At 72.9% G+C, this 101798-nt stretch carries 78 protein-coding genes and 2 pseudogenes; 41 read left to right on the top strand and 39 right to left on the bottom strand.

Annotation, left to right across the window (positions count from 1 at the left end; genetic code table 11):
- Window positions 1–86 precede the first annotated feature (86 nt).
- Together modA and ACFYVL_RS04940 are read right to left on the bottom strand one after the other, a co-directional pair.
- Window positions 87–869, bottom strand: coding sequence for a molybdate ABC transporter substrate-binding protein (modA, locus tag ACFYVL_RS04945; protein WP_389241396.1), 783 nt, complete (start codon window positions 867–869; stop codon window positions 87–89).
- Between the two features lie 181 nt (window positions 870–1050).
- A complete protein-coding gene (locus ACFYVL_RS04940; RefSeq protein ID WP_389241395.1) occupies window positions 1051–1446 on the bottom strand; it encodes a molybdopterin-binding protein in 396 nt (131 codons plus the stop codon).
- Window positions 1447–1791: 345 nt separating this feature from the next.
- Between ACFYVL_RS04940 and cqsA the strand changes: the two genes are divergently transcribed.
- The 7 genes and pseudogenes from cqsA (at window position 1792) to ACFYVL_RS04905 (ending at window position 9538) form a co-directional block, all read left to right on the top strand.
- Entirely contained in the window at window positions 1792–2985 is a 1194-nt protein-coding gene (gene cqsA / locus ACFYVL_RS04935; protein ID WP_389241394.1) for an alpha-hydroxyketone-type quorum-sensing autoinducer synthase, read from the top strand.
- A 151-nt stretch (window positions 2986–3136) separates the two neighbouring features.
- Window positions 3137–3412, top strand: a complete 276-nt coding sequence (locus tag ACFYVL_RS04930; RefSeq protein WP_389241393.1) for an acyl carrier protein — start codon at window positions 3137–3139, stop codon at window positions 3410–3412.
- A gap of 8 nt (window positions 3413–3420) precedes the next feature.
- Window positions 3421–4704: pseudogene (locus ACFYVL_RS04925) on the top strand (beta-ketoacyl-[acyl-carrier-protein] synthase family protein); the annotation flags it as partial.
- A gap of 269 nt (window positions 4705–4973) precedes the next feature.
- A complete protein-coding gene (locus ACFYVL_RS04920; protein WP_389241392.1) occupies window positions 4974–6047 on the top strand; it encodes a beta-ketoacyl synthase N-terminal-like domain-containing protein in 1074 nt (357 codons plus the stop codon).
- Entirely contained in the window at window positions 6044–6832 is a 789-nt protein-coding gene (locus ACFYVL_RS04915) for an SDR family oxidoreductase (protein WP_389241391.1), read from the top strand. The genes ACFYVL_RS04920 and ACFYVL_RS04915 overlap by 4 nt, the downstream gene beginning before the upstream one ends.
- Window positions 6816–8693, top strand: coding sequence for a phytoene desaturase family protein (locus ACFYVL_RS04910; RefSeq protein WP_389241390.1), 1878 nt, complete (start codon window positions 6816–6818; stop codon window positions 8691–8693). The genes ACFYVL_RS04915 and ACFYVL_RS04910 overlap by 17 nt, the downstream gene beginning before the upstream one ends.
- Before the next feature lie 104 nt (window positions 8694–8797).
- Entirely contained in the window at window positions 8798–9538 is a 741-nt protein-coding gene (locus ACFYVL_RS04905) for a DUF4232 domain-containing protein (RefSeq protein WP_389241389.1), read from the top strand.
- A gap of 166 nt (window positions 9539–9704) precedes the next feature.
- Here the strand turns inward: ACFYVL_RS04905 and ACFYVL_RS04900 are convergent, their stop codons facing one another.
- A complete protein-coding gene (locus tag ACFYVL_RS04900) occupies window positions 9705–11150 on the bottom strand; it encodes a glyceraldehyde-3-phosphate dehydrogenase (protein WP_389241388.1) in 1446 nt (481 codons plus the stop codon).
- A 165-nt stretch (window positions 11151–11315) separates the two neighbouring features.
- Here ACFYVL_RS04900 and ACFYVL_RS04895 point away from each other — a divergent pair, with 165 nt between their 5' ends.
- Window positions 11316–12065, top strand: coding sequence for a spermidine synthase (locus ACFYVL_RS04895; protein ID WP_389241387.1), 750 nt, complete (start codon window positions 11316–11318; stop codon window positions 12063–12065).
- A gap of 95 nt (window positions 12066–12160) precedes the next feature.
- Here ACFYVL_RS04895 and ACFYVL_RS04890 read toward each other — a convergent pair whose 3' ends face one another.
- From ACFYVL_RS04890 to ACFYVL_RS04850, 9 genes are all read right to left on the bottom strand, one after another.
- Complete coding sequence (locus ACFYVL_RS04890) at window positions 12161–14986, bottom strand: hypothetical protein (protein ID WP_389241386.1); 2826 nt, start codon at window positions 14984–14986, stop codon at window positions 12161–12163.
- Entirely contained in the window at window positions 14983–16095 is a 1113-nt protein-coding gene (locus ACFYVL_RS04885) for an AAA family ATPase (protein WP_389241385.1), read from the bottom strand. The genes ACFYVL_RS04890 and ACFYVL_RS04885 overlap by 4 nt, the downstream gene beginning before the upstream one ends.
- Before the next feature lie 106 nt (window positions 16096–16201).
- Window positions 16202–17731, bottom strand: a complete 1530-nt coding sequence (locus ACFYVL_RS04880; protein WP_389241384.1) for a VWA domain-containing protein — start codon at window positions 17729–17731, stop codon at window positions 16202–16204.
- On the bottom strand, window positions 17728–19146 hold the full coding sequence (locus tag ACFYVL_RS04875) for a hypothetical protein (RefSeq protein ID WP_389241787.1): 1419 nt from the start codon (window positions 19144–19146) through the stop codon (window positions 17728–17730). Before ACFYVL_RS04875 ends, ACFYVL_RS04880 begins: the two co-directional genes overlap by 4 nt.
- A complete protein-coding gene (locus tag ACFYVL_RS04870) occupies window positions 19116–19622 on the bottom strand; it encodes a hypothetical protein (RefSeq protein WP_389241786.1) in 507 nt (168 codons plus the stop codon). Before ACFYVL_RS04870 ends, ACFYVL_RS04875 begins: the two co-directional genes overlap by 31 nt.
- 121 nt (window positions 19623–19743) lie before the next feature.
- Window positions 19744–20949, bottom strand: coding sequence for an SGNH/GDSL hydrolase family protein (locus ACFYVL_RS04865; protein WP_389241383.1), 1206 nt, complete (start codon window positions 20947–20949; stop codon window positions 19744–19746).
- 400 nt (window positions 20950–21349) lie between these two features.
- Window positions 21350–22600 carry a D-alanyl-D-alanine carboxypeptidase family protein gene (locus ACFYVL_RS04860; protein ID WP_389241382.1) on the bottom strand — a complete coding sequence of 417 codons (1251 nt, stop codon included), beginning with the start codon at window positions 22598–22600 and terminating at the stop codon, window positions 21350–21352.
- A 720-nt stretch (window positions 22601–23320) separates the two neighbouring features.
- Entirely contained in the window at window positions 23321–24043 is a 723-nt protein-coding gene (locus ACFYVL_RS04855; RefSeq protein ID WP_389241381.1) for a S1 family peptidase, read from the bottom strand.
- 164 nt (window positions 24044–24207) lie between these two features.
- Window positions 24208–25422 (bottom strand): beta-ketoacyl-[acyl-carrier-protein] synthase family protein, encoded by a 1215-nt coding sequence (locus ACFYVL_RS04850; RefSeq protein ID WP_389241380.1) that lies wholly within the window; start codon window positions 25420–25422, stop codon window positions 24208–24210.
- A 277-nt stretch (window positions 25423–25699) separates the two neighbouring features.
- On the opposite strand from ACFYVL_RS04850, the gene ACFYVL_RS04845 reads away from it, so the two are divergent.
- Window positions 25700–26488 carry a hypothetical protein gene (locus tag ACFYVL_RS04845; protein ID WP_389241379.1) on the top strand — a complete coding sequence of 263 codons (789 nt, stop codon included), beginning with the start codon at window positions 25700–25702 and terminating at the stop codon, window positions 26486–26488.
- A gap of 204 nt (window positions 26489–26692) precedes the next feature.
- Here ACFYVL_RS04845 and ACFYVL_RS04840 read toward each other — a convergent pair whose 3' ends face one another.
- The 5 genes from ACFYVL_RS04840 to ACFYVL_RS04820 form a co-directional block, all read right to left on the bottom strand.
- Entirely contained in the window at window positions 26693–27274 is a 582-nt protein-coding gene (locus ACFYVL_RS04840; protein WP_389241785.1) for a hypothetical protein, read from the bottom strand.
- A 122-nt stretch (window positions 27275–27396) separates the two neighbouring features.
- Window positions 27397–28803: a hypothetical protein gene (locus ACFYVL_RS04835; RefSeq protein ID WP_389241378.1), complete on the bottom strand. Its 1407-nt coding sequence runs from the start codon at window positions 28801–28803 to the stop codon at window positions 27397–27399.
- On the bottom strand, window positions 28800–29606 hold the full coding sequence (locus ACFYVL_RS04830; protein WP_389241377.1) for an ABC transporter ATP-binding protein: 807 nt from the start codon (window positions 29604–29606) through the stop codon (window positions 28800–28802). Before ACFYVL_RS04830 ends, ACFYVL_RS04835 begins: the two co-directional genes overlap by 4 nt.
- Before the next feature lie 77 nt (window positions 29607–29683).
- A complete protein-coding gene (locus ACFYVL_RS04825) occupies window positions 29684–30529 on the bottom strand; it encodes a zf-HC2 domain-containing protein (protein ID WP_389241784.1) in 846 nt (281 codons plus the stop codon).
- 119 nt (window positions 30530–30648) lie between these two features.
- A complete protein-coding gene (locus ACFYVL_RS04820) occupies window positions 30649–31152 on the bottom strand; it encodes an RNA polymerase sigma factor (protein WP_389241783.1) in 504 nt (167 codons plus the stop codon).
- 223 nt (window positions 31153–31375) lie between these two features.
- Here ACFYVL_RS04820 and ACFYVL_RS04815 point away from each other — a divergent pair, with 223 nt between their 5' ends.
- The 3 genes from ACFYVL_RS04815 (at window position 31376) to ACFYVL_RS04805 (ending at window position 33930) form a co-directional block, all read left to right on the top strand.
- The gene (locus tag ACFYVL_RS04815; RefSeq protein WP_389241376.1) at window positions 31376–31996 is read left to right on the top strand and encodes a TetR family transcriptional regulator; all 621 of its coding nucleotides are present in this window, start codon (window positions 31376–31378) and stop codon (window positions 31994–31996) included.
- Window positions 31997–32010: 14 nt separating this feature from the next.
- The gene (locus ACFYVL_RS04810; protein WP_389241375.1) at window positions 32011–32790 is read left to right on the top strand and encodes an SDR family NAD(P)-dependent oxidoreductase; all 780 of its coding nucleotides are present in this window, start codon (window positions 32011–32013) and stop codon (window positions 32788–32790) included.
- Between the two features lie 99 nt (window positions 32791–32889).
- A complete protein-coding gene (locus ACFYVL_RS04805) occupies window positions 32890–33930 on the top strand; it encodes an NAD(P)-dependent alcohol dehydrogenase (protein WP_389241782.1) in 1041 nt (346 codons plus the stop codon).
- Between the two features lie 60 nt (window positions 33931–33990).
- On the opposite strand, the gene ACFYVL_RS04800 is transcribed toward ACFYVL_RS04805, so the two are convergent.
- The 3 genes from ACFYVL_RS04800 to ACFYVL_RS04790 all read right to left on the bottom strand — a co-directional run bounded on the left by ACFYVL_RS04800 (window position 33991) and on the right by ACFYVL_RS04790 (window position 35508).
- Window positions 33991–34362, bottom strand: a complete 372-nt coding sequence (locus ACFYVL_RS04800) for a hypothetical protein (RefSeq protein ID WP_389241374.1) — start codon at window positions 34360–34362, stop codon at window positions 33991–33993.
- A complete protein-coding gene (locus ACFYVL_RS04795) occupies window positions 34359–34991 on the bottom strand; it encodes an RNA polymerase sigma factor (protein ID WP_389241373.1) in 633 nt (210 codons plus the stop codon). The genes ACFYVL_RS04800 and ACFYVL_RS04795 overlap by 4 nt, the downstream gene beginning before the upstream one ends.
- A gap of 235 nt (window positions 34992–35226) precedes the next feature.
- Window positions 35227–35508 carry a peptidylprolyl isomerase gene (locus tag ACFYVL_RS04790; RefSeq protein ID WP_389241372.1) on the bottom strand — a complete coding sequence of 94 codons (282 nt, stop codon included), beginning with the start codon at window positions 35506–35508 and terminating at the stop codon, window positions 35227–35229.
- Window positions 35509–35824: 316 nt separating this feature from the next.
- Between ACFYVL_RS04790 and ACFYVL_RS04785 the strand changes: the two genes are divergently transcribed.
- Window positions 35825–36457 (top strand): maleylpyruvate isomerase family mycothiol-dependent enzyme, encoded by a 633-nt coding sequence (locus ACFYVL_RS04785; RefSeq protein WP_389241371.1) that lies wholly within the window; start codon window positions 35825–35827, stop codon window positions 36455–36457.
- Between the two features lie 88 nt (window positions 36458–36545).
- On the opposite strand, the gene ACFYVL_RS04780 is transcribed toward ACFYVL_RS04785, so the two are convergent.
- The 4 genes from ACFYVL_RS04780 to ACFYVL_RS04765 form a co-directional block, all read right to left on the bottom strand.
- Window positions 36546–37022: a (2Fe-2S)-binding protein gene (locus ACFYVL_RS04780; protein WP_389241370.1), complete on the bottom strand. Its 477-nt coding sequence runs from the start codon at window positions 37020–37022 to the stop codon at window positions 36546–36548.
- Window positions 37023–37081: 59 nt separating this feature from the next.
- A complete protein-coding gene (locus tag ACFYVL_RS04775; protein WP_389241369.1) occupies window positions 37082–39418 on the bottom strand; it encodes a molybdopterin cofactor-binding domain-containing protein in 2337 nt (778 codons plus the stop codon).
- A gap of 459 nt (window positions 39419–39877) precedes the next feature.
- The gene (locus ACFYVL_RS04770; protein WP_389241368.1) at window positions 39878–40834 is read right to left on the bottom strand and encodes an aminoglycoside phosphotransferase family protein; all 957 of its coding nucleotides are present in this window, start codon (window positions 40832–40834) and stop codon (window positions 39878–39880) included.
- Window positions 40835–40980: 146 nt separating this feature from the next.
- Window positions 40981–41493: a hypothetical protein gene (locus ACFYVL_RS04765; RefSeq protein ID WP_389241367.1), complete on the bottom strand. Its 513-nt coding sequence runs from the start codon at window positions 41491–41493 to the stop codon at window positions 40981–40983.
- 214 nt (window positions 41494–41707) lie between these two features.
- Here ACFYVL_RS04765 and ACFYVL_RS04760 point away from each other — a divergent pair, with 214 nt between their 5' ends.
- Both ACFYVL_RS04760 and ACFYVL_RS04755 read left to right on the top strand, forming a co-directional pair.
- Window positions 41708–42073: a VOC family protein gene (locus ACFYVL_RS04760; protein WP_389241366.1), complete on the top strand. Its 366-nt coding sequence runs from the start codon at window positions 41708–41710 to the stop codon at window positions 42071–42073.
- A gap of 137 nt (window positions 42074–42210) precedes the next feature.
- Window positions 42211–43971, top strand: coding sequence for a SulP family inorganic anion transporter (locus tag ACFYVL_RS04755; RefSeq protein ID WP_389241365.1), 1761 nt, complete (start codon window positions 42211–42213; stop codon window positions 43969–43971).
- 42 nt (window positions 43972–44013) lie between these two features.
- Here ACFYVL_RS04755 and ACFYVL_RS04750 read toward each other — a convergent pair whose 3' ends face one another.
- Window positions 44014–44391: an SHOCT domain-containing protein gene (locus ACFYVL_RS04750; protein WP_389241364.1), complete on the bottom strand. Its 378-nt coding sequence runs from the start codon at window positions 44389–44391 to the stop codon at window positions 44014–44016.
- 233 nt (window positions 44392–44624) lie between these two features.
- Here ACFYVL_RS04750 and ACFYVL_RS04745 point away from each other — a divergent pair, with 233 nt between their 5' ends.
- On the top strand, window positions 44625–45455 hold the full coding sequence (locus ACFYVL_RS04745) for a YhjD/YihY/BrkB family envelope integrity protein (RefSeq protein ID WP_389241363.1): 831 nt from the start codon (window positions 44625–44627) through the stop codon (window positions 45453–45455).
- Here ACFYVL_RS04745 and ACFYVL_RS04740 read toward each other — a convergent pair.
- Window positions 45436–46839 carry a DUF2252 domain-containing protein gene (locus tag ACFYVL_RS04740; protein ID WP_389241362.1) on the bottom strand — a complete coding sequence of 468 codons (1404 nt, stop codon included), beginning with the start codon at window positions 46837–46839 and terminating at the stop codon, window positions 45436–45438. The genes ACFYVL_RS04745 and ACFYVL_RS04740 overlap by 20 nt on opposite strands.
- A gap of 212 nt (window positions 46840–47051) precedes the next feature.
- Between ACFYVL_RS04740 and ACFYVL_RS04735 the strand changes: the two genes are divergently transcribed.
- The 3 genes from ACFYVL_RS04735 to ACFYVL_RS04725 all read left to right on the top strand — a co-directional run bounded on the left by ACFYVL_RS04735 (window position 47052) and on the right by ACFYVL_RS04725 (window position 49459).
- Window positions 47052–48470: a diacylglycerol/lipid kinase family protein gene (locus ACFYVL_RS04735; protein ID WP_389241361.1), complete on the top strand. Its 1419-nt coding sequence runs from the start codon at window positions 47052–47054 to the stop codon at window positions 48468–48470.
- Window positions 48471–48541: 71 nt separating this feature from the next.
- Window positions 48542–48823 carry a hypothetical protein gene (locus tag ACFYVL_RS04730; protein ID WP_389241360.1) on the top strand — a complete coding sequence of 94 codons (282 nt, stop codon included), beginning with the start codon at window positions 48542–48544 and terminating at the stop codon, window positions 48821–48823.
- A 123-nt stretch (window positions 48824–48946) separates the two neighbouring features.
- A complete protein-coding gene (locus ACFYVL_RS04725; protein WP_389241359.1) occupies window positions 48947–49459 on the top strand; it encodes a LuxR C-terminal-related transcriptional regulator in 513 nt (170 codons plus the stop codon).
- A 30-nt stretch (window positions 49460–49489) separates the two neighbouring features.
- On the opposite strand, the gene ACFYVL_RS04720 is transcribed toward ACFYVL_RS04725, so the two are convergent.
- The 3 genes from ACFYVL_RS04720 to ACFYVL_RS04710 form a co-directional block, all read right to left on the bottom strand.
- A complete protein-coding gene (locus tag ACFYVL_RS04720; RefSeq protein ID WP_389241358.1) occupies window positions 49490–51784 on the bottom strand; it encodes a LuxR C-terminal-related transcriptional regulator in 2295 nt (764 codons plus the stop codon).
- 166 nt (window positions 51785–51950) lie between these two features.
- The gene (locus ACFYVL_RS04715) at window positions 51951–52436 is read right to left on the bottom strand and encodes a DUF1269 domain-containing protein (RefSeq protein ID WP_389241357.1); all 486 of its coding nucleotides are present in this window, start codon (window positions 52434–52436) and stop codon (window positions 51951–51953) included.
- Window positions 52436–53005 carry a DUF1269 domain-containing protein gene (locus tag ACFYVL_RS04710; RefSeq protein ID WP_389241356.1) on the bottom strand — a complete coding sequence of 190 codons (570 nt, stop codon included), beginning with the start codon at window positions 53003–53005 and terminating at the stop codon, window positions 52436–52438. The genes ACFYVL_RS04715 and ACFYVL_RS04710 overlap by 1 nt, the downstream gene beginning before the upstream one ends.
- Window positions 53006–53136: 131 nt before the next feature.
- On the opposite strand from ACFYVL_RS04710, the gene ACFYVL_RS04705 reads away from it, so the two are divergent.
- From ACFYVL_RS04705 to ACFYVL_RS04690, 4 genes are read left to right on the top strand one after another with little or no spacing between them, the layout of a single operon-like run.
- Window positions 53137–54738 carry a hypothetical protein gene (locus tag ACFYVL_RS04705; RefSeq protein ID WP_389241355.1) on the top strand — a complete coding sequence of 534 codons (1602 nt, stop codon included), beginning with the start codon at window positions 53137–53139 and terminating at the stop codon, window positions 54736–54738.
- Complete coding sequence (locus tag ACFYVL_RS04700) at window positions 54735–57422, top strand: glucosidase (RefSeq protein ID WP_389241354.1); 2688 nt, start codon at window positions 54735–54737, stop codon at window positions 57420–57422. Before ACFYVL_RS04705 ends, ACFYVL_RS04700 begins: the two co-directional genes overlap by 4 nt.
- Window positions 57419–58906 carry an alpha-amylase gene (locus ACFYVL_RS04695; RefSeq protein WP_389241353.1) on the top strand — a complete coding sequence of 496 codons (1488 nt, stop codon included), beginning with the start codon at window positions 57419–57421 and terminating at the stop codon, window positions 58904–58906. Before ACFYVL_RS04700 ends, ACFYVL_RS04695 begins: the two co-directional genes overlap by 4 nt.
- A gap of 16 nt (window positions 58907–58922) precedes the next feature.
- A complete protein-coding gene (locus tag ACFYVL_RS04690) occupies window positions 58923–60353 on the top strand; it encodes an MFS transporter (RefSeq protein ID WP_389241352.1) in 1431 nt (476 codons plus the stop codon).
- Here the strand turns inward: ACFYVL_RS04690 and ACFYVL_RS04685 are convergent.
- The 3 genes from ACFYVL_RS04685 to ACFYVL_RS04675 all read right to left on the bottom strand — a co-directional run bounded on the left by ACFYVL_RS04685 (window position 60350) and on the right by ACFYVL_RS04675 (window position 62160).
- Window positions 60350–61051, bottom strand: a complete 702-nt coding sequence (locus ACFYVL_RS04685; RefSeq protein ID WP_389241351.1) for an RDD family protein — start codon at window positions 61049–61051, stop codon at window positions 60350–60352. The genes ACFYVL_RS04690 and ACFYVL_RS04685 overlap by 4 nt on opposite strands.
- 16 nt (window positions 61052–61067) lie before the next feature.
- Entirely contained in the window at window positions 61068–61613 is a 546-nt protein-coding gene (locus ACFYVL_RS04680) for a hypothetical protein (protein WP_389241350.1), read from the bottom strand.
- 79 nt (window positions 61614–61692) lie between these two features.
- Window positions 61693–62160: a hypothetical protein gene (locus tag ACFYVL_RS04675; protein ID WP_389241349.1), complete on the bottom strand. Its 468-nt coding sequence runs from the start codon at window positions 62158–62160 to the stop codon at window positions 61693–61695.
- 299 nt (window positions 62161–62459) lie between these two features.
- Between ACFYVL_RS04675 and ACFYVL_RS04670 the strand changes: the two genes are divergently transcribed.
- Entirely contained in the window at window positions 62460–62729 is a 270-nt protein-coding gene (locus ACFYVL_RS04670; protein WP_389241348.1) for a hypothetical protein, read from the top strand.
- A 71-nt stretch (window positions 62730–62800) separates the two neighbouring features.
- On the opposite strand, the gene ACFYVL_RS04665 is transcribed toward ACFYVL_RS04670, so the two are convergent.
- The 3 genes from ACFYVL_RS04665 to ACFYVL_RS04655 form a co-directional block, all read right to left on the bottom strand.
- Window positions 62801–65545: a cation-translocating P-type ATPase gene (locus ACFYVL_RS04665; protein ID WP_389241347.1), complete on the bottom strand. Its 2745-nt coding sequence runs from the start codon at window positions 65543–65545 to the stop codon at window positions 62801–62803.
- Window positions 65542–66618, bottom strand: coding sequence for a polyphosphate kinase 2 family protein (locus ACFYVL_RS04660; RefSeq protein WP_389241346.1), 1077 nt, complete (start codon window positions 66616–66618; stop codon window positions 65542–65544). The genes ACFYVL_RS04665 and ACFYVL_RS04660 overlap by 4 nt, the downstream gene beginning before the upstream one ends.
- Window positions 66619–66693: 75 nt before the next feature.
- Window positions 66694–67110, bottom strand: a complete 417-nt coding sequence (locus ACFYVL_RS04655) for a hypothetical protein (protein WP_389241345.1) — start codon at window positions 67108–67110, stop codon at window positions 66694–66696.
- Between the two features lie 248 nt (window positions 67111–67358).
- Here ACFYVL_RS04655 and ACFYVL_RS04650 point away from each other — a divergent pair, with 248 nt between their 5' ends.
- Window positions 67359–67649 carry a hypothetical protein gene (locus tag ACFYVL_RS04650; RefSeq protein WP_389241344.1) on the top strand — a complete coding sequence of 97 codons (291 nt, stop codon included), beginning with the start codon at window positions 67359–67361 and terminating at the stop codon, window positions 67647–67649.
- A 37-nt stretch (window positions 67650–67686) separates the two neighbouring features.
- On the opposite strand, the gene ACFYVL_RS04645 is transcribed toward ACFYVL_RS04650, so the two are convergent.
- Window positions 67687–68136, bottom strand: a complete 450-nt coding sequence (locus ACFYVL_RS04645) for a peptidase inhibitor family I36 protein (RefSeq protein WP_389241343.1) — start codon at window positions 68134–68136, stop codon at window positions 67687–67689.
- A 101-nt stretch (window positions 68137–68237) separates the two neighbouring features.
- Between ACFYVL_RS04645 and ACFYVL_RS04640 the strand changes: the two genes are divergently transcribed.
- From ACFYVL_RS04640 to ACFYVL_RS04630, 3 genes are all read left to right on the top strand, one after another.
- A complete protein-coding gene (locus ACFYVL_RS04640; protein ID WP_389241342.1) occupies window positions 68238–68597 on the top strand; it encodes a hypothetical protein in 360 nt (119 codons plus the stop codon).
- A gap of 228 nt (window positions 68598–68825) precedes the next feature.
- On the top strand, window positions 68826–71588 hold the full coding sequence (locus ACFYVL_RS04635; protein WP_389241341.1) for an ATP-binding protein: 2763 nt from the start codon (window positions 68826–68828) through the stop codon (window positions 71586–71588).
- 171 nt (window positions 71589–71759) lie between these two features.
- Complete coding sequence (locus ACFYVL_RS04630) at window positions 71760–72233, top strand: SsgA family sporulation/cell division regulator (RefSeq protein WP_389241340.1); 474 nt, start codon at window positions 71760–71762, stop codon at window positions 72231–72233.
- 112 nt (window positions 72234–72345) lie between these two features.
- Here the strand turns inward: ACFYVL_RS04630 and ACFYVL_RS04625 are convergent, their stop codons facing one another.
- On the bottom strand, window positions 72346–76467 hold the full coding sequence (locus tag ACFYVL_RS04625) for a GDSL-type esterase/lipase family protein (RefSeq protein ID WP_389241339.1): 4122 nt from the start codon (window positions 76465–76467) through the stop codon (window positions 72346–72348).
- 575 nt (window positions 76468–77042) lie between these two features.
- Between ACFYVL_RS04625 and abc-f the strand changes: the two genes are divergently transcribed.
- From abc-f to ACFYVL_RS04590, 7 genes are all read left to right on the top strand, one after another.
- Window positions 77043–78677: a ribosomal protection-like ABC-F family protein gene (gene abc-f / locus ACFYVL_RS04620; protein ID WP_389241338.1), complete on the top strand. Its 1635-nt coding sequence runs from the start codon at window positions 77043–77045 to the stop codon at window positions 78675–78677.
- A 78-nt stretch (window positions 78678–78755) separates the two neighbouring features.
- Complete coding sequence (locus tag ACFYVL_RS04615) at window positions 78756–80432, top strand: ABC-F family ATP-binding cassette domain-containing protein (protein ID WP_389241337.1); 1677 nt, start codon at window positions 78756–78758, stop codon at window positions 80430–80432.
- A 212-nt stretch (window positions 80433–80644) separates the two neighbouring features.
- Complete coding sequence (locus ACFYVL_RS04610) at window positions 80645–81175, top strand: hypothetical protein (RefSeq protein ID WP_389241336.1); 531 nt, start codon at window positions 80645–80647, stop codon at window positions 81173–81175.
- A gap of 45 nt (window positions 81176–81220) precedes the next feature.
- Entirely contained in the window at window positions 81221–81802 is a 582-nt protein-coding gene (locus tag ACFYVL_RS04605; protein WP_389241335.1) for a TIGR00730 family Rossman fold protein, read from the top strand.
- A 107-nt stretch (window positions 81803–81909) separates the two neighbouring features.
- Window positions 81910–82434, top strand: a complete 525-nt coding sequence (locus tag ACFYVL_RS04600) for a hypothetical protein (protein ID WP_389241334.1) — start codon at window positions 81910–81912, stop codon at window positions 82432–82434.
- A 107-nt stretch (window positions 82435–82541) separates the two neighbouring features.
- The gene (locus ACFYVL_RS04595) at window positions 82542–83651 is read left to right on the top strand and encodes a sensor histidine kinase (RefSeq protein WP_389241781.1); all 1110 of its coding nucleotides are present in this window, start codon (window positions 82542–82544) and stop codon (window positions 83649–83651) included.
- Window positions 83648–84313: a response regulator gene (locus tag ACFYVL_RS04590; protein ID WP_389241333.1), complete on the top strand. Its 666-nt coding sequence runs from the start codon at window positions 83648–83650 to the stop codon at window positions 84311–84313. Before ACFYVL_RS04595 ends, ACFYVL_RS04590 begins: the two co-directional genes overlap by 4 nt.
- Here ACFYVL_RS04590 and ACFYVL_RS04585 read toward each other — a convergent pair.
- A pseudogene (locus ACFYVL_RS04585) lies at window positions 84306–84497 on the bottom strand (GNAT family N-acetyltransferase); the annotation flags it as partial. The gene ACFYVL_RS04590 and the pseudogene ACFYVL_RS04585 sit on opposite strands and share 8 nt — an antisense overlap.
- A 351-nt stretch (window positions 84498–84848) precedes the next feature.
- Between ACFYVL_RS04585 and ACFYVL_RS04580 the strand changes: the two are divergent.
- From ACFYVL_RS04580 to ACFYVL_RS04555, 6 genes are all read left to right on the top strand, one after another.
- Window positions 84849–86807, top strand: a complete 1959-nt coding sequence (locus ACFYVL_RS04580) for a GTP-binding protein (RefSeq protein ID WP_389241780.1) — start codon at window positions 84849–84851, stop codon at window positions 86805–86807.
- Window positions 86808–87026: 219 nt separating this feature from the next.
- Window positions 87027–87458 carry a hypothetical protein gene (locus ACFYVL_RS04575; protein ID WP_389241332.1) on the top strand — a complete coding sequence of 144 codons (432 nt, stop codon included), beginning with the start codon at window positions 87027–87029 and terminating at the stop codon, window positions 87456–87458.
- Between the two features lie 246 nt (window positions 87459–87704).
- Window positions 87705–88079 carry a hypothetical protein gene (locus tag ACFYVL_RS04570; RefSeq protein WP_389241331.1) on the top strand — a complete coding sequence of 125 codons (375 nt, stop codon included), beginning with the start codon at window positions 87705–87707 and terminating at the stop codon, window positions 88077–88079.
- Between the two features lie 192 nt (window positions 88080–88271).
- Window positions 88272–88631: an ArsR/SmtB family transcription factor gene (locus tag ACFYVL_RS04565; RefSeq protein WP_389241330.1), complete on the top strand. Its 360-nt coding sequence runs from the start codon at window positions 88272–88274 to the stop codon at window positions 88629–88631.
- A gap of 125 nt (window positions 88632–88756) precedes the next feature.
- Complete coding sequence (locus tag ACFYVL_RS04560; protein WP_389241329.1) at window positions 88757–89191, top strand: hypothetical protein; 435 nt, start codon at window positions 88757–88759, stop codon at window positions 89189–89191.
- A 1675-nt stretch (window positions 89192–90866) separates the two neighbouring features.
- A complete protein-coding gene (locus ACFYVL_RS04555) occupies window positions 90867–91481 on the top strand; it encodes a DNA-binding response regulator (RefSeq protein ID WP_389241328.1) in 615 nt (204 codons plus the stop codon).
- A 106-nt stretch (window positions 91482–91587) separates the two neighbouring features.
- On the opposite strand, the gene ACFYVL_RS04550 is transcribed toward ACFYVL_RS04555, so the two are convergent.
- Window positions 91588–101798 (bottom strand): SDR family NAD(P)-dependent oxidoreductase (locus tag ACFYVL_RS04550; RefSeq protein ID WP_389241327.1); only part of this gene is annotated, 10211 nt, incomplete at its 5' end.

Here is a 101798-nt window from a genome sequence, read left to right as displayed (position 1 = left end):
GGGCGGGACGGGCCCCGCGCGGCCGGTGGGGCGGGACGGGCCCCGCGCGGCCGGGGTGGCGGGTGGACGGGGCCCGTCCGGTCCGGTTACGGCTGCTGGAAGCCCGCGTCGCGGAGGATCTTCTGTGCCTCGGGGCCGGAGAGCCACTTCACGAACTCGGCGGCGGCCTTCTCGTTCTTGGTGGTCCTGAGCGTGGCGGCCGGGTAGGAGGCCACCGCGTTCTGCGCGTCCGGGATGTCGACGGCGTCGACCTTGTCGGTGGCCGTGGCCGCGTCGGTCTTGTAGACGAGCCCGGCGTCGGCCTCGCCCAGCTCGACCTTGCTGAGGACGGCCCGGACGCTCGGCTCCTGGGAGACCGGCTTCACGGCGACGTGCTGGGCGTCCAGGATCTTCTTGCTGTACCGGCCGACCGGCACCTCCGGGGCCGCGAGCACCACCTTGAGGTCCTTGTTCGCGAGGTCCTTCAGGGCCGCGACCTTCTTCGGGTTGCCCTCGCCGGTGGCGATGACGAGCCGGTTCTTCGCGATGACGGCCGGGGTGCCGGTGTCGGACTTCAGCCCGTCCATCGTCTTCTGGTCGGCGGTGACCAGGGCGTCGGCGGGCGAGCCGTTCTTCACCTGCGAGGCCAGCTCCTGGGAGCCGGCGAAGGAGAAGGTCACCTTGGTGCCGGGGTGCGCCTTCTCGTAGGCGGCGCCCGCCGTCTTGAACACGTCGGTGAGCGAGGCGGCGGCGAGCACGGTCAGCGCGGCCCCGGAGTCCGGGGCGGCCGACTTCTTCTCCTCGCCGCCCCCGCAGGCGGCGAGCGGGACGAGCAGGGCTGCGGTCAGAACGGCACTGGCGGTGCGGCGTCCGGTGACGGCGGTCTTCATACGGGACAACTCCTTGCGTGCAGAAAGCTGCGCGAGGTGGAACCGAGGTGGAACAGCTGCACAGGGCATGTCAACTGCGCAGGGCGGGACGGTGGTGCGGGGCGCGGCAGGGGTGGCGGGACGGCGGTGCGCGGGTGCCGGGTGGCGCGGCGGCGCCGGACGCGGTGGGCAGCCGTACCGGTCAGGTGCGGTCGATGTGCACGCTGGTGGACTTCACGCGGGCGGTGGCCTGCATGCCCACTTCGAGCCCCAGCTCCTCGACGGCCTCCCTGGTGAGGAGCGAGACGAGCCGGTGCGGCCCGGCCTGGATCTCCACCTGGGCCGCCACGTCGCCGAGTTTGACCGCGGTCACGATGCCCGGAAAGGCATTGCGGGCCGAGGTGTAGGAGGAGTCCTCCTCGCCGGTGCCGTTCTGTGCGACCTCGACGGAGAAGGCGGCCAGATCACGCCCGTCGATGAGACGACGGCCGCTGTCGTCGCGGTGGGTGGCGACCCGGCCCGCGTCCGCCCAACGGCGTGCGGTGTCCGGGCTGACGCCGAGCAAACGGGCCGCCTGGCCGATTGTGTAGGACTGCATGTGCGGCAAGATAATCCACTTTATGGCGCATCTGCAAAGGTCTGTGCGATTTGACATGGCAGATACCAGGAAGCTCGGAGGATTACCCGAAGGGATTCCCTTGCGCACCCAAGGGAGTGAAGTCATTTTCGGCCATTCTCCAGGAACGTTTCTGCAGATGTGCCCCTGAACTGCATTGATCATGCTTCAACAGCCCTTTTGGACATATGTCCTAGGGATGGCCTGGTACATGGCTGATTCTTTTCCCCCCTACAGTCTTGCCGTCCCGTCAACCACAGCGCAGCCGGTGCACCCTTACCGGTCATCGGCCCGCGCCCGTGAATCCGACAATTCGTGCGAGGTGTGATGTCCGGCGAACTCTCGTTCCTCCAGGAACGGTTGCAGGCGTGGCAGATCCGGCAGGCGAGCTGGGGCGGCCCCCTCTACCGGGGCCGCGCGACGCCGAAAAGCACCGACCTCACGCTCATGTCCAACGACTACCTGGCGCTCGGCAGCCACCCCGCCGTGCTCGACGCCCAGGTGCGCAGCCTCCGGGACCAGGGCAACGGCGCCCTGATGTCAGGGGTCTTCACCACGGACTCCGACCCGCTGCGCCACCTCGAAACATCGCTCGCCGGCTGGCTCACCGCACCCGCGGTCATGCTCTGCCAGTCCGGCTGGACCGCGAACGTCGGTCTCATTCAGGCCATTTGCCGGCCCGGCGCCCCCGTGTACATCGACGAACTCGCCCATGCCTCGCTGTGGGAAGGCATCGCCGCAGCCCGCGCCGTCGCACGCCCCTTCGCGCACAACGACACCGACCACCTCGAACGCTCCGTCCGCGCCCACGGCCCCGGGCTGATCGCCTTCGACACGCTCTACAGCGTCACCGGCGACCTCTGCCCGCTCCTGGAACTCACCGCCGTCGCCCGCCGCACCGGCTGCGACCTCGTCGCCGACGAGTCCCACACCCTCGGGGTGCTCGGCTTCCAGGGCGCCGGACTGGTCGACGCGCTCGGCCTCACCGACCGGGTCGCCTACCGCACGGCCAGCCTCGCCAAGGCCTTCGCGGGCCGCGCGGGACTGATCGCCTGTGCGCGCGAGGTCGCCCACTACCTCCCGTACCACTCCCTGGGGGCCGTCTTCAGCTCCACCCTGCTGCCGCACGACGTGGCGGGCCTGGCCACCGCGCTGGTGGTGCTCGCCGGGGCCGACGACCGCCGGATGCGGCTGGCGCACAACAGCCGCCGGCTGCGCGAGGGGCTGCGCGAACTCGGCTACCACATCGCCCCGAGCGAGAGCCAGATCATCCCGCTCCAGCCCGGCACCGAAGCGGGCGTGCGCCGGCTCCAGCAGGCGCTGGACGCCCGCGGCGTGTTCGGCGCCGCCTTCGTCCCGCCGTCCGTGCCCGCCCGGCGCTGCGTCCAGCGGCTGTCGGTGCACAGCGAACTCACCGACGCCGACGTCGACCGGGTGCTGGACGTCTGCGCGGACGTACGCGACGAGGTCGGCCTGCGGGAGTGGAGGTCCACCCGACGGACGGCCGCCGTCCTCTGCTGAACAGGGCGCCCCCGGGCCCGTACCGCCGCCCGAGCCAGTGCGCGGCTGCGGCGCCCAGCCGAACCCGGCGCCCCCCCCGAACCCGGCGCCCCGCGGAACACCGCCGGGCCGCCCTTCCCCGCCACTTCGAGAGAAGAGAGCCCTGACAGCCATGCAGACCACCGAAGTCCGCCCCTTCCGGATCACCGACGACGCCCGCCAGAGCCGGATCACCGACATCGTCTGCGACCGCCTGGAACTGGAGCCCGACGAGCTCGGCGAGCGGGACCGGTTCGTCGAGGAGCACGGTGCGGACTCCCTGGCCCTCATCGGCGTACTGGCCGCACTGGAGAAGGAGTTCCGGGTCACCATCGACCAGAACGAGATGCCGCGCATGACGCACCTCGCGGGTGTGCGGCAGGTGCTGGCCGAGACGGCGGGCTGGTAGCGACGACGATGACCGACCGCTCCCGTCTCCCCTCCACCGCCGCGGCGGCCCGCACGCGCGGGCCCCGCCCGGCTCGCACACCCGCGCCCCGCCGGGTCGTCGTCACCGGACTCGGCGTCCTGTCCAGCATCGGCACCGGCACCGCCGACTTCACCGCAGGGCTGCGTGCCGGACGCAGTGGGGTCAGCCCCATCACCGCGTTCGACACCACCGGGTTCGCGCACGCCAACGGCTGCCAGGTGCCCGACTTCGACCCGGCGCGGATGCTGCGCCGCATCGCGCCGGCCGAGTACGGGCGGGCCGCCCAGTTCTCGGCCGCCGCCGCCCGGATGGCCGTCGAGGACGCCGGACTGACCGAGGACGACCTGCGCGGCGTGCGCTGCCAGATCTCCGTCGGCACCACCGACGGCGAGTCCTACGACCTCGACCGGATCACCGAGACCCATCTGCACGGCGGGCCCGGCGCGGTCACCGGACGGGCCGCCCGCCGCATCCCCGCCGCCCGGCTCGGCATCGCCGCCGCCCGCGAACTGCGGCTGGCCGACGCCGAGGTCCTCACCATCGGCACCGCCTGCTCGGCCGGCAACTACTCCATCGGCAACGGGCTCGACGCCATCCGGCACGGGGACGCCGACCTCGCGCTGTGCGGGGGCGCCGACGCCTTCTGCCGCAAGACGTTCGCCGCGTTCTACCGCCTGGGCACCATCGCCCCCGACCACTGCCGTCCCTTCGACACCCACCGCCAGGGCATCCTCACCGGCGAGGGCGCCGGAATGCTCCTCCTGGAGAGCCTCGACTCGGCGCTCGCCCGCGGCGCCCACATCTACGCCGAGGTCCTCGGGTACGGGCTCAACTGCGACGCGTACCACCCCGTCGCCCCGCAGGAGGACAGCGTCGCCCAGTGCCTCCAACTCGCCCTGGACGACGCCGGGGTGAAGGCCGCGGAGGTCGACCTGATCTCCGCGCACGGCACCGGAACCAAGGCCAACGACGTCACCGAGAGCCGTGCCGTCAGGCGGGTCTACGGCGACACCCCGCCCCGGACGATCTCCCTGAAGTCGATGCTCGGCCACACCATGGGCGCGGCCAGCGCACTCGGCGCCATCGCCTGCTGCCTGGCGATCACCCACAGGTTCGTGCCGCCCACCATCAACCACCGCACCACCGACCCGGAGTGCGCGGTGGACTGCGTGCCCAACCGGGCGATCGGGGCCGACCTGCGCATCGTCCAGAACAACGGACTCGCCTTCGGGGGCAATAACGCGGCGGTCGTCCTGGGCCGCTACGACGCCCGGCACGAGAACCGGCCCGCAGGCCCGGACGAGAACAGGTACGCGGGCGCTTACGAGGACCGGCGGACGGGCGTGCAGGACAACCGGCCGTCAGGCGCGCAGGACAACCGGCCGTCGGGCGCGCAGGAGAACCGGCCCGTCGGCCCCCGCGGGCCCCGCCCCGCGCCCCGGCACGGCGAGCGCCCCGGGAGCCGCGACGCGTTCCGCCACGGCGAGCGGTCCGAGAACCGCCGCCGCGTCCCGTCCTGACCCCCGCGAGGAACGAGCCCATGAACATCACCGCCTGGTCCGCGCTCTCCCCGTACGGGCGCGCCGCCGCAGACTTCACCTCCGGGGTCAGGGCCCGCCGGCCCGCCCTCTCCCTCGTACCCGGACAGGAAGGCCAACTGGGCTGCCTGGTACCGGACTTCGAACCACGTGCCGTACTCGGCAAGAAGGGCACCCGGGACATGGACCGGGTCACCGCGCTCGCCGTCACCGCCGTCGGCGACGTCCTGGCCGACGGCCGCACCGAGGCCGGGCCCGACACCGCCCTCGTCCTCGGCACCACCACCGGCAGCGTGCAGTCCATGACCGACTTCACCCGCTCCTCGCTCACCGGCGACCGCCCCTACGACGTCGAACCCGGGGTCATCCCCAACAGCGTGATGAACTGCGCCGCCGCCCAGTGCGCCATCCGCCACCGCATCCAGGGGCCCAACACCACCCTGGCGGGCGGCCGGGCCGGCGCGCTGCTCGGGCTGCTGTACGCCCGGCGGCTGCTGCGGGCGGGCCGCGCCCGTACGGTGCTGGCCGGCGGGGTCGAGGAGTACTCGCCGGCCCGCGCCTGGCTGGAGGCGCGCAGCCGCCGCGGCACGGGGGCCGCCGACGGCGGCCGGGCGGCCGTCGCCGCTCCCGTGGTCATGGGTGAGGGGGCCGCGGTGCTGCGGCTCGGCGCGGCCGGACTCCCCTCGCCCGTACCCCCGCTGGCCAGCGTGCTCGCCGTGCACACCCGGCAGGTTCCCGAGGGCGAGGAGCCGGGGGAGACGGTGCGGGCGACCGTGGTCGGGGCGCTGGCCCGGGCCAGGGTCGCCGCCGCCGACGTGTGGGCGGTGAGCGGTTCGGGCCTGGACGAGGCGGAGGGGCGGGCGCTGGAGCGGCTGTTCCCCCGGCAGGTCCGTGAGCAACTGCCGGACCTGGGCGCCCTGTTCGGCGACACCGGCGCCGCCTCCTCCGCCCTTCAGCTGGCCGCGGTACTGGCCTCGGCGGGACAGGCCCCCGGCGGGCACGCGGTGATCACTTCGGTGGACGGACAGGGACTGGTGGCGGCGGCGGTGCTGCGGATGGGAGAGGAAGCGCGATGAGCACGGAGAGTACGGGCGGGACGGGCACCACCGGCGCGGTGGGCACGGGCACGCGCAAGGTGGCGCTGGTCAGCGGCGGGTCGCGGGGCATCGGTGCGGCCGTCGTGCTGCGGCTGGCCGAGGACGGCTGGGACGTCGGGTTCTGCTACCGCTCCGACGAGGAGGCCGCCCGCCGGGTCGAGAAGGAGGCGGGTGAGCACGGTGTGCGGATCCTCGCCGTCCGGGCCGATGTCGCCGATCCGGCCGAGGCCAAGGAGTGGGTGGCCCGCACCGAGGACGGACTCGGCCCGGTCGGCGCGGTCGTCGCCAACGCGGGCGTCACCCGCGACCGGCCGCTTGCCCTGATGAGCGACGACGAATGGCACCAGGTCCTCGACACCAACCTCGACGGCGTCTTCCACACCTGCCGGGCCGCCGTCTTCCCCATGCTGAAGCGGCGCTCCGGCTGCGTCGTCACCCTCTCCTCGGTCGCCGGGGTCCACGGCAACTCCGGCCAGACCAACTACAGCGCGGCCAAGGCCGGGATCATCGGCTTCACCAAGGCCCTGGCCAAGGAGGTCGGCCCGCACGGCATCCGTGCCAACGCCGTCGCCCCCGGGCTCATCGACACCGACATGACCGACGCCCTGCCCGACCGGGACCGCGACCGGCTCCGCAAGGCGGTGGCCCTGCGCCGCTTCGGCACCGCCGCCGAGGTCGCCGACCTCACCGCCTTCCTGGTCTCGGACCGGGCCTCGTACGTGACCGGCAGCGTCCTGGAGGTGCACGGTGGCCTCGCACTCTGAGCAGTCCGAGCGCTCTGGGTACTCCGAGCGCTCTGAGCACACCGAGCAGTCCGAGCGCTCCGAGCACGCCGCACACACCGGCACCGAGCGCACCGAGCACACACGCGGGCCCGTACCCGCCCAAGGCGCGAACCCCGCCCGTACGGCGTCCGCGTCCACGGCATCCGCGTCCACGGCCTCGGCCCCCGTGTCCGGCTTCGACGCCGTCGTCGTCGGCGGGGGGATCGGCGGGCTCGTCTGCGGCGCCTACCTCGCCGTCGCGGGCCTGCGGGTCCTCCTCGCCGAGCAGCACGATGTGACCGGCGGCAACGCGCAGGTCTTCCGCCGCCGCCGCGCCTACGAGTTCGACGTCGGCATGCACTACGTCGGCGACTGCGGGCCCGACGGGCTCCTGCCCGCCGTCCTCGGGGGCCTCGGCATCGGCTCCGACCGGGTCGCCTTCCGCCCGCTCGACACCGACGGCTTCGACCGCATCGTGCTGCCCGGCACCACCGTGGACGTGCCCGTCGGCTGGGACGCCTACCTGGGCCGGCTGTGCGACGCCCTGCCCGCCGAGCGGGACCGGCTGACGCGCTGCGTGGGGGTGCTGCGCGCGGTCGCCGCCGACCTCCGCAGCGGTATGACCACCCCGCCGGGCGCCGCCCGCGCCCCCATGTCCAGCGCCCTGCTGAGCTGGGGCGGGCGCACCCTGGGCGAGCTCTTCGACGACTGCGGCCTCGGACCGGCCGCCCGCACCCTGGTCTCCGCCCAGTCCGGCAATTACGGAACCCCGCCCTCCACCACCCTCAACTCCACCCACGCCACCATGCTCGACCACTACCTGCGCGGCGCGTACGCACCGGTCGGCTCGGGCCAGACCATGGTCGCCACGCTCGTCGAGGTCATCGAGGCGTACGGCGGCCAGGTCCGCACCCGCTGTCCCGTCGAGCGGATCCTCGTCACGGACGACCGGCGGGTGGCCGGGGTGCGGCTCGCGGGCGGCGAGCAGGTGCACGCGCCGCTCGTCGTCTCCAACGCCGACTACCGGCGCACCGTGCTCGACCTCTGCGGCGGCCGGGGCTTCTCCCCCGCGGTCGTGGAACGGACCCGCCGGGCCACCATGCGGGCTGCCGTGGCCACCGCGTACATCGCCCTCGACCACCCGCTCGACCTGCCCAACACCAACATCTGGTGGTGGGCGCACACCGACGTCGAGGGCGCGTACGCCTCGGCCCTGCGCGGCGGGGACCCGGCCTTCGCGTTCCTCTCCTTCGGCTCCCTCAAGGACCCCGGCAGCCGTTCCGTCTGCCCGCCGGGGCACAGCAACTTCCAGGTCATGACCCTGGTGCCGCCCCTCGAAGGCCCGCCGGGACGCTACCGCCGCGACCCCGGCTACGAGCGGGGGAAGGCGCGGCTGCGCGACGCCCTGGTGGACATCGCGGAGTCGGCGCTCGGCCCGTTCCGCTCGCACATCACCCATCTGGAGACCGCGACCGCCCACACCAACCACCGCTACGTCCAGGGCGGCTCGGGCACCCCGTACGGCTTCGACGACTGGGGCGGGCACGGCCGCCGCCCCAGCATCCGCACCGGCGTCCGGGGCCTGTACGCGGTCGGCGCCAACTCCAGCTTCGGCGCGGGCATCCTCGGCACCGCCCTCAGCGGCATCTCCGCGGCCGGCCGCATCCTGGAGCGGCCCCTGCTGTCCGAGGTCTGCGCCGGTGCGGTCCTGGCCGACCCGGCACGCCTGCCGCACCGCGACCCCGGCTTCGACCCGCTGCGGATCTCCCGCGGACTGGCCCGCAGGGACGCCCGCGGACTGCCGCGCCTGTACCTCGGGACCCCTCCTGAGCTGCGAGAAGGAGAAAAACTAAAGCGTTAGTGGAACGTGAGTGGAACGACAAGGCAGGGCCCGAAGCTGAAGTCAGAGCGGATGCCCGAGCGGGGCATCCCGCCGATTCCACCGCATCTCCCGGGAGCCCCCACATGCGTCACACCGTCCGTCGCCCCGTCGTCCTCGCCGCCACCGCCTTCGCCGCGCTCAGCCTGACCCTCACCGCCTGCAACGACGGCAGCGGCGCGAAGAGCGCGGGCACCTCCGCCCCGTCCGCCGCCCAGGACGGTGCGAAGGACTCCGCAGCCGGCACCGACACGGCCGGCAAGGACGCGACGGCCGGCGACAAGGCCGAGGGCAAGGACGACAAGACGGGCGGCCAGGAGGAGAAGGCCGGGCAGGGCACCTCCGGCGGCAAGGCCCCGGCCACCCAGGCCGGCAGCAAGGCGTCCAAGAAGGGCAAGGCCCCGGCCTGCACCGTCAACGACGTGAAGATCAGCGCCGCGAAGCAGGACGGCACGCCCACCACGCACATCACCCTGACCGCGAAGAACACCTCGGGCCGCGCCTGCACCCTGCTGCAGTACCCGCTGCTGGCGTTCGGCGACATCCAGACCGCCAAGGACGTCCCGGCCGTCGCCAAGAGCAAGCCCGGCACCCCGGTCGTGCTCCAGCCCGGCGCCCCGGCCTACGCGGCCGTGCGGGTCAACAACGGGGGCCGCGAGGAGGAGAACCACGCCGTGAACTCCTTCAACGTGAACCTCTTCGCCGCCGACGGCCCGGCCGAGGGCAGCAAGGTCGTCTCGGTGGCGGGCGGCATCGCGGTCGACGACGCCGTGGCCAAGACCGGCTACTGGACGCCGGAGCTGCGCAACGGCGCCGACGAGTTCTGATCCGGACCGGCCGATCGGGCCGAAGCACCTTCGGGGGCGTTCCGCTGCGGCGGAGCGCCCCCGTCGGCGTACCGCCCGGCCGTGCGTCCGGGGCGGGCGGGCAACGGCGAACGGCGGGCGGAGGGGCCGAAGCCGCTCCACCCGCCGTCGCTCACCGCTCGTGCCGTCAGGCGACCGGCGCCGGGAAGGTCGGGTACTCGACCCCGGAGACGTGCTGGACGACCCGGACGACCTGGCAGGAGTAGCCGAACTCGTTGTCGTACCAGAGGTAGAGGATCGCGTCGTCGCCCTCGGCCTTCAGCGCGCCCGCGTCCACGATCGACGCGTGGCGGGAGCCGACGAAGTCGCTGGAGACGGCGTCGGGGGCGCTGATGAAGTCGATCTGGCGCTTCAGCGGCGAGTTCAGCGACACGTTGCGCAGGTAGTCGAGGACCTCCTCGCGGGTGGTCTCGCGGGCCAGGCGCAGGTTCAGGATCGCGATCGACACGTTCGGGACCGGAACGCGGATCGAGCTGCCCGTGATGGTCGCCTTGAGGTCCGGCAGCGCCTTGGCGACCGCGGAGGCGGCGCCCGTCTCGGTGATCACCATGTTGAGCGGCGCGGACCGGCCGCGACGGTCCGAGCTGTGGTAGTTGTCCAGCAGGTTCTGGTCGTTGGTGAACGAGTGGACGGTCTCCACGTGGCCGCGCAGCACGCCGAACTCGTCCGCCATCGCCTTCAGCGGCGGGACGATCGCGTTGGTGGTGCAGGAGGCGCAGGACAGGATCTGGTCGTCCGGCTTGATCGTGTCGTGGTTGACGCCGTGCACGATGTTCGGGACGTCGCCCTTGCCGGGGGCGGTCAGCACGACCTTGTCGATGCCGGGACGCAGGTGCTTGGAGAGCCCCTCGCGGTCGCGCCAGCGGCCGGTGTTGTCGATCAGGATGGCGTTCTTGATGCCGTACTCGGTGTAGTCGACCTTGGTCGGGTCGTCCGAGTAGATCATCTTGATCGCGTTGCCGTTGGCGTAGATCGTGTCGGTCGCCTCGTCGACCGTGATCGTGCCCTGGAACTGACCGTGGATGGAGTCACGGCGCAGCAGCGAGGCGCGCTTCACGATGTCCTGGCCCGCACCCTTGCGGACGACGATGGCGCGCAGCCGCAGGCCGTTGCCGGAACCGGCCTTCTCGATGAGCAGCCGGGCCAGCAGGCGGCCGATCCGGCCGAACCCGTACAGCACGACGTCGCGCGGCTCGCGGCGCTCGATCTTGTTGGCGCCGGTGGCGCCTGCCACGGCCTCGGCGGTGAACGCCTCGACCGACAGGCCGCGGTCGTCGGCGCGGTGCGCCTCGGCGAGCAGGCCGATGTCGATCTGGGAGGGGCCGAGGTCGAGCGTGGTGAGCGCTTGGAGGAAGGGAAGGGTCTCGGTGATCGAGAGCTCCTCACCGGCTATCTGGCGGGCGAATCGGTGGGTCTTGAGAATGCTGACCACCGACTTGTTCACCAGAGAACGGCTGTGCAGCAGGACCGTCACGTCCCGCTCCCGGTGCAGCTTGCCGATGATCGGAATCATCGACTCCGCGATCTCCTCGCGGTTCTTCCAGTGGGTGAACGAGTCGTCGTTGACAGTCACAGGTTTCTCTTTCGAGCTAGGCGGCGCTCATATGCTAACCCGACCGGTTTTCACCTGCGCAGGGTGGTGTCCTCCCGGAGCGCGGGCGCCCTGGAACTCGCGGGGCGGGGGCGTCGTTAGTGCCGGGTGAGCGGCCCACAGGGACGGCCGCGGAAAGGACCGCACATGTCAGCCCACGCTCTCCACGCCGGCCCCGGCCCCCGGCACGACGACCCCGCCGAAGCCGTCGACGTCGACCGCAGGCAGGGACCGTACGGCGAGGTCGCCCTGCGCAGGCGCGGCGAGACGTACGAGATCATCGCGAACGGCTGCTTCCTGATGGACACCTCCGACGGGCGCTCCGAGCGGCTGCTCGTCGACGCGGCGTACGACGCCCTCTGCGCCCGGCCGGCCGGTTCGCCTCCGCCCTCCGTGCTGATCGGCGGCCTCGGCGTCGGCTTCTCGCTCGCGCACGCCGCCGCCCAGGACCGGTGGGGCCCGGTCACCGTGGTGGAGCGGGAGGAGGCGATCATCGACTGGCACCGCGAGGGGCCCCTGTCCGCCGTCTCCGGTCCCGCCCTCGCGGACCCGCGGGTGACGATCCTGCACGCCGACCTCGTGGCCCATCTGCGCACTCCCGCCGACGAGCGGGCGGACGCCGGCCCGGCCAGGTACGACGCCCTGTGCCTGGACATCGACAACGGGCCCGACTGGACCGTCACCGACGACAACCGCAACCTCTACACCCCCGCCGGCCTGGCCGCCTGCCGCACCCGGCTGAACCCCGGCGGCGTGCTGGCCGTCTGGTCCGCGCAGCCCTCGACCGCCTTCGAGGAGGCGCTGCGGGAGGCCGGCTTCACCGACGTACGGACCGAGGAGATCCCGGTGGCCCGGGGCGTGCCGGACGCCGTGCACCTCGCACGCCGCCCGGCCTGACCCGGCACGCGCCGATCCGGTCCGATCTCCCGAGCCGGAGAGGCCCCGGTCCGCGGCATCGCCACGGACCGGGGCCTCCCACGGCCCGGCCGGTCTCACACCCCGGCCAGCAGCACCTCCAGGGCCTGCGCGGTGACCGGGTGACGGTCGAGCAGCACGGCGCCCGCGCCGCCCGCCCCGGCCGCAGCCCACTCGCCCTCGCACCCCAGCAGCGCGGCGACCGCGTCGCACGTCGCGGGGTGCGCGGCGAGCAGGGCCGCGCCCCGGCCGCCCTCCGTACGGGGCTGCCGCGCCCCCGGGGACACGGCGGGCCCCGCCTGCCACGGCGGCACCCACGCGTCCAGCTCCGCGAGCCGCCCCGGGAAGGTCCGCCCGGCCTCACGGATCAGCGGGGCCGCGAGTTCCGCACCGTTCGCCCGCAGTGACGTGATCAGGGTCGGCAGCCACGGCAGCAGCACCGGGTCCGGCAGCCGGGCGAAGGCGTTCGACACCGCCTCCACCACGAACCCGGTGAGCGCGGGCACCGGCTCCAGCGCGTGCACGAAACCGCTGAGGTAGCGCGGACAGGACGGCACCACCAGCGGGTCCGCCAGCAGCGCGTCCCACTTCTCCCGCAGCCCGTCGAGGGAGAGACCGCCGAGGTGCGAGCGGGCGGCCCACAGCAGCGCCGTCTTCTCCGGCCCCTCCGGGTGCGACTGGGCGACCGCGAGCTCCAGTTGGTGCCGGTCGCAGCCCAGCGACAGCGCCAGGCCCTCCATGCTGAACAGGAAGCCCAGCATCGCCGCCACCTGCCGGGGCGTCGCGTCGTCGTCGGTGAACGCCATCGGCAGCAGGGTGCAGTAGTGCGCGTACCCCGCCTTGGCGAAGGACTCGATCCACCCCGGCAGCACCGGCTCACTGGTGCGGTAATGGGCCAGCAGCCGCCGCACCCGGCGCAGCACCTCCGGCGCCCCGTCCACACTGCGCTCCGCCGACAGCACCTCCAGCGCGCGCACCCCCAGCTCGTCGGCGAGCCGCCGGCTGCCCAGGTACAGCGTCGCGTCCTCGACGGCCTCCAGCACCACGGCCGCCGTGGCCCGCGGGGCGTACGCGGCGCGCCGCAGCCGCTGCTCCAGCACCTGCTCGATGCTGACACCCTCGTACCCCAGCTCGATCAGCGCCCGCTGGTGGGTGCCCAGCGCCAGGTCCCAGGACTCCTGGATCGACCGCTCGCCCAGCTTCCGCTCGCCCATGATCGGGCGGGCCGTGCCGTGCGGCATCAGCCGGCGCAGCATCCACAGCACGTCGGAGCAGCGCGCGAGCTCGGGACGGGACGCGATGTCCAGCAGGGCGCGCTGGACCCCGCGCTGCTGGAGCTTGAGGCCCAGCGGGGCGAGCCGGTCGTGCACGTCCCTGGCCAGCGGCGGCAGCGCGTCGTACCCGACCTGGCCGATCCGGTCGCCGCCCATCATGATCTCCACCAGCCGGCGCACGTCCCGCCGGCCGGGCACGGATTCCTTCTCGATGCAGGTGACCGCCGCGTCCTGGAAGTCGTACGGCGTCGGCCTCGCCCGGTCGCGCATCCCGGCCAGCAGGATCGACGTCTCGAACACGGCGATGGCATCGGCGGTGGACGCCAGGTAGCCGTTGCGGCGGGCCGCCCGCACGATCTCCACCGACCAGCCGAGCAGCTCCGCCTCGTCCAGCCGGTCCAGCTCGGGAGGCTGCTCCAGGAAACCGGTCAGCCTGTCCTCGGCGGGTGCCGGAGCGGCGGCGGGCCGTCGAGCGGCCTGGGCCGCCGCCCGCTTCCCGGGCTTCGCCTTCCGCGCCCCCGCCTGCCCGGCCAGCCGGTAGGGCTCCACCCGGGTGCGCTTGAGGTTCTTCGCCCAGAGCGTGGCCGCGATCGACACCGAACCCGCCGTGAGACCGAACTGCGCCTCGATCGCGGCATGGCTGGACGGGATCAGCCCGTGCTGCCACTTCGTCGCGGTGCGTGGTGATATGTCGAAGGTGTCGCTGCCGTGCAGCCCGAACTCCTCGACCCGGCTGGCGGCGTGGAAGGCGCCGCAGACGTAGAGGCAGTCGCCGGGGTCGGCGCCGCCCGCGGCCAGGTGTTCGCGCATCCGGGTCCACATGTAGCGCTCGCGGTCCTCGTCCACACCGACCCGGTCCGGATCACCCGGTGCCAGGCGCCGGAACAGACTGCCGATCAGGAACATCACCTGGCGGTACGTGTCGTGGTCGGCGCCGCCGAGAGGCAGCTCGACGTACTGGTGCCACCACTCGCTCCAGTGCCGGACCCTGCCGTGCCGCAGCAGGTGCTCCTCCAGTTCGGCGAAGCGCGGACGCAGATCGCCGATCTTCACCCCGACCGCGTCGCCGTGCAGCGCGGCCTCCTCCTCGGCGGGCGGCGCGTCGGCCCCGTCCTCCCCGGCCGCTTCGGGCGCCCGGCGCGCGTCCCACTGGAAGACGTGGTCGGTGGAGCGGTCGACGAGGACCAGCTCCACTCCCGGCGTGTCCAGCGCGTAGGAGATCGCCTGGTACTCGGCGGAGGCCTCGGTGATCGGCGCGACCACCGACAGCGGTGCCCACTCGGCGGGGAACCCGTCGATCTCGCCGGCGAACGCCTGCAGTGCCACCGGCAGCCGGCAGTTGCGCAGCTCGGTCAGGAGCGGCGCCATGTCCTCGCACAGCTCCAGGAACACCACCTTCGGCTGCTTCTCCCGCAGCCGGCGGGCCATCGCGAGCGCGGACGCGGGGGAGTGGTGGCAGACCGGGAAGATCTCCAGCGGTTCGGCCGCCGCCCGGTCGACGTCGTCGACGATGCCCCGCAGGATGTCCGCCAGGGAGCCGGGCCCGTCCGCGAACGTCTCCGCGGCCCCGCCCAGCTGCGTGCGCAGGGCGGAGAAGGTGCCCTCGGTGGTGCCGACGGCGCCCGTCACGACAGGGTCGCGATCGCGTCGCGGCCGCCCTCCAGGAACTCCGGCCAGGCACCGCCCTCCTCCTTGCTGCGCGGCTCGACCACCCCGTGCAGGTACTTGTTGAGGATGGCGAGGTCCTCCGGCTCGCGCCGGGCCAGCGAACCGACGAGCGAGGACGCCAGGGTGCGTGCGGTCAGGGTCTGTTCGCCGAAGAAGTTGCTGTGCAGGATCGCGTCCTCCAGCACGCCGATCTGCTCGGCGCTGGAGAGCGCCGACTCCAGCTTCTCGTCGTCGCTGCCGGCCGCCGCCGCGGAGGCCCGCAGATCGGCGAAGCTCTGCAGCAGTACGTCGAGCAGGTTGGGCGGCACCTCCAGGTCCAGCTGGTGGCGGCCGAGCAGCTCCTCGGTGCGGAACCGGACGATCTCCGCCTCGCTCCTGCGGTTCGTCACCACCGGGATGCGGACGAAGTTGAACCGGCGCTTGAGCGCCGAGGACAGGTCGTTGACGCCGCGGTCGCGGCTGTTGGCGGTGGCGATCACCGAGAATCCCGGCTTGGCGAAGACGATGTTCTCGCTGTCCAGCTCCGGCACCGAGATGTACTTCTCGGACAGGATCGAGATCAGCGCGTCCTGGACGTCGCTGGTGGAGCGGGTCAGCTCCTCGATCCGGCCGATCGTGCCCGTCTCCATCGCCGTCATGATCGGGGACGGGATCATCGACTCCCGCGACTGCCCCTTGGCGATCACCATGGACACGTTCCACGAGTACTTGATGTGGTCCTCGGTGGTACCGGCGGTGCCCTGGACCACCTGCGTGGAGTTGCGGCTGATCGCGGCGGCCAGCAGCTCCGCCAGCCAGCTCTTGCCGGTACCCGGGTCGCCGATGAGCAGCAGCCCGCGGTCTGAGGCCAGCGTGACGATGGAGCGCTCGACGAAGCTGCGGTCGCCGTACCACTTCTGCGAGATCTCCCGGTCCAGGCCGTCGGAGCGCTCGGAACCCAGGATGAACAGCCGCACCATCTTGGGCGACAGCCGCCAGGAGAACGGCTTGGGGCTGTCGTCGACCGACTCCAGCCAGTCCAGCTCCTCGGCGTACTTGGTCTCGGCGGGGGCGCGCAGCAGATCGGACATAGGTGGGCCTTTCTGGGGATTGTGGTCGTGTGGGACCGGGTTTTGGGCAGTGCTGTGCTGAGGCAGGGGCGTAGCTGAGGCAGGGGCGCGTACGGGAGGCGCCGCGCTAGGCGGTGAGGAACGTCTTCAGCTCGTGCACGAGCTTGCGTATGTGACCGGACAGCACCGGAGTGCCGAGGTCCTTGAAGCGCTCCCGGAACCACGGGTTGACGCTGCCGCGGCCCGAACTGTTCACGGAGCCGACGGGGATGAACTTGGCGCCCGAGCGGTGAATGGCGGCCATGCTCGCGAAGAGCGGCTCGGTCTGCCACTCGTAGAAGTCGGAGATCCACACCACCGCGGTGTTGCGCGGCTCCGCGATCTTCGGCTGGGCCATCGCCATCGCGACCGTGCCGTCGGTGCCGCCGCCGAGCTGGGTGCGCAGCAGGGTCTCGAAGGGGTCGTGCACCCACGGGGTGAGGTCCAGCGCCTGGGTGTCGTACGCGATCAGATGGACGTCCACCTTGGGAAGCCCGGCGAAGATGGACGCCAGGATCGTGCAGTTGACCATCGAGTCGACCATCGAACCCGACTGGTCCACGACGACGATCAGCCGCTGGGGTGTCGTCCTGCGCGCGGTGTGCCGGTAGAAGAGGCGGTCGACGTACAGCCGCTCCTCCTCCGGGCTCCAGTTGGTGAGGTTCTTCCAGATGGTGCGGTCCAGATCGAGATTGCGGAACACCCGCTTGGGCGGCACGGACCGGTCCAGCGCACCCACCGTGGACTTCTCCACCTCGGTGCGCAGCACCTCCGCGACCTCGTCCACGAAGCGGCGGATCAGGCTCTTCGCGTTGGCCAGCGCCACTCCGGAGAGGTTGTCCTTGTCCTGCAGCAGTTGCTCGATCAGCGACATGCTCGGGGTCAGCCGCGCGGCGAGCCGGGGATCGGCCAGCACCTCGCGCAGCCGCATCCGCCGCACCAGCTCACCCTCGATACTGCCGAGTTCGGGGCCGATCGAGGGGATCAGCCTGCTGAGGTCGGGAGCGGGACGTCCACCGCCGGAACCCGTCGGGCTCACGCCCGCTCCGCCGCCGCCCGTCGCGGGACCGGCTCCCGTGCCGGTCCCACGGCCGCCGCGCAGTTCGCCCGGCCGGCAGCCGAGCGCCCGCTCCAGCCAGCCCGCGTCCGACTGCCAGCCCGCCAGCTGACCCGCGCTGACCGTCCCGCCGGGGGAGGCGAACACATTGAGGAGCACCTTCGACACCAGCGCCGCACGGCGGACCTCGGCGGCCCGGTCCCGGTCCGCAGCGTCCTCGCCGTCGGACTCCGGAACCATCAACCCGTCTATCTCCGCGGCGAGTTCGGGGTGCCGCTGGACGATGGAGTCGACCGAAGCCCTCGGGTCCAGCAGCGCGGCGGGCAGCCCGATGTCCTCCACCACGGCCACGCTCGCGGACTCCAGCGCGGCCTGCTCCTCCGGCTCGAAGAGGCGGGCGAGCAGACGCCAGTAAAGGACCTGACGGCGATTGTCGTGGGCCGGGCCGTCCGAAGGGGCCCCGCCTGCCTGCTGCCCGGCCCGCTCCGCCGGCTTGTCCCGCTCGTCCCGCGGGGCTCCCGCGACGGCGGGCACCACTGGTTCAGTCCGTTCGGTCGTCATTTCCGCAACAGCCTCCCCGCCCGCTCCCGCAGCACCGCCACCGCGTCGGTGGCCGCCTTCTCCGCCTTCGCTCCCGCCTTGTCCGTGGTCCCTCCGGCCCACCCGCCGGCGTGCAGCGCCACCGCCTTCTTCCGTACGGTCGTCTCGACTGCCAGCGGCTGGAGCAGGTACGTCCCGCCGTCCCAGCGCAGCAGCCCGATGCACGCCCCGGACGCCTCGACGGCCTGCGGGGTGAGCGGCGACGCGGCCGGGATCCGGTCGGTGTCGACCGCGAGCGGATGCCCCGCGACGGTGAACGTGGTCCCCCCGTCGCCGGTCCCGACCGTGTACCCCTCCAGGAACACGGGCACGGCGATGCGCACCGGATGCCGGTCCAGCGGAGGTGTCACCGCGTCGGTGGCGGAGGGCAGGGCCACCCGGGCGGTGGCGAACGGGTCGGCGCTCCCGCCCGGCCGCGCGTGCTCCTCGCTCCAGAGCAGGTCGCCCGCCGCCGTGACCGGCATGTCCGTGAGCTCCATCGCACGGCCCTCGCCGGCCGCCGCCAGCAGCGACAGGTGCGGGCGCAGCAACTGCCACAGACCGGCCCCGACCACCGAATCCGGCTTGGGCACCGACACCGACGCCCGCACCAGCCGTGCCCCGTCGCCGTCCGCGGGCTCGAACACCGCGTGCACCTGGGCCTGTACGGCACCCGCGTGCTCCTGGAGGTCGACCCCGAGCGGCAGCAGACGGCCGGTGGCCGTCCCGCACGGCGCGTCGTCCGCCGCACCCGGCAGCGTCAGCAGTACGGCCCGCGACCACAGGTCGGCCCACCGGCGCACCGGTATCCGCTCCAGGGTCGCCCCGGGGCAGGAGGCGGCGAGTTCGACGGCGAACCCGTCGAGCAGTGTCGCCAGCCTGCGCAGGCCCGGCTCCCCGAGCATCGCGGAGACCACGGGCGCGGCCCCGGACACCAGTTCGTGGTCGATGCCGCGCCAGCCGGCCCGTGCCAGGTCGCACAGCCAGGAGCGGGCCGCGACCAGCAGGTTCACCGACTGCTGCCCGCCGTCCGGAAGGCCGGCCGCGGGACCTGCCGCACGCCCGGTCGCCTCCGCCGTACGGGCCGTCAGCGCGTCGTGCACGGAACCGAGCAGCGCGGTCCTGGCAGCGGCCAGCGCCACGAAGTGGTCCTCGCCCGCCGAACCGGCGCCCGCCTTCTCGGCGGCCTCCGCCGTGCGGGCGGCCAACGGCGAGTCCGCGACGGCCCGCGCCAGCTCCGCCAGGTCGTCCACCGCGCCGGCGGGCGGCCGGAGCAGCCCGGGGACGAGCGCCCGGTCGAAGGCGTCGACGGCGGCCAGGGCCTCGTCCAGCCCGTCGATGTCCGCCACGAGCAGATCGGTACGCATCAGGCCACCGCCCGCGTCGGCGGGAACCAGTGCATCTCCGGCAACGGAGAGGTGACCGGGGCCAGTTCGAGGTACGACAGGTGGCGCAGGAACCGGCTGAACACGGGCGCGGCGGCCGTCGCGTCCCCCTGCGCGGGCCGGGTGCGGCCCATGTCGTAGGTGAGGCCCGCCGCGCTCGGCCCGTCCGCCTCCTCGGACTCGACCCGCAGATAGCGGGCCACCCGCTCGGCCCCGTACTGCAGCACCGCCTCGTTCACCAGCGCCCGGATGTGATTGCAGTACGAGCCCCTGGCGCCGCCGCAGGGACGGTTGTTGTTGGTGCTGCACGTGAACGCGTACGTCTTGGCCGCGACCGACGAGACGTACACCCGCGCGATGTCCGACCCGCTGGACACGACGCCCTGCAACCGCCCGTCGGCCAGTTCCACGAAGGGAACCTTGGTCAGCTTGCGCGGCTTCGCGGGTGCGATCACCCGGGCCGTGCTGGACCTCTCCCAATCCGTCAACACACCATCTCCTAGGCAGCAAGAGGTACTTCCACGCCTTCTCGGCGGGACAGGAACGAACCTACTTGCGACCACTGACAATCCGGGCCGGGCGGCGTCCGGGGCCCGCGGGCCGGGGCGGTCAGGGCGGCGGGGCGCCGCCCAACTGCCGTGTCCCGACGGCGTTCGCCAGTGCGGTGTGTCCGGCGGAGTTGGGGTGCAGGTGGTCGCCGGTGTCGTACGCGGGCAGCAGCCGGGCGGGGCGGGCGGGGTCGCGCACCGCCAGGTCGAAGTCGGCGACCGCGTCGAAGACCCGGCCGGTGCGCAGCGCGCGGTTGATCTCCCCGCGTACGGCGTCCAGTTCGGGACTCCAGCGGGCCCACCCCTCGAACGGGGTGATCGTCGCGCCCACCGTCCGCAGCCCGGCGTCGTGCCCGCGCACCACCAGTTGCCGGTACCCCGCCAGCAGTCGCGCCGGATCCTTCTGGTTCGGCTCCTGCTGGAGGTCGTTCACCCCGAGCGCGACGACCAGGGTGCGCAGTCCGGGCAGGGCGCGCACGTCCCGGTCGAAGCGGGCCTGTCCGCCGGGGCCGAACCGCACGTCGTCCAGGAGCAGCCGGTTCCCGCTGATCCCGAGGTTGGCGACGGCCGTGCCGGGGAAGCTGCGGGCGAGCTGGTCGGGCCAGCGCAGGTTCGCGTCGTCGGGCGTGCCGACGCCCTCGGTGATGGAGTCCCCGAGCACGGCGACCGCCGTCCCGGCAGCCCCGCCGGCCACGTCCACCCCGGTCAGCAGGAACACCGAGGTGGTGCGCACCCCGTCGAGCCAGTGCGAGGCATGGGTGTCGCGGTGGAACGACAACGGTCCGGTCGGTCCCGGCAGCCGCGTCTCCACCACCAGGTCGGACCCCCGCTCCACCCGCAGTCCGGCCACCGGGTCGCTGGTCAGCGAGGCACCGGAGCACAGCCACCCGGTGAGCTCCCCGCCGAAGGTCACCGGCCGCCCGCCCGCCGTCACCGGACCGATCAGTACCGGTACGGTGCCGAAGGCGTGCCCGTAGCGCAGCCGGACCTGCCGCCCGCCCGCCGACAGCCGTACGACGGCCCGGAACAGGGCGTCCGTCACTCCCCGGTGCGCCACCGTGTCGCCCGGCATCGGCGCGGTCTGCGCGGTCGCCCAGGACGCCGCCCACCGGGCGCGGCCGACAGCCGCGGACCCGGCTTCGGCCGCCGGCCCCTCGCCCGCCACCGCTGCCCGTACCGGCGAGGGCGCCGCGGTCGCGGCGGCCAGCCCCGCCGCCCCGGCCAGGAGTCCTCTTCGGCCGACGGGCCGTCCCGCGACGCCGGTCATGACGCGCACGGCTCGGTCGGGGCGTACGGGGACGCGCAGGTGCCCGCCCTGTCGGCGGTGGAGTTGTCGCCCGTCGGGGCCGTGGTCAGTGGTCGGGGCACGAGGGGTTCCTCCGGGGGTCGGCGGGAAACGGGGCGAGCGGCACGGACACGCCCCTGCCCGCCGCCGGGGGGAGGAGGAGAGCGAGGGCGTCGTCAGCTCGGTGCACCGTTCCTGGGAAGGGTTCCTGGACATCCAGGACCAAACGCCCGCGCGGCACCACTCGCCGCGCCGCAACCACCGTCAGGTCGGACCTCGAACGTCCTTCCACGCGCCGACCGCTGCGAAACCCCGCCGACCACGGTCCGCCGGCCCCTGTGGGAGACGGCGCCGGGCCCCTGCCGGAGACGGCCGGCCGCGGTCAGCCGGCCGCCGTGTCGTCGGTGCCGCCCTTGCGGCGGTTGACCGCGAAGACCACCGCGCCGCCCGCCAGGACGACCGCCGCGCCGAGCCCCACCCAGACCGGGGCGCCGGAGGACTCCGCGGCGGCGGCGTGCGTGGTGCCGGCCGCTCCGGGCGGGGCGGTGGCCCCGGCGCTCCGCGGGGCGATGGGGTTGAGGCTGCCGACCGGGGTCGCCCGGCCGACCGCCGAGAACCCCCAGTCCAGCAGCCGGCGCATCTCCGAGTACACCTCGTCGTGCTTCTGCGACTGCGGGTTCATCACCGTCACCAGGAGCGTGCGGCCGTCGCGCCGGGCGGCCTCGGCCAGGGTGTTGCCCGCGTTCGTGGTGTAGCCGTTCTTGCCGCCGATCAGCCCCGGGTACTTCTCCACCCCGCCGATCCCCGACAGCATCCGGTTGGTGTTGGCGATGGCGAACGGCTTGCCCTTGGTGTTGGGGCCGCCGGGGAACTTCGCCTCGGCCGTCGCGCAGTACTCCGTGAAGTCCTTGTTCTTCAGCCCCGCCCGCAGGAACAGCGACAGGTCGTACGCGGAGGACACCTGCCCCGGGGCGTCGTAGCCGTCGGGGCTGAGCACATGGGTGTCCTTCGCGCCCAGCTCCGCCGCCCGCTTCTGCATGTCGGCGACGGTCTTCTCCACGCCGCCGTTCATCGCGGCCAGTACGTGCACGGCGTCGTTGCCCGACCGCAGGAACACTCCGCGCCACAGGTCGGAGACCTTGTACTGCTGCCCCGGCACGATGCCCACCGCGCTGCTGCCCGAGCCCATGCCTTCGAGGTCGGCCGGGGTGACCTTGTGGCTGGTGCCGGACGGCACGGCGGGCAGCACGGTGTCCGCGAACAGCATCTTCAGCGTGCTGGCCGGCGGGAGGGCCCAGTGCGCGTTCGACGCCCCGAGCACGTCGCCGGTGTCGGCGTCCGAGACGATCCACGACAGGGCCGAGAGGTCCTTGGGCAGTGCGGGCGCCCCCGCCCCGGTCTGCGGTCCCGGCCTGCCCAGCAGTTCGCCGCCGACCGTGGACATCTGCGCGGGCGGCGTCTTCGGCGCCTTCCCGTCGGGCTGCCCCGTCGCGGTCACCTCGCGCAGGGAGGCCGGCTCCGTCGTACGGTGGACGCTCGCCGACGCGGGGGACGCCCCGGCGAACGCGGTGATCGCGGTGACGGACAGACCCACGGCGGCATGCCGGAGCCACGGGGAGGAAGAGGAGCGCATCCCCCGAACGTAGCGCAGCCCGGAGCACGCGAATTCACGTCGAGCGCCCGTTGAGCAGTGGAATTTCCCACGGCGTCACAACGGAACGGATTGCCTCCGCTTTCCGTCCCCACCCCCGGCGGGGCACCTCTCCGGCCCTTCCCCCGGGAGCGGACGCACCCGTGTCCGGGGAACCGCGCGGCCGGCCGGCCGGCCGCTTCGCCCCGGGGTGCGAACCACCCCGTCGGGGTCACACCTCGAAGGGATGAAATCCGAGGCAGTCCGGGTCCTGGGGCGGGCAGGACGGATGCGGGGTCCTCGGCGGCTCCGGTATCTCGGGCGGACCGGCGGCGGGCTCCGCCGGCCGCACCGGCGGCTCGAACACGAAGCAGCCGCAGAGCGCCCCGCAGGAGCCCGAGAAGCGCGGCTCGCCGTGCCGGAAGCGCGGGTGCCCGCACCGGCACCCGTTCGTCGCCCAGGACATCCGCCGCCCCCGTCCGCCGCCGCCCGGCCGCGTACCGGACGGGCCGTCACCACGGCATTGTCGCGGCGCCGGGCGGCCCGCGTCGAGCCCGCGAACGGCACCGGCCCGAACCTCCCGTACGCCCCGCCCCCTCCCGGCGGAGAGGGAACGGGGCGTACGGGCCTTCGCTCCGGGGCGCCGGACGGCCGCCCCGGAGCGAAGGCCGGTCAGGTCCCCCGGAGCCGCTCAGGGGCCTGCCAGGTCCGGTCGGGGGCCGGTCAGACGCCCGCGACCGACTGGATCCAGGAGCGGTAGGCGGTGACGTTCGTGTACGCGGTGGTGGTCTGCCGGTCGCTGGTCGAGGCGACGCCGACCTGGACTCCGTTGGCCGTCATCGGGCCGCCCGAGTCGCCGCCCGCGGTGATGCCGTTGCCCCGCCGGGCGCAGATGGCGGAGCCGCCGTACGCGTCGGTGCAGCCGCCGGTCACGGTCACATTGGCCACCTTCAGGTAGCGCGACTGGCAGTTGATCTCGGAGCCGCACTGCGAGGTGGCGCCCCAGCCGAAGACCTGCACGCTCTGCCCCACGGTCACCGAACCGGGGCGGCCGAGCGGGGAGTAGGTGCCCTGTACCGACCGGTCCAGCCGGACCAGCGCGAGGTCGGAGCTGTGCGTGTACGTCTGGACGCCGTTGGCGGTGGTGCCGCCGCTGTGCTGGTCCAGGCTGCCGATCCGGAACGAGAGACCGCCCCCGGAGACGCAGTGCTTCGCGGTGAGGATCCAGGTCGGCGCGATGATCGTGGCCGAACAGGTCTCTCTTCCGTTGGAGAAGAGCCGCGCCGCCCAGGGCGCGTTCGAGGCGTAACCGCCGCCGATGATCGGCTGGTTGGCCGTGGTCGCCGGAGGCGGAGCGGTGACGGAGGCCGACGCGGTGGGGGCGAGCAGGGCGACGACGGAGACGGCGGCGGCGAAAAGGGTCGGAACTAACCTGGTTATGCGCATGGTTCCTCGTTTCGGGGGACACACCGAGAGGTGTGCGAGACGGGGGATCAACGGCCCCAGGGTCCCGAACAGCGAAGAATCCGGGTACTAGCGACTGGTCATAACACGCGCTTGTGCCCCGGCGGCCGGGACCGCCGAACGCGGCGGCGGTCCCGGCCGTCCCGCTACTTGGTCAGCACCAGGCTGACGTTGTGTCCGCCGAATCCGAAGGAGTTGGCCAGCGCCGCCGACCACTGGCCCTTGCGCGGTTCGTCCCGTACGACATCCAGCGCGACGCGCGGATCGAGCCGTGCCAGATTGCGGGTGGCCGGCAGGACGCCGTCGCGCAGCGCGAGGAGCGCGACCAGCGCGCCGACGGCACCGGAGGCGCCCAGCATGTGACCGGTCATCGACTTGGTCGCCGTGACCACGGGATGCCCGCCCACGGCGCGGACGACCGCCTCGGCCTCCGCCACGTCACCGGACTCCGTCGAGGTGGCGTGCGCGTGCACCACCCCGATGTCGGCCGCGTCCACACCGGCGTCGCGCAGCGCCATCCCGATGGCGTGCACCTGTCCGTCGGTGTCCGAGGCGGTGATGTGGTGCGCGCTGGACGTCACCGAACTGCCCGCCAGCGAACCGTACGTCCGTGCCCCGCGCGCCCGCGCGAACTCGGCGCGCTCCAGGACCACCATCCCCGCGCCCTCGCCCATCACGAACCCGGACCTGTCCACGTCGAACGGCCGGGACACCGCCGCGGGATCGTCCGACCGCGTCGACAACGCCTTCATCTGCGCGAACGCCCCGAGCATGAAGGGGTGCAGACACGCCTCCACACCGCCCGCGACCACCACGTCCGCCCGGCCCGCCCGGATCAGGTCCTGGCCGAGGGCGAGTGCCTCGGCCCCCGAGGCGCAGGCGCTGACGGGCGTCCTGGCGCCGCCCTTCGCGCCCAGTTCCATGCTCACCCAGGCGGCGGGCCCGTTGGCCATCAGCATCGGCACCGCGAACGGCGACAGCCGCCGTACCCCGGACTCCTCGAAGACGTCGTCCTGCCCGAGGGTCGTCAGCAGACCGCCGATACCGGTCCCGACGACCACCGCGAGCCGCTCCGGCTCCACCTCGGGCGCCCCCGCGTCCTCCCACGCCTCCCGCGCGCTGATCAGCGCCATCTGCTCGCCCCGGTCCAGCTTTCTGGCCTGCACCCGGGGCAGCAGCGACGCCGGATCCACCGGAAGCGCGGCGGCCACCCCCACGGGAAGCCGCTCCGCCCACTCCGCCTCGATCGGCCGCACCCCCGACCGGCCGGCCAGCAGCCCCTCCCAGGACGACGCCGCGTCACCCCCCACCGGAGTCATCGCACCGACACCCGTCACCGACACCGGACTGTTCCCAACCACCTTGTGCCTCCAGAGACATGGAGAAACCGGACAAGATCCAGATTTGCGAGCCCATCATGTCAGCAGTGTTGCCAGGGTCTCCGGAATCGGATGCGACGGATTCGCGGTGACGGGTTTGTCCCCTCCCCACAAGGCGTTTGCGTCCTCCCGCCGGGATTCGCCGGTGTGTTCCCCCGTGCCCGGGAGAGCGGAACCGGCGGCGATACCGTGAAAGGCGGCATGAAGTGGGGCAGGCCGGGGGAAGGGGAGGCAAACGGACGGACTGCGGGGGCTGCCGGTGAAGCTGTCGAGTGTCTTCGTGGTGACGGTGTACTGGGAGTACCGCTCCAAGGGCGGGCTGACGCGGCGCTGGCAGCGCCGCGTCAGGTGGTGGCTGAGGCTGCTGATCGTGGCCGCGGCCCTGGTGGGAACGGTGTGGAGCACCGAGCGGGTGACCGGGGCTTACGAGGAGACCCGGGTGTTCCGCGACGCACCGGCCTGCCCCGGCGGGGCCACTTCGCGGCCGGACGACCTGTGCGTGGGGCGGGAGAGCGCGGTCGTGGAGTCCCGCGACCGGAGCGAGAGCTGCACCGTCAACAGCGGCGGCGGCCAGACCTGTTCGACTTCGTACAGCGTGACCCTGCGCCGCCCCGAACCCGGCCGCACCCTGGAGATCGGTGTCGGCCGGGACCTCTACCAGAAGTCCCGGGAGGGCGACCGGGCCGAACTGCGCGTCTGGCAGGGGAGTCTCGTCGGGATGAGCCTGCGGGGCGACAGTTCGACGTACCCGCCGCCCGCCCAGCGGCTCATGATGCTGCTGACCGGTGTCGCCCTGCTGTGCGTCGGCATCGGCCTGTGGGCGCTGTTCAGCGGCTCGGCGGACCCGGAGAGCTGGGCGGCGCCGGCGGGCTGGCTCTGGCTGGTGCTCACCCTGCCGTGGCTGATCGACGGGGTGCTGCTGGGAGCGAGCCCGCTGCGGTGGGCGGTGACGGGGCTGCTGGTCGCGATCGGCACGGTGTGGACACTGATCGGGCTCGGCAGGGAGTTCCGTGAGTCCCGGCTCGCGTCGGTGCTGCGCAGGGGGTGACACGGGAGGGCCGGTGAACCGGGCGGCTCGGCGGCGGCCCTTCGGCTCCGGTCCGCCGCCGCCCGGCCGGGTCGGTGTCGGACCTCGGGGCATCTCCTCGGGCCCCGGGCGGGGTCGGCGGCGGCCACCGGGGGCACCGCCTCATGCCTCGGGCCAAAAGCCGACGGATCTCGGGTCATCCCTTCGGGCCCCCTGCCGTGGGGATCACCTCCTGGGCCCCGCGACGGCGTAGGCCGCCGTGCCCGCGACCGCCAGGACGACCGCCGTCCAGGTCCCGGCCGCACTGCCCGGCGGCAGCAGCATCCAGGTCAGTACCCGCGTCACCACCTCCCCCGAAGGCGGGACCACCAGCGAGAGGCCCAGCCAGCCGAACGGCAGGAGCCACGCCGACCGCGCCCCCCAGCACGCCGCACCGAGCGCGACCAGCCCCGTCAGCCCCGCACTGTTGCGCACCACGAGACCGGTGGCGGGCCGCTCCCCGCTCAGCACCGTCACCGCCAGCAGCACCGCCCCGACGAGCGCCCCGCACAGCAGGACGTGTGCCGCCCGGCGGGGGAGCCAGCGGATCGCGGCCGACCGGTCCAGCGCGCGATCCTGCCCACCGAGGCCGACGGAGAACACCGTCGCCCCGGCGGCGAGGACGAGCGTGGCAGGCCGCGGGTCCGCCGACCCGCCGCCGAGCAGAACCAGGGCCCACACCGCGGGCGCACCGAGCAGCAGCACCGCGAGCGAGGCGGGCAACTGCCGCGAACGCCCGTACAGCAGCAGCCATCGCGCGCCCCGCAGCCTGCCCGCGCCCGACGCCGGAGGCCGCCGAGGTGCCGGAGCCGCCGGGTTTGCCCGGTCCGCCGGGTCCGCCGGTCGCAGGGCGTGCGCCCCGCCTGCCGGCCCGAGGGATTCGGCCGGGCTCACCGCGCCCCACCGCCGGTCAGCGCGTCCAGCGGGCGGTCCGCGCAGGAGAGCGCGGCGGTGTGCAGGGCCAGCATCCTCCCGCGCTGCTCCGCCCGCGGCAGCGCGGTGAGCTTCTCCCAGGCGGGGCGGGCCAGTTCGGTCTGGAAACGCGCCTCGTGCATGGTGCCCGCCAGCGGTTTGAGGTCACCGAGCACCCAGGCGGCGCCGATGCCCTGTGCGACGGTCTCCTCCAGCGTGCCGCTCTCCGAGCCGGTGCGCGGCCGGCACAGCGGTGCCATGCCCTGGCCGACCAGGACCCGGGTCAGCTCCCGCTCCCGCGCGGAGTCGCCGCCCGCGGCGCGCGCCGCGCCGAACGCCGGGTCGTCGAAGTCGACGAGGAGGAAGCCGGGGGACCGCTCCGCCTCGCCGAGGCTCGCCCTGGGGACGGTCGTCTCGTGGACGGCGGCCGGTGCCCGGCCGCCCAGCGCGCCGCGCAGCAGCCGCAGCGCCTCCTTGCCGGGCCCCGCCAGTTCGGCGAGCCGCGCCTCGTGCGCCTTCGTCACGCACACCGGGCCCTCGCACACCTGCTGGGCCGCGACCCGGTCGACGACATACGTGTCCCGGGGCGTGGAGGGCAGCAGAAGCAGTGCCGCGCCGGTGCCCGCCAGTACCGGGGCGAGGGCGAGCAGCCGGGTGCGCGGTGCGGCGGCGGCAAGCAGCGCGAGGCCCGTCGCGGCCATGCCGAGCAGCCAGAGGGTCTGGCCGAGGTGCACGGACGCGGTGAGCGTGAGCAGCGACTCCCGTACCTCGGCGACGGCGGGGGACAGCAGCGACAGCGCGTGCGGTGCGGCGGCGGCCGGCAGCGCGCCGTCCGAGTTCTGCCGCAGGAGGCTGGTGAGCACCAGGGCCGCCACGGCCAGCGCGGGCGGGGTGAGGACGGAGGGCAGGGCACGTGCGACGCCCATGCCCAGCAGCGCGCCCGCCGCCAGGGCGAGCGCCCCCACCAGCGAGATGGGCAGCCAGCCGAGGTGTCCGTACGAGGCCCCGCCCACGAACACCCGCACCGCGCCCACGCACACCACCAGCAGGAAGCCCGCGACCAGCGTCAGCGCGGTGGGGCCCGCCTGTGCGAGTGCCCGCTGCCAGCCGGGGCGCGGGGTGCTGGTCAGCAGTTCGGACATCTTCGAGCGGGGGTCGCGCAGCCCCTGGAGCGCCCCCAGCCCCACCGCGAGCGGCCACAGGAAGAACAGCGGATACCGGGTCCACAGGGCCATCGAGGTCCACTGCCCCGTCCACGGCGCGCCCTCTCCGGCCCACGGCCCGGGAAGGAGGCCCAGGAAGGCGAGCGGTACCACCAGGACGGCGGCACCGGCCCACGGGGCCACGGACCGCTTCAGATCGATGCGCAGCACACGGAGGTTCACCAGGTGCCTCCCGCCCGGACCGGGGCGGCCAGCAGCGCCGAGTAGCCGCGCTCCAGCGGGCTGTCGCCCACGTGCTCGGGCCCGCCCGCCGCGGCCAGTTCGTCCGGGGTGCCCTGGAAGACCAGCCGCCCCTCGGCGAACAGCACCACGTCGGTGCAGGCGGCGGCCACGTCCTCCACCAGGTGGGTGGAGACGAGCACGCAGGCGTCCGTGCCCAGTTCCTGGAGCAGTTGGCGCAGCCGCAGCCGCTGCGTGGGGTCCAGACCGACGGTCGGCTCGTCGAGCAGGAGCACCGCCGGGTCGTTGACGATCGCCTGGGCGATGCCGGCCCGCCGCACCATCCCGCCGGACAGCGCCTTCATCCGCTCGTCGGCCCGGTCCGCGAGCCCCACCCGCTCGACGGCGCGCTGCACCGCCGCCGGGACGTCCGCCGGCGGCACCTCCTTCAGCCACGCCATGTACTCCACGAACTCCCGCACGGTGAACCGCTTGTAGTAGCCGAAGTCCTGCGGGAGGTAGCCGATCCGGCGGCGCAGCGCCCGGTGCTCGCCGTGTCCGGTCACGGACCGGCCGAGCAGTTCGAGTTCGCCCCCGGCGGGGCGCAGTACGGTGGCCAGCGCGCGGATGAGGGTGGTCTTGCCCGCTCCGTTTGGGCCCAGGAGCCCGTGCACGCCGGTGCTCAGCGACAGGTCGAGGCCGTCGACCGCCATTCTCTTCCGGCCGGCCCTGACCTTGAGTCCGGTCGCCCGGATCTCCCAGGCGTAGGCCGTGGGCGCGATGTCGGCCCTGCTCACTGCGGGCATGTCGAGGGGGTTCCTCTTCTCTCGTGGATCGCCCGGGAGGTTTTCCCGGGCGGGGTCGGGGGTGGTGCGCCGAGGGCTCAACGGTGGTGTCCCAGGACGGTGTAGGCGCCCCTGCGGGCGACCACGACGGCGGCGCCCAGCGCGAGGAGCAGCCCCCACACCGGCAGCCCGTCCGGTCGCAGGACCAGTGCGGTACGGCTGGTGGCCAGCGTCGGCGCCACCACCACCGCGGCCCACGCGGCCACCAGGACGACGGCGGCGCGGGGCACTCCGATCAGCCCGCCGAGCGCCAGCGTCAGCGAGGTGAAGGCCAGCGAGGGCAGCAGCCACTGGGCGGCCGTCACACCCGTCGCCCAGCCACCCGCCAGCAGCGCGGGGATCACCACCGCGAGCACGGCGGTGGTGCGGCGCAGCACCAGGTGCAGCCCCGCTCTCGGTGTGGCCGCCGTCAGTTCGTACGCCGGGTCCAGCCCCCGCGACCAGGAGGCCGCCACCCCGCACACCGGCAGGACGGGCGCGAGCACCAGCATCAGGGACACCCGGCCGGGCCCGGAGTTCACCAGGTCCAGCAGCAGCGCGAGCAGTGTCACGGCCGGCACCATCGCGAGCCACGGCACCATCGCGGGCGTCGCCCACGCCGACAGCCACGCCCGCCGCCGGGGCGCCGCAGGTGCGCTCTCGGCCAGCCGGGGTTCGAGAGCGGACCAGACCGTGTCGGTCAGCGCCGCCACGGCGGGCGCCCCGGTCGCGACGGCCGCGGACAGCCGGTCGCGGCAGTTCCGGCAGCCCTCCAAGTGGGCCTCCAGGGCCCACACTTCGTCCGCGACGAGGTCCGCGCCGCCGCTGACGTACCCGTCGATGAGGCGTGCCGACGCGTGCGCCGCCCCGTCATGCGGGTCCGGCTCTCCTCGTCCGTTCGTCATGGCGTTCATGCGGTCCGTGCCGTTCCGGTCGTCCGTGCGGTTCATGAGGTTCATGTGGGTGGCGGGGTCCATGCGGTTCGTGGGGTCCATGCCGTCGTCCACCTCGTCCGTCCCGGCGTTCACGTCAGTGCCTCCCGCATCGCGGTGCGGGCCCGGCGGGCGCGGGTCTTGACCGTGCCCTCCGGCAGCCCTAGCAGTACGGACGTCTCCCGCACGGTCAGTCCGTCGAGCACCATCGCCTGCAACACCTCCCGGAGCTCCGGTGCGAGGCGCCGCAGCGCGTCGCCGACGTCGCCGCCGACGGTGCCCACCAGCGCTTCGTCCTCGGCTGCGGGCGCCGCCCGCTGCGGTGCGGCGGCGGGCGGCGGCTCCGCGTGGTGGGCCCTGCGCCGGAACGCGTCGACCAGGCGGCGGGCCGCGATGGTCCACAGCCAGCCGACCGCGCTGCCGCCGACGCCGCTCCCGGCGAAGGACCCGGCCGCCCGCCACACCGCCAGATACGTCTCCTGCATGACCTCGGCGACGATCTGCGGGTCGGCGCACCGCCGCCCCAGCCGCACCGCCAGCCACGGCGACGTGCGCCGGTACAGCTCCTCGAAGGCGGCCCGGTCGCCCCGGGCCACGCTCCTCAGGAGCTGCTCCTCGTCCAGTTCTTGCGGCGCTGCCGCCCGCCCACGTTTCACACCTGCTAGACGTCCGGGCAGGTCAGCAGGTTTTCGCGGGGCTGTGACGCTCGTCACGTGTGTGCGCGGCCGGTCCCGCCCCCGGTCCGCCGGTAGCCCGGCGTCACCTGTCTCGCGGGGCCAAATGTCCCACTGGGACACTTTGAGGAGTACAGTTCGAAACATGAGCAGCACGGAGGGCCGCCGGGTCCGCAAAGTCCAGGAGAGCCGCGAAGCCATGGCGAACGCGGCCGTGGAGCTGGTGCTCGAAAACGGGCTGGACCAGGTCACCGTCGAGGCGATCAGCGACCGCGTGGACGTCTCGCGCCGCACCTTCACCCGCTACTTCGCGGGCAAGGAGGACGCCGTCGTCGACGCGCTGCGCGCCGACTTCGCGAAGATCAACGCGGCACTGGCCGCCCGCCCCGCCGAGGAGCACCCGCTCACCGCGTACCACCGCGCCCTGCGCGACTGGCTCGCCAACGACCCGGCAGCCTGGCACCGGCGCCCCCGCTCGGGCGAGCTGCTGCGGCTGCTCCACCAGGAGCCCGCCCTGCTCGCCGCCTACGGCCACGTGCGCGACGAGGCCGAGCGCGCGTCCGTCACCATCGTCGCCCGGCGACTCGCCCTGGACCCCGACGACGCCCTGCGCCCCGCCCTCGCCGTGTCGTTGGCGGTCGGCGCGTTCGGCACCGCCGTACGGTTCTGGATCAGGACGGACGCCACCACCCCGCTTCCCCAGCTGATCGACGAGGCGTTCGCGGCCCTGGCCGCGGAGCCCGCCCCCAGCACCACCCGCAAGTGAAACCAGGTACCACCATGACCACCACCAGCAACCACAGCGCCCCCGCCGCCGAGTTCGCCGGAAAGACCGCCCTGGTCACCGGAGCGGCCTCCGGTATCGGCCTCGTCGTCGCCCGCCGCCTCGCCGCCGAGGGCGCGGCCGTCGTCGTCGCGGACTACAACGAGCAGGGCGCCAAGGAGACCGCCGAGGCCATCACCGCGGCCGGCGGCCGGGCCGCCGCCGTCCGGGTGGACGTCACCGACCCCGAATCGGTGCGCGGCGCGGTCGACCTCACCGTCGAGACGTTCGGCGGACTGCACCTCGCGGTCAACAACGCCGGGATCGCCGGCGCGTCCGCCCCGACCGGCGAGTACACGGTCCAGGACTGGCAGCGGGTGATCGACACCAACCTCAACGGCGTCTTCTACTCGCTGCGCTACGAGCTGCCGCAGATCCTCGCCTCCGGCGGCGGCGCCGTGGTCAACATGTCCTCGATCCTCGGCACCAACGGTTTCGCGGGCTCCGCCGCCTACTCCGCCGCCAAGCACGCGGTCGTCGGCCTGACCAAGACCGCCGCCGTCGAGTACGCGGCCCAGGGCGTACGGGTCAACGCGGTGGCCCCCGGATTCATCGACACCCCGCTGCTCAAGGGCGGCGACGACGCCCAGCGTCAGCACCTGATCTCGCTCCACCCGCAGGGACGCCTGGGCACCGCGGAGGAGGTCGCCGAGCTGACCCTGTTCCTGCTCTCCGACCGCGCCTCGTTCGTGAACGGCAGCTACCACCTCGTCGACGGCGCCTACGCGGCCCGCTGACCCCGGCCCCGTACCCCCGACCACAGAAAACCGGCGACGACCAGAGAAGAGGCACCCCAGATGTCAGCCCACCCCGCCCCGGCACCCTCGGCCCCGACGATGAAGGCCGTCCAGTACCGCAGCGTCGGCGCCGCCCCCGAAGTGGTCACCGTCGCCCGCCCCGAACCGGGCCCCGGCCAGGTGCTGCTGAAGGTCACCGCGGCGGGCGTGTGCCACTCCGACATCGCCGTGATGAGCTGGCCCGCCGAGGCGATCCCCTTCCCGCTGCCGCTCACCCTCGGCCACGAGGGCGCCGGCACCGTGGCCGCCCTCGGCGAGGGCGTGACCGGCCTGTCGGTGGGCGACTCCGTCGCGGTGTACGGCCCGTGGGGCTGCGGCAGCTGCCTGATGTGCGCCCAGGGCAAGGAGAACTACTGCCTGCGCGCCGCCGAACTGGGCATCCGGCCGCCCGGACTGGGCGCGCCCGGCGCCCTCGCCGAGTACCTCCTGGTCGACGACCCCCGCCACCTGGTTCCGCTCGGCGACCTGGACCCGGTCACCGCCGTACCGCTGACCGACGCGGGACTCACGCCGTACCACGCGATCAAGACGGCGCTGCCGAAGCTCACCCCCGGAAGCACCGCGGTGGTCATCGGCACCGGGGGCCTCGGCCACGTCGCCATCCAGCTGCTGCGGGCGCTCACCCCGGCCCGGGTCGTCGCCCTGGACGTGACCGACGAGAAGCTGGAACTCGCCCGCCAGGTCGGTGCGCACGAGACGGTGCGGTCCGACGCGCAGGCCGCCGCGAAGGTACGCGAACTGACCGGCGGAACCGGCGCCCAGGCGGTGTTCGACTTCGTCGGAGCACCGCCCACCGTCACCACGGCGACGGCCTGCGCGGCGGTCGAGGCGGAGATCTCCATCGTCGGCATCGGCGGCGGCGCGGCCTCCGTCGGATTCGGCACGGTCCCGTACGACGCGGCGGTGCGCTCCCCGTACTGGGGCTCTCGGTCGGAACTGATCGAGGTGCTCGACCTGGCCCGGTCCGGCGCGATCGACGTGCACGTCGAGACGTACACCCTGGACGAGGCCCCCGAGGTCTACGCCCGGCTCCACGACGGCCGCATCAACGGCCGGGCCGTGATCCTCCCGCACGCCTGACCCGGACCTACGGCCCGTACGCCTGACCCGGACCTACGGCCCGGCCGCCGCGCACCGCCGTCAGCCGCCCGCCCTGCTCAGGGTGCAGACGCCGTCCGCGCACTTCCGTTCCAGCCTGCCGCGGGAGACGGTCTGCGCCAGCCCGATCAGCCAGCAGGTCGGACAGCCCCGCAGGGCCACCAGGCCCAGCGGGGCCGCCAGCAGCGGGGCGGGCCCGGCCACCGGCACCAGGGCGATCGAGCCGATGATCAGGCCGAAGCCCAGCACACCGCGCAGCAGGTGCCGCGGGACGGACGCGCTGGCGAAGTCCGCCCCCGCGCGGGCGGGCCGCACCGCACGAGGCGGCCGCGGCACCGCCCGCGCACTGCGCACCGCACCCGCCTGCCGGACCGGCTCCGCGGTCTCCACCGGCATCCCGTTCTTCCCGTTCATACCTCTCCCTCCACTGCTCCACCGTCCGCTTCCCGCGCGACACCGTCCGGTTCCAGAGCCTGCCGCAGGGCCGCCCGTGCCCGGTGCAGCCTCGACTTCATGGCCGCCGTGCTCAGTCCGAGCGTCCGCGCCACGAGCGGGCCCGGATACCCCTGGACGTCCCGCATCACCAGCACCTGCCGCTGGTCGCGCGGCAGCCTGCTGACCGCGAGCGCCACCCGCTCGGCCTCCAGCCTCCGCAGTACCGAGTGCTCCGCGGAGGGCGCCGACCCGACGGCCGACCGCGCGGCCTCCTCGGCGGGCGGCGCCGTGGCGAGCAGCCGCAGGTGCCGCAGGCACTCGTTGCGCACGATGCGGTACATCCAGGACACCAGGGCGCCCGACGCCCGCAGCGTGCCGATCTTCCGGTAGAGGATGATCAGCGCTTCCTGGGCCGCGTCCTCGGCGTCCTGCGGCGTCGCGCACAGCGAATGCGCGAACCGGCGCACATGGGGCTGCGACTCCATCACGACGGTGGTCAGCGAGGTGACGTCACCGTCCTGGGCGGCCCTGATCAGCCGTTCGTCCGGCCAGCGGTGGCCGCTGCCGCCCCCAAGGACCGGGCGCGCGGCCCGCCCGGGGTCAGCCACGGCTCCGGCTCCTGCGCCGCAGCAGCGTCACGCTGCACACACAGATCAGCAGCGCCCCGGCCACGGCGATGATCGCGATCATCATGTTTCGTACCTCCTGGTGTCCCTCCCACCGGTCCGAGCGGCCGGTGCACGTACAAGAGGCGGCGGAGGCGGAAAAGGATTCGGCATCCGGGCCGGAAAACGCAGAACGGGGCCGCGTCAGCCAAGACGCGGCCCCGCTCCGTGCGGTGTGTCAGTCCTCGCGGCTGGTGACCTCGACGAGGTGCGCCCCGAACTGGGTCTTCACCGGGCCCTGCACCACGCCGACGGGGGCGGAGAAGACGACCTGGTCGAACTCGGGGACCATCTGTCCCGGGCCGAACGTTCCCAGGTTGCCGCCGTCGCGGGACGAGGGGCACGAGGAGTGCTTCTTGGCGAGCTCGGCGAAGTCGGCGCCGTTCTCGATCTGCTGCTTCAGCTCAAGAGCTGCGGCTTCGTCGCTGACCAAGATGTGACGTGCGGAGGCCCTAGCCATGGTGTTACGTCCTTTCGCGTGCGCGTTGTCGCCATAGAGGATCGCACAAGCGGAGGGGCTTTCCGTGACCGGTGGCCACCGGCCCGCACCCGCTGCGGATCCCTGCGCCGCCCTCGTGGGTCGGGCATGCGCCGACCCAGGCTCTCACAGCTGATCACTCCCGCACGGCGGGTCGGCCCCGGCCGCCCTCCCGCGACCGCCCGCACCCCCGCGCACGTACGGGCGAAGAACAGGTGGCCGCACCGATGAGTTCCCGCCCTGCGGCCGGTCCTACCTGGTGACACCGTGATCGAGCAGTCGGGCGAAGGGAACGAACATGGCGGGCGACGTCTGGACCATCGTGCACGCGGAGCGTGCGGCGCTGATCGAGGACCTCACGCAGCTCAAGGACACACAGTGGGACGAGCCGTCCCTGTGCGAGGGATGGACCGTGCACGACGTGGTCGCCCACCTGGTCGACAGCGCCCGCACGACGCGCGTCGGGTTTGTCCTCGCCATGCTGCGGGCCGGTTTCGACTTCGACAGGCTGAACGCGAACGGGGTGCGGCGCGAGCGCGGGGCCACCCCGGCGCAGACCCTGGAGCGGCTCCGCGAGGTGGCCCCGCGCAGGTCGGCGCCACCGGCGCCGCTGGAGACCCGGTTCGTCGAGGAGGTCGTGCACGGCGAGGACATCCGCCGTCCCCTGGGCCTGGCCCACACCTACCCGCAGGAGGCCGTGACCGGGGCGCTGCGGCTGCAGGCCCGTACGGCGGCGTCCTTCGGCGGGGCCAGGGAACTGATCGAGGGCCTCTGCCTCACCGCGACGGACGCCGACCTGACGATCGGGTCGGGCCCCGAGGTCGCCGGACCCGCGCTGTCGCTGCTGCTGGCCGTCTCGGGGCGCCGGACCGCACTGGAGGAACTCGCGGGCCCGGGAGTGCCGACGCTGACCGGGCGACTGGTGCGGTGAGCCGGGGCGCGCCCCTTGCACGCGCGGGCCGGCAGCTGCTCCTTGGGCCGGCCTCCCGGAGCGCGCCGAACCGCCCCGCCCCCGCTCCTCACATCTTCGCGGCCCCGGCCCTGATGGCCTCGCGGATGCGGAAGTACGTACCGCACCGGCAGATGTTGCGGATGCCGTCCAGGTCCGCCTCGGTGATCGTGCGCCCCTCCTCGGACGCGCGGCGGACCAGGGCGACGGCGGCCATGATCTGGCCGGGCTGGCAGTAGCCGCACTGGGCCACGTCGTGGTCCAGCCACGCCTGCTGCATGGGGTGCAGGTCCGCGTCCACGGTGTCCGCGAGCCCCTCGATCGTGGTGACCTCGTCGCCCGGCCGCAGCTGCCCGACGGGAATCGCGCAGGGGTTCACCGCCCTGCCGTTGACGTGGCTGGTGCACGCCTTGCAGACGTTGATGCCGCAGCCGTACTTGGGTCCGGTCACCCCGAGGACGTCGCGGAGCACCCACAACAGCCGTACGTCGTCCTCGACTTCGACGGTGACCTGCTCGCCGTTGAGCCGGAAGGTGTGCTGGGGCATGGGACTCCTCGCTGAGGGGGCGGCAGGGGAAGGCGGCGGTGCGGGCGGGCGTGCGGGGTTCAGATCGCGTGGTCGAGGCCGTCGACCGGTGACGCGGGGACCGGTGGGACGGTCGGTTTGGGGGTGAAGGAGAGCGTCCCGTGATTGATGGGGAAGGTGGTCGGTACGGTGCCGGTGGCACGGCCGTACGCACAGGCGACCGCGGCCATCGACGCGGCGACGCCCAGCTCTCCCGCGCCGCCCGGCCTGCCCGTGGTGGGCGGCATCACGATGATCCGCAGCTCCGGCGGGGTGTTCCACTGCCGCGTGTAGAAGTAGTTGTCCCAGCTGGCCTCCAGGAAGTGGCCGTCGCGCAGATGGAGGCTGGAGGTCAGCGTCTGGGCGATGCCGTCCATGAGGCAGCCCATCATCTGCGCCTCCAGACCGCGGGGGTTGACCGGCAGGCCGACGTCCACCGCGCACACCGCCCGGGTGACCCGGGGGCCCGCCACACCGTCCCGTACGGGACGGTTCACGGTCTCCGGGCGGCAGTCGATCTCCACGAGGACGGCACTGGTGGAGTGGTACTCGGAGTGCAGCGCGATGCCCTGGGCGGTGCCCTCCGGCATCGTCCGGCCCCACTGCCCGGCCTCGGCGACCTTCCGCAGGACGGCCTTCGACCTGTCGTCCTTCAGCCGGTCGAGCCGGAATCGGTAGGGGTCCTGGCGGATCTTGGCCGCCAGTTGATCGACGACAATCTCCCGGGCGCAGGTGGCGTCGGGGGAGTAGACGTTGCGCATGCTGCCGGTGTTGAAGCCCTTGTCCGTCTCGTTCAGCAGCCTGCCCGTGACACCGAAGTTGTACGGCATCGACTGGGTCAGCTGGAAGAACGTCTCGGAGAACCCGAGGTCGGCGACGGGCAGCTTGGCGGCCAGGGCGGTGACGATCTCACCGAAGCCGTGGCCGAGGTCGGTGGCGACGCTGGTGTGCCGCTGCTGGAAGCCGAGCACCGTCGAACCGAGGTGGGCCATCCGGACCCGGGACGTGGCCATGGGGTGGACGCGCCCCTGGCGGGCGTCGTCGGCGCGGTGCCACATCAGCTTGACGGGCTTGCCGATCTTCCGGGAGATCTCGGCGGCCTCCAGGGCGGCGTCGAAGAACAGCTTGCGGCCGAAGGAGCCGCCGCCCTCGGTGACGTGCACCGTGACCGCGCCCAGCGGCAGCCCCAGCTTCGCCGCGAGGGCCTCCCGGGCGACGATCGGCGCCTTGAGGCTGGACCAGATCTCGGCGCGGTCCGGCCGTACGTCGGCGATGGCGCAGTTGGTCTCCAGTGCGCTGTTGCCACGGAAGTGGAACGTGAAGGTGGTGTCCACGTGCGGGGTCAACGGGGGCAGTCCCATGGGGAGTTCGGCGTCCCGCAGCTCCTCCAGGACGCTCTCGTCCGACTTGCCCTCCGCGGTGCCCGGCCGCCAGGTCACGTCGAGCGCGCGCACGGCGTCGATGCACTGGCCGAAGGTACGGGCGCGTACCGCGACACCTGTCGAGACGACGGCGACGTCCGTGACGCCGGGCATCGCACGCACCGCGGCCGTGTTGGCGACGGAGCCGACCCGGCCGTTGATCGTCGGCGGCCGGCACACCATGGTGGGGGCGGCGTCGGGGACGGCGAGGTCCATGGTGAACCTCTTGCGGCCGGTGACCGCGTCCCGGGCGTCGATGCGGCCCCGCGGAGTGCCGATGACCTGGAACTCGTCGGCCTTCTTGAGGTCGGCGGCGACCGCACGGGAGGTGGCGCTGGCGGCCTTCCCGGCCAGCGTGCCGATCCCGACGCTCCGGCCCGTCGGGCCGGTGACGACTCCCGCCTTCAGGGTGAGTTCACCGACGGCGGCACCGAGTTCGACGGCGGCGGCGTCGAGCAGCCGGCCGCGGGCGACCGCGGCGGCGACCCGGACCGGGGTGAAGGTCGAGAAGGTCGTGTTGGACCCACCGGTGAGCTGGTTGAACACCAGTTCCGGACGCGCGTCGGCCAGGGTGACCCGCACCCGGTCCAGCGGCACGTCCAGTTCCTCGGCGATCAGCATGGCCGTGGAGGTGGTGATGCCCTGCCCCACCTCGGCCCGCGGCAGAGCGAAGGAGACCGTGCCGTCGGGGTGCACCTGGACGGTGATGAGACCGGAGGTGGGCAGCGCCGCCAGGGTCATCAGGTCGTTCAGATCGACCACTTCGGTGATGTCGGCCGAGGGGACTTCGACGGCCGGGATCCCGGCCGGAGGCGGACCGGCCGCGGGCGCGTGGGCCGCGGCCGGCGGGGCGGCGACGAGCTGCGCCGCGGTCATCAGGGTGGGGGCGGCCAGGACGTAGCCGAGGAACCGGCGTCTGTCGGGGCCGGGACGGTGTGCTCCGGTCGAGGTGTCCATGAGGGGGGATCGGCTCCGCAGGTCCGGGAGTGGGGGGAACGAACAGACGGGAGTGGAAGCGGCGGGGCAGCGGGGGAGGTCGACGCCCCCGGTGCGCACGGGTCACGAAGAACATTCCCTGTTACGGGAGTTGACGGTGATCTGCTGCCCCTCCGCGAGGAAGACAAGGACGAACCGGTGCAGGCTTCTTCGGGTCCACCTGACCGTCGGGATGCCGGGAAAAGGTACCAGGCCCTCACGGAAAGCGACGAGGGGTTGCCGGACGGTCGCGACAGGCGGATTCGGCCGAGCCAGGCCGCTGCCCCAACTGGCCTGAATTCAGCCGTCGTCGACGCCCCGGGCGGGCTTCACCGGGTCTCCCCAGGGCTGCGATCGATGCGCGTCCCGTTCAAGAACTCCCATCGATCCCACCGGAGTTCGGCGGACGGGGCGAGGTCCGGCCCCGGCCCGCCGTACTCCCTAGCCGGTGATCCGGTGGTACTCGGCCAGGGACTGGGTGATCTGACGGCTGGTCTGGTCCGCGACCCGGGGGTGGGTCGCGGCGTACGTCGTGTACGCGTTGAGGCCGGTGGCGAGCGCCCAGCCGAGGCCGCGCGACCAGGTCGCGTCGTCGGTGGCCAGCTTGTCCCGGAAGGCGGTTCGGCCGGTGGGCCCCAAGTGGGTGTAGGCGATGATGAGATCGCAGGCCGGGTCGCCCATGCCGAGGCCGCCGAAGTCGATGACCGCGGACAGCCGCCCGTCCGGACCGGCCAGGAGGTTGCCCGTGTGGAAGTCGCCGTGGAACCAGCGCGGCGGACCGCTCCAGAGCGGTGCGCCGAGGGCCAGCTCCCAGGCGGCCGTCATGGCGTCCGCACCGAAGACGTCCGCGGTCGCGGCGATGGCGGCGCGGGTGTCCGCGTCGCGCGCGTGCAGCGGGTCGCCGGCCAGGTCCGGGTGCGGGCCGGGCAGGAAGGAGCCCGCCGGGGGAAGCCGGTGCAGCGCGGTCAGGAAGCCCGCCAACTGCTGTGCCACAAGGCGTGGTTGGGGGGAGTCGTCCGTCGTGGCGCTCTCGGCCTGCGGGACCGTCCCGTCCAGCCAGCGGGAGACCGACCAGTGCCACGGGTACCCCAGCTCCGGCGACGGCTTCCCCAGCCCCAGCGGTACGGGGACGGCCAGCGGCAGCCCGTCCGCCAGCCGGGGCAGCCAGCGGTGCTCCTTCGCCGCCTGCCCGGCGGCCCAGTCCCCCCGGGGCAGCCGTAGAGCCATGTCGTGGCCGAGCCGGAAGATCACGTGATCGGAACCGGCCGGGTCGAGCAGGGCGAGGGGCAGCCCTGCCCACCGTGGGAACTGTTCGGCGAGGAGGCGGGCGGCGAGGCGGGCGTCGATGGCCGGGGGAGTGGCGGGTCCGGAAGCGGGAGCGGCTTGCGCGTCGTCCACGTACACACGTCCTTCCGCCCTCCGCGCCGGGCGGCGGAGGCGCGGCGCCATCACAGCACCGCGCGCGTGCCGTTGTCGATCGCAATTCGGGCGCGGCGACGGGGAGAAGGGCCCCGAGCGGGTACGGCGCCGCAGAGGCGCGCCGGTCAGCGGCCGGCCGACAGGCGTCGGATGCCGGCCCGGCCCAGCTCCGCGAGGACCCCGAAGACCAGCACCGCGGCGGCGACCGGCAGCGACCGGCCGAGGGCGTCGGTGGAGAGCGTCTCGGCGAGGCTCTGCCCGGGGAGGAACACCAGGCCGGTGACGGTGACCGCGGCGAAGCACAGCAGCCACGACACCCCCGCCGCGATCACCGGACGCAGGGCCGCGAGCAGGGGTGGCCGCACCGGGTACCGGGCCAGCCGCCAGGCGAACACGAACCCGCCGACGAGCGTGAAGGCGAGCCAGCCGTAGTTCGTCGTGCTGAAGCCGGTGATGCCGTGGTAGTCGAAGTGGCGCCCGGCGCCCACCACCACATGGACGAGGACGGCGGCGGCCGTCGCGGTGATCCACGGCCAGGCCGCGACCAGGCGCCGGACGCCCGGCAGCCCGGTGCCGTCGTGGCCCGCCGGGGGAGAGGTGGTCCCTCCGGTGCCGCCGGAGGTGCTGGATCCCGTCATCTGAGGCCTCTTGGTGTCGATTTGCCTGCCAGATCCCTGTGCGTACCAGGTCCATGGTTGCCCGGCACCGGCCGGCACACCTCGGGGATGTCCCCGAAGCAACCCCGAAACCGGCCGCCCGGCGAGGGGCACCTCGGCGCCCGTGATCCGGGCGCGGCCCGCTCCGGAGCGGGGCCGGTACGGGCCCGAGCAGGGCGGTGGCATAGTGGGCCGGATGATCGGAAACCTGTTCGCCACTGTCATCGACTGCCCCGACCCCGACGAGCTCGCCGGTTTCTACGCGGAGTTGCTGGGCCTCTCCCGCCAGGAGGACACGGGCGAGTACGCCGTGCTCCAGAACGACGCGGGCGTCGCGGTCCTCGCCTTCCAGCGGGTGGAGGACTTCCGGGCGCCGCGCTGGCCCGACCCCGCGCGCCCGTCGCAGATGCACCTCGACGTGCTGGTCGAGAACCTCGACGTGGCCGAGGAGCAGGTGCTCGCGCAGGGGGCGACCCTGCTGGACGGTTCGGACAAGCCGATCGGGTACCGGGTCTACGCGGACCCGGTCGGCCACCCGTTCTGCCTGATCACCCCTCAGTAGCCCGCCGGGGGAGGGCCGGAGAGCGGGGCCGGGCGTCCGGCGGGCCGGCCCCTCGCGGACGAACCACCCCTGTGGGGTGACTCGGGCCGCACCCGCCTGGCCGACCCTGGGGCGGACTTCGGTGGGGAGGGGCGTCCATGACGGCGACCGAGCGTGGCGGGAGCGGGCGGTTCACGTCCGCGCTCAGGGCCGTACCCGGGGTCCGCGCGGTCACCACGTACCGGCGTGAGTGGCTGTCGAAGGACATCGTGGCGGGGGTCGTGCTCACCACCCTGCTGGTGCCGCAGGGGATGGCGTACGCCGAACTCGCCGGACTCCCCGCGATCACCGGTCTCTACACGTCCATCCTGTGCCTGCTCGCCTATGCGGTGTGCGGCCCCTCACGGATCCTGGTGCTCGGCCCCGACTCCTCGCTCGGGCCGATGATCGCGGCGACCGTCCTGCCGCTGGTCGCCGCCGACGGCGACCCCGCACGGGCCGTCGCCCTGGCCTCCATGCTGGCGATCATGGTCGCGGCCATCATGATCCTGGCCTCGCTGGCGCGCCTGGGGTACGTCGCCGAACTCATCTCCAAACCCACGATGATCGGCTACATGAACGGCCTGGCCCTGACCATTCTGATCGGGCAGCTGCCCAAGCTCCTCGGGTTCAAGACCGACGCCGACGGTCTGATCGACCAGTGCGCGGCCGTGGTCCAGGGGCTCGCGGACGGCCGTGCGGTGCCCGCGGCGGTCGCGGTGGGCTGCGGGGGGCTCGTACTGATCCTGGCGCTGCAGCACTGGCTGCCGCGGGTGCCCGCCGTCCTGGTCATGGTGGTCCTGGCCATCGCCGCCGTCGTGGCGTTCGACCTCGGGGCGCGCGGCGTGTCCCTGGTCGGAGTGCTGCCGGAGGGCTTCCCGCCGCTCACCCTCCCGCGCATCACCCTCGACGACCTCGGCCCGCTGCTGGCCGGAGCCCTGGGCATCGCCGTGGTGTCCCTCGCCGACACCATCTCCAACGCGTCCGCGTTCGCCTCGCGCACCGGTCAGGAGGTGCGCGGCAACCAGGAGATGGCGGGGGTGGGGGCGGCGAACCTGGCCGCCGGACTCTTCCAGGGCTTCCCGGTCAGCACGAGCGGCTCGCGCACCGCCGTCGCGGAGCGGGCCGGGGCCCGCACCCAGCTGACCGGGGTGGTCGGCGCGGCGCTGATCGTGCTCATGCTCGTCCTGGTGCCGGGGCTCTTCCGCCACCTGCCGCAGCCGGCCCTCGCGGCCGTCGTCATCACCGCGTCGCTGTCCCTGGCCGACGTACCGGGCACGGTGCGGCTGTGGCGTCAGCGCAGGGTCGAATTCCTGCTGTGCGTCGCCGCGTTCCTCGGCGTCGCGCTGATCGGCGTGCTGGAGGGGATCGCCGTGGCGGTGGCGCTCTCCGTGCTGAACGTCTTCCGCCGCGCCTGGTGGCCGTACGAGACCGTGCTCGGCCGGGTCGACGGGCTGCCGGGCTACCACGACATCCGCTCCCACCCCTCGGCCGCACAGATACCCGGCCTGGTCATCTACCGGTTCGACGCCCCGCTGTTCTTCGCCAACGCCAGGACCTTCCGCGACGAGGTGCTGAAGCTCGCGCGCACCGAGCCCGAGCCCGCCTGGATCGTGATCGCCGCCGAGCCCATGACCGACGTGGACACCACCGCGGCGGACGTGCTGGAGGGCCTCGACGAGACGCTCAACGCACGCGGCACGCACCTCGTCTTCGCCGAACTGAAGGACCCGGTACGGCGCAAGATCGAACGGTACGAACTCACCCGCACCATCGACGCACGCCACTTCTTCCCCACGGTGGAGGCCGCCGTCACCGCGTTCCGCCACCGGGCCCCCGAAGACGGCAGCGGCGTCACCGCACCCGACGGCCGGCCGTGACCGCGCACGGCGGCAACCTCCCACCGGGACACGGCACCACCGCTACATCGGCAGCAGCCGGTGCTTGGCCCGCGCGTACTCCCCCTCGGTGAGCGACCCGGTCCTGTGCAGCTCCGCGAGCCGCTCCAGCTCCGCGGTGCTCGTGGCGTACGGGGAGCCCATCGGCCGCCCGCCGAAGGCGGACATCCGGGTGGCCGCGTTGCGCCGGCTCAGCCCGGAGCCATGGCGGACCAGGTAGAGCACCACCCCGACCAGCGGCAGGAACAGCACGAGCAGCAGCCACAGCGCCTTGTGCCCGCCGTTGAGATCGGAGTTGCGGAAGATGTCCACGACGATGTGGAGCACCACCGCGAACCACATCACCCAGCAGAAGAAGATGACAATGCTGAGGAAGACGTCGAGCATCGGATAGTCGTCCACGGCAATCCTCCCGTCGGTCCGGTGGGCACCAAGCTCGCGGGTGCCGACCGGCGCCGGATCACCCCTGGAGGGCGACCCGCGGGGGCCCGCCGGGCCTGGCCGGCGGCCACTGGAGCGGACCTCGTACGTCGCCCGTGGCGGGCGACGTGCCGCCGGCCGCGCGCCGCCACAGTGGGCGGACAGGGGCTGAGCGGCACGAGGCTCGGCGTCAGGGCCGACGAGGGGGCACCGTCATGCTGAGCGCCGTACGCGCCCGACCGCTGCCGGTCCGTGTCCTGCGGCAGCTCGCCGCCGTGAACATCCTCGACCTGGCCACCCGGCTGGCGGCCCAGGCCTTCCTCGCCGCGCTGCCGATGCTCATCGCCGTCGCCTCCTTCTGCCCGCCCGCCCTGCGGCAGGAACTGCGCCGCTCCCTGCGCTCCCTGTTCGGCTCCGGCGCGGCCGAGGCCGCGCAGCTCGACCGGGTGTACGCGGGCGGACCGCAGGCGCTGCACAGCTGGGGGGCGGTGAGCGTGCTGGTCGCGCTGCTGTCCGCCACCGCCTTCAGCAGAGCCCTCCAGCGGCTGTGCGAACGCTGCTGGCACCTGCCCTCCTCGGGCATGCGGATCCTGCTCTGGCGGTGGGCGCTGTGGCTCCTGGTCTGGCTCACCGCCCTGTTCTTCCAGGGGCTGTTGCACGACGGGTTCGGCGCCGGACCGTGGCTGGGGGTGGTGCTCCAGATCGTCGTCGCCGTGCTGATGTGGTGGTGGACCCAGCACCTGCTGCTCGCCGGGCGGGTGCCGTGGCGCCCGCTGCTGCCCGGAGCCCTGCTGACCGGCGGCGGAGCGGTCGCGTTCTCCCAGCTCGCCGCGTTGTGGCTGCCGTTGGCGCTGCGCCGCAGCGTCGAGCGGTACGGGCCGCTCGGCTCGGTCTTCACCCTGCTGTCCTGGCTGATCCTCTTCTTCACGATCGTCGCGCTCGGCATCGCGCTGGGCCAGGTGCTCGCCCAGGAGAAGCCGGTCCGACGGCTGCTGCGGACCACCTGGCAACAGCCGTCGGACGACGTCACGCCGACGCCGCGGTGACCCGGCCGGCGGCCACCGCGTCGGCCAGCGCCCGGTGGTCGCGCTCGTTCTGGTCCGCGTAACGCTCGCCGAACTCCGCCAGCGCCCGCTCGAACCGGTCGGACCTGCCCAGATAGGCCGCGATGGCGATCCGGTCCCCGGAGCGCGCGTGGGCGCGGGCCAGCGTCGCCCCGGACAGCCGCCCGAACAGCCGCATGGCCCTCGGCGTCATGCCCTCCGCCTTGGGAATGGCCTTCCAGTCGCGCAACTGCCGGACGTAGAAGTCCCGTTCGCGGCCGTCCAGACCCGACACCCGCTCCCAGCCCAGGAACATGTCGCTGGTGGCCTGCATCAGCCGCTGGCCCGACACCACGCGCTCCCCCTGGTTCAGATGGGCGCTGGGCGCGCAGTACGGCGCGAGCACCGACTCCTCGGCCTCCTTGGCCTGGAGGAACAGCGGGTCCCCGGGGTCCTTGCCCAGCAGCAGCACCACCCAGCAGCGGGTGCCGACACTGCCGACGCCGACCACCTTGCGCGCCATGTCGACCACCCGGTACTGGGCCAGCAGCGCCCGGCGGTCCGAGGGCAGCGTCACCGCGTAGCGCTCGATGAGCTCCCGCAGCCGCTCCTCCAGATCGACGCGCTCGACCTTCGGCATCAGCTCGTCGAGCGGGGTCACCAGCGGCGGGTCGGCGGCGATCCGCAGCTCGTCGCCGACCCGGTGGGCGAGCTTCTCCAGGGACTGGAGGTGGTCGCGGCCACGGGCCTTGGCGAGGGTGCGCGAGATGCGCCGCTGGGCCCGGGGGCGCAACTGGCCGGCGAGCTCCGCGAACAGGTCGTCGGCGTCGACCCGGGCGTACCACACGTCCAGGTTCCGCATCCGGGCGAAGCCGCGCATCGCCTCCCGGTACGCGCCGACCGTCGACCGCACCACCCGGGCCCGCTCGGCCGTGCCGAAACCGTTGGCACGGCCCGCGATGACGAGACTGGCCGCCAGCCGCTTCACGTCCCACTCCCACGGACCTGGCAGGGTCTCGTCGAAGTCGTTCACGTCGAACATGAGATGGCGCTCCGGAGAGGCCAGCAGCCGGAAGTTCAGCATGTGCGCGTCTCCGCACAGCTGGGTGGTGAACCCGGTCGCCGGTGTCGCCGCCAGGTCCATCGCCATCAGCGAGGCGGCCCCCCGGTAGAAGCGGAAAGGCGATTCCAGCATGCGGCCGTACCGGATCGGCACCAGGTCGGCCAGCCTGCGCGCCGACTGACGCTCGATCACCTCGACGGGGTCCGGCCGGCCGGCGGCCGGGTCGAACTCCGCGTGCCGGGAGCGCGGCACCGCTCGCCGCGCGGCCCGGCCGCGGGCGGCCCGCTCCTGCGGTGCCAGACGCGCGTCACCGTGCTCGGCCATGATCCGCCCCCTGTCCGGCGCCCGCTCCATCGGCCCTGGGGACGGCCCGCTCCTCGGACCGGTGCCCCGTCCGGACGTCGGCCCGCGGGCGTGAGAGGCCGGCGTACGGGAGACCGGGGCACCCCCGGGGAACGATGCCTGCTCGGCGCCGCCCCGCGAACCACCTCCCAGGGGTGAGGTGCCGCCCCGCCGCGCGACTGCACGGTGTCGCCATGACTCCGACGAGCGCCCCCTCACAGTCGATGCGGCAGCGGTTCTGGCTGGCGCGGGCGTCGCTGCTCTCGGCGGCGGCCTCGGCGGTGGTCCTCGGCGTGTTCGCGGGCGCGCGGACCGTCGCGCTGCTCGCCGTCGGTCTCGTCGGCCTGGTGTGCGTGGCCGCCGGACTGTGGTGGAGCCTGGCCCGGCAGGGCGTCCGGCGCGTGCTGGCCGTGCTGCTGACCCTGGCCGCCCCGGTGTGGGTCCTCGTCGCGTACACCCGCGCCCATCTGGCCTGGGTGGCCGCGCTGGCCGTCGGCCTGTGGCTGGTCGCGGTCGGCGCCGGCCGGGCGGCACTCATGAAGAACGACACCTCGGCCGACATGCCCGAACACCCCGCACCCCAGGTGCGCCGCCCCGTACTGATCATGAATCCGCGGTCCGGCGGCGGCAAGGTGCGCCGCTTCGAACTGCGCGAGCGGGCCGCGGCGCTGGGCGCAGAGGTGCTCGTCCTCGACTGGCGCGAGAGCACCGACGTGGCCGACATGGCCCGCAAGGCCGCGGCCGGCGGCGCCGACCTCCTCGGGGTCGCGGGCGGCGACGGGACCCAGGCGCAGGTCGCCGACGTCGCCGCCACGCTGGGGCTGCCCTTCCTGGTGGTCCCGGCCGGCACCCGCAACCACTTCGCCCTCGATCTGGGCCTGGACCGGGAGGACCCGTCGAAGGCGCTCGACGCGCTGATCGACGGCGTGGAACTGCGCGTGGACCTGGGCAGCGTCAACGGGCTCCCCTTCGTCAACAACGTCTCGTTCGGCGCCTACGCGGAGGTGGTGGCCAGCCCCGCGTACCGGGACGACAAGACCCGTACCGCACTGCGGCTGCTGCCCGACATGCTGGCCGGCCACAAGGGGCCGCGGCTCTCCGCGCGCGCCGGGCAGGTCGAGTTCGACGAGCCGCAGGCGCTGCTGGTCAGCAACAACCCGTACGGCAGCAGCGACATCGCGGGCCTGGGCCGCAGGTCGCGGATCGACACCGGCCGGCTGGGCTGCGTCGGGGTGAAGGTGACGGGCGCCGCGCACGCCGCCGGGCTGCTGCGCGGCCGGCGCGCCACCGGGGTCGTCCGGGCGACCGCGACGCGGGTGGCCGTCGAGGCGGACCGGGAGCAGATCCCCGTGGGCATCGACGGGGAGGCCGTGCGGCTGCGGGGCCCCGTCCGGTGCGAGGTGCGACCGCTGGCGCTGCGGGTGCTGGTGCCCAGGAACCGGCCGGGCGTGCGCAGGGACCGCCCGCTGCTGGACTGGCCCCTGATCGGCAGGCTCGCCCTGGGCCGCGCCCGCCGCGCGCACGGCACCCACGGCACCCACGGCACCCACGACACCTCCGGGGCCGCCGGGGAGAACGGGGGCGTCCCGCCGGAGCGGCCCACGGTCACCTGACGCAGGTGAGGCTTTCGGGAGCGGGCCCGGGAGAATTGACCGTACGGGAAGGCACCGCAGGAGGTGACGTCATGGGCACCGCTCAGCCGGGCGCGGGCGCCGGTCCGTCCGAACCGCACGCCGAGGGAGGCAGGTTCGAGATCCGTGTGCGGGGCACCCTGGGCGAAGGACTCCGGTCCGCGTTCGGTGAACTCACGGTCACGCTACGGCCCGCCGAGACCGTCATGTACGGGTGGGGCATCGACCAGAGCGCCCTGTACGGCATCCTCGACCGCATCCAGGCACTGGGCCTCGAACTCCTGGAGGTACGGGGCCTGCCCTCGCCCCCGGGCGGCGAGAAACCTTCCGGTTAGCCACCGTAGGCGCCCGGTCGATGGGGACCGCGTGCGGCGGGTTGAGCCGGTCGGCACCTTCCCAGAGCCGCGGGCCGCCGACCACGATGGCAGGGTGCCGTCCTTCGGCCCGGAGGTGAGGACATGCCCGTGGCCACGCCCGCCTGCCCCACGCACCGCGCCCGCCCCGCACCCCGTGTGCACGGGGGCCGTGCGCCCGCCCGCCCCGCCACCGCGGCCCGCGACGCCGCGTTGCGCCGGGCCCTGCGGGCGGCGGGCCACGACCCGGACTGCCGGGACCCCGTGGTCGGGGTCTGCCTCGTGTGGCTGGCGGGAGTCCTGCTGGGGATCGCCCGCGAGACCGGCGACGCGACCGTCCGCACCGCACTGGCCGACCAGGCGTCGGCGACGCTGGCCGGTCTCCTCACGGAAGCGGCGGGGTCCGCCCGCCCCGCCCCGCCCGCCGCACCGCTGACCCGCCGCGAACTGGTCGTGCTGCGCGGACTTCAGGAGGACGTGCCGCTGCGCCGGATCGCCGACAGCCTGCACGTCTCCCACAACACCGTCAGGAGCCAGACCCGCGCGGTGTACCGCAAACTCGGGGTGGGCTCCCGGGCGGAGGCGCTGCACCGGGCCCGCGAGCTGCACCTGCTCTGAGAGCGCCCGGCACCGCGGCCCGGTGCCGCCTCACAGCAGCTGGAGTTCGCGCGCCCGCCGGACCGCGGCCGACCTGCGGGTCACGGCGAGCTTGCGGTACACGCTCTTGAGGTGGGTCTTCACCGTGTTGACCGAGAGGTACAGGTCCTCCGCGATCTCCTCGGTGGTCATCATCTGCGACAGCCGGTGCAGCACGTCCTCCTCCCGCGCGGTGAGCCGCTCGACCGGAGCGGTCGGCCCGGTGAGCTCGACACCGCGCACCGGCCGCTGGGGCGCCGCGCCCGCGGTGCCGAGACTGGCCGCGCAGACCCGCACCAGGGGCTGCCGCAGGGCCGGGGGCAGCCACGGCCCCGGAGCGCCGAGGAGCGTCTCGGGCGACCTGGGCAGACCCTGCCCGGCGATGTTGACCAGCCTCCCGACCAGCGTCGCGACGCCCGCGGTGAAGGCGTCGGGCAGCGCGTCGAGGACTGCCCGCGCCTGCGCCAGCTCGCGCCGGGCCGACGCCGCTTCGCCACGGGCCAGTGCCACCCACGCACGGACCACCAGCAGCGTGGCGTGCGAACAGTCCCGGCCGGTCCAGGTGGGCAGCGGCGGCCGGGTGGCGAGCGCGGCGAGTTCACCGGCCTCGCGGAACCGGCCGCGCAGCGCTTCGAGCAGGGCCAGCTCCACCAGGCAGCCCCGGCGCAGCACACCGTTCTCGGTGGCACCGGTGAACTTCAGGCTGCCGGTGAGATGGGAATCGGCGCTCTTCAGATCGCCCGCCCGCAACTCCGCGCGGCCCAGGACGAACAGCGTCAGCGCCCTGATCTCCGGCCGCTCGCCCAGCAGGTGCGCGGGCACACCGGCACCCAGCGCCCTGGCCTCGACCGCCGAGGCCCGCGCGGCGGCGAGGTCCCGGGGAAGCTCCGCGGCCATCCGCACCACCGCGTGGGTCAGCCGGCACATCAGCGCCCGGCCGGCCTCCTGGTCCGGCAGCCGGCCGGTGAGCCGGGCCGCCTCCTCCAGCAGCCCCGCGCAGGCGTCCGGATCGGTGTGCTTCAGGGCGGCGGCGACGAGCACGGGCTCGGGGTCCTCGGTCCGTACCTCCGCCGGGACCAAGGGGCCCAGAACGCCGCGCAGCCGGGCCTCCGTGAGGCCCAGAACCTGTCCGACGGCCAGTTGCCCGACCACCAGACGGCTTGCGTAGCACCAGTCGTCCGCCGCGAGGGCGTGGCCCACCGCCGTTGCGAGGAGGCCGTGTTCGGCCAGCCAGGCGGCGGCCCGCCGGTGCACTCCCGGCACACTCGCCGGCAGCTCGTGCCGCAGCCTCACGTGCAACACGTCGGCGAACATCCGGTGACAGCGGAACCAGCCGTGCCCCAGCGGGTGCAGGAAGGAGTTCTGCCGCACCAGGGTCGCGAAGTGCTGCCCGGCGTCCACGCCCGCCACCGCGGTCGCCAGCTCCGCGTTCATCGTCTCCAGCACGCTCGTGGTCAGCAGCAGCCGGCGCATCTGCGCGGACTGCGCGTCGAGCACCTCCTCCACCAGGTACGTCACGATCGCCTCGTCGTCACCGGCGAAGCGGGCGATGAACCGGTCCGGATGCCGCTGCCCCTGCATCGACATCGCGGCCAGCCTGATCCCCGCCGCCCAGCCCGCGGTGCGCTGCCGCAGCGCCTGCACCACGGGGCGGGGCACGTCCAGACCGTGCTGGAGGAGCAGCGAGGCGGTCTCCGCGTCGTTGAACGCCAGATCGGCGGTGCGCAGTTCGCACAGCTCGCCGGAGAGCCGGTAGCGGTGCAGGTGCAGCGGCGGGTCCCGGCGCGAGAAGACGACCACCCGCAGCAGGGGAGCGGCGTGCTTCAGGAGGCTGACGGTGCCCTCGGCGACCGCGGAGCCCGGCTCCGGCTGGAAGTCGTCGAGCACCAGCACCACCGGTGCCTCGCGCGCGGCGAGCTGCGCGGCCAGGCGCGCGACGAGAAGTTCGTTCACGGGTACGTCGCCGAAGTCGGGCAGCTCCACCGAGGCCTCGTACATCGCGGCCAGCACCCGGGGCCAGAACACGTCCGGCCGCTCCTCGCGGCCCTCGCACCGCACCCAGGCCACCGGGCCCGGCGCCCGGCCGGTGTGCAGCCACTCCGTGGCCAGCGCCGACTTGCCCGCGCCCACCGGCCCCACGACCACGGTGAGCGGGCCGAGCACGCCGCGCGAGAGCCGCTCGGCCAGCCGGGGGCGCGGCACCAGCCACGCGGGCAGACCGGGTACGGCGACACGGGACTCGGGGACCACGGCCCCGGGCGCGGGAAGGGGCGGCCCGCCGAGCGGTTCCCCCCGCTGCTCGTCCATCGACGGCACCTCCCTGACGGGTCGGGTGGCGTTGGGAAGACGAGTCTGGGACCGGCGGATGAGACGGCACCCGCACGGGGCGCCATCTCACCCGGGTGAAATTTCCGGGCGTCCGCCCGCGGCGCACGCCCTTGTCACGGAGCGCGCACCGGGCCGGACACCGGTCCTAGGCGGACTGGAGCGCCGCGACGAGTTCCTCCTCCCGGTCCTTGGTGAGCGAGGTACGCAGAACGGTGGGGTTGAAGGGGCGCAGGGCCTCTCGTACCCGGTCCGGCGTGGAGTGGCGCACGAGGGCGAACACCGCGGCCCTGCCGGGTTCGAGGGTGTTCGCGACCTCCTTGACGAAGGAGTCGTTCACCCCGATGTCGGAGAGCTTCCCGGCGGCGGCGCCCGCTGCCGCGCCGACCGCGGCACCGAACACCGGCATCAGGAACAGCATGCCGAACAGGGTTCCCCACAGGGCGCCGCCGGCCGCGCCCGCCCCGGTGAGGTTGTAGCTCTGGCGCACGTGGACCTTGCCCTCCTGGGTCCGCCAGGCGAGTGCGGCGTCCTCCAGGTCGAGCAGTTCCTGCCGCGACAGTTCCTTGCTGAGCCTCAGGACCGCTTCGGCCTTGTCCTTGTCCGTGAAGCCGAGCACGACGAGATCGGCCATTACATCCTCCTGTTCTCGCGGTTTCGCCAGGTCATCGCCGGTGTGCCCGCCGTACCGGCGACGGTGGTGAGGGGTTCTCCCCACGGGTCCGCCGCGGCGACGAGATCCGCCGAGATGGGTATCAGGGCCTCTTCGGTGAGGAACCCCTCGGCCACGGGGACACCACCGGCGTTGCGGACGGCCGCCCGCAGATACTTCGCCCACACGTGCTCGAACAGGATGAAGGCCGCGGAGGTGCCGGTTGCCAGCTCCTGGGCCGTCGCCCTGATCTGGGCGGGGGTGAGACCGAAGGCGCTGCCCTCCGCCACCGGCGGATACAGCGCCGCCGCTCCCCGCAGGCTCACGCGGGACATGCCGAGCAGCGCCGCGACGGTGTCACCCATGTCCTCGGCCTGGTGGTCCAGGACGACCAGGCGTCCGCCGATCTCCTTGTGCACGAAGAGCATGTCGAGGACCCGGATCTGACCGTTGGTCTGCAGGATCGCCAGTTCTTCCCTGATTCGGTCCTCGAACGCGGCGTCGGGACCGAATTCGACCGTCAGCAGCTGAACGGGTCCGATGGTGCGCATCGGAACTCCCCTCCTCGGAAATCGACGGGACAGTCTCATGGAGCCGCACCCCGCCCCGCCCCACGTCACCCGCCAGAGGTGAAGGTCGCGGAGCGCCGCTGTCCGACAGTGGGCGCCGGAGGTGCGACGCCATGGCTCACGACGAACCCGAAGAAGCGACGGCCGGCGGCCCCGGCGGGGCGACGCCCGGCGTTCCCGGTGAAGCGGAGGCCGGCGCCCCCCAGCAGGCGACGCCCGGCGCCCCCGGTGGTGCGGAGCCCGCCGCGCCCGCCACCCAGGAGGAACTGGAGCGGCTGCGCGCCGAGGTCGCCGCCCTGCGCGCCAGGGCCGGAGGAGAGCAGCGCAGGCACAGGCGCGTCCTGCGGGTACGACGGGTGCTCGCCGCCGTACTGATCGCGCTGACCGCCCTGGTCTCGGTCGTCTCGGTCGTCGGCGTGTGGGGTGCGCGCACCACGCTCGACACCACGCGCTGGGTCGCCACCGTCGAGGACCTGCCCCAGCACCCGGCGGTGAACAAGGCCGTGTCCGCCTACCTCACCGAGCAGGTCTTCACCCAGCTCAATGTGGAGAAGCGGCTGTCCGAGGCCCTGCCCGAACGGGCGTCGTTCCTCGCCGCACCGGTCACCGGAGCGGTCCGCGACTTCGTGCGCGACTCGGTCTCCAAGCTCCTGGCCACCGACGAGTTCCAGAAGCTGTGGCGCACCACCAACCGCTTCGCCCACAGCCGGATCGTCGCCGTGCTGGAGAAACGCAACGAGAACGTGCAGGTCGAGGGCGACACCGTCACGCTCAACCTGCTCCCCATGGTCAACAACGTCCTCGACTCCCTGGAGGCCAGGCTGCCCTCGCTCTTCGGCAAGAAGCTGGACCTGCCGCCCATCACCTCCGGCGAGATACCGCCCGGACTGCACGACCGCGTCGAGAAGGCACTGGGCGTCACCCTGCCCGACGACTTCGCGCAGGTACGCCTCTACAACCGGCACGAACTCGGCAAGCTGCAGGACGCCGTACTGCTGTTCAAACGAGCGGTGTGGGGCCTGGTCATCGCCGTACCCGTGCTGCTGGCCCTCGCCCTGTGGGCCTCGCCGAACCGTCGGCGCACCCTGCTCCAACTGGGCCTGTGGCTGGTGGTGTCGGTCACCGTGCTCACCGCGGTGCTGCGCGCCGTACGCGACCAGATCCTCGGCCAGGTGTCGGCGGGCACCTACCGGGACGCGGTGCGCGACGTGCTGTGGACCGTGTTCGCGCCGCTGCGCGAGCGCGGCGACCAGCTGCTGTGGTTCGGCGTCGGGCTCGCGGTGCTCGCCTACCTCGTCGGCCCCGGGCGGCTGCCCGTGTGGCTGCGCCGGCACGCCGCCGCCGCGGGCCGGGCCGTCGGCGGGTTCGCCGCCCGGACCGCGCGCCGGTCCACCGGCGGGGGAGCCCGGCGCTGGACCGGCCGGCACGCCGACGTACTGCGGATCGGCGGACTCGTCGTGGCGGCCCTGGTCGCCCTGCTGTTCGCGTCGTGGACGGCACTGCTCGTGGTGGCCGGGGTGCTCCTCGCGTACGAGATCGGCGTGACGCTGCTGGCCCGGCCGCCCGGCTCCGGCCCCGGCCCCGGCGACGACACCTCTGGCGTCCCGGCCCCGGGCGGCCGGGACGCCTCACCCACCGCAGGTGAAGCAGCACCGGAACCCGGCACGGAGACTGACGCTGCCCCGGTCACCTCGCGGCAGGGAGGGAACCCATGAGCACACGTACGAGCGCCGGGCGGATCGGCCCCAGCGGCGACGCGGAGGGACGGTGGCGGCTCTGGGGCCCCTACCTGAGCGAGCGCCAGTGGGGCACGGTCCGCGAGGACTACAGCGACGACGGCGAGGCCTGGACGTACTTCCCCCACGACCACGCGCGCTCGCGCGCCTACCGCTGGGGCGAGGACGGGCTGGGCGGCATCAGCGACGAGAAGCAGCGCCTGTGCTTCGCCCTCGCGCTGTGGAACGGCCGCGACCCCATCCTCAAGGAACGCGCCTTCGGTCTCACCAACAGCGAGGGCAACCACGGCGAGGACGTCAAGGAGTACTACTTCTACCTCGACAGCACCCCCAGCCACTCCTACCTGCGCTACCTCTACAAGTACCCGCAGGCCGCCTACCCCTACGAGGACCTCCTCGCGGGCAGCCGGGCGCGCGGACGCGGCGACTTCGAGTACGAACTCCTCGACACCGGCCTCTTCGACGAGGACCGCTACTTCGACGTGGGCGTCGAGTACGCCAAGGCCGCCCACGACGACATCCTCGTCCGCGTCACCGTCGACAACCGCGGCCCCGACGAAGCCACCCTGCACGTGCTGCCGACGCTCTGGTTCCGCAACACCTGGTCGTGGACCGAGGGCGGAGACAAGCCCCGCATCGCCGCGGCCGACAGCCCCCGCGGCACCGCGGCCCTCACCGCGACGCACCCCGAACTCGGCGGCTACGAGATGCGCTTCGGCGCCCCGGTGCCGCTGCTGTTCACCGAGAACGAGACCAACAACGAGCGGCTCTTCGGCTCCCCGAACGCCTCCCCGTACACCAAGGACGGCATCGGCCGCGCCGTCGTGGACGGGGAGGACGGCGCCGTCAACCCGGCACAGGAGGGCACCAAGGCCGCCGCCCACTGGACCCTCACCCTGCCACCCGGCGGCTCGGCGACCCTGCGGATGCGGCTCGCCCCCACCGGCTCGCAGCTCTCCCTCGCCCGCGGCTTCGACTCCGTGTTCCGGACCCGGATCGCCGAGGCGGACGACTTCTACGCCGAACGGGCCCCCCGCAACGCGAGCGAGGACGAACGGCGCGTGCTCCGGCAGGCGTTCGCCGGACTCCTGTGGACCAAGCAGTACTACTGCTTCGACCTGGAGACCTGGCTGGCCGAGCACGGACTGGCCCCCTGGAGCCCGCCCGGCCGCGACGTCCGCAACCGCGACTGGTTCCACATGGTCTGCGACGACATCATCTCCATGCCCGACAAGTGGGAGTACCCCTGGTTCGCCGCCTGGGACCTGGGCTTCCAGGCCGTGGCCCTGGCGATGGTCGACGTCGACCTCGCCAAGGAGCAGCTGGAACTGCTGACCCGGGACTCCTACCAGCACCCCAACGGCCAGCTCCCCGCCTACGAGTGGAACTTCGGCGACGTCAACCCGCCGGTGCACGCCTGGTCCGCGTACTTCGTCTACCTGATGGAGGAGCGCGTCCACGGCCGCGCCGACCGCGACTTCCTGGAGCGCACCTTCCAGAAGCTCCTGACGAACTTCACCTGGTGGGTCAACCGCAAGGACCCCACCGGGCGCAACGTCTTCCAGGGCGGCTTCCTCGGCCTCGACAACATCGGCGTCTTCGACCGGAGCGCCCCGCTGCCGACCGGCGGCCGGCTCGAACAGGCCGACGGCACCGCCTGGATGGCCCTGTACTGCCAGGCCATGCTCCAGATCGCCCTCGAACTCGTCGAGCACAACCCCGCCTACGAGGACCTGGTGCTGAAGTTCGTCGAGCACTACCTGTGGATCTCGGCCGCCATGGACCGCGTCGGCGACCTCGACGACGGCATGTGGGACGAGGAGGACGGCTTCTTCTACGACGTGCTGCGGCTCCCGGACGGCAACGCGGTCCGGCTCAAGGTGCGCTCCATGGTGGGCCTGCTCCCGCTGTGCGCGTCGACCGTCTTCCGGCCCGCCCAGCTCGCCAAGGTGCCCGGTCTGCGCGAGCGGCTGCACCGCTTCGCCACCCGCCACCCCTCGCTCTCCGCCACCCTCGCCTCCGCCGGGGCCGGCACCACGGGCGGACCCCGGCTGCTGTCGGTGATGGACGAGAAGAAGCTGCTGCGGGTGCTGGAGCGGCTGCTGTCCGAGGACGAGTTCCTCGGCCCGTACGGCATCCGGGCGCTCTCCCGCCACCACGCCGAACACCCCTACACCTTCTGGGCCGACGGCCGGGCCCACCGGGTCGGCTACGTGCCCGCCGAGTCGGACTCCGGAATGTTCGGCGGCAACTCCAACTGGCGCGGCCCCGTGTGGTTCCCGGTGAACGCCCTCGTCGTACGGGCCCTGCTCAACCTGTACGGCTTCTACGGCGACGACCTCACCGTGGAGTGCCCCACCGGCTCCGGCGTGCGGATGACCCTCTACGAAGTGGCGCGGGAGATCTCCCGGCGGCTCAGCGCGACCTTCCTGCGCGGTCCGGACGGCCGGCGGCCGGTGTACGGCGGCCAGGAGAAGTTCCAGAACGACCCGCACTGGCGCGACCTGGTCTCCTTCTACGAGTACTTCCACGGCGACAACGGCGCGGGCATCGGCGCCTCCCACCAGACCGGCTGGAGCGGCCTGGTGGCACCCCTGATGATGCTCTTCGGGTCCCTCGGCCCCGAGGACTTCCGCACCGGCCGCTGGGAGGAGCACTCATGAGCGGGCTGCCCGCACAGCCCGTCGTGCACGAGGTGAACACCCGGGTGTGGCTCCGCGAGATCCAGCACCGCACCGGCCGGCCCACCGGCCTCGGCGACGTGCCCAAGGACGCCTGGGACGCGATCACCCCGCACGGCGTCGACGCCGTCTGGCTGATGGGCGTGTGGGAGCGCAGCCCGCTCGGCCGCGCCATCGCCCTGCGCGACGCCTCGCTGCGGGCCGCCTTCACCCGGGCGGTGCCGGACATCGGCGAGAGGGAGATCGCCGGATCCCCGTACTGCATCCGCCGTTACGAGGCCGACGGGGCGCTCGGCGGCCCGGAGGGGCTCGCCGCGGCGCGCGCCGCCCTCCACCGGCGCGGCGTCGGCCTGCTGCTCGACTACGTGCCCAACCACGTCGCGCCGGACAGCCCCTGGGTGACCGGGCACCCCGAGTACTTCGTACGGGGCACGCGGGAGGACGCCCGGCGCGACCCCGCCGCGTTCCTCGACACCGGCAGCCAGGTCTACGCCCGCGGCCGGGACCCCTACTTCGCGCCGTGGCCGGACGTCGTCCAGCTCAACGCCTTCGCCCCCGCCCTGCGGGCCGCCACCGCCGACGTGCTCACCGGCATCGGCCGCGCCTGCGACGGGGTGCGCTGCGACATGGCGATGCTCCTGATGAACGACGTCTTCGCCCGCACCTGGGGCCCGTACGCCGGACCGCCGCCCGCACAGGACTTCTGGCCCACCGTCCTCACCGAGGTCCACCGCCACCACCCGGCCATGGTCTTCGTCGCGGAGGCGTACTGGGACCTCGAATGGGACCTCCAGCGACAGGGGTTCGACTTCTGCTACGACAAACGGCTCTACGACCGCATGGTGCACGAGGACGCCGGGTCCGTGCGCGCGCACCTGCACGCCCCGGTGGACTACCAGCGCCGCCTCGTACGGTTCCTGGAGAACCACGACGAACCCCGGGCCGCGCACACGCTGCCCGCGGCCAAGGAGCGCGCGGCGGCCGTCGTGATCGCCACCCTGCCCGGGGCGACGCTGTGGCACGAGGGCCAGTTCACCGGCCGCCGTACCCAGCTGCCCGTCTTCCTGGACCGCCGCCCCGACGAGGCGCCCGACACCGCGCTGCGCGCCTTCCACGAACGGCTCCTCGCCGCCGTGCACGGCAGCGGGATGCGCGGCGGCGCCTGGCAGCTCCTCGACAGCGAGGGATGGCCGGACAACCCCAGCCACCGCTCGGTGCTCGCCTGGAGCTGGACCGGAGACGCCGGACGGTTCGCCGTGGCGGTGAACTTCTCCGACCGGCCCGCCCAGGCCAGGATCCGGCTGCCGTGGAGCGAACTGGCGGGCAGGAAGGTCCAGTTGACCGACCTCCTCGGCGAAGCGCGCTACGAGCGGTCGGGCGACGAGCTGTCCGGCCCCGGGCTCTACGTCGCACTGGACCCCTGGGGCACCCACGTGTTCGCCGTCGCCGACGGCGACGACACCTGACCACGGGACGGCACCCATGGCCGAAACCGCCGCACCGGGAGCGACCACCCGGGTACCGCGCCACATCCTGCTCCCGCTGGCGCTCGCCCAGTTCATCTGCAGCTTCGCCGGCTCCAACATGAACGTGATGATCAACGACATCAGCGAGGACCTGGACACCACCGTGCAGGGCGTCCAGACCGCCATCACGATCTTCCTGCTGGTGATGGCGGCGCTGATGATCCCGAGCGGCAAGCTCACCGAACGCTACGGCCGCAAGCTCTGCTTCCGGGTGGGCCTGGCCGTGTACGGGGTCGGCGCGCTGCTCAGCGCCGTCGCCCCCGGCCTCGGCGTGCTCATCCTCGGCAACTCCCTGCTGGAGGGCATCGGCACGGCCCTGCTCATCCCGCCCGTCTACATCCTCACCACGCTGCTGTTCCCCGACCTCACCTCACGGGCCCGTGCCTTCGGCGCCATCATGGCCATGGGCGGCATCGGGGCCGCGGCCGGGCCGCTGATCGGCGGGCTCATCACCACCGGGATCAGCTGGCGGGCCGCCTTCGTGTTCCAGGCGCTGATCGTCGGATGCATCCTCGTGATGAGCCGCCGGGTCCCCGACCCGCTGCCCGCGCAGCCCGGCGCGCCGATGGACGTGCGCGGCATGGTGCTCAGCGCGGCCGGGCTCGTCCTCCTCGTCATGGGCATCCTGGCCGTCGACGACAACGGCTGGCTGGCCGGCGGCCTGCTGGCGGCCGGGGCGCTCGTCCTCGTGTGGTTCTTCCGAACGGCGCGCGCCCTGGAGGCGGCGGGCAAGGAACCGCTGCTCTCGACCTCCCTGTTCCACAACCGCACCTCCAACCTGGGCCTGATCACCCAGCACGTGCAGTGGCTGGTGCTGATGGGCGTGTCGTTCGTGGCCGCCGCCTACCTCCAGGTGGTGCGCGGCTACAACGCGATCGAGACCGGCGTGATCTTCACCGCGGCCACCGTCGGCCTGCTCGCCTCTTCCCTGGGCGCCGAGCGCTTCGCCAAGCGCCGGGCCCAGCGCACGCTCATCGTGGCCGGGTTCGTCCTCACGGTCGGAGGCATCGTGCTGCTGCTCGTGCTGGCGGGCGGCACCGCCGACCCCTGGGCGTCGGCACCGGGACTCTTCCTCGTCGGAGTCGGTCTCGGCGTGATGCTGACCCCGTCGGTCAACATCGTCCAGTCGAGCTTCGGCGAGAGCGAGCAGGGCGAGATCTCCGGTCTGTCCCGCAGCGTCTCCAACCTGGGCTCCTCGCTGGGCACGGCCATCGCGGGCACCATCCTGGTCGCCGGACCCGCCCACGCCTACGCCGCCGCGATGATCACCCTCGCGGCGATCGGGCTCGCCGGGCTCGTCGCGGGCGCCCTGCTGCCCGGCGGCTCCGCGGGCGTCGGGGCACCGTCCCCGGGCACGGCCACGCAGGGCCCGTCCGGGAACACCTAGGAGGGGTGCCGGGGCGTCCCCGCGGGCGGGTTCCCCGGTGGCGCCGGGGGAGGCGGAGGCGTGCCCTGGGCAGACGCCGCTGGGGGAGCGGTCTTCTTCCTGCGGTACGCGGCAGGGTTCCTCCCGCCCGGACTCCTGCGGTAGCGGGAGGGCCCCGGGCCCTCGCCGTACGCGGCCGGGTTCCGCGGTGCCGAGGGCTCCGGGGTGCGCGGCGACCAGTCGTAGACCACCGTGCTCGACACGAGGAGGTCCTGCACGGACGCCCGCCGGCGGCTCAGCGGAACCCACAGCAGCCCCAGCGGCAGGGCGAGACAGAGCGCCGCCCGCAGCAGCGCACGCGGCACCCCGGGCGACCGCCCGGACCGGGTGCACACCCGCAGCCCCATCACCTGGTCCCCGGCCGTCCGCCCGGTGGTGGCCCAGCCGCCCGCCGCATAGCCGAGGGCGAGCACCGTCAGGCCCCCGGCCGTCACCCAGGAGGGCAGGTCGAGGGCGTGGAAGGGCGGCCCGGTCACCAGCAGTACGACACAGGACGCCCCCAGGTGCACGAGCACGCCGAGCGCCGCCACCACCAGCGCGTCGACGACGGCCGCCAGCAGGCGCGAGACGAGCCCGGCGGGCCGGCCCCGGACGAGCTCCCGGGTCTCCCACGGCCCCGCCCCCACGGCCGGTTCCGGGCGTTCCGGATGCGGCTTCACCGAGGGCCCGCCCTGCTCACGCCGGGTGTGCGGGCCGCGGGTCCGCTGCCGGAGCCACCTCGGCCCGCGCTCCGTGGGCCCTGCGCAGCAGCCGGTCGGCGACCCGGTTCACCAGCTGGTCGGCCCGGATGCCGCGCTCCCGTACCGCCTCGACGGTCTCGCGCGTCATCCCGGTGCCGGTCTCCCTGGCGACGCGCTGCACATCGATCTCCGCCAGGACGGCGACGGCCAGGTCCACGAGGTCGACCCGCGCGATCACGGAATCGACGTCGACGCGCCGGACGATCGCGTCGACGTCGACCCGTGCCACGGCCCGGTCCAGATCGACCCGTTCCACAGCCCTGTCCAGGTCGACCCGGGCCACCACGGCTTCGACGTCGACCCGCTCGACGACGCGGTTCACATCGACCCGCGCCACCACGTCGTCGAGCTCCAGACGGGCCACCACGGCGGCCACCAGCGCGCGCACCAGCGCGTCGAGCCCCAGGCCGGCGATCCGGAGCGCCAGCTGCGGTGCGAGCAGCAGCGCGCGCACCAGATCGGTGTTTCTGTATCCGTTCACCACGCCATCGCACCGGAACGCCGTACCGGGGTCCTCCTCCGCCAGGGGTGAGGTTCCGGCCGCCGTCCTGCTGCCGGTCTCACATGGGCGCTCCGTACACCTTGTGCGCCTGCCGCCGCCCGTAGGTCGCGATGGCCCAGATCACCGCGACGTCCAGCACGATGATGAGGGCCGACCACACCGGGTGGTACGGGGTGAAGAAGAAGTTCTCCATGGCGCTGAGGGCCGTGACCGCGATGCAGACGGCACGGGCCCAGGTGCGGCCGGAGAAGAGGCTCAGCGCCGCGGCCAGCACCACGATGCCGGTGATCATCTCGACCCAGCCCCTGGTGTTGACGTCCAGGTCGTACGAGTACGCGTTCTGCGCCTGGTAGTAGTTCTCGCTCAGGATCGCCGACAGTCCCGCGATGACGTGGAACGCGCCGATGATGCCCAGTACGCACGCGGCGAACACGACTCCGCCGACGGTGAGCGTGCTGACCCGGGGCTCCTGCTCGGGCGGGGGCGCTCCGGGACGCGGCGGCCCCGGAGCGAACTGCTCAGCCATGTCGAACCTCCTCCTCTCGGACCTCCCCGCCGGCCTCGGCGAACCCGAAGGCGCCGACCGCCCGGACCGTCCCGACGGTCTCCTCGGCCCTGGCGCTTCGCGTTCGACGGTGCGGGGAGTCTCCCGATGAACCCGCAGCATCCGCCCGCCCCCGCCGCACCGGTTCACCCACAGTGGATGAGCCGGGGCCCCGCCCGGCGCGCGGGAGCGACGTCACCCGGCGAAGGTGATGCCACGGACCGTGCGTCCGGGGAGTAATGGCGGTCGGAGCGCAGCCGTCGCAGCGGGAGGTGAAGGCCATGACAGGGGCGCACAAGGCCGGCGGACCAGGACCGGAGCGTCTGCTGCCGGTCGGTGGCGGTGAGTTCGAGATCCGGGTCAGAGGACGGGTGGGCGAGGCGTTCCGGGAGGCGTTCGCCGAGCTGACGGTGGTGCTGCGCCCGGCGGAGACGGTACTGACGGGGGACGAGCTCGACCAGGGCACCCTCTACGTGGTCCTGGAACGCATCAGGGCGCTCGGCCTCGAACTCCTGGAGCTGCGCCAACTGCCCGACCCCGAGGCACCGTAGAGAACGGCGGGACTCCGTGCGGGAGCGGCGGGACTGCGCGAGGGAGGTACGGCGCGGGGGACCCGCCCCCCTCACGGAGTCCGCGGCAGCGGGGACCCGGCCCGGGTGTGCGCCCGCCGGCGGGCGAGCAGCTTGCCCAGCTCCCACAGTGCCAGCAGCGCGAGCGCGGGCAGCAGCGCCCAGCCGAACTGGCCGAGGGTCAGCGGCGTGGTGTCCAGCAGCCGGTTGAAGACGTCCGTCTGGGTCACCATGACGGCGAGCACGAACTCGCCCAGCAGCGTCCAGTTCAACTGCTTGCTGTCGAAGGTGTCGACGGTGAGGACCGTGCCCGTCTGGTCGCGGCATTCGAGGGCCGCGACGATCAGGCACAGCGAGAACGTCGTGAACGCGATGGAGTTGCCGACGGCCGTGCTGTCGAACCGCGACTCGCCGAGCTTGATCATCCCGAGCAGTCCGACGGTGATCGCCGTTCCCACGAGGCCGACCGTCAGCATCAGAGCGCCGGTCATGACGGGCTCGCCGCGCGGACGCGGACGGCGGGTCATCAGGTTCGACCTGATGCGGTCGAAGCCCAGCGAGAAGCCGAAGGCGGCGTTCACGAAGAAGTGGATCCACAGCACCTGCGCCGGGGTGAAGGGCTCGCCGCCGGCGATGTCGAACAGCGTCGCGCCGAGGAAGGTGAGCACGAAGGTGACGAGCAGGACCAGTACGAACCGGATGTACTTGGTGAGGTTGTTGTAGATCTTGCGGCCCTGCTCGACCGCGTGGACGATCGTGGCGAAGTTGTCGTCGGCGAGGATCACCCGCCCGGCGTTGCGCGCGACCTCCGTGCCGGAACCCATGGCGATGCCGATGTCCGCGGCCTTGATGGCCGGTGCGTCGTTCACCCCGTCGCCGGTCATGGCGACCACGTCGCCCTTCTGCTTGAGGGTCTCGGCGAGCAGTACCTTGTGCTCGGGCGCCACCCGCCCGACGACGCCGATCCCGTCGATGCGGGCCAGCCGCTCCTCCTCGGGCATGGCCGCGAACTCGGCGCCGAGCACCGCCTCCCCGGGAATGCCGAGCTGCTCGGCCACGGCTGCCCCGGTGATCACGTCGTCGCCGGTCACCATGCGGACCCGGATGTGCGCCGCCTGCGCGTCGGCCACGGCGGCCCGCGACTCGGTGCGCGGCGGGTCGACCATGCCCACCAGGCTGGTCACCGACAACTCCTGCACCAGCGCCAGCAGATCGCCGTCCGGGGTGAAGGCCGAGGGGTCGAGGTCCCGGGTCGCGGCGGCCATCACCCGGCGCCCCGCCCGCTCCATCCGCTCCAGTTCGTCCTGGGCCCGCTCGCGCAGCGCCTTGTCGAAGGGGACGTGCGCGCCCTCCGACAGGGCCGTGCCCGCACGGGCGAGCACGGCCGGTGCCGCCCCTTTCACGAAGCAGCGCACCACGGTCCGCCCCTGACCGTTGCGTGCTTCGTGGAAGGTCGCCATCAGCTTGTACGCGGGGTCGAACGGCAGCGTGGCCAGCCGGGGGAACCGGGCGCGCGTCGCGTCGACGTCGAGCCCCGCCTTGTGCCCGAGCACGAGCAGGGCGCCCTCGGTGGGGTCGCCCACCACCCGGCCGTCCACCAGCGTGGCGTCGCTCGCCACGAGGTACGGCAGGATCGCGTCCTCGATGCTCCGGGAGGTGCCCGCGGAGTGCCGCACCCCGCCTTCCAGGCCGTAGCCGGTGCCGGAGACCGTGTACCGGTCGTAGGGGTCCACGACCTCCACCGCGGTCATCTGGTTCAGCGTCAGCGTGCCGGTCTTGTCGGAGTTGATGGCCGAGGTGAACCCCAGGGCCTCGACCGACGGCAGGTCCTTCACGATGGCGTGCCGCCGGGCGAGTTCGAGGCCGCCGCGGGAGAGGATCGTCTGCGTCACCGTGGGCAGCGCCTCGGGCACGGCGGCGATGGCCAGGGACACCGCGCTGATGAACAGCGTGTCCCACGGCTCGCCCCGCTGCCTGCCCAGGGCGAACATCATCACCATCGTCAGGCCCGCCGCCCCCACGATCCACAGCGTCAGCCGGTTCAGCTCACGGGTGAGCGGCGACTCCTCGCGCCGGGTGGTGGAGAGCATCCCCGCGATGCGGCCCAGCTCGGTGCCGGTCCCGGTGGCGGTGACCGCGAGGACGGCGCTGCCGTGCGTCACCGGGGTGTTCATGAACGCCATGTTCGTCAGATCGGCCGGACCCGGCTCGGTCCCCGGCGCCGGCCGCACCGGGGCGGCGTCCTTGGCGACGGGCACGCTCTCCCCGGTGAGGGCGGACTCGTCGATCTGCAGGGCGTTCGTCTCCAGCAGCCGCCCGTCCGCGGGCACCTCGTCCCCGGCGGTGAGGAGCACGACGTCCCCCACCACGATCCCGTCCGCCGCGACGCGCGCCTCGCTACCGTCGCGCCGTACCCGTGCCGTGGCCTTCGACATCGCCTTGAGCGCGTTCATCGCGCTCTCCGCCTTGCCCTCCTGCCGGATCCCGATGACCGCGTTGAGCACGGTCAGGGCCAGCAGCACCACGGCGGTTCCCCACTCCTGGACGGCGAGCGACACCACCGCCGCGCCGACGAGGATGACCTGCATGTACGAGGTGTACTGCCCGAGGAAGCGGCGCCAGCCGGGCGGCGGTTTCTCCTCCGGCAGCGCGTTGGGCCCGTGCTCGGCGAGCCGTGTCTCCACCTGCCGGGAGTGCAGACCCACGGCCGGGTCGACGCCGAGCGCCGCGGCCACCGCTTCGGCGGAGTGGGTGTGCCAGGCGGGCGGCGCGCCGCCCGGGGATGCCGGTGCCGTCATCGCTGCCGCCTCCGTTCGCCGCCGTGCCGGGCGCCCTTGGCCTTCCTGCCGCCCTTCCCGTCCTTGCCGCCCTTCGCGTCCTTGGTGTTCCGGGCGCGTGCCGCCGCCGCGGCGACCGACGCCGCGTACGGGTCGGGTGCCGCACCGGTCGGGGCCTCGCCCTCCAGCACGAGCTTCTCCGCGGCCAGTTCCCGCCTGCTCTTGTCGTCGATCTCCGGGTAGCGCGGATCGGTCGCGATGAGGGTGTCGACGAGCACCGCCGCCGCACAGATCCGGGCGAACCACTTGTGGTCGGCCGGCACCACGTACCAGGGCGCCCAAGGGGTGCTCGTGGCGGAGAGCATCTCGGAGAAGGCCCGCTGGTAGGCGTCCCAGTGGGCGCGCTCACGCGCGTCGGCGGCGGAGAACTTCCAGTTCCGCTCGGGGACGTCGATCCGCCGCAGGAAGCGGGTGCGCTGCTCCTCCTTGGACAGGTTGAGGAACAGCTTGACGACCCTGAAGCCGTTGTCGGACAGGTACCGCTCCCAGTCGTTGATCTCCCGGAAGCGCCGCCGCCAGAGCGCCTTGTGGCTCTCCTCCGCCTCCGGCAGCCGCTGCCGGCTGAGGAGCTCCGGGTGGACCCGCACCACCAGGACCTCCTCGTAGTGCGACCGGTTGAAGATGCCGATCTCACCGCGCCGGGGCAGCCCCCGGACGTAGCGCCAGAGGTAGTCGTGGCCGAGCTCCTCGGCCGAGGGCACCCGGAAGTTGGCCACGTGCACGCCCTGCGGGTTGACCCCGCTCATGACGTGCCGGATGGTGCCGTCCTTGCCCCCGGCGTCCAGGGCCTGGAGACAGACCAGCACTCCGTGGGTGCCCTGGGCGGCCAGTCGCCGCTGGTAGTCCGCCAGCATCTCGACGCCGACGCGCAGCAGCTCCTGGCCCGCCGCCTTGTTCTTGATGCCCGCCTTGTGGGCGGGGTCGAAGTCCCTGGACAGGTTCACCCTGGATCCGGGCTCCACCCGCAGCGGGGCGATGAACTTCGCGATCCGCCGGGCCTGCTTGTCCGACGTGCTTTCCCGTCCTTCCTGCACGGCCCCTCCTGACGGGTGACGGGTGCTCCTGGATGTCCCGGGACTTCTCCGCGCTGCCGCGCGCCGGGGCGCGTCCTAGACGTCCTCGCGCCGCACCACGCACAGGCCCCAGATGACGAAGCCGTCGATGGCGATCACGGTCAGGGACCAGAACGGGTAGTACGGGATCGACAGGAAGTTGGCGACGATCAGCAGGGCGGCGATGACGATGCCGAGCACCCGTGCCCAGGTCATCGCCTTGAACAGGCCGAAGCTGACACCGAACGCGACGACGCCGAGAACGAGGTGGATCCAGCCCCAGCTGGTCAGGTCGAACTCGAAGACGTACTGGGGTGTCGTGAGGAACACCTTGTCCTCCAGGACGGCCATCAGACCGCGGAAGAAGGCCAGCATGCCGGCGATCAGCAGCATCACCGCGGCGAAGACCGTCAGCCCGCCGGCGGCCGCCTGCGCGGTGCCCGAGCGATGGTGCGCAGGGGTCGAGGTGACCATGACAGGACCTCCAAGGTCGAGGAGGGTGCCTAATGCACCGCTGTGCCTTGAGTTTTCCCGTCGGCCACAGCCCCGGTCGTCACCCTCAAGGGGTGAGACCGGGCGCGCGGCCCGTGCGATGGCCCTGGTAGCGGTGGGCACGGCGTCCGCGGCGGCCTCCGCACGCCCGACGGCCCCTTAACTTTCCGCTTGCGGCCCCGCACCATGAGGGCAGGCGCGGCCGAGGAGCCGCGTTCCGGGAGGTTGGCATGGCTACGGTCCCTTGGCGCGGCTCCCGCAGGAACGTGTTCGCCCCCTTGCGCCTCCAGTGTGCCCAGCGCGTCGTGGGTGTGGAGGCGGCCCTGCTCCTGCCCAACGTGATGGTGCTCGTGGTGGAGGACGTGTGCACCCGCCTCGCATACGAGGACTGGCAGCGCCGCCGGCCGGCCCGCTGGCACCTGGTGGCGCACCGGCGCTGGCGGGCCGAGGGCATCTGGCTGGAGGGGAAGTTCCAGCGGCTGTGGGCCCTGGCCGGGGACTGCCTGGACTGCCCCGACTGACCGGCCGCGGGGTGGCGCGGCCGGCCGCCGCGGACCGCTACGGGCAGTAGAACCGCATCGAGGAGAGCCTGTCGTTGTTGTAGTACCTGGAGCTGCCGGTGCCGTAGTCGGCCTTCTCGCCCCAGTGCCACGACTGGGCGAAGTCCAGGTCGGAGGGGTGCAGTTCGCCGCTGGGGTCGTCCCAGAACTCGATCTGGCACTGCGAGTTGTTCAGCCAGGACGACACCTGGTTGTCGGCGAGTTCGCCGTTCTTGAAGTGCGTGTTGATGAGCCGCACGATCTTGGTATTGCCACCCGCCGCGGGAGGGGTGACGATGACCTTCGAGCCCGTTCCGCCCCCGTGCTGGTACAGGCAGAGTGCCCACGCGGGACAGTCGGCGTAAGGAGGGTTGTCCGCTGCCGCCGTAGGCGCGGAGAGGAACAGGGCCGCGCCGGCGACCGCACCGGCGACCGCGGCCGTCGCCGCCCTGAAGGATCCGGATCTCATCTGCTGCTGCCTTCTGTGTCGAAAGATACGTGTGAGAAGCGGAAGCAACCTAGCATGAGATACGTATGTCGAATTCGGCTTCCCGTACGAAAGGCTGATGCATGTTCACCTTCCGACCGAAACTGCGCGGTGCCCTCGCCGTGACCGCCCTGACCGTGGCACTGACCGGCGTCGGAGCCGGCGCGGCGAGCGCCGCCGACTGGCCCCCGCTGACCGCAGGCGCACACCTCTACACGGGCACCCACGGCACGGGGACGGCGACCACGGTCGACCTCGACGACCTCGGCACCTGCCACACCCTGTCGGCGCCCGCGCGCTCCGTGCAGGTCGTCTCGGGCTCCGCGTCCGTGGTGCTCTACCAGGGGGCGGACTGCTCCGGCACCTCGCCGTGGGCCACCGGCTCCCTCGCCCAGTCCGACCTCCCGTGGGCCGTGCTGAGCTACCGGGTGGTCCCGGCCTAACGAGACCGCACCCGGCCCGGCCCGTCACACCCGGCCCGGCCCGGCCCGGCGCACCGCACCCCGGGACGCCCCGCCGTCGCCCGCCACGTCGGAAGGACACCGCGCGGGCACATAAAATAACCGGGAAGCGACGACGTCCCCTCTCCGCCCCGCGCCCGGCGCATCCCGTGCGAGCGAGCGCGACAGCGTCCGCTCACAGGGGCGGTGCGGCGGGGAGGGGTGGGGTCGATGGGGCCCGGCGACGGGACGATGGTCGGCCGCGAGCGCGAGCTGGCGGCCCTGTCCGCGTTCGTCACGGCCGCCGGGGGACGGGCCCTCGTCCTGAGCGGCGACGCCGGTGTCGGCAAGAGCGCGCTGCTCGACCACGTCACCGGACTCGCCTCCGCCGCCGGACACCGGGTGGTCAGAGCGGTCGGCGTGGAGGCCGAGTCGCAACTGCCGTACGCCGGTCTGCACCAGCTGCTGCACCCGCTGCTGCGCTCCGCCGACGGGCTGGAACCCGGCCACCGCGAGGTCTTCGACGTCGTCTTCGCCCGGAGCGAGGGACCGCCGCCCTCCGTCATGACCCTCGGCATCGCCGTCCTGGACCTGCTCTGCCTCGCGGCCCAGGACCGGCCCCTGCTGCTGGTGCTCGACGACGGCCAGTGGTTCGACACCGCCAGCACCGAGGTGTGTGGGTTCGTGGGACGGCGGCTCACCGGCAGCGCCGTCGCCCTGGTCGTCGGCCTGCGCGCCGACGTCCCCTCCGGCTTCGACACGGCCGCGCTGCCCCGACTCCCCGTGCCCACCCTGACGGAGAGCGCCGCAGAGCTGCTGCTCGACCTGCGCAGCCCCGGCCTGGAGCACCGGACGCGCCGGCTGATCCTGGACGAGGCCCGGGGCAACCCGCTGGCCCTGCTGGAGCTGCCGCCCCACGTCCTGGCCGGCGGCCGGGCCGACGAGGGTCCCGGAGCGCCGCCCGCGTACGCGGGCATCCCGCTGTCCCTGCGCCTCCAGCACGTGTACGGCGCCCGCGTGCGCACGCTCAGCGGCGCCGTGCGCGCGGTACTGCTGCGCGGCGCCCTGGACGGCGTCGCGGCGGGACCGGCGGCCGGCCGGGCCGGCGGTGCCCGCTACCGCATGGGCGACGCCCACGAGGCGGCGGCACACGGACTGCTGGACATCGACCCGCACAGCGGGGACTTCGTCTTCCGGCACCCCCTGGTGCGCTCCGCCGTCGTCCAGACGGCGACGGCGTACGAACGGCGCGCCGCCCACGCCGCCCTCGCCGACGTGCACCGCGACGACGTGGAGAGACGCGCCGTGCACCTGGCGGCGGCCACCGTCGACCCCGACGAGGAGGTCGCGGCCGCGCTGGAGGCCGCCGCCGACTCCGCCACCCTGCGGGGCGGCTCTCTGGCAGCCGTGTCCTGGCTGACCAGAGCCGCCGAGCTGAGCGAGAGCAACGAGCAGCGCTCCCGCCGGGTGGGCAGCGCGGCCTTCGTCGCCGGACACGCGGGCCTCCTGGAGCGGGCCCGGCAACTGGTGCGCGGCACCGCCGCAACCGGAACCGGCACGAGCCCCGCCTCGGTCGTCGCCTCGGCCTACGTCGCGCTCTACGAGGACGGCGACGTCACCACCTCGCGGCGCCGCGTCCACACGGCGATCGAGAGCATCCGCGACAGCGGCGCGGCGGCACCGGACGAGGTGCTCACCCGCCTGGTCAACCTGCTGCTGGCCATCAGCCAGTACGCGAGCGACCCCGCCGCCTGGGGCCGCGCACACGAACTGCTCGCCTCCCTGGGCGACCTGGTCCCGCCGAACTCCCGGATATACGAGGACGCCTGGGGCGACGTGGTGCGGCGCGGCGCCGGTGTGCACGAGCGGGTCGAGCGCGCGCTCGCCGAACCCGGCACGCTCGAACCGTGGGAGGTCACCCGGCTCGGCGTCGCCGCGTACCACGTGGACACGGTCGGCCGGTACCGCCCCTACCTCCAGCGCATCGTCGACCGGGAGGTGGAGACCGGGGCCGTGGCGTCCGGCATGACGATGCTGCACCTGATCATGCTCGACCAGCTGGCGGCCGGTGAGTGGGACGAGGCCGAACGGACCGGCCGGCGCAGCCTGGACCTGACGCTGGCGCACGACCACGCGCTGTTCGCCCACCACACCCGCGGCTATCTCGGGCTGCTCGCCGCGATGCGCGGCCGGACCGCACGGGCGAGGGAACTCCAGGCCACCGTGGACGCCTGGGCACGCCCGCGCGGCCTCGGCTTCCTCACCCAGATCGCCGACGCCGTCGGCACCGCCGCCGCACTCGCCGAGGGCGACCACGAGGCCGCCTACCGGCACGCCAGTACCATCACCCCGCCCGGCACCTTCACCCCGTACGCCCACCAGGCCTCCCGCACCCTCCTCGACCTGGTCGAAGCGGCCCTGCGCACCGGGCGCACCTCGCAGGCCCGCCGGCACGCGCTCGCCGCTCGGAAGGCGGGCCTGCCCGACCTCTCGCCCCGGCTCGCCCTGGTCACGTACGGCGCCCTCGCGATGACCGCCACCGACCGTGCCGAGGCCGACGCCCTGTACCACCGGGCCGAGAGCCACCCGGCCGCCGCCGGTTTCCCCTTCGAACTCGCCCGCGTCCGCCTCGCCCACGGCGCCCATCTGCGCCGCACCGAGGGACGCCGGGCCGCGCGCGGCCCCCTGACCCTCGCCGCCGAGACCTTCGCACGCCTCGGCGCGGACCCCTGGGCCGAGCGGGCCGCGGCCGAACTCGGTGCTGCCGCGACCGGCCGGCCGCCGGGCCGGCACACCGCGCTGACCTGGCAGGAGCGCCGGATAGCGGACCTCGCCGCGGCCGGGCTGACCAACCGGGAGATCGGTGCCCGGATGCAGCTGTCGCCGCGCACCGTCGGTTCCCACCTCTACCGGGTCTTCCCCAAGCTCGGCATCACCTCCCGCGCCGCACTCCGCGACGCCCTGGACCGGCTGCCCGACGACCGCGCCACCTGACCGCACCGGCGGCGGAACGCTCTGCTCCGCACCGGCGCAGTCGAATGACGCAACGCCGTGCGCCGAACCGGCCGGATCCGGCGGTCAACCTACTGACGTCCGGCACCCGGCCAGGCGCGAGAGTGGGCCGGTCGGCAACCGTCACGGGGAACAGGGAAGGACCCACGCGTCATGAGTGGCTATCCAGCAGAAGTACAGGCCGGTCGCACGCCACGGCACGGCTGTCCCCGGCTGACCCTCGTCGTCCGGCGTGTGCTGGGAGTGGGTGTGCACCTGCCGGTCGGTGCCGAGTTCGGGTTCGACCCGGCGGCACCGCTGACCGTCAGCGCGCGCTTCACGGCCGAGGGCGGACCGCGCGTCCTGTGGCAGCTCGGCCGGGACCTGCTCCACCAGGGCCTCCGCGAGCGGAGCGGCACCGGCGACGTCCGGATCCGGCCGTCGCGGCCCGACCGCCCGGCGACCGCCCTGCTCCAGCTCGCCTCCGCCGACACCGCGGCCCTGTTCGAGCTTCCCGTACCGCCGCTGGCGGCGTGGCTGGCGCACACCTACACGCTCGTGCCGGCCGGCCGTGAGCTGACCGGGGTGGACTGGGACGCGGTCGCCGCCGACCTGACCGGCGGCCCGGGGCGGGCGGACTTCGGCTGACCGCCCGAGGGCTCCGCGCCCACCGGGCGGGCGGCGCCCGGACCGTGCGCGAGGCGCCCGCCTCCGAGGACCGGGGTCCGACGGAGACGGGCGCACAGGGCCGGGGCGGGGTTCAGGAGCGGTAGTCGCGCAGGAACAGGGAACCGCCGGCATCGCTGCGGGAGGCGTCCACACCGTTGCCCCCGCTGTAGTCGTTGTTCTCGTTGTCCGCCCAGTCCTGGATGGCGCCGCCTCCGGTGGTCAGGTGCTGGAAGGCGCCCGGGTCCGAGGCGGACGAGCCGAACTGGAACACCCGGGAGGTGTCGGCGTAGGGCCAGTAGGGCTCGTAGGGGCCTCCGGGGGTCGTCTGCTTGGTCAGGTGGTTGCGGAAGAACACGTTCTGCGGGCCCGTGGAGCCGGACCAGCCGATGCCCTTGCTGCCCGCGGCCCAGTAGACGGGCCACCAGGTGCCCTTGTCGCCCGCACCGCCCTCACCGCCGCAGTTGGTCTCGCACTCGCCGGAGGAGTGGTTGTACGGCACGTGCACGGTGTTGTTCTCGAACAGGTTGCGGCGCTCCCAGCCGCCGTGCAGGTTCAGGTCGGAGTCGAAGTCGTTGCCGAGGGCGACATTGCCGGACGCCGACCACTGGAAGGTGAAGTGCCGCAGGTTGCGGCTGGTGTTGAAGGCGTACAGCGAGTCCCAGACGCGGGAGCCGCGCAGATAGCCGTTGCCGCCCTTGCCCTTGTTCCAGGAACCGTCGAAGACGTTGCGCTCGATCTGGATGTTCCTGGCCACCTCGGTCACCACCGGGTGCGAGCCGACCATGTCGGCGCGGACCCCGCGCACCCAGGAGTCGGACGCCCACTTGAAGACGATGCCGTGCATGGCGTACTCGGGCGCCATGTTGCCGTAGTTGTGCACCGCCTGCGCCGGGGTGAGCTGGTACGTGCCGCCGCCCAGCTTCGGCAGGCCGTTGAGGTCCTCCGTGAAGGAGAAGTCCTCGAAGCCCACGTCGGTGATCATCTTCAGTGCGGTGACCTTGCTGACGTACGGCTTGCCGCCCACGCCCAGCGGCGGGGAGCCGTCGGAGGTGGAGTCCACCGGGACGTCGTACTCCAGCGGCTTGTCGATCGTGACGGTGTGGTTGGCGGCGTCCACCGAGGCGATGGTGAACACCTGCTGGCGCATGTGCAGGTTCTCCAGCCTGCTGTCGTCGGCGGTGGCCCCCGCGACCTGCTGGGTCTGGAAGAACTTCAGGCTGTTCGCCGCCCCCACCCACAGGTCGCCGCCCGGCTTGAAGTCGTCCATCTTCGCCTTGGAGTTCAGCTGGATGGTCCGCCCGCCCTGGCGTGCCGCGTAGTTCGCGTCGGCCGCGGAACCGGCCACCGCCACCCCCGACTCCCAGTGCTGGTTGACCGAGCCCTCGAAGAGGTCGCGCCGGTTCTCCGGGATCTTGTCGGGGAAGCCGCAGATCCTGAGGTACTTCTCCGCCGCCTCCCGGGTCTGGACCCGGAACAGCCCGCGTCCCGGCCAGATCCAGCCGCCCGTACCGACGTTGTTGCCGGTCGTGAACTCGCACTTGTGGGTCGTGCCGACCTGGTCCCAGCGCTCGCCCTTGGCGGTCAGGACGTCGTACCGGGTGTTCTCGTCGGGGCGGAAGACGATCCGCGAACCGTTCGCCGGATCGGACCCCTGTCCCCGGACCACCAGGTACGAGGCGTCCACGGAGATCTGCTTGCTGACGTTGAGCACCCCCTTGGGCAGCTCGATCACCGACAGCCGGTGGGGTCCGGCACCCGGTGTGCAGGAGGTGCGGATCCGGTCGATGGCGCCCTGGATCCCCGCCGTGTCGTCCTTGCCGTCGTCGGCCCTGACCCCGAACTGCCCCTCCAGGGCGGCGGGGGAGAGGTGGCAGGCGGCATCCGGGTTGCGGGAGCCGGCGTCCGGCAGCACCTCGCCGCCGCGGTAACCGGCCCGGCTCCAGTCGGGCAGCCCCGCGACCGGGCCGCGCCGGTTGTTCCTGCTGAGCACCGTGCTCGTGTCGACCGCCCCGTCGACGTCCCCCGGCTGCGCGGACGGCCTGCCCACGCAGGAGGAGAACACCGGGGTGTCACCGAGCTGCGCCGCGATCTTCGTCAGACAGGCCGACAGCGCCAGCTGACCGTAGTGGTTGGGGTGGATGGCCTCCTGCTGGTTGCCCTGGGCCTGCCACGGAAGGTCCTTGAGCCCGTCGACCACGTACGGCACCCAGCGCACCCACTCGGCCTGCTCGGCCGGCAGCGGCGCGGACAGCTTGTGGCCCGAACCCGCCTGCCGCGTCGTCCTGCTGCACAGCTCGTGCCCGGCGAACGCGTTCTGGAGGTCCAGAAAGGACACCCCCGCCTCGTTCGCCGCGCCGCGCAGCATGCTGCTGATCCTGGGCACCACCGAGGTGTGCGCCCAGTCGCTGTCCGCGTCCAGGAAGGGGCAGCCGCCCTGGAGGTAGCGGCTGTAGTTGGCCGGGGGCACGGGCGCGTTCTCCGGGTCCCGGTAGTCACGGCCGAGCGGCAGCGGGTTGGGGTAGGACTGCAGCACGATCCGGTAGGAGCCGTCCTCCTGGCCCGCCTCGCGCAACGTGCCGCGGATCGCCTCGACGGCCTTGACCACCTTGGCCCGCGCCGGGGCGAGACCGTCGGAGAACTCCTTCTCCTTCGCACCGCGGCAGCCCTTGTTGAACAGCGACGGGTAGAAGTACGCCTTGACGCAGTCCTGGAGGATCTCGGCGAACTTCAGGTCGTTGCCGCCGACCGACAGCACCACCATCCGTACGTCGTTGCTCCGCGCGATGTCGCGCAGGTCGTCGACCTGGGGCCGCTGGCCCTTGAAGCCGGTCGTCGTCACGTTGTCCGTCGTCGCACCGGAACAGGCGAGGTTGAACCGCCGCTCCACCGGTACGTCCTCGAAGGACACCCCGCGGATCTCGGCGGAGTCGGAGCGGTCGCAGGCGCTGCCGCCCTTGTCGTACGACGTGTCGCCGTACACCCTGGCCGGGTCGTGGTCGCAGACGCTCTCCTCGCCGTTGCAGTTCACCGCGGCCCGGTCGGTGCCCCACGCGGAACCGGTCGCGGACGCGGCGGCGTTGCCCGCCCAGCGCCCGCCCTCGCCGGAGATGTAGCTGTCGCCCATGGAGACGACCGCCGGCGGCGCCCCGCAGGAGTCCTCCGCGGCACGCGCGACGCGCGAGGCGGTGCGGTGGTAGACGGTGTCGCCGGAGAACCGCCAGGAGGTCGGGCAGTTGACGGCGCCCACGCTGGAGAACCGCACGGGGTAGTGGTCGGAACTGCCGCGCTGCTCGCTGCGCGACACGACGAGGTTCTCCAGCTGATCACTGGCGATCATGTAGTCCAGCGCGTACCCGGACTTCTGGGTGGGAACGGGTGTTCCGTTCGGGTCCTGGTTCTGTGTGACGTAGTACGACTGCGGGAACCTGGCCCGGGTGGCGTCCGCGAGGCTGTTGAAGTCGCCCAGCGCCCGCCACGAGGACCCCGCCATCTGCCGGGAGATCGTGTCGATCAGCGCGACGGTGTGCGGATTGGGCTTGGCACCGGACCGGATCGACGCGGCATGGATGTTGAAGTACCAGCTGCCGCCCACCTCCACGCCGAACGCGGGACGGGTCCTGATCCACTTGTTCTTCGGGTCCTCGGCGGAGAAGATCTTGACGCGCTTCTTGAGGTCCGTGAGGTCCTTGGGCACCTGACGCAGATAGATCGCCATGGACTTCTGCGTGTTGCGGTCGGTGACCGGCTTGCCCGGCGTGCCCTCGTCCTGCTCGGCCTCGTCGTCCGGGTCGGTGCCGGGGGTGCCGCCGGGAGTGGGCTGGGCGGGGTCCTTGCCCCAGGCGGTCCGGTCGAGGATCTTCAGATAGAGCAGCACGCCGTTCGGCTGCCTGCTGCCCTGCCTGCCCCACTCCTTGGCGACGAGCTGGTACTTCAGACTCGGGTACCCGCTCGGCGTCTTCGCGGTGTCCGCGAGGTTGTCGGCGATCGGCACCGTGTCCTTGGAGAACTCGTCGGGGGCCGTCGTCGCCTCCTGGAGCGCGACGACGTCGGCGTTGGGCACCAGCTTGGTGCGGACGTCGTACCAGGAGGTGCCGCCCTGCATGTTGAACGTCACGGCCGACAGTCCGAGCTTCTCGGCCGCCCGGACCGATGCGGTGGGCGCGGCCAGCGCGACGAGCGAGGCGAGCAGCGCCACGCACAGGGCCTGCGCCACGGTGACGGAGCGCCAGGAGCCCGTACGGCGAAGGGCTTTACGGTAGGGGCCCGTTGGCCCGGGGCTCGGTCTGTGCCGGGAGCCGCGCCCCGGCGTACGAATGGACAACTGTCCGTCTCTCTTCCTGCCCGCAGAAATGGTTGAGGCTTCGCGGGGGACGCCCACACGTGTGAGTACTGTCGAGAGGTCGGGAGATCGCGACACACCGTACCCGGTTCAGCCGGACGCGATGCTCACATGCGCTTCTTCTGACTGTCAATCAGCGACAGGTGTGAACGCGCCACCCCCGCACTACCTACGAAACATGTCGAAATGTGCATACGGGCCGGCGCGGACGGCGGGCCGGGCGGGTGCCCGGGGCGCTCCTGTTACCCTGGGCGCGATGTGGACCGCTTGATCGAGGAGAAGCAGACGTGGTGGGTGAAGACGACATCTCCGGGTGAGATCCGGATGTGACAGGCCATCGGACGGCGCGCAGTGTACGCCGCTTCCCTGGCCTTACTCGTCGTACCCCCTTGTCCCCACCCTGCCCAGGGCAGAGGTCTGTCTGCCCTCACATCCTTCGAGGTCACCCCATGTCCGTCACCGCCGTCGTCTGCTCGAACCTCTCCTTCGCCTGGCCCGACGACACCCCGGTCCTGCACGACCTGTCCTTCGCCCTGGCCGCCGGCCGCACCGGCCTGGTCGCGCCCAACGGCTCCGGCAAGAGCACCCTCCTCAAGCTGATCGCCGGTGAGCTGCGGCCCGCCACCGGCTCCGTCACCGTCGAGGGCACCCTCGGCTACCTCCCGCAGAGCCTGCCCCTGACCGGTGACCTCACGGTCGCCGAAGTGCTCGGCATCGCCGAGGTGATCCACGCGCTGGACGCCGTCGAGTCCGGCGACGTCGACGAGGCGCACTTCACCACCATCGGCGACGACTGGGACATCGAGGAGCGCACCCGCGCCCAGCTCGACCGCCTCGGCCTCGGCCACCTCGCCCTGGACCGCAGCCTCAGCACCCTCAGCGGCGGCCAGATCGTCTCCCTCGGCCTCGCCGCCCAACTGCTGCGGCGCCCCGACGTACTGCTCCTCGACGAGCCCACGAACAACCTCGACCTCGAAGCCCGCCACCGCCTCTACGACGTGCTGTCGGACTTCACCGGACTCCTGCTGCTGGTCAGCCACGACCGCGCCCTGCTCGACCGCATGGACCGCATCGCCGAACTCGGCACCGGCGAACTGCGCCTGTACGGCGGCAACTTCACCGCGTACGAGGAAGCGGTGCGGGCCGAGCAGGAGGTCGCCGAGAAGAACGTCCGCAACGCCGAACAGGAACTGAAGCGCGAGAAGCGGGAGATGCAGCAGGCCCGCGAACGCGCCGAACGACGCCAGAGCAACGCCTCCCGCAACCTGAAGAGCGCCGGCCTGCCCCGCATCTTCGCCGGAAACATGAAGCGCGGCGCCCAGGAGTCCGCCGGCCGGGCCGGTCAGATGCACGCGGCCAGGGTCGGCGAGGCCAGGGCCCGCCTCGACGAGGCGGGCCGCGCACTGCGCGACGAACAGCGCATCTCCCTCGAACTCCCCGACACCCAGGTGCCCGCCGGACGCAACCTGTTCCTCGGCGAAGGCATGCAGGTCCACCACGGCAGCCACCAGGTCTTCGCCGACGGCGGCATCGACCTCGGCGTCCGGGGCCCCGAACGCATCGCGCTGACCGGCCCCAACGGCGCGGGCAAGACGACCCTGCTGCGGCTGATCACCGGCGACCTCACCCCGGACGCCGGCACGGTCCGGCGCGGCGAAGGCCGCATCGCCCACCTCTCGCAGCGCCTCGACCTGCTGGACCTGGAGCGCACCGTGGCGGAGAACTTCGCCGCGTTCGCCCCCGAACGGCCCGAGGCGGAGCGGATGAACCTGCTCGCCCGCTTCCTCTTCCGGGGCGCACGGGCACACCTGCCCGTCGCAGTGCTCTCCGGCGGCGAACGGCTGCGCGCCACCCTGGCCTGCGTACTGTGCGCGGAACCCGCCCCGCAACTGCTGCTGCTCGACGAGCCGACCAACAACCTCGACCTGGTCAGCGCGGGCCAGCTGGAGAGCGCGCTCAACTCCTACCGGGGAGCCTTCGTCGTGATCAGCCACGACGAGCGGTTCCTCACCGAGATCGGAGTCGACCGCCGGCTGCGGCTCGCCGACGGGGCACTCAAGGAGACCGGAGCCCCCGCGGTGTGAACCACCGGTGCACCACCCGGCCCGGCCGAGGCCCCGCGCCCGGCCGGGCCCGCCACCGACCACACCCGGAGAACCCCTGTGCCCCCAGCTGCTCTGCTCGCCCACGACCTGGTACGCGACCTCGGCGGCCGACGCGTGCTCGACGGCCTCTCGCTGACCGCCGCACCCGGCCGCCGCATCGGACTGATCGGTGAGAACGGCGTCGGCAAGACCACCCTGCTGCGCGTCCTGGCCGGTACGGACACCCCCGACGGGGGAAGCGTCCAGCGCCCCGACGACCTCGGCTTCCTGCACCAGGAAATGCCGTTCGACACCGCCACCACCCTCGCCGCGGCACTCGACGAAGCCCTGCGCGAGGCCCGCGACGACCTCGCCCGGCTCGACCGGCTCGGCGAGGAACTCGCCGCCGCCCCCGAGGACACCCCGGCCCACCGGGAACTCCTCGCCGCCTACGGCAGCCACCTGGAACGGACTCAGGACCGCGAGTCCTGGGACGCCGACCGCCGTGCCCGCCTCGTCCTGGAAGGGCTGGGCCTGGGCGCGCTCCCGCACGAGCGCACGCTCGGCTCGCTCTCCGGCGGCCAGCGCGGCCGGTTCGCCCTGGCGCTGCTGCTCCTGCGCAGGCCGTCGGCCCTGCTCCTCGACGAGCCGACCAACCACCTCGACGACGAGGCCGCCGCCTTCCTGGAGACGCAGCTCAGGAACCTGCCGGGAACCGTGGTCGCCGCCAGCCACGACCGGGCGTTCCTCGACGCCGTCTGCACCGACCTCCTCGACCTCGACCCCGCGGCCGAAGGACCCGTCCGCCACGGCGGCAACTACAGCGCCTACGTCCGGGAGAAGGACGCCCGGCGCGCCCGCTGGCAGCAGCGCCACGACGAGGAGCAGGAACAACTGCGCACACTGCGCCACGCGGCGGGCGTCACCGCACACCGGCTCGCACCGGACCGGGGGCGCAGCGACAACGAGAAGATGGGGTACGGCCACCGCGCGGGCCGGGTGCAGAACCAGATCTCCCGCCAGGTGCGCAGCGCCGCCCGCAGGCTCGCGGAACTGGAGCGCACCCAGGTCGCCGAGCCGCCGAGCCCGCTGCGGTTCGCCCCCGCCGCCCCCGCCGCCGGGGCGGCGCAGGACCCGGACACCCAGGCCCCGGCGGTCGTACTGCGGGACGTCCGGGTGCCCGGCCGGCTTGCCCTGGACGCGCTGGAGGTGACGGGAGACGACCGGCTGCTGGTGACCGGAGGAAACGGCGCGGGCAAGTCGACGCTGCTGGGCGTGCTCGCCGGAGAGATCACGGCCCGGGGCACGGTGCACCGGCGGCCGGGGCTGACCGTCGGGCTGCTCGCCCAGGACACCGTGTTCGACCGGCCCGACCGCACCGCCCTGGACCTCTACACCCGGTCACTGGGACCCGAGCGCGCCGAGGCCGTATCACTGGACTCCCTCGGCCTGCTGCGTCCGGCCGACGCGGAGCGACCCGTCGCACAACTGTCCGTAGGCCAGCGCCGCCGGCTCGCCCTGGCCCTCCTGGTGGCCCGCCCGCCCCAGCTCCTCCTGCTCGACGAACCCACCAACCACCTCTCCCCGCGCCTGTGCGACGAACTGGAGGAAGCACTGGGCGGCGGACCGGGCGCGGTCGTCCTCGCCAGCCACGACCGCTGGCTGCGCCGACGCTGGCAGGGCCGTGAACTGCGACTCGGGCAGAGCACCGGACCGGGGAGGCGAACGGCCCCGGCCACCCGCACCCGGCCCTGACCCGGCCGTACGCCCCGCGCGCACGGCGTACGAGCCCGTCCGACCGACGACCCCGAGAGATGCCCGGTCACACGTGTGACCCGAAGCGGAAGCCGACCACCGGCCGACGGAGCGCCCGCCCGCTCCGTCAACCGGCGTCGACACCCATCCGCGGGCGGCCCACGGCGTGGGTACCATGCCTGGCATCATCCATATCGAGGGAGTGAACGGTTGTGAGCAGCCAGTCGGCCGCCAAACTCCGATCGCGGTACGTGGAACAGGTCGCGTCGGAACTGGAGGGCAACCGCAGGCGCCAGGAGGAGCTGGCGAAGAAGATGGAGCTGCTGCAGCAGGAGGAAGCCCTGCTGACGGACATCCTCGATCTCGCCGCGCGGTACGAGGGTTTCGCCGATGCCTCGCGCCTGCCGGAGCAGGCACAGGACGAGACCGCGGTCCCGGCCACCAAGCCCAAGCCCCGCAACAAGGCCGTCTCCGCACGGGCCGGGGCGACGAAAGCCCCGAGCGCGAAACCCGCCCAGCCACTGCTCGGCGACCTGCTGCTCGACCTGCTCGCCGGCTACGGCGAACCGCGCCTGGCCAGGGAACTGCGGGACGAACTCCGGCAGAAGCACCCGGAGCGCAACCCGACGCCGCAGGTGGTGCGCAACACCCTGGAAGCCCTGGTGGCCAAGGGCCGCGTACAACGGCACAAGCAGCAGCGGTCGGTGATGTACACCCGCGTGAAGTCCCCCGGCACGGACTGACCTCCCACCCGCACCGAGCCGTTCCCCCCGTCCCCGGAGGTCTCCTTGCGCCGTCTCGCCGTCTTCCTCGCCTCGTCCGCCGGGCACGACCCGGCACACGCCGAACTGGCCGCGCACGTGGGCGCGGAACTGGCCGGGCGGGGGATCGGGCTCGTCTACGGCGGTGGCCGCCGGGGGCTGATGGGCGTGCTCGCCGACAGCGCGCTTGCCGCGGGCGGCGAGGTCATCGGGGTGATGCCGCGCAGCATGGTCGAGCGGGAGTGGGCGCACGAGCGGGTGACACGGCTGCTGCTGTGCGACTCCATGCACGAGCGCAAGGCGCTCATGGCCGAGCACGCCAACGCCTTCGTGGCCCTGCCCGGGGGTCTCGGGACGCTGGAGGAACTGTTCGAGGTGTGGTCGTGGCGGCAGCTGGGCTTCCACACCAAGCCCGTGGGGTTCCTCGACGCCGGGGGCTTCTGGACGCCGTTGCTCGGCGCGCTGCGCGGCATCGCCGACTCCGGGTTCCTCCCCGCCGCCTCCCTGGACGACCTCGCCGTCGCCCCCGACCTGCCCGGACTGCTGGAGGTACTGGAGGAGCGGCTGCGCCACTCCGCGCAGCCCGCACATGGCGAGGGCCTGCGGTGAACCGCACTCCGCAGCGGTAGCCGTCCACCCTCCCCACCTCTGATCTCCACCCGGGACTCCACCCATGGGTCCAGGTGTCGCCCGCCCTTTCCCAGCAGTCTGAGGGCATGACAACAACGGAGTGGATCACCGACATCGCCCTCGTCCTCATCGTCTTCCGGCAGCTGCGGGAGGACCGGCTCGACCTCAAGACGTTCCTGCTGCCGCTGGGCATCGTGTCCTACGTGGCGTACTCGTACCTGGACTCCATCCCGACCGACGGCAACGACCTCGTCCTGATCGCGGCACTGATGGCCGTCGGCACCGCACTCGGCGTCGCGGGCGGCATCTACACCCGGATCCGGGCTGCCGGGGGCCACCTGCTGATCAAGGCGGGCGCGGTGTCCGCGACGCTGTGGATCGTCGGCATGGGGGCACGGATGGGATTCCAGCTGTGGGTGGAGCACGGCGGCGGGGCCGACGACGTCGCCCGGTTCAGCGCGGCGCACCAGATCACCAGCGGGCAGGCGTGGGTCACCGCGTTCGTCCTGATGGCGCTCACCGAGGTCGTCACCCGGGTGGGCACGATCTTCGTCCGCAGCCGCCGGGTGCGGACCAGTGGCCAGATGCCCGTCCTCGGCCGCGCGGCCTGATCGTGCAGTATCTTCGGCCCGTGTCCGCAAACCGGAGCGCCCGGCCCACCGACACGGCCGTGCACCCGGCAGCGGGCCCGCGGCCGGTCCCCGGGCAGGACCCGCGCATGCAGTGGGTGGCGACCCTCGCGGTGATCGCCGTGGGAGTCCTCACCGTCCGGCCCCTGAGCCTCTCCGGCCAGGGGCTGGCCGTCGCCGTCCTCCTCGTGATCAATTGCGTGTCGCTGCTGGCCCGGCGCCTCCCCGAGTCCAAGGTGTCCCCGCGTGCCGCGGTCATCTGGCTCTCGCTCGGCGTCGTCGCCGCTGCCGCCCTGATCGCGGTCAGCAGCGCCGGCACGAGCTTCCTCTTCGCCTACTTCACCGCGGGCCACGTCGGCTACCGGCTCACCACCAGGCCGGCCCTGCTGCTCGCGGCGGCCTGCGGCCTGCTCTGCGCGGCCGCCCTGTACTTCCCGCTCGGGCCGGGACGCGGCGACCAACTGCCCTGGACGTTCGGCCTCACCACCGGCGTCCCGGTGGTGATCGGCATCGTCAACCGCAGCCAGCGGCAGAGCGTACGGGCCGCGCTCGACGCCGCCGAGTCGGCCGAACGGGCCGCCCGAGCCGAGGCCAGGACCGCCGTACTGACCGAACGCGGCCGGATCGCCCGCGACGTGCACGACGTACTCGCGCACTCGCTGGCCGGGATCAACATGCAGCTGGAACTGGCCGACGCACTGATCGAGACCGGAGACCTGGACAAGGTCCGCGAGGCCCACGACAAGGCCCACAGCCTGGTCAAGGAGAGCCTGAAGCAGGCGCAGTGGACCGTGCACGCCCTGCGCGAGGACGTGCTGCCACTGCGCGAGACCCTCACCGCGCTGCTCGAATCCTCGGGACACCACGACGCCCTGCGCGTCACCGGAACCGAGCGCGAGGTGCCGGCCAGGGTGACACAGAACCTGCTGAGGATCGCCCAGGAGGCACTGACCAACGCCACCCGGCACGCACCGGGAGGAGCGGTCGAGGCACAGCTCACCTACGCCGCCGCCACGGTCGCACTGATGATCCGCAACCGCCCCGCGACCCGCGAGGTGCACGCGCCGGGCGGCAGCGGAATGGGCCTGATCGGAATGCGCGAACGCGTCGCCCTGCTGGGCGGCACCGTCACCGCGCACCCGGTCACCGACGGACCGCACCAGGGCGGCTGGCAGGTGGAGGCAGTGATCCCCGTATGAGTGAACCGACCGAAGCACAGGGCACATTGAGGGTGGTCGTCGCGGACGACCAGGCGGCCGTGCGGGAGCCGCTCGCCGCGGTACTCGCACTGGCCGACGACATCGACGTTGTCGCTGCGGCTGCCAATGGGGACGAGGTGCTGACGGCGGTGGCCGCCGGGCCGGTGGACGTGGTGCTGATGGACCTGAGGATGCCCGTGCTGGACGGCATCGAGGCCACCCGGCGCCTGGCCGAGACGCATCCGGAGGTCGCGGTGGTCGTCCTGACCACCTTCGCCGACGACGACTCGATCCTGGGCGCGCTGGGCGCCGGGGCCCGCGGCTACCTGACGAAGAACGCGGGACGCCAGGACATCACCCGCGCCATCCGGGCCGCCGCCGCCGGGCAGTCCGTACTCGACCGCGAGGTCCAGAACCGGCTGCTGGCCTCCGCCAGGGCCAAGGAACCGGCCCCGGCACAGGACCTCCCCGGCGACCTCACACCCCGCGAACGCGAGGTGCTCGCCCTGATCGGCCAGGGCCTGCCGAACCGGGGTATCGCCGAGAAGCTGTTCATCAGCGAGGCCACGGTCAAGACACACATCAACAACCTGTTCGCCAAGGCGGGCATCCGCGACCGCCCCGACGCCGTCCGCCGCGCCCTCGCGGCCGGCCTCACCTGACGCCGTCACCACCGCGCGCGGGGCCGTCGAACCGGATCCAGACGTCCGGCGGCAGGTCCGGCCGCCCCGGTACCGCCCTGCACTCCTCCGTCCACGCGTCGGCGGCGATCTCGGTCCCCGTCCGCCGTGCGCCGCGCACCACGAAGAAGCTGTTCAGCACGTGCGTCGGGGCGGGGAGGCCGCGTGCTCGCGGACACTCCAACGACGCCCCGGTGACGGCCGCCGACGCGCGCGGCCGACGGTGCGGGGACCGGCACGGCCCTTCGCGCCGCGCACCTGTCACCCGCACGCGAGGACCCCGTCCGGCGTAATTCGATTGCGCTCCTGCCCCGCCTGCTGCATCGTGCGACGGGCAGTCCGCGAGTCCGTACCGCAAGGAGACCTCACATGCGCCGACTTTCCGAGTTCCCTCCGAAGGCCGTTCACACCTCTTCAGAGAACCGGATCGTCCGTGCACACCGAACCGCACTCCTCCACGGGCGCGCACACCCACGCGCACCCCGCCTCGGCCCCGACCGCGGCTGACTCCCTCAACCTGGGCATCCTCGCCCACGTCGACGCGGGCAAGACCAGCCTGACCGAACGGCTCCTGCACTTCGCCGGAGTCGTCGACGAGATCGGCAGCGTCGACGCGGGCAGCACCCACACCGACAGCCTCGCCCAGGAACGCCGGCGCGGCATCACCATCAAGTCCGCCGTCGTGTCGTTCGCGCTCGACGGCCGCACGGTCAACCTGATCGACACCCCCGGGCACCCCGACTTCATCGCCGAGGTGGAACGGGTACTCGGCGTGCTCGACGGCGCCGTACTGGTGGTGTCGGCCGTCGAGGGCGTCCAGGCGCAGACCCGCGTCCTGATGCGCACCCTGCGCCGCCTGCGGATCCCCACCCTGATCCTCGTCAACAAGATCGACCGCAGGGGAGCCGCGGACACCGACGTGCTCCGCTCCCTCGGCGAGCGGCTCACACCCGCCCTCGCCCCCCTGGGAACGGTGCGCGACGCCGGCCTGCCCACCGCCGCCTTCCAGCCGTACGCGGACGGGGACCCGGACTTCGCCGACCGCCTCGGCCAGTGCCTCGCCGAGCAGGACGACACCGTCCTCGCGGCATACCTGGACGCCCTGCCGCACCCGCTGCCCGCCGCCCGGCTGCGCCGGGAACTCCTGCGCCAGACCCAACGCGCCGAGATCCACCCGGTGTTCTTCGGCTCGGCCATCACCGGCGCCGGCATCGACACCCTCACCCGAGGCATCGCCGAACTGCTGCCGCGCGCCGGGGGAGACCCGAAGCGGCCGGTGTCGGGCACGGTCTTCAAGGTCGACCGGGGCCCCGCCGGAGAACGCGTCGCGTACGTCAGGCTGTTCGACGGCACGGTCCGGGTGCGCGACCGCGTGACCCTCCGGCAGGGACGCGGCGAAGCCCGCGAGGCCAGGGTGACCGGGGTACGGGTGTTCACGGACGGTGCGGCGGCACGCGCCGACGCGGTCGAGGCCGGGCGGATCGGCCAGTTGCTCGGCCTCACCGACGTACGCGTGGGCGACACCGTCGGCGAGCCCGGACCGCGTACGACGGCGGGCGGACACTTCGCCCCGCCCACCCTGGAGACCGTCGTCGCCCCGGCCCGCCCCGCCGACCGCGCCGCGCTGCACACCGCACTCGTCCAACTCGCCGAACAGGACCCGCTGATCGGCCTGCGGCACGACGAGATCCGGCGCGAGGTGTCGGTCTCGCTGTACGGGGAGGTGCAGAAGGAGGTCATCGGGACCACGCTCGCCGAGGAGTACGGGATTCCCGTCGCGTTCTCCCCGACGACCACCATCCACCAGGAGAGCGTCAACGGCCCCGGCCAGGCGCACGAGACGATGGGCGAGGGCGGGAATCCCTTCTTCGCGACCGTCGGACTGCGGGTGGAGAGCGGCCCCGCGGGAAGCGGCACGACCTACCGGCTCGGCGTCGAACTCGGCTCCATGCCCTACGCGTTCATGCGCGCGGTGGAGGACACCGTCCGGGAAACCCTCCGCCAGGGCCTGTACGGCTGGGAGGTGAGCGACTGCCTCGTCACGCTGACGCACTCCGGATTCAGCTCCGTCATGAGCACCGCCGGAGACTTCCGCCGTCTCACCCCGCTGGTCCTGATGACCGCCCTGAGCAGGGCCGGGACGACGGTGAGGGAACCGCTGCACGACTTCCGCCTCGAAGTACCGGCCGGGGCGCTCGGGCAGATCCTGCCGCTCCTGTCCCGGCTGCGCGCGGTACCGGCCCCGCCGCGGGCCGAGCGGTACGGGTACCTGCTGACCGGCGAGATCCCGGCGGCCTCCGTCCACGCGCTGGAACGCCGGCTGCCCGGCCTCACCGGGGGAGAGGGGCTGTGGGAGTCCTCCTTCGCCCGCCACCGGCCGGTGACCGGCATGCCGCGGCCCCCGGCCCGGCCGCGCACCGACCACAATCCGCTGCACCGCAGGGAGTACCTGCTGCACGTGGTGCGGAGGGTGTGAAGCCCGCCCGGACGGGCCAGACCGTACGGGCCCGCCGCGGACGGGCGGGCCCGGCCGGGTTCCGGCGTCCGCACGAGTGGTGCGGCTGTTGCAGGACGGTGACAAAGCGCGCGCAACGCACCAGAGTGATCGCGCATCTTTTCCGGTGAGATCACACCATGGGCGCTTTTGCCGCCTTTGGTGCACAGCCTGTAATTCTGCGATGAAAGGCCTGGAATCATGATCGTCACCAAGCGCCACTCCCTGCGCATCGCCGCTGTCGCCGTCCTCGGCGCGGCTTCCGTCGCTCTCGCCGGTACCGCGACGGCGGCGAGCCCTGCGGCCACCCCGGCCGCGCACAGCCTGCCCGCGGCGGTCGCGCACCAGACGGCCGCCGTCAAGGCGACCATCACCGCCAAGCCGTCCGTGTCCTCGGTCGGCGCCTGGAAGCTGTTCCGCGTCACCGGCAAGACCACCGGCCTCAAGCCCGGCAGCAAGGTGACGCTCCAGCAGAAGCAGCACGGCAAGTGGGTCTCGCTGCCCGCGACCGTCACCACCGCGCGCGACGGCTCCTACTCGCTGGGCGTCAAGCTCGGCCTGAAGGGCAAGAACGACCTGCGTACCTTCAGCGGCAACGTTGTCTCCCCGGTCTTCCAGGTGACCGTGCGCTGACACCCCGTCCACCGCACAGGCCGCCCCCGAACGCTCCCGGCCGTTCGGGGGCGGCCTGCTGCCCGTCCGGCAGGCCCGTGCACCGGCGCTCGCGGCACGGTGGCGAATGCTAGGACGTGCGGGACCCCTTCGGCCGAATACCCGTTGTTTCGGGTCCGGTTGGCGATCAGCGGGTAGCGTCTGCGGTCACCAACGGGTCGGTGATGTGGCACCGGCCGGGGCTGTCGCGAGAAGGAGCGAGTACTGATGGCAGGCGTGGAGACATCCTTGAAAGAGGCCATGACCGCGGTCGAGGGAAGTGTGGGGGCCGCCCTGGTCGACTACACGAGCGGCATGGCGCTGGGAACGCTGGGCGGGGGCAAGGACCTCGACCTCGCGGTCGCCGCGGCGGGAAACACCGACGTGATCCGGGCGAAGATCCGGACCATGGAGATGCTGGGCCTTGAGGAGGACATCGAGGACGTCCTGATCACCCTCAACACCCAGTACCACCTCATCCGGCTGATCAAGGGACGGGGCGGCAACGGCCTGTTCCTGTACCTCGTCCTGGACAAGGGAAGGGCGAACCTGGCCATGGCCCGGCACCAGCTGAGGCGGATCGAAGCGGATCTGGAGGTCTGACGTTCCTCCTGCCTTTCCGGCTCCGCATGCCCACGAGTTGCAGAATTCTTCAACTCGGAACATCCGAATCTGGTGGGCCGAGGGCGTGTCGGAGCCGGAAGGCGGGAGGATGAACGGAGTTGGGCATAAAGGATCCAGCAGGCCCAGCTGCCGGCTGATGGAACGGTCGAACCCGAGTGGGAGTGTTGTCGCATGCAGGTGCCGCTGTACCAAGCAAAGGCTGAGTTCTTCCGCATGCTCGGGCATCCAGTCCGGATCCGCGTCCTGGAACTGCTCCAGAACGGCCCCGTCCCGGTACGTGAACTCCTGAACGAGATCGAAGTCGAACCGTCCAACCTCTCCCAGCAGCTCGCGGTACTGCGCCGCTCCGGCATCGTGATCTCCATCCGCGACGGCGCCACCGTCAGCTACGCGCTGGCCGGCGGGGACGTGGCGGAACTCCTGCGGGCCGCACGCCGCATCCTCACCGAACTGCTCGCCGGACAGAACGAGTTGCTGGAGGAACTGCGGCACGCGGAGACCTCCGTGCGCACGGGCCCGCCCGCCATGTGACGTCCCCGCCCTCGACGTGACGCCCCACCCGCGACGGCTGCCGTACACCCGGCCGGCGGCCCGTCGGCGGGGCCCTTTACACTCACGACTTTGGTGTACGGCACACGTAAAGGAAGTCTCGCCACATGCGCACATCCCGGATCGCCACGGTCCTCGGCACCGCCACCGCTGCCACGCTGCTCGCGATCGGCCCGTCCTCCGCCTTCACCCTGGAGTACGACCACGCCGGCACCACCCCCTGGCCCAGCAGCTCCGGCGCCCGGTGCGGGTCCAGCTCCGCGGTCCACTCCTGCTTCCGCAGCAACGGCGACTGGTTCAGCATCACGGACCTGAAGTCCGACGGGCACTCCGCCGTAGTGCGGTGGAGGTCCTACGACCCCAAGACCAACGTCCTCAACCGTGGCGGGATCATCTGGAACACCGGAGGCCTGAACGCGGTCCGCTACCAGAACAAGAACCTCCCCGAGGGCGACTTCGTGGAGTGGGAGATGTGCACCGGCGAGTTCTCGACCAAGCACGTCATCGAGAACAGCTGCGTCACGATGAGCGCGCACGCGTAAGGAACGCGCCCGGGTGGCGGGAGACCCCGGCCGGTGACCTCCCGGGGAGCGGCCCCGCCGACCGGGGCTGGGTCCGCCTCCCCGCCCGCTCGCCGGAGGAACGCCGCCGCCTCGTCGACGCCGCGCACCGCCTCGGCGCTCACTGGGGCAGCCGGTGTTCGTCGAGGCGGAGGACGAGTGCGCGACGAGGCTCTACCTCGCAGGGCACGGACCGCAACCGTCGCCCTGAGCTCGGCCGCCGCTGAGGAGGCGCTGCGCGCGACGCGCGGAGATTGCTGCCGCGGTCTCGGGGAATTCCCTCCCCGGGGGCTCCCGGCGGAATTCTCGGAGAATGCCGGGTGAAGTGCGCGTGTGTGAGAGGCGACGCCCGAATCGGCATCACGAAGAGTGAGTTCTTTTTACGGGTGCTCCGGGTGCGGTGGGCCGAAGAGCCGAACTCGTCAAGGCAATTGAACCGGCTGAACGAAGCGGTCGTTCTTCTGGTTCGGGTGAGCGGCGAGGAAATACGCGAGTCCTCGCAAATCTCGATCTCTATCCGCCCTGCGAGATGTAGTCGGTAAAGCGCTCCGCTGAGCGCTGTTTCGCATGCGTCCGCGTGCCGGCCGAATTCTCCGTCGTACGGAATTGCGGAGCCCGACCTTGACTCGCGAGGGCCGCCCGGAGCGTGTGCGGTGCGGCCTCGGCCGTCTTCGCTGTGCCTCTGCCATCGGCGCACGTGCGCCGCCGGCCACTGACAGGCCGGGCGGGTGCAGGTCTGGCCGGTACTCGCGGCCCGGCCGCCGCCGGGTGCGGCCCCGGGGTGGCGGGCTCTCCTGACCTGGCACCGTAGGTAGGCCGTGCCGCGACTCCGCTAGCCGCGCGGCCAACCGCGCCCGGCGGAGATCTCCTTGACGGTGGGTCCGGAGCGTTCGCCCGGGTGAACGGCGAACACCCCGCCGTCACGGGTATGGCCTGCCGCTTTCCCTTCGGTGTTGCCGCATTCATCGCAGGGGAAGAGGAGTTCGAATATTCGGCGGCGTTGCGCTGATGGCGGGGCGGGCCTTCAGTGCGGATTCCGCTTCAACGCCGGTCCGGAGTGTGCGGCGGTGGTGAACGGACCGAACTGCCCGGCCCCGGTGAGGCGGCGGATCCTGGCCTTCCGGAAGTCGCGGATCGCATCTCCGGGCGCGGGAGGGGTGGCCAAAGTCCGACTGGCCGAAACGCGCAACCCGTGGGGGCCTTGCTTCCGCTTGTGGTGTGCTCTATGGCCCATGGCGGAGTACTGCCGGAGTTGCCGCGTGTGGGGCTCTTTCCATCGCCCTCGCGGATTTCTCGTCGCAGCGCCATGACAACGTCTGCCAAATGAAAGCCATTTGAAGAATTGCGCCCGAGGCGGAGGGCTGGGCCCCGGGGGAAAGCGCTTACGCTCCGGGCCCGTCGTCACGGTCCGTGAGGGGTGTGAAATTGGCCAACGACCAGGCGGACGAGTCGGGTTAGGCTGATCTTGGCTCGGGGCTCGCCACAACTGAGAACGGTGTTCCGATCGGCTCCAGCCACAAACTTCATGGGGGAAGTCTTGTTTGAGTTTGGAGTACGCTTCAACGACCGGGAGCAATCCACCGACACGGATCCGTCGCACAGATACGCGCGCGGGGGAGGCCGTGATTTCCGCATCGTCGTCCATTCCGGACTGAAGGTGCACTTCGATGCTCCGGAGGGAGTCTTCTCCGTCTTCGGCGCACTTCGCACAGGCCGGTTCGGCATCGACTTCGCCACGGAAGCCGAGCTGACGACCACCGCCGACCCGCTCGACCTGCCGATCCTGGTACCGGTCGTCAGCGAGTTCCAGGCGGAGCGGATACGGGCCGTAAGGGCGCGCCATCCGCTGTCCCTGATCACCGCCGTCACCGACGACGTCACCGGGCACCGCACGTACGGAGCCATCAAGTCCGGTGCCAACGCCGTGCTGAACCTCGCGATACCGGGCGAGCGTCAGATCGAGATGCTCGTCGCACAGTTCCACGCCCACCTCGAACCCCGCCCGGTCCTGTCGCAGGTGCCCAGCCAGACGCCGCGCACCGGTCCGGCACACGGCCGCGGCCGGCCACCGCAACCGCAGGCCGGGCAGCCCGGCCAGCCGCTCGACACCGAACTCATGCGGCTGCTCTGCACGCCCATGACGGTCGCCGAGATCGCCCGCCGCCACTACTGCTCCGAACGATCCATGTACCGCCGCATCCGGCAGCTCTACGACGAGGTCGGCGTGCGCGGCCGAACCGAACTGATGGCCAAGGTGGCCCTCCCGGCCTGACCTGAGCCCGACCCGGACCCGCCTGCCGGAGCCCGACCCGGGCCCGCCTGCCAAAGCACGGCCCGGCCCGCCCCCTCTCCGGGGACGGGCCGGGCCGTTCGTGCTCCTACTTCCACTTCGTGGACAGCTCCTGGAGCAGCGACGTGATGCGCACCCGGGCGGCACCCGCCGGGTCCAGCCCCAGGATCGAATCGTCGAGCTTGCTCAGCTCTTCGAGTACGAGGATGGCCGCCGCGGCGTCGCCGGGCAGCATCTCCTCCTGGAGGTGGCGCGCCAGACCGAGCGCCGTCGGGTGGTCGAAGACCACGGCGGCCGGCAGGCTGAGCTGGGTCTCCCGCTCCAGCTGGTTGCGCAGACGCATGGCGGCGACCGAGTCGAAGCCCATGTCCAGCAGCCCGCGCTCCGGGTCCACGAACGAGGCGTCCGCATGCCCGAGTACGAGGGCGATCTGCGTGCTGACCAGCTCCAGAAGGAGCTCCTCCTGCTCCTCCGGCGACCGTTCCGCCAACTGCTGGACCAGTGTGAGCGCCGAGTCCTGGGCAACCGGCTCGGTGGCCCGGCGGAGCCGGGACGTGGAGGCCGGACCGGCCTCCGCCCCGTCCCGCAGCCCGTCGGCAACCACCGCCGAGCCGTCGGCCACCGCACCGGCGGCCAACCGGCCGTCGTCACCGGAAGACAGCAACTCGCCTTCCACCGAACGCAGTTCCAGCGACTCCACCGTCAGCACCGGCGCACCCGTGCCGTCCGTCGCCGTCAAGGAGAGCGCGCCGGGACCGGCGGGGGAGAGGGCGACGCGCAGCCGGGAGGCACCGACCGCGTACAGCCCCACCCGCGACCAGACGGACGGCAGGTGAACCGTCAGCGGATCGTCGGAGAATCCCGCCAGCAACCCGGGGGCCAGTGCCGCTTCGAGCAGGGCGGGGTGAACCGCCCAGCGCGCCGCGTCCTCGCCGTCCGGCGCCACGGCCGCCAGGGAGACGTCGAGGAACACCTCGTCGCCCCGGCGCCACGCGGGCACCCCGGCCTCCTCCAGCGGCACCGCCCCCGCGGGCGGCCACTCCGTAGCGGCCGAATCCACCGCGGCACCGCCCTCGGCGAGTACGGCCGTGGCCGCGCGCACCCAGTCCCGGCCGCGGTCACCGTCGGCCGCCGCACCGCCCGAGCGCCCCGCACCGGGACGGCAGTACACCTCCACGTCGCGACGGCCCTCCGGGTTCGCCCCGCTCACCGAGACGTGCACCTGGAGACCGCCCCGGCCGGGGAGGAACACCGGATCGTACGTGGTCAGCCCCTCCACCAGGTGGCAGTCGAACTGCACCCCGGCCTGGAGCACCAGCTCCAGCAGACCGGCCGCCGGGAACAGGGCAGAGCGGGAACCGGTCCCGCCGTTCGGCCACCCCTTCGCGGCCGTGCCGACCACACCGGTGAGCACCCCGCCGTCCGAGCCGGGCAGCGGCACCATCGCCGGGACCAGCGGGTGGTCCAGCGAACCCAGACCGAAGTCGGCCGCCTCACCCGCACCTCCCGCCGTGTACGACGGCTCCAGCCAGAACCGGGTCCGCAGGAACGCGTAGGTCGGCAGCTCCACGCTCCGGGCACCGGGCAGCACCGACGACCAGTCCAGCGGCACCCCCCGCACCTGGAGCTGGCCGAGCGCCGTGGTGAGCGTGACCGGCTCCGGCCGCCCGCCGCGCAGCGCCGGCACGAACGCCGACTCGGCGCCCCGCGCACCGGCCTGGGCCATCGCGGTCAGCGTCCCGTCGGGGCCCAGCTCCAGGAACGTCGTCGTGCCCAGCTCCCGCAGCCGCGCCAGCCCGTCGGAGAACCGTACGGCCTCCCGGACGTGCCGCACCCAGTACTCGGGCGTGCACAGCTCCCGGCCCGCCACCGAGCCGGTCAGGTTCGACACCACCGGGATGCGCGGCGCACGGAAGACTACGTCGCGCAGGGCCTCGCCGAACTCGGCCAGCATGCCGTCCATCCGCGGCGAGTGGAACGCGTGGCTGACCCGCAGCCGGCGCGTCTTCACGCCCCGTTCGGCCAGCACGTCGACGACGGCGGCGACGGCCTCCTCGGCACCGGAGACCACCAGCGACTCGGGCCCGTTCACAGCGGCGATCGACACCCGGTCGTCCAGGAGCGGCAGCACGTCCTCCTCGGAGGCACCCACCGCGACCATCGTGCCGCCGCCGGGCAGCGCCTGCATCAGGCGTCCGCGCGCCGCGACGACCTTCGCCGCGTCCGGCAGCGACCACACCCCGGCCACGTACGCGGCCGACAGCTCACCGATCGAGTGGCCGAGCAGGTAGTCCGGCGTGACACCCCACGACTCCACCAGCCGGAACAGTGCCACCTCCAGGGCGAACAACGCCGCCTGCGTGTACGCCGTCTCGTCCAGCGCACCCGACCCTTCGGTCACCACATCCGTGAGCGGACGCTCCAGGTACGGGTCCACGGCCGCGCACACCTCGTCCCACGCACGGGCGAACACCGGGTACGCGGCATAGAGTTCGCGCCCCATCGACGCCCGCTGCGAGCCCTGACCGGCGAACAGCACCGCCAGCCGGCCGGCAGCCGCCGAGTCGACGACCACCCCCGGAGCGGGCTCACCCGCGGCCAGCGCCGCGAGCCCGTCCAGCAGCTCGTCGCGGCTCGCACCGATCACCGCGGCCCGGTGCGAGAGCGCCGCACGCGTGGTCGCCAGGGACAGACCCACGTCGGACGGCCGCAGCGGCGCCCCCTGCGCCCCGGACAGGAAGTCCCGCAGCCGCTCGGCCTGGGCACGCAGACCGTGCTTGCCCTGGCCGGAGAGCACCCACGGCACCACCGCGGGCTCCGGCCGCTCCGGCTCCCGTACGACCCCCGGCTCCACCGGGAGGCCGGGCCGCTGCTCCAGGATCACGTGCGCGTTCGTACCGCTCACACCGAACGAGGAGACACCGGCCCGCCGGGCACGTACGACCTCCGGCCACGCGGTCTGCTCGGTGAGCAGTTCCACCGCACCCGCCGACCAGTCCACGAACGACGAAGGCCGGTCCACGTGCAGGGTCCGCGGCAGCACACCGTGCCGCATCGCCATCACCATCTTGATCACACCGGCCACACCGGCCGCGGCCTGGGTGTGCCCCAGGTTCGACTTCACCGAGCCCAGCAGCAGCGGCTGCTCGCGGTCCTGCCCGTACGTGGAGAGGATCGCCTGCGCCTCGATCGGGTCGCCCAGTTTGGTGCCCGTACCGTGCGCCTCGACCGCGTCGACCTCCGAGGCGGCGAGCCCCGCGTCGGCCAGGGCCGCCCGGATCACGCGCTGCTGGGAGGGCCCGTTGGGGGCGGTGAGACCGTTGGACGCACCGTCCTGGTTGACCGCGGAGCCACGTACCACCGCCAGGACCTGGTGGCCGTTGCGCTCGGCGTCCGAGAGGCGCTCGACGAGGAGCATGCCCACGCCCTCGCTCCACCCGGTGCCGTCCGCCGCGTCCGCGAACGCCTTGCAGCGGCCGTCCGCCGCGAGCCCCCGCTGACGCGAGAACTCCACGAAGACACCCGGCGTCGCCATCACCGTCACACCACCGGCCAGCGCCAGCGTGCACTCGCCCGACCGCAGCGCCTGCACCGCCAGGTGCAGCGCCACCAGCGACGACGAGCACGCCGTGTCCACCGTCACCGCGGGACCCTCAAGGCCGAAGCTGTACGACAGCCTGCCGGACAGCACACTGCCCGCACCGCCGGTCAGGAAGTACCCCTCGGAACCCTCGGCCGCCACCGGGTCGGCACCCATGCCGTACCCCAGCGAAGCACCGCCGACGAAGACACCGGTCCGGCTCCCCTTCAGCGAGTCCGCCGGGATGCCCGCCCGCTCGAACGCCTCCCAGGCCGTCTCCAGCAGCAAACGCTGCTGCGGGTCCATCGCCAGCGCCTCGCGCGGCGAGATGCCGAAGAAGTCGGCGTCGAACTCGTCCGCGTCATGGACGAAACCGCCCTCCCTGACGTACGACGTACCGGACTCGTCGGCGTCCTCGCTGAACAGCGAGTCGAGGTCCCAGCCGCGGTCCTCCGGCAGACCGGAGATCGCGTCCCGGCCCGCACCGACCAACTGCCACAGCTCCTCCGGCGAGGTCACCCCGCCCGGGTAGCGGCAGCTCATGCCGACGATGACGATCGGGTCGTCGTCGGCCGCGGCCACCGCCGGCACGGCGGCGCCGGACGCCTCCGGGAGGGCCGCCCCGCCGGCCAGCTCCGTGCGCAGATGCGCGGCGAGCACCAGCGGAGTGGGATGGTCGAAGATCGTGGTGGCCGGCAGCCGCAGGCCCACCGCGGCGCCCAACGCGTTGCGCAGTTCGACGGCGATCAGCGAATCGAAGCCGATCTCACCGAACGTGCGCCCCGCGTCGACCGCGTCCGCCGAACCGTGCCCGAGCACCCGCGCGACGTGCGTACGCACCAGATCCAGCACGACCTGCTCCTGCTCGGCCACCGGCATGCCCGCCAGCCGCGCACGCAGGGACCCGTCGTCGGCCGCCCCGTCCACGGCCGCGTGCGCACGCCGCAGCGGAGTGCGCACCAGACCGCGGAACAGCGCGGGCAGCGCACCGGAGTCCGCCTGCTCCTGAAGCACGGCGGTGTCCAGCGGCGTGGCCAGCAGCACCGGGTCGGCGGCCGTCCTGGCGAGGTCCAGCAGCCGCAGCCCCTGCTCGGTGGAGAGCGCCGACGCACCGGACCGCGCCATCCTCCCGAGGTCCTGCTCCGAGAGGTGCGCGGTCATCCCGCGACGCTCCGCCCACAGACCCCACGCCACCGACACACCGGGCAGCCCCGACGCCCGGCGACGGGCCGCCAGTGCGTCCAGCGACGCGTTCGCCGCGGCGAACGCCCCCTGCCCCGGGCTGCCCAGCACACTCGCGGACGACGAGAACACCACGAACTCGGCCAGGTCGCGCTCCCGCGTCAGCTCATGCAGGTTCCACGCACCGTCGACCTTGGGCCGCAGCACCTCCCGCACCTGCTCCGGGGTCAGCGACTCGATCACCGCGTCGTCCAGCACACCCGCGGTGTGCACGACCGCCCGCAGCCCGGGAAGACCGTCCAGCAGCCCGGCCAGCGCCTTGCGGTCCGCCACGTCACAGGCCACCACCCGTACGGTGGCGCCCAGTTCACGCAACCCGTCCGCCAGCGCACCGGCCCCCGGAGCGGCCTCGCCGCGCCGGCCGGCCAGGACCACGTCCCGGGCACCGTGCCGCTCCACCAGATGCCGGGCCACCAGACCGCCCAGCGCACCCGTACCACCGGTGACCAGGACCGTGTCCTGCGCACCGAACGGCTCGGGAGCAACCGCCGACCCGGTGTCGAAAGCGGCCAGCCGAGGCTCCAGCAACCGCCCCTGACGTACCGCCAGCTGCGCGTGCTCCGCACCGGACACCGCCTGCCACACTGCCGCGTCCGAGTCCGGGTGCCCGTCGAGATCGACGAGCGCGAAACGGCCGGGGTGCTCGTTCTGCGCACTGCGCAGCAGACCCCACACGGCGGCGGCTCCCAGGTCCGTCACGTCCTCACCGGGCGCGGTGGCCACCGCGTTCCGGGTCAGCACGACCAGCCGCGACCCGGCGCAGCGCTCGTCGGACAGCCAGCGCTGTACGACCTCCAGCACCCGGCAGACCACCGCGGACACCGGCTCACCGTCCGACACGCACGCCAGCGCCACGGCCTCCGGCACCGCCATGTCATCGGCGCCGATGTCACCGAACCAGGGCAGGGGCACCGCCCCGAACCCGTCGGAAACCGCCGGGACGGCGGACACCCCGGAGCCGACAGCGACTCCGGAGGCCGAGGACACCTCCTGCCACTCCACCTGGAACAGCGCCTCACGCGCCACCCCACGGGTGTCCTCGATCCGCTCCTCCGACAGCGCCCGCAGCGACAGCGACTTCACAGACAGCACCGGAACGCCTGTCGCGTCGGCCACCTCGACCGACACCGCGTCCGCACCGGCGGGCGAGATCGCGACCCGCAGGGCCGACGCACCCACCGCGTACAGGGACGCACCGGTCCACGACACCGGCTGGTGCCCCCGGTCGGGCTCGGCCACGAAACGGCCCAGACCCACCGCGTGCAACGCCGCATCGAGCAGCGCCGGGTGCGCCCCGAACCGCGTCGCCTCGGTGTGCGCCTCGGGCGACAGAGCCACCTCGGCGAACACCTCCTCGCCACGCACCCAGGCGGCCCGCAGCCCTTGGAACACCGGGCCGTACTCCAGACCACGCTCGGCCAGCGCACCGTACGTCTGCGCGACGTCGAGCTGCCGCGCGTCCGCCGGAGGCCACACGGCCGTACGCTCCGCCACCGGCTCGCCGACGGCAGCCGCCAGCGTGCCGGAGGCGTGCAGCAGCCACTCCCCGGAACGGCACGAGTGCACCGTCACCGGACGCAGCTCCTGCCCGTCCTCCGCCGCGCCCACCGCGACCTGGATCCGCACGCCGTCCCGCTCGGGAACCACCAGCGGCGCGTGCTGCTCCAGCTCCGCCACCACCGTCAGACCGAACGTCCGGCCCGCCTGGAGGGCGAGTTCGACGAATCCGGCACCGGGGAAGACCGCCGTGCCGAGCACGGTGTGGTCGGCCAGCCAGGGGTGCGAGTCCAGCGAGAGCACTCCGGTCAGCACACTGCCGTCGGTGTCGGGCAGGGTCAGTACCGCGCCCAGCAGCGGATGCGCCGCCCCGTCGAGCCCCAGCCCGGCCGCCTCCGTCACGGGCCGCGCCGGCTCCAGCCAGTAGCGCTCGCCCTGGAAGGCATAGGTCGGCAGACCGACCAGCCGCGCCCCTGACCCGTCGAACACGCGCTGCCAGTCCACCTGGACACCCCGGGCGTGCACAACGCCGAGCGCCGTGAAGAACCGGTCGAGTCCACCGTGGTCGCGGCGGAGGGTGCCGGTGGCGAGGATGTCCGTGTCGTGGGTGTCGGCGGTGTCCTGGATGCCGATGGTGAGGACGGGGTGGGGGCTGGCCTCGACGAAGACGGTGTGTCCGGTGTGGAGGAGCGCCTCGATGGTGTCCTGGAACTGGACGGTGTGGCGGAGGTTCTCGTACCAGTAGGCCGCGTCGAGTTCCGCCGTGTCGGTGAGTTGGCCGGTGACGGTGGAGTGGAAGGGGGTGTGTCCGGTGCGGGGCCGCACCGCGGCCAGGACCTGTGCCAGTTCGTCCTTGATCTGCTCGACGTGGGCGGAGTGGGAGGCGTAGTCGACGGGGATGCGCTTGGCCTGCGGGAAGTCCGCGAGGACTGCTTCCAGTGCTTCGTTGTCGCCGGAGACGACGGTGGAGGCGGGTCCGTTGACGGCCGCGATGGACAGTCCGTGGCGGTCGCGGAGTTGGTCGGCGGGAAGGGGTACGGAGACCATGCCGCCGCGTCCGGAGAGGGCGAGGAGTGCCTTGCTGCGGAGGGCGGAGATACGTGCTCCGTCTTCCAGGGTGAGCCCGCCCGCGACGCAGGCTGCGGCGATTTCACCCTGGGAGTGCCCGACGACTGCGGCAGGTGTCACTCCGTACGAGCGCCACAGTTCCGCCAGCGAGACCATGACGGCCCACAGGACCGGCTGTACGACGTCCACCCGGCGCAGGGCTTCCTCGTCGTCGAGGACTTCGAAGAGAGACCAGTCCACGAACGGGGCGAGCGCGTCGGCGCACTCCTGCATCCGGTCGGCGAACACGGCCGACGTGGCGAGGAGTTCGGTGGCCATGGCGGTCCACTGGGAACCCTGGCCCGGGAACACGAACACGGTCTTGTGGCCGGTCGTGGCGGCTGTGTTGCTCGCTTCCAGCGTGGACAGGCCGTGCAGGAGTTCGTCACGGCCGGCTCCCACGACGACCGCGCGGTGGGCGAACGCCGCCCGGCCCGTCGCCAGCGTCCAGCCGATGTCGGCCGGGTCCAGCTCCGGGTGCTCGGTCACGAAGGACCTGAGGCGTTCGGCCTGCGCCCGCAGGCCGTTGCCGTCGGAGGCGGACAACACCAAGGGCACTACGGGCAGTGCGACTCGTGTCTCCGGGGGTTCCACCACAGGTGAGGGCTGTTCGAGGACGACGTGGGCGTTGGTGCCGCTCACGCCGAACGACGACACGCCCGCGCGCCGTGGAGCGCCGGTCTGCGGCCATTCGGTCTGCTTGGTGAGGAGTTCGATGTTGCCTGTGGTCCAGTCGACGTGGGTGGTGGGTTCGTCGATGTGGAGGGTTTGGGGGAGGAGGCCGTGTTGCATGGCGAGGATCATTTTGATGACGCCGGCGACGCCTGCGGCGGCTTGGGTGTGGCCGATGTTGGACTTCACGGAGCCCAGCAGCAAGGGGTGTTCGCGGTTTTGGCCGTAGGTGGCGAGGAGGGCTTGTGCCTCGATGGGGTCGCCGAGGGTGGTGCCGGTGCCGTGTGCTTCGACGGCGTCGATGTCGGCGGGGGAGAGGCCGGCGTTGGTGAGTGCGGCTTGGATGACGCGTTGTTGGGAGGGTCCGTTGGGGGCGGTGAGTCCGTTGGAGGCGCCGTCTTGGTTGATGGCGGAGCCGCGGAGGGTGGCGAGGATGGGGTGGTTGTTGTGGTGGGCGTGGCTTTGGCGTTCGAGGGCGAGCATGCCGATGCCTTCGGAGAAGCCGGTGCCGTCGGCGGCTTGGGCGAAGGCTTTGCAGCGGCCGTCGGTGGCGAGGCCGCGTTGGCGGGAGAATTCGATGAAGAGGCCGGGGGTGGCCATGATGGTGATGCCGCCTGCGAGGGCGAGGGTGCATTCGTTGTTGCGGAGTGCTTGTGCGGCGAGGTGGAGGGCGACGAGGGAGGAGGAGCAGGCGGTGTCGATGGTGAGGGCGGGGCCTTCGAGGCCGAGGGTGTAGGCGACGCGTCCGGACATGACGGAGGCGCTGTTGCCGGTGCCGATGTGGCCGCCGAGTTCTTGGGGTTGGTGGTGGGTGAAGAGGGTGGCGTAGTCCTGGCCGTTGGTGCCGGTGAAGACGCCGGTGGTGGTGCCTCGGAGGGTGTGGGGGTTGATGCCTGCGTGTTCGAGGGCTTCCCAGGAGGCTTCGAGGAGGAGTCGTTGCTGGGGGTCCATGGCGAGGGCTTCACGGGGTGAGATCCCGAAGAAGCCCGCATCGAACTCCGTGGCATTGCTGAGGAAGCCGCCGACGCTGGTGTACGAGGTGCCGGGGTGGTTCGGGTCCTCGTGGTGGAGCGACGCCAGGTCCCAGCCGCGGTCGTCGGGGAAGGGTGCCATGGCGTCGGTGCCCTGGGTGAGGAGCTGCCAGAGCTGTTCGGGGGAGTTGGCCCCTCCGGGGAAACGGCAGCTCATACCGACGATCACGATCGGATCGTCGTCCACCGCCACCACCTGCTGAGCGGCATCGGAACGGACGGGCTCACCGACGGCACCGACCAGCTCCGCCTTCAGATAGCGGGCCAGAGCGGTCGGGGTGGGGTGGTCGAAGACGGTGGTGGCGGGGAGCCGCAGTCCGGTGGCGGCGCCGAGCCGGTTGCGGAACTCCACCGCCATCACCGAGTCGAAGCCCAGCTCCATGAACGCGCGGTCCGCCGGGACGGCCTCCGGCGACGAGTGCCCGAGAACCACAGCCATGTGCTTTCGGGCGAGGTCGAGCAGGAACTCGTCCTGCTCCGCCCCGCTGAGCCCCGCCAGACGCTCCGGCAGCCCCGACGGGCTGTCGGAACCCGCCTCGTCACCGGTGCCCGCCCCCGTGTCGACGAGTTGGCGTACTTCGGGGAGGTCGGTGAGGAGGGGGCTGGGGCGGGTGGCGGTGAAGGCGGTGTAGTGGCGTTCCCAGTCGATGTCGGCGACGGTGACGACGGTGTCGCCCTGTTCGACTGCGGTGCGCAGGGAGGTGAGGGCGAGGTCGGGGTCGAGGGCGGGGACGCCGTGGCGTCGGGCGACTTCGCCTGCTTCGGTCTCGCCCATGCCGTTGCCGGCCCACAGCCCCCAGGCGATCGACGTGGCCGGGAGACCCTGGGCACGCCGGTACTCGGCGAGGGCGTCGACGAACGCGTTCCCCGGCGCGTAATTGCCCTGACCGGGAGTACCGGCCGTGCCCGCCATGGACGAGAACAGGACGAAGGCGTCCAGGTCCATGTGCTGGGTGAGGTGGTGGAGGTGGAGTGCGCCGTCTGCCTTGACGCGCAGGACGCGGTGGAGTTGGTCGGTGGTGAGGGTGTCGGTGGTGGCGTCGTCGAGGAGGGCCGCTGTGTGGACGACGGCGGAGAGGGGGCCGGTCTGCTGGAGGAGTGCGGCGACGGAGTCGTGGTCGGCGACGTCGCAGACGGCGAGGGTGACGCGGGTGCCGAGTGTTTGGAGTT

This window comes from Streptomyces sp. NPDC004111 (genome assembly GCF_042874215.1).
Classification (GTDB): Bacteria; Actinomycetota; Actinomycetes; order Streptomycetales; family Streptomycetaceae; genus Streptomyces.
This window is presented reverse-complemented; position numbering and strand designations above follow the sequence as displayed.

Bases quoted from the DNA above. Each gene is read 5' to 3' on its own strand.
- modA (WP_389241396.1), bottom strand. From the start codon at position 869: ATGAAGACCGCCGTCACCGGACGCCGCACCGCCAGTGCCGTTCTGACC.
- ACFYVL_RS04940 (WP_389241395.1), bottom strand. From the start codon at position 1,446: ATGCAGTCCTACACAATCGGCCAGGCGGCCCGTTTGCTCGGCGTCAGC.
- cqsA (WP_389241394.1), top strand. From the start codon at position 1,792: ATGTCCGGCGAACTCTCGTTCCTCCAGGAACGGTTGCAGGCGTGGCAG.
- ACFYVL_RS04930 (WP_389241393.1), top strand. From the start codon at position 3,137: ATGCAGACCACCGAAGTCCGCCCCTTCCGGATCACCGACGACGCCCGC.
- ACFYVL_RS04920 (WP_389241392.1), top strand. From the start codon at position 4,974: ATGAACATCACCGCCTGGTCCGCGCTCTCCCCGTACGGGCGCGCCGCC.
- ACFYVL_RS04915 (WP_389241391.1), top strand. From the start codon at position 6,044: ATGAGCACGGAGAGTACGGGCGGGACGGGCACCACCGGCGCGGTGGGC.
- ACFYVL_RS04905 (WP_389241389.1), top strand. From the start codon at position 8,798: ATGCGTCACACCGTCCGTCGCCCCGTCGTCCTCGCCGCCACCGCCTTC.
- ACFYVL_RS04895 (WP_389241387.1), top strand. From the start codon at position 11,316: ATGTCAGCCCACGCTCTCCACGCCGGCCCCGGCCCCCGGCACGACGAC.
- ACFYVL_RS04885 (WP_389241385.1), bottom strand. From the start codon at position 16,095: ATGTCCGATCTGCTGCGCGCCCCCGCCGAGACCAAGTACGCCGAGGAG.
- ACFYVL_RS04880 (WP_389241384.1), bottom strand. From the start codon at position 17,731: ATGACGACCGAACGGACTGAACCAGTGGTGCCCGCCGTCGCGGGAGCC.
- ACFYVL_RS04865 (WP_389241383.1), bottom strand. From the start codon at position 20,949: ATGACCGGCGTCGCGGGACGGCCCGTCGGCCGAAGAGGACTCCTGGCC.
- ACFYVL_RS04860 (WP_389241382.1), bottom strand. From the start codon at position 22,600: ATGCGCTCCTCTTCCTCCCCGTGGCTCCGGCATGCCGCCGTGGGTCTG.
- ACFYVL_RS04855 (WP_389241381.1), bottom strand. From the start codon at position 24,043: ATGCGCATAACCAGGTTAGTTCCGACCCTTTTCGCCGCCGCCGTCTCC.
- ACFYVL_RS04830 (WP_389241377.1), bottom strand. From the start codon at position 29,606: ATGCCCGCAGTGAGCAGGGCCGACATCGCGCCCACGGCCTACGCCTGG.
- ACFYVL_RS04825 (WP_389241784.1), bottom strand. From the start codon at position 30,529: ATGACGAACGGACGAGGAGAGCCGGACCCGCATGACGGGGCGGCGCAC.
- ACFYVL_RS04815 (WP_389241376.1), top strand. From the start codon at position 31,376: ATGAGCAGCACGGAGGGCCGCCGGGTCCGCAAAGTCCAGGAGAGCCGC.
- ACFYVL_RS04810 (WP_389241375.1), top strand. From the start codon at position 32,011: ATGACCACCACCAGCAACCACAGCGCCCCCGCCGCCGAGTTCGCCGGA.
- ACFYVL_RS04805 (WP_389241782.1), top strand. From the start codon at position 32,890: ATGAAGGCCGTCCAGTACCGCAGCGTCGGCGCCGCCCCCGAAGTGGTC.
- ACFYVL_RS04800 (WP_389241374.1), bottom strand. From the start codon at position 34,362: ATGAACGGGAAGAACGGGATGCCGGTGGAGACCGCGGAGCCGGTCCGG.
- ACFYVL_RS04790 (WP_389241372.1), bottom strand. From the start codon at position 35,508: ATGGCTAGGGCCTCCGCACGTCACATCTTGGTCAGCGACGAAGCCGCA.
- ACFYVL_RS04785 (WP_389241371.1), top strand. From the start codon at position 35,825: ATGGCGGGCGACGTCTGGACCATCGTGCACGCGGAGCGTGCGGCGCTG.
- ACFYVL_RS04780 (WP_389241370.1), bottom strand. From the start codon at position 37,022: ATGCCCCAGCACACCTTCCGGCTCAACGGCGAGCAGGTCACCGTCGAA.
- ACFYVL_RS04775 (WP_389241369.1), bottom strand. From the start codon at position 39,418: ATGGACACCTCGACCGGAGCACACCGTCCCGGCCCCGACAGACGCCGG.
- ACFYVL_RS04765 (WP_389241367.1), bottom strand. From the start codon at position 41,493: ATGACGGGATCCAGCACCTCCGGCGGCACCGGAGGGACCACCTCTCCC.
- ACFYVL_RS04760 (WP_389241366.1), top strand. From the start codon at position 41,708: ATGATCGGAAACCTGTTCGCCACTGTCATCGACTGCCCCGACCCCGAC.
- ACFYVL_RS04755 (WP_389241365.1), top strand. From the start codon at position 42,211: ATGACGGCGACCGAGCGTGGCGGGAGCGGGCGGTTCACGTCCGCGCTC.
- ACFYVL_RS04745 (WP_389241363.1), top strand. From the start codon at position 44,625: ATGCTGAGCGCCGTACGCGCCCGACCGCTGCCGGTCCGTGTCCTGCGG.
- ACFYVL_RS04740 (WP_389241362.1), bottom strand. From the start codon at position 46,839: ATGGCCGAGCACGGTGACGCGCGTCTGGCACCGCAGGAGCGGGCCGCC.
- ACFYVL_RS04735 (WP_389241361.1), top strand. From the start codon at position 47,052: ATGACTCCGACGAGCGCCCCCTCACAGTCGATGCGGCAGCGGTTCTGG.
- ACFYVL_RS04730 (WP_389241360.1), top strand. From the start codon at position 48,542: ATGGGCACCGCTCAGCCGGGCGCGGGCGCCGGTCCGTCCGAACCGCAC.
- ACFYVL_RS04725 (WP_389241359.1), top strand. From the start codon at position 48,947: ATGCCCGTGGCCACGCCCGCCTGCCCCACGCACCGCGCCCGCCCCGCA.
- ACFYVL_RS04720 (WP_389241358.1), bottom strand. From the start codon at position 51,784: ATGGACGAGCAGCGGGGGGAACCGCTCGGCGGGCCGCCCCTTCCCGCG.
- ACFYVL_RS04715 (WP_389241357.1), bottom strand. From the start codon at position 52,436: ATGGCCGATCTCGTCGTGCTCGGCTTCACGGACAAGGACAAGGCCGAA.
- ACFYVL_RS04710 (WP_389241356.1), bottom strand. From the start codon at position 53,005: ATGCGCACCATCGGACCCGTTCAGCTGCTGACGGTCGAATTCGGTCCC.
- ACFYVL_RS04705 (WP_389241355.1), top strand. From the start codon at position 53,137: ATGGCTCACGACGAACCCGAAGAAGCGACGGCCGGCGGCCCCGGCGGG.
- ACFYVL_RS04700 (WP_389241354.1), top strand. From the start codon at position 54,735: ATGAGCACACGTACGAGCGCCGGGCGGATCGGCCCCAGCGGCGACGCG.
- ACFYVL_RS04695 (WP_389241353.1), top strand. From the start codon at position 57,419: ATGAGCGGGCTGCCCGCACAGCCCGTCGTGCACGAGGTGAACACCCGG.
- ACFYVL_RS04690 (WP_389241352.1), top strand. From the start codon at position 58,923: ATGGCCGAAACCGCCGCACCGGGAGCGACCACCCGGGTACCGCGCCAC.
- ACFYVL_RS04675 (WP_389241349.1), bottom strand. From the start codon at position 62,160: ATGGCTGAGCAGTTCGCTCCGGGGCCGCCGCGTCCCGGAGCGCCCCCG.
- ACFYVL_RS04670 (WP_389241348.1), top strand. From the start codon at position 62,460: ATGACAGGGGCGCACAAGGCCGGCGGACCAGGACCGGAGCGTCTGCTG.
- ACFYVL_RS04665 (WP_389241347.1), bottom strand. From the start codon at position 65,545: ATGACGGCACCGGCATCCCCGGGCGGCGCGCCGCCCGCCTGGCACACC.
- ACFYVL_RS04655 (WP_389241345.1), bottom strand. From the start codon at position 67,110: ATGGTCACCTCGACCCCTGCGCACCATCGCTCGGGCACCGCGCAGGCG.
- ACFYVL_RS04650 (WP_389241344.1), top strand. From the start codon at position 67,359: ATGGCTACGGTCCCTTGGCGCGGCTCCCGCAGGAACGTGTTCGCCCCC.
- ACFYVL_RS04645 (WP_389241343.1), bottom strand. From the start codon at position 68,136: ATGAGATCCGGATCCTTCAGGGCGGCGACGGCCGCGGTCGCCGGTGCG.
- ACFYVL_RS04640 (WP_389241342.1), top strand. From the start codon at position 68,238: ATGTTCACCTTCCGACCGAAACTGCGCGGTGCCCTCGCCGTGACCGCC.
- ACFYVL_RS04635 (WP_389241341.1), top strand. From the start codon at position 68,826: ATGGGGCCCGGCGACGGGACGATGGTCGGCCGCGAGCGCGAGCTGGCG.
- ACFYVL_RS04630 (WP_389241340.1), top strand. From the start codon at position 71,760: ATGAGTGGCTATCCAGCAGAAGTACAGGCCGGTCGCACGCCACGGCAC.
- abc-f (WP_389241338.1), top strand. From the start codon at position 77,043: ATGTCCGTCACCGCCGTCGTCTGCTCGAACCTCTCCTTCGCCTGGCCC.
- ACFYVL_RS04600 (WP_389241334.1), top strand. From the start codon at position 81,910: ATGACAACAACGGAGTGGATCACCGACATCGCCCTCGTCCTCATCGTC.
- ACFYVL_RS04595 (WP_389241781.1), top strand. From the start codon at position 82,542: ATGCAGTGGGTGGCGACCCTCGCGGTGATCGCCGTGGGAGTCCTCACC.
- ACFYVL_RS04590 (WP_389241333.1), top strand. From the start codon at position 83,648: ATGAGTGAACCGACCGAAGCACAGGGCACATTGAGGGTGGTCGTCGCG.
- ACFYVL_RS04575 (WP_389241332.1), top strand. From the start codon at position 87,027: ATGATCGTCACCAAGCGCCACTCCCTGCGCATCGCCGCTGTCGCCGTC.
- ACFYVL_RS04570 (WP_389241331.1), top strand. From the start codon at position 87,705: ATGGCAGGCGTGGAGACATCCTTGAAAGAGGCCATGACCGCGGTCGAG.
- ACFYVL_RS04565 (WP_389241330.1), top strand. From the start codon at position 88,272: ATGCAGGTGCCGCTGTACCAAGCAAAGGCTGAGTTCTTCCGCATGCTC.
- ACFYVL_RS04560 (WP_389241329.1), top strand. From the start codon at position 88,757: ATGCGCACATCCCGGATCGCCACGGTCCTCGGCACCGCCACCGCTGCC.